Source organism: Nonomuraea sp. NPDC004580, assembly GCF_040609855.1.
Lineage (GTDB): Bacteria > Actinomycetota > Actinomycetes > Streptosporangiales > Streptosporangiaceae > Nonomuraea > Nonomuraea salmonea.
In genome coordinates, this window is record NZ_JBEXLH010000004.1 from 1 (window position 1) to 111,230 (window position 111,230).

The 111,230-nt window shown below is 72.1% G+C and carries 111 protein-coding genes and 3 pseudogenes (1 of these 114 running past the window's edge); 58 read left to right on the forward strand and 56 right to left on the reverse strand.

The genetic code is table 11. The features are described 5' to 3' along the window. Positions 1-32: 32 nt before the first annotated feature. Positions 33-539, reverse strand: coding sequence for a helix-turn-helix domain-containing protein (locus tag ABZW11_RS07060; RefSeq protein WP_355413544.1), 507 nt, complete (start codon positions 537-539; stop codon positions 33-35). Positions 540-671: 132 nt separating this feature from the next. Here ABZW11_RS07060 and ABZW11_RS07065 point away from each other — a divergent pair, with 132 nt between their 5' ends. Next, positions 672-1,676: an aldo/keto reductase gene (locus ABZW11_RS07065; RefSeq protein WP_355413546.1), complete on the forward strand. Its 1,005-nt coding sequence runs from the start codon at positions 672-674 to the stop codon at positions 1,674-1,676. Between the two features lie 139 nt (positions 1,677-1,815). Here the strand turns inward: ABZW11_RS07065 and ABZW11_RS07070 are convergent, their stop codons facing one another. Beyond that, on the reverse strand, positions 1,816-2,238 hold the full coding sequence (locus ABZW11_RS07070; RefSeq protein ID WP_355413548.1) for a hypothetical protein: 423 nt from the start codon (positions 2,236-2,238) through the stop codon (positions 1,816-1,818). A gap of 24 nt (positions 2,239-2,262) precedes the next feature. On the opposite strand from ABZW11_RS07070, the gene ABZW11_RS07075 reads away from it, so the two are divergent. After that, positions 2,263-2,832, forward strand: coding sequence for a hypothetical protein (locus tag ABZW11_RS07075; protein WP_355413550.1), 570 nt, complete (start codon positions 2,263-2,265; stop codon positions 2,830-2,832). Positions 2,833-2,889: 57 nt separating this feature from the next. On the opposite strand, the gene ABZW11_RS07080 is transcribed toward ABZW11_RS07075, so the two are convergent. The 8 genes from ABZW11_RS07080 to ABZW11_RS07115 all read right to left on the reverse strand — a co-directional run bounded on the left by ABZW11_RS07080 (position 2,890) and on the right by ABZW11_RS07115 (position 9,591). Beyond that, the gene (locus ABZW11_RS07080; protein ID WP_355413552.1) at positions 2,890-3,549 is read right to left on the reverse strand and encodes a restriction endonuclease; all 660 of its coding nucleotides are present in this window, start codon (positions 3,547-3,549) and stop codon (positions 2,890-2,892) included. 78 nt (positions 3,550-3,627) lie between these two features. Beyond that, on the reverse strand, positions 3,628-4,650 hold the full coding sequence (locus ABZW11_RS07085; protein ID WP_355413554.1) for an LLM class flavin-dependent oxidoreductase: 1,023 nt from the start codon (positions 4,648-4,650) through the stop codon (positions 3,628-3,630). 205 nt (positions 4,651-4,855) lie between these two features. Next, a complete protein-coding gene (locus ABZW11_RS07090; RefSeq protein WP_355413556.1) occupies positions 4,856-5,644 on the reverse strand; it encodes an SDR family oxidoreductase in 789 nt (262 codons plus the stop codon). After that, on the reverse strand, positions 5,641-6,231 hold the full coding sequence (locus tag ABZW11_RS07095; RefSeq protein ID WP_355413558.1) for a TetR/AcrR family transcriptional regulator: 591 nt from the start codon (positions 6,229-6,231) through the stop codon (positions 5,641-5,643). Before ABZW11_RS07095 ends, ABZW11_RS07090 begins: the two co-directional genes overlap by 4 nt. Positions 6,232-6,262: 31 nt before the next feature. Then, the gene (locus tag ABZW11_RS07100; protein ID WP_355413560.1) at positions 6,263-6,523 is read right to left on the reverse strand and encodes a hypothetical protein; all 261 of its coding nucleotides are present in this window, start codon (positions 6,521-6,523) and stop codon (positions 6,263-6,265) included. Positions 6,524-6,961: 438 nt separating this feature from the next. Continuing rightward, positions 6,962-7,435, reverse strand: a complete 474-nt coding sequence (locus ABZW11_RS07105) for a hypothetical protein (RefSeq protein ID WP_355413562.1) — start codon at positions 7,433-7,435, stop codon at positions 6,962-6,964. Then, complete coding sequence (locus tag ABZW11_RS07110; protein WP_355414048.1) at positions 7,432-8,919, reverse strand: HAMP domain-containing sensor histidine kinase; 1,488 nt, start codon at positions 8,917-8,919, stop codon at positions 7,432-7,434. Before ABZW11_RS07110 ends, ABZW11_RS07105 begins: the two co-directional genes overlap by 4 nt. Before the next feature lie 6 nt (positions 8,920-8,925). Next, positions 8,926-9,591 (reverse strand): response regulator transcription factor, encoded by a 666-nt coding sequence (locus ABZW11_RS07115; RefSeq protein WP_355413564.1) that lies wholly within the window; start codon positions 9,589-9,591, stop codon positions 8,926-8,928. Between the two features lie 212 nt (positions 9,592-9,803). On the opposite strand from ABZW11_RS07115, the gene vanY-N reads away from it, so the two are divergent. Together vanY-N and ABZW11_RS07125 are read left to right on the forward strand one after the other, a co-directional pair. After that, positions 9,804-10,364 carry a D,D-peptidase/D,D-carboxypeptidase VanY-N gene (gene vanY-N, locus ABZW11_RS07120; protein WP_355413566.1) on the forward strand — a complete coding sequence of 187 codons (561 nt, stop codon included), beginning with the start codon at positions 9,804-9,806 and terminating at the stop codon, positions 10,362-10,364. Between the two features lie 10 nt (positions 10,365-10,374). Beyond that, entirely contained in the window at positions 10,375-11,106 is a 732-nt protein-coding gene (locus tag ABZW11_RS07125) for a VOC family protein (protein ID WP_355413568.1), read from the forward strand. Here ABZW11_RS07125 and ABZW11_RS07130 read toward each other — a convergent pair. The 5 genes from ABZW11_RS07130 to ABZW11_RS07150 form a co-directional block, all read right to left on the reverse strand. Beyond that, a complete protein-coding gene (locus tag ABZW11_RS07130; protein WP_355414050.1) occupies positions 11,103-12,239 on the reverse strand; it encodes a DUF6596 domain-containing protein in 1,137 nt (378 codons plus the stop codon). The genes ABZW11_RS07125 and ABZW11_RS07130 overlap by 4 nt on opposite strands. A 7-nt stretch (positions 12,240-12,246) precedes the next feature. Then, positions 12,247-12,654 (reverse strand): YciI family protein, encoded by a 408-nt coding sequence (locus ABZW11_RS07135; RefSeq protein WP_355413570.1) that lies wholly within the window; start codon positions 12,652-12,654, stop codon positions 12,247-12,249. Positions 12,655-12,759: 105 nt separating this feature from the next. Then, complete coding sequence (locus ABZW11_RS07140) at positions 12,760-13,221, reverse strand: hypothetical protein (protein WP_355413572.1); 462 nt, start codon at positions 13,219-13,221, stop codon at positions 12,760-12,762. Then, positions 13,221-13,556: a hypothetical protein gene (locus ABZW11_RS07145; protein ID WP_355413574.1), complete on the reverse strand. Its 336-nt coding sequence runs from the start codon at positions 13,554-13,556 to the stop codon at positions 13,221-13,223. The genes ABZW11_RS07140 and ABZW11_RS07145 overlap by 1 nt, the downstream gene beginning before the upstream one ends. Positions 13,557-13,592: 36 nt before the next feature. Beyond that, entirely contained in the window at positions 13,593-14,171 is a 579-nt protein-coding gene (locus tag ABZW11_RS07150) for a LysR substrate-binding domain-containing protein (protein WP_355413576.1), read from the reverse strand. 83 nt (positions 14,172-14,254) lie between these two features. On the opposite strand from ABZW11_RS07150, the gene ABZW11_RS07155 reads away from it, so the two are divergent. The 4 genes and pseudogenes from ABZW11_RS07155 to ABZW11_RS07170 all read left to right on the forward strand — a co-directional run bounded on the left by ABZW11_RS07155 (position 14,255) and on the right by ABZW11_RS07170 (position 16,395). After that, entirely contained in the window at positions 14,255-14,854 is a 600-nt protein-coding gene (locus ABZW11_RS07155) for a helix-turn-helix domain-containing protein (RefSeq protein WP_355413578.1), read from the forward strand. Further along, the gene (locus ABZW11_RS07160) at positions 14,854-15,405 is read left to right on the forward strand and encodes a carboxymuconolactone decarboxylase family protein (RefSeq protein ID WP_355413580.1); all 552 of its coding nucleotides are present in this window, start codon (positions 14,854-14,856) and stop codon (positions 15,403-15,405) included. Before ABZW11_RS07155 ends, ABZW11_RS07160 begins: the two co-directional genes overlap by 1 nt. 86 nt (positions 15,406-15,491) lie before the next feature. Beyond that, positions 15,492-15,722: pseudogene (locus ABZW11_RS07165) on the forward strand (nuclear transport factor 2 family protein); the annotation flags it as partial. Positions 15,723-15,888: 166 nt separating this feature from the next. Further along, the gene (locus ABZW11_RS07170; RefSeq protein ID WP_355413583.1) at positions 15,889-16,395 is read left to right on the forward strand and encodes a F0F1 ATP synthase subunit B; all 507 of its coding nucleotides are present in this window, start codon (positions 15,889-15,891) and stop codon (positions 16,393-16,395) included. Between the two features lie 162 nt (positions 16,396-16,557). Here ABZW11_RS07170 and ABZW11_RS07175 read toward each other — a convergent pair whose 3' ends face one another. The 3 genes from ABZW11_RS07175 to ABZW11_RS07185 are packed head-to-tail and all read right to left on the reverse strand — an operon-like array spanning position 16,558 to position 23,335. Further along, positions 16,558-19,116, reverse strand: a complete 2,559-nt coding sequence (locus tag ABZW11_RS07175) for an NACHT domain-containing protein (protein WP_355413585.1) — start codon at positions 19,114-19,116, stop codon at positions 16,558-16,560. Then, entirely contained in the window at positions 19,113-19,808 is a 696-nt protein-coding gene (locus ABZW11_RS07180; protein ID WP_355413587.1) for a hypothetical protein, read from the reverse strand. Before ABZW11_RS07180 ends, ABZW11_RS07175 begins: the two co-directional genes overlap by 4 nt. Further along, entirely contained in the window at positions 19,799-23,335 is a 3,537-nt protein-coding gene (locus tag ABZW11_RS07185; protein WP_355413589.1) for an AAA family ATPase, read from the reverse strand. Before ABZW11_RS07185 ends, ABZW11_RS07180 begins: the two co-directional genes overlap by 10 nt. Before the next feature lie 177 nt (positions 23,336-23,512). On the opposite strand from ABZW11_RS07185, the gene ABZW11_RS07190 reads away from it, so the two are divergent. Beyond that, positions 23,513-24,790 (forward strand): NB-ARC domain-containing protein, encoded by a 1,278-nt coding sequence (locus ABZW11_RS07190; protein WP_355413591.1) that lies wholly within the window; start codon positions 23,513-23,515, stop codon positions 24,788-24,790. 3 nt (positions 24,791-24,793) lie between these two features. On the opposite strand, the gene ABZW11_RS07195 is transcribed toward ABZW11_RS07190, so the two are convergent. Then, positions 24,794-27,136 (reverse strand): glycosyl hydrolase family 65 protein, encoded by a 2,343-nt coding sequence (locus ABZW11_RS07195; RefSeq protein ID WP_355413593.1) that lies wholly within the window; start codon positions 27,134-27,136, stop codon positions 24,794-24,796. Continuing rightward, a complete protein-coding gene (locus ABZW11_RS07200) occupies positions 27,133-27,879 on the reverse strand; it encodes a beta-phosphoglucomutase family hydrolase (RefSeq protein WP_355413595.1) in 747 nt (248 codons plus the stop codon). Before ABZW11_RS07200 ends, ABZW11_RS07195 begins: the two co-directional genes overlap by 4 nt. Positions 27,880-27,959: 80 nt before the next feature. Between ABZW11_RS07200 and ABZW11_RS07205 the strand changes: the two genes are divergently transcribed. Genes ABZW11_RS07205 through ABZW11_RS07220 form a run of 4 tightly spaced genes read left to right on the forward strand, consistent with a single transcriptional unit; the run spans position 27,960 to position 29,702 of the window. Continuing rightward, positions 27,960-28,265, forward strand: coding sequence for a hypothetical protein (locus ABZW11_RS07205; RefSeq protein WP_355413597.1), 306 nt, complete (start codon positions 27,960-27,962; stop codon positions 28,263-28,265). Next, complete coding sequence (locus ABZW11_RS07210) at positions 28,265-28,882, forward strand: DUF2975 domain-containing protein (protein WP_355413599.1); 618 nt, start codon at positions 28,265-28,267, stop codon at positions 28,880-28,882. The genes ABZW11_RS07205 and ABZW11_RS07210 overlap by 1 nt, the downstream gene beginning before the upstream one ends. After that, complete coding sequence (locus ABZW11_RS07215; protein WP_355413601.1) at positions 28,882-29,112, forward strand: helix-turn-helix transcriptional regulator; 231 nt, start codon at positions 28,882-28,884, stop codon at positions 29,110-29,112. Before ABZW11_RS07210 ends, ABZW11_RS07215 begins: the two co-directional genes overlap by 1 nt. 59 nt (positions 29,113-29,171) lie before the next feature. Beyond that, the gene (locus ABZW11_RS07220) at positions 29,172-29,702 is read left to right on the forward strand and encodes an ATP-binding protein (protein WP_355413603.1); all 531 of its coding nucleotides are present in this window, start codon (positions 29,172-29,174) and stop codon (positions 29,700-29,702) included. On the opposite strand, the gene ABZW11_RS07225 is transcribed toward ABZW11_RS07220, so the two are convergent. Next, positions 29,652-30,017, reverse strand: coding sequence for a MerR family transcriptional regulator (locus ABZW11_RS07225; RefSeq protein WP_355413605.1), 366 nt, complete (start codon positions 30,015-30,017; stop codon positions 29,652-29,654). The genes ABZW11_RS07220 and ABZW11_RS07225 overlap by 51 nt on opposite strands. Positions 30,018-30,106: 89 nt before the next feature. Between ABZW11_RS07225 and ABZW11_RS07230 the strand changes: the two genes are divergently transcribed. Then, a complete protein-coding gene (locus ABZW11_RS07230) occupies positions 30,107-30,991 on the forward strand; it encodes an NAD(P)-binding domain-containing protein (RefSeq protein ID WP_355413607.1) in 885 nt (294 codons plus the stop codon). Between the two features lie 253 nt (positions 30,992-31,244). On the opposite strand, the gene ABZW11_RS07235 is transcribed toward ABZW11_RS07230, so the two are convergent. After that, complete coding sequence (locus tag ABZW11_RS07235) at positions 31,245-33,671, reverse strand: toll/interleukin-1 receptor domain-containing protein (protein ID WP_355413609.1); 2,427 nt, start codon at positions 33,669-33,671, stop codon at positions 31,245-31,247. Positions 33,672-33,752: 81 nt separating this feature from the next. After that, positions 33,753-34,949 carry an MFS transporter gene (locus ABZW11_RS07240; RefSeq protein ID WP_355413612.1) on the reverse strand — a complete coding sequence of 399 codons (1,197 nt, stop codon included), beginning with the start codon at positions 34,947-34,949 and terminating at the stop codon, positions 33,753-33,755. 100 nt (positions 34,950-35,049) lie between these two features. Between ABZW11_RS07240 and ABZW11_RS07245 the strand changes: the two genes are divergently transcribed. Together ABZW11_RS07245 and ABZW11_RS07250 are read left to right on the forward strand one after the other, a co-directional pair. Further along, on the forward strand, positions 35,050-35,985 hold the full coding sequence (locus tag ABZW11_RS07245; protein ID WP_355413614.1) for a LysR family transcriptional regulator: 936 nt from the start codon (positions 35,050-35,052) through the stop codon (positions 35,983-35,985). 30 nt (positions 35,986-36,015) lie between these two features. Continuing rightward, complete coding sequence (locus tag ABZW11_RS07250) at positions 36,016-36,168, forward strand: hypothetical protein (RefSeq protein ID WP_355413616.1); 153 nt, start codon at positions 36,016-36,018, stop codon at positions 36,166-36,168. Between the two features lie 10 nt (positions 36,169-36,178). Here the strand turns inward: ABZW11_RS07250 and ABZW11_RS07255 are convergent, their stop codons facing one another. The 6 genes from ABZW11_RS07255 to ABZW11_RS07280 all read right to left on the reverse strand — a co-directional run bounded on the left by ABZW11_RS07255 (position 36,179) and on the right by ABZW11_RS07280 (position 42,223). After that, complete coding sequence (locus ABZW11_RS07255) at positions 36,179-37,129, reverse strand: sugar-binding transcriptional regulator (protein WP_355413618.1); 951 nt, start codon at positions 37,127-37,129, stop codon at positions 36,179-36,181. 164 nt (positions 37,130-37,293) lie between these two features. Next, complete coding sequence (locus tag ABZW11_RS07260) at positions 37,294-38,784, reverse strand: FGGY family carbohydrate kinase (RefSeq protein WP_355413620.1); 1,491 nt, start codon at positions 38,782-38,784, stop codon at positions 37,294-37,296. After that, a complete protein-coding gene (locus tag ABZW11_RS07265) occupies positions 38,777-39,733 on the reverse strand; it encodes a transketolase family protein (RefSeq protein WP_355413622.1) in 957 nt (318 codons plus the stop codon). The genes ABZW11_RS07260 and ABZW11_RS07265 overlap by 8 nt, the downstream gene beginning before the upstream one ends. Next, positions 39,733-40,632 (reverse strand): transketolase, encoded by a 900-nt coding sequence (locus ABZW11_RS07270; protein WP_355413624.1) that lies wholly within the window; start codon positions 40,630-40,632, stop codon positions 39,733-39,735. The genes ABZW11_RS07265 and ABZW11_RS07270 overlap by 1 nt, the downstream gene beginning before the upstream one ends. Then, positions 40,629-41,627, reverse strand: coding sequence for a sugar phosphate isomerase/epimerase family protein (locus ABZW11_RS07275; protein WP_355413626.1), 999 nt, complete (start codon positions 41,625-41,627; stop codon positions 40,629-40,631). The genes ABZW11_RS07270 and ABZW11_RS07275 overlap by 4 nt, the downstream gene beginning before the upstream one ends. 113 nt (positions 41,628-41,740) lie before the next feature. Continuing rightward, the gene (locus ABZW11_RS07280; protein ID WP_355413628.1) at positions 41,741-42,223 is read right to left on the reverse strand and encodes a hypothetical protein; all 483 of its coding nucleotides are present in this window, start codon (positions 42,221-42,223) and stop codon (positions 41,741-41,743) included. A gap of 489 nt (positions 42,224-42,712) precedes the next feature. Between ABZW11_RS07280 and ABZW11_RS07285 the strand changes: the two genes are divergently transcribed. Then, positions 42,713-43,282: a TetR/AcrR family transcriptional regulator gene (locus ABZW11_RS07285; protein ID WP_355413630.1), complete on the forward strand. Its 570-nt coding sequence runs from the start codon at positions 42,713-42,715 to the stop codon at positions 43,280-43,282. Further along, positions 43,269-44,390: a prolyl oligopeptidase family serine peptidase gene (locus ABZW11_RS07290; protein WP_355413632.1), complete on the forward strand. Its 1,122-nt coding sequence runs from the start codon at positions 43,269-43,271 to the stop codon at positions 44,388-44,390. Before ABZW11_RS07285 ends, ABZW11_RS07290 begins: the two co-directional genes overlap by 14 nt. On the opposite strand, the gene ABZW11_RS07295 is transcribed toward ABZW11_RS07290, so the two are convergent. Beyond that, complete coding sequence (locus ABZW11_RS07295; RefSeq protein ID WP_355413634.1) at positions 44,356-44,808, reverse strand: MarR family winged helix-turn-helix transcriptional regulator; 453 nt, start codon at positions 44,806-44,808, stop codon at positions 44,356-44,358. The two genes, ABZW11_RS07290 and ABZW11_RS07295, sit on opposite strands and share 35 nt — an antisense overlap. 95 nt (positions 44,809-44,903) lie before the next feature. Between ABZW11_RS07295 and ABZW11_RS07300 the strand changes: the two genes are divergently transcribed. The 9 genes from ABZW11_RS07300 to ABZW11_RS07340 all read left to right on the forward strand — a co-directional run bounded on the left by ABZW11_RS07300 (position 44,904) and on the right by ABZW11_RS07340 (position 54,340). Continuing rightward, a complete protein-coding gene (locus tag ABZW11_RS07300; RefSeq protein WP_355413636.1) occupies positions 44,904-45,332 on the forward strand; it encodes a MarR family winged helix-turn-helix transcriptional regulator in 429 nt (142 codons plus the stop codon). Between the two features lie 4 nt (positions 45,333-45,336). Next, positions 45,337-45,510 (forward strand): hypothetical protein, encoded by a 174-nt coding sequence (locus ABZW11_RS07305; RefSeq protein WP_355413638.1) that lies wholly within the window; start codon positions 45,337-45,339, stop codon positions 45,508-45,510. A gap of 157 nt (positions 45,511-45,667) precedes the next feature. Then, complete coding sequence (locus ABZW11_RS07310) at positions 45,668-46,690, forward strand: sugar ABC transporter substrate-binding protein (RefSeq protein WP_355413640.1); 1,023 nt, start codon at positions 45,668-45,670, stop codon at positions 46,688-46,690. Then, a complete protein-coding gene (locus ABZW11_RS07315; protein ID WP_355413642.1) occupies positions 46,690-48,219 on the forward strand; it encodes a sugar ABC transporter ATP-binding protein in 1,530 nt (509 codons plus the stop codon). The genes ABZW11_RS07310 and ABZW11_RS07315 overlap by 1 nt, the downstream gene beginning before the upstream one ends. Then, positions 48,216-49,181, forward strand: coding sequence for an ABC transporter permease (locus ABZW11_RS07320; RefSeq protein WP_355413644.1), 966 nt, complete (start codon positions 48,216-48,218; stop codon positions 49,179-49,181). The genes ABZW11_RS07315 and ABZW11_RS07320 overlap by 4 nt, the downstream gene beginning before the upstream one ends. Next, positions 49,178-50,083, forward strand: coding sequence for an LLM class flavin-dependent oxidoreductase (locus ABZW11_RS07325; protein ID WP_355413646.1), 906 nt, complete (start codon positions 49,178-49,180; stop codon positions 50,081-50,083). Before ABZW11_RS07320 ends, ABZW11_RS07325 begins: the two co-directional genes overlap by 4 nt. Continuing rightward, the gene (locus tag ABZW11_RS07330) at positions 50,080-52,125 is read left to right on the forward strand and encodes a hydantoinase/oxoprolinase family protein (RefSeq protein WP_355413648.1); all 2,046 of its coding nucleotides are present in this window, start codon (positions 50,080-50,082) and stop codon (positions 52,123-52,125) included. The genes ABZW11_RS07325 and ABZW11_RS07330 overlap by 4 nt, the downstream gene beginning before the upstream one ends. Further along, the gene (locus ABZW11_RS07335; protein WP_355413650.1) at positions 52,122-53,870 is read left to right on the forward strand and encodes a hydantoinase B/oxoprolinase family protein; all 1,749 of its coding nucleotides are present in this window, start codon (positions 52,122-52,124) and stop codon (positions 53,868-53,870) included. Before ABZW11_RS07330 ends, ABZW11_RS07335 begins: the two co-directional genes overlap by 4 nt. A 335-nt stretch (positions 53,871-54,205) precedes the next feature. Further along, positions 54,206-54,340 carry a hypothetical protein gene (locus tag ABZW11_RS07340; protein WP_355413652.1) on the forward strand — a complete coding sequence of 45 codons (135 nt, stop codon included), beginning with the start codon at positions 54,206-54,208 and terminating at the stop codon, positions 54,338-54,340. Here ABZW11_RS07340 and ABZW11_RS07345 read toward each other — a convergent pair. Then, positions 54,333-55,298, reverse strand: a complete 966-nt coding sequence (locus tag ABZW11_RS07345; protein WP_355413654.1) for a hypothetical protein — start codon at positions 55,296-55,298, stop codon at positions 54,333-54,335. The genes ABZW11_RS07340 and ABZW11_RS07345 overlap by 8 nt on opposite strands. Positions 55,299-55,636: 338 nt before the next feature. Further along, on the reverse strand, positions 55,637-56,281 hold the full coding sequence (locus ABZW11_RS07350; RefSeq protein WP_355413656.1) for a TetR/AcrR family transcriptional regulator: 645 nt from the start codon (positions 56,279-56,281) through the stop codon (positions 55,637-55,639). A gap of 89 nt (positions 56,282-56,370) precedes the next feature. On the opposite strand from ABZW11_RS07350, the gene ABZW11_RS07355 reads away from it, so the two are divergent. Both ABZW11_RS07355 and ABZW11_RS07360 read left to right on the forward strand, forming a co-directional pair. After that, positions 56,371-56,736 (forward strand): SgcJ/EcaC family oxidoreductase, encoded by a 366-nt coding sequence (locus ABZW11_RS07355; RefSeq protein ID WP_355413658.1) that lies wholly within the window; start codon positions 56,371-56,373, stop codon positions 56,734-56,736. 68 nt (positions 56,737-56,804) lie between these two features. After that, a complete protein-coding gene (locus tag ABZW11_RS07360) occupies positions 56,805-57,206 on the forward strand; it encodes a hypothetical protein (RefSeq protein WP_355413660.1) in 402 nt (133 codons plus the stop codon). Here the strand turns inward: ABZW11_RS07360 and ABZW11_RS07365 are convergent. Next, the gene (locus tag ABZW11_RS07365) at positions 57,163-58,113 is read right to left on the reverse strand and encodes an AraC family transcriptional regulator (protein WP_355413662.1); all 951 of its coding nucleotides are present in this window, start codon (positions 58,111-58,113) and stop codon (positions 57,163-57,165) included. The two genes, ABZW11_RS07360 and ABZW11_RS07365, sit on opposite strands and share 44 nt — an antisense overlap. A gap of 93 nt (positions 58,114-58,206) precedes the next feature. Here ABZW11_RS07365 and ABZW11_RS07370 point away from each other — a divergent pair, with 93 nt between their 5' ends. Together ABZW11_RS07370 and ABZW11_RS07375 are read left to right on the forward strand one after the other, a co-directional pair. Then, a complete protein-coding gene (locus ABZW11_RS07370) occupies positions 58,207-59,112 on the forward strand; it encodes an MBL fold metallo-hydrolase (RefSeq protein WP_355413664.1) in 906 nt (301 codons plus the stop codon). A gap of 148 nt (positions 59,113-59,260) precedes the next feature. After that, positions 59,261-59,722: a hypothetical protein gene (locus ABZW11_RS07375; RefSeq protein ID WP_355413666.1), complete on the forward strand. Its 462-nt coding sequence runs from the start codon at positions 59,261-59,263 to the stop codon at positions 59,720-59,722. On the opposite strand, the gene ABZW11_RS07380 is transcribed toward ABZW11_RS07375, so the two are convergent. The 6 genes from ABZW11_RS07380 to ABZW11_RS07405 form a co-directional block, all read right to left on the reverse strand. Continuing rightward, the gene (locus ABZW11_RS07380; protein WP_355413668.1) at positions 59,707-60,066 is read right to left on the reverse strand and encodes a hypothetical protein; all 360 of its coding nucleotides are present in this window, start codon (positions 60,064-60,066) and stop codon (positions 59,707-59,709) included. The genes ABZW11_RS07375 and ABZW11_RS07380 overlap by 16 nt on opposite strands. Before the next feature lie 115 nt (positions 60,067-60,181). Further along, complete coding sequence (locus ABZW11_RS07385) at positions 60,182-60,766, reverse strand: hypothetical protein (RefSeq protein WP_355413670.1); 585 nt, start codon at positions 60,764-60,766, stop codon at positions 60,182-60,184. Further along, entirely contained in the window at positions 60,748-61,134 is a 387-nt protein-coding gene (locus tag ABZW11_RS07390) for a sigma factor (protein ID WP_355413672.1), read from the reverse strand. The genes ABZW11_RS07385 and ABZW11_RS07390 overlap by 19 nt, the downstream gene beginning before the upstream one ends. A 185-nt stretch (positions 61,135-61,319) precedes the next feature. Beyond that, positions 61,320-62,159, reverse strand: a complete 840-nt coding sequence (locus ABZW11_RS07395; protein WP_355413674.1) for an alpha/beta fold hydrolase — start codon at positions 62,157-62,159, stop codon at positions 61,320-61,322. Then, positions 62,156-63,163, reverse strand: a complete 1,008-nt coding sequence (locus ABZW11_RS07400; protein WP_355413676.1) for a HEAT repeat domain-containing protein — start codon at positions 63,161-63,163, stop codon at positions 62,156-62,158. Before ABZW11_RS07400 ends, ABZW11_RS07395 begins: the two co-directional genes overlap by 4 nt. Positions 63,164-63,169: 6 nt before the next feature. Continuing rightward, entirely contained in the window at positions 63,170-63,832 is a 663-nt protein-coding gene (locus ABZW11_RS07405) for a HEAT repeat domain-containing protein (RefSeq protein ID WP_355414052.1), read from the reverse strand. 316 nt (positions 63,833-64,148) lie between these two features. On the opposite strand from ABZW11_RS07405, the gene ABZW11_RS07410 reads away from it, so the two are divergent. After that, a complete protein-coding gene (locus ABZW11_RS07410) occupies positions 64,149-65,294 on the forward strand; it encodes a hypothetical protein (protein WP_355413678.1) in 1,146 nt (381 codons plus the stop codon). 60 nt (positions 65,295-65,354) lie between these two features. Here ABZW11_RS07410 and ABZW11_RS07415 read toward each other — a convergent pair. From ABZW11_RS07415 to ABZW11_RS07425, 3 genes and pseudogenes are all read right to left on the reverse strand, one after another. Further along, positions 65,355-65,597: pseudogene (locus tag ABZW11_RS07415) on the reverse strand (transposase family protein); the annotation flags it as partial. A 107-nt stretch (positions 65,598-65,704) separates the two neighbouring features. Beyond that, positions 65,705-67,255 carry a hypothetical protein gene (locus tag ABZW11_RS07420; protein WP_355414054.1) on the reverse strand — a complete coding sequence of 517 codons (1,551 nt, stop codon included), beginning with the start codon at positions 67,253-67,255 and terminating at the stop codon, positions 65,705-65,707. After that, positions 67,204-68,541, reverse strand: coding sequence for an erythromycin esterase family protein (locus ABZW11_RS07425; protein WP_355413680.1), 1,338 nt, complete (start codon positions 68,539-68,541; stop codon positions 67,204-67,206). The genes ABZW11_RS07420 and ABZW11_RS07425 overlap by 52 nt, the downstream gene beginning before the upstream one ends. A 60-nt stretch (positions 68,542-68,601) precedes the next feature. Here ABZW11_RS07425 and ABZW11_RS07430 point away from each other — a divergent pair, with 60 nt between their 5' ends. The 10 genes and pseudogenes from ABZW11_RS07430 to ABZW11_RS07475 all read left to right on the forward strand — a co-directional run. Then, positions 68,602-69,153 (forward strand): helix-turn-helix domain-containing protein, encoded by a 552-nt coding sequence (locus ABZW11_RS07430; protein ID WP_355413682.1) that lies wholly within the window; start codon positions 68,602-68,604, stop codon positions 69,151-69,153. Between the two features lie 657 nt (positions 69,154-69,810). Beyond that, positions 69,811-71,562 (forward strand): hypothetical protein, encoded by a 1,752-nt coding sequence (locus ABZW11_RS07435; RefSeq protein WP_355413684.1) that lies wholly within the window; start codon positions 69,811-69,813, stop codon positions 71,560-71,562. Further along, positions 71,555-73,501, forward strand: coding sequence for a TOMM precursor leader peptide-binding protein (locus ABZW11_RS07440; RefSeq protein WP_355413686.1), 1,947 nt, complete (start codon positions 71,555-71,557; stop codon positions 73,499-73,501). The genes ABZW11_RS07435 and ABZW11_RS07440 overlap by 8 nt, the downstream gene beginning before the upstream one ends. Before the next feature lie 23 nt (positions 73,502-73,524). Beyond that, a complete protein-coding gene (locus tag ABZW11_RS07445; protein WP_355413688.1) occupies positions 73,525-75,066 on the forward strand; it encodes a SagB family peptide dehydrogenase in 1,542 nt (513 codons plus the stop codon). 40 nt (positions 75,067-75,106) lie between these two features. After that, positions 75,107-75,286 (forward strand): hypothetical protein, encoded by a 180-nt coding sequence (locus ABZW11_RS07450; protein ID WP_355413690.1) that lies wholly within the window; start codon positions 75,107-75,109, stop codon positions 75,284-75,286. Between the two features lie 118 nt (positions 75,287-75,404). Beyond that, positions 75,405-77,987 carry a lantibiotic dehydratase gene (locus ABZW11_RS07455; RefSeq protein ID WP_355413692.1) on the forward strand — a complete coding sequence of 861 codons (2,583 nt, stop codon included), beginning with the start codon at positions 75,405-75,407 and terminating at the stop codon, positions 77,985-77,987. Further along, positions 77,984-78,814, forward strand: a complete 831-nt coding sequence (locus ABZW11_RS07460; RefSeq protein ID WP_355413694.1) for a lantibiotic dehydratase C-terminal domain-containing protein — start codon at positions 77,984-77,986, stop codon at positions 78,812-78,814. The genes ABZW11_RS07455 and ABZW11_RS07460 overlap by 4 nt, the downstream gene beginning before the upstream one ends. A gap of 45 nt (positions 78,815-78,859) precedes the next feature. Next, entirely contained in the window at positions 78,860-78,997 is a 138-nt protein-coding gene (locus tag ABZW11_RS07465) for a hypothetical protein (RefSeq protein WP_355413696.1), read from the forward strand. After that, the gene (locus ABZW11_RS07470) at positions 78,985-80,118 is read left to right on the forward strand and encodes a thiopeptide maturation pyridine synthase (protein WP_355413698.1); all 1,134 of its coding nucleotides are present in this window, start codon (positions 78,985-78,987) and stop codon (positions 80,116-80,118) included. Before ABZW11_RS07465 ends, ABZW11_RS07470 begins: the two co-directional genes overlap by 13 nt. A 134-nt stretch (positions 80,119-80,252) precedes the next feature. Beyond that, positions 80,253-80,405 (forward strand): annotated as a pseudogene (locus ABZW11_RS07475) (hypothetical protein); the annotation flags it as partial. Here ABZW11_RS07475 and ABZW11_RS07480 read toward each other — a convergent pair. From ABZW11_RS07480 to ABZW11_RS07495, 4 genes are all read right to left on the reverse strand, one after another. Beyond that, entirely contained in the window at positions 80,362-82,473 is a 2,112-nt protein-coding gene (locus tag ABZW11_RS07480; protein ID WP_355413699.1) for a prolyl oligopeptidase family serine peptidase, read from the reverse strand. The pseudogene ABZW11_RS07475 and the gene ABZW11_RS07480 sit on opposite strands and share 44 nt — an antisense overlap. Positions 82,474-82,797: 324 nt before the next feature. Further along, the gene (locus ABZW11_RS07485; RefSeq protein ID WP_355413701.1) at positions 82,798-84,651 is read right to left on the reverse strand and encodes a Xaa-Pro dipeptidyl-peptidase; all 1,854 of its coding nucleotides are present in this window, start codon (positions 84,649-84,651) and stop codon (positions 82,798-82,800) included. A gap of 168 nt (positions 84,652-84,819) precedes the next feature. Next, entirely contained in the window at positions 84,820-86,043 is a 1,224-nt protein-coding gene (locus tag ABZW11_RS07490) for a serine hydrolase domain-containing protein (protein WP_355413703.1), read from the reverse strand. 212 nt (positions 86,044-86,255) lie between these two features. Continuing rightward, positions 86,256-87,386 (reverse strand): FAD-dependent monooxygenase, encoded by a 1,131-nt coding sequence (locus ABZW11_RS07495; protein WP_355413705.1) that lies wholly within the window; start codon positions 87,384-87,386, stop codon positions 86,256-86,258. 118 nt (positions 87,387-87,504) lie between these two features. Here ABZW11_RS07495 and ABZW11_RS07500 point away from each other — a divergent pair, with 118 nt between their 5' ends. Next, positions 87,505-88,398 carry a LysR family transcriptional regulator gene (locus ABZW11_RS07500; RefSeq protein ID WP_355413707.1) on the forward strand — a complete coding sequence of 298 codons (894 nt, stop codon included), beginning with the start codon at positions 87,505-87,507 and terminating at the stop codon, positions 88,396-88,398. A 242-nt stretch (positions 88,399-88,640) separates the two neighbouring features. Here ABZW11_RS07500 and ABZW11_RS07505 read toward each other — a convergent pair whose 3' ends face one another. Both ABZW11_RS07505 and ABZW11_RS07510 read right to left on the reverse strand, forming a co-directional pair. Then, complete coding sequence (locus tag ABZW11_RS07505) at positions 88,641-89,177, reverse strand: class I SAM-dependent methyltransferase (protein ID WP_355413708.1); 537 nt, start codon at positions 89,175-89,177, stop codon at positions 88,641-88,643. Between the two features lie 57 nt (positions 89,178-89,234). Next, positions 89,235-89,471 (reverse strand): hypothetical protein, encoded by a 237-nt coding sequence (locus ABZW11_RS07510; protein ID WP_355413710.1) that lies wholly within the window; start codon positions 89,469-89,471, stop codon positions 89,235-89,237. 167 nt (positions 89,472-89,638) lie between these two features. Between ABZW11_RS07510 and ABZW11_RS07515 the strand changes: the two genes are divergently transcribed. Further along, positions 89,639-92,419, forward strand: a complete 2,781-nt coding sequence (locus ABZW11_RS07515) for a BTAD domain-containing putative transcriptional regulator (RefSeq protein ID WP_355413712.1) — start codon at positions 89,639-89,641, stop codon at positions 92,417-92,419. 77 nt (positions 92,420-92,496) lie between these two features. Then, the gene (locus ABZW11_RS07520) at positions 92,497-92,682 is read left to right on the forward strand and encodes a hypothetical protein (protein ID WP_355413714.1); all 186 of its coding nucleotides are present in this window, start codon (positions 92,497-92,499) and stop codon (positions 92,680-92,682) included. Positions 92,683-92,728: 46 nt separating this feature from the next. Here the strand turns inward: ABZW11_RS07520 and ABZW11_RS07525 are convergent, their stop codons facing one another. Then, a complete protein-coding gene (locus ABZW11_RS07525; protein ID WP_355413716.1) occupies positions 92,729-93,643 on the reverse strand; it encodes an NmrA family NAD(P)-binding protein in 915 nt (304 codons plus the stop codon). Between the two features lie 151 nt (positions 93,644-93,794). Here ABZW11_RS07525 and ABZW11_RS07530 point away from each other — a divergent pair, with 151 nt between their 5' ends. Continuing rightward, positions 93,795-94,370 (forward strand): helix-turn-helix domain-containing protein, encoded by a 576-nt coding sequence (locus ABZW11_RS07530; RefSeq protein WP_355413718.1) that lies wholly within the window; start codon positions 93,795-93,797, stop codon positions 94,368-94,370. Here ABZW11_RS07530 and ABZW11_RS07535 read toward each other — a convergent pair. Then, a complete protein-coding gene (locus tag ABZW11_RS07535; RefSeq protein WP_355413720.1) occupies positions 94,353-94,796 on the reverse strand; it encodes a VOC family protein in 444 nt (147 codons plus the stop codon). The two genes, ABZW11_RS07530 and ABZW11_RS07535, sit on opposite strands and share 18 nt — an antisense overlap. Before the next feature lie 5 nt (positions 94,797-94,801). Next, positions 94,802-95,251, reverse strand: coding sequence for a helix-turn-helix transcriptional regulator (locus tag ABZW11_RS07540; RefSeq protein ID WP_355413722.1), 450 nt, complete (start codon positions 95,249-95,251; stop codon positions 94,802-94,804). Between the two features lie 96 nt (positions 95,252-95,347). Here ABZW11_RS07540 and ABZW11_RS07545 point away from each other — a divergent pair, with 96 nt between their 5' ends. Beyond that, complete coding sequence (locus ABZW11_RS07545; RefSeq protein WP_355413724.1) at positions 95,348-95,782, forward strand: DUF1801 domain-containing protein; 435 nt, start codon at positions 95,348-95,350, stop codon at positions 95,780-95,782. A 10-nt stretch (positions 95,783-95,792) separates the two neighbouring features. Here the strand turns inward: ABZW11_RS07545 and ABZW11_RS07550 are convergent, their stop codons facing one another. The 3 genes from ABZW11_RS07550 to ABZW11_RS07560 form a co-directional block, all read right to left on the reverse strand. Further along, positions 95,793-96,005 carry a hypothetical protein gene (locus ABZW11_RS07550; RefSeq protein WP_355413726.1) on the reverse strand — a complete coding sequence of 71 codons (213 nt, stop codon included), beginning with the start codon at positions 96,003-96,005 and terminating at the stop codon, positions 95,793-95,795. 166 nt (positions 96,006-96,171) lie between these two features. Then, positions 96,172-96,750 carry a TetR-like C-terminal domain-containing protein gene (locus ABZW11_RS07555; RefSeq protein WP_355413728.1) on the reverse strand — a complete coding sequence of 193 codons (579 nt, stop codon included), beginning with the start codon at positions 96,748-96,750 and terminating at the stop codon, positions 96,172-96,174. Positions 96,751-96,888: 138 nt separating this feature from the next. Next, a complete protein-coding gene (locus ABZW11_RS07560; RefSeq protein ID WP_355413730.1) occupies positions 96,889-98,367 on the reverse strand; it encodes a hypothetical protein in 1,479 nt (492 codons plus the stop codon). A 305-nt stretch (positions 98,368-98,672) separates the two neighbouring features. Between ABZW11_RS07560 and ABZW11_RS07565 the strand changes: the two genes are divergently transcribed. After that, positions 98,673-99,761: a DUF418 domain-containing protein gene (locus ABZW11_RS07565; protein WP_355413732.1), complete on the forward strand. Its 1,089-nt coding sequence runs from the start codon at positions 98,673-98,675 to the stop codon at positions 99,759-99,761. A gap of 200 nt (positions 99,762-99,961) precedes the next feature. On the opposite strand, the gene ABZW11_RS07570 is transcribed toward ABZW11_RS07565, so the two are convergent. Beyond that, positions 99,962-100,273, reverse strand: a complete 312-nt coding sequence (locus ABZW11_RS07570) for a hypothetical protein (protein ID WP_355413734.1) — start codon at positions 100,271-100,273, stop codon at positions 99,962-99,964. A gap of 257 nt (positions 100,274-100,530) precedes the next feature. On the opposite strand from ABZW11_RS07570, the gene ABZW11_RS07575 reads away from it, so the two are divergent. From ABZW11_RS07575 to ABZW11_RS07620, 10 genes are all read left to right on the forward strand, one after another. After that, a complete protein-coding gene (locus ABZW11_RS07575; RefSeq protein ID WP_355413736.1) occupies positions 100,531-100,968 on the forward strand; it encodes a hypothetical protein in 438 nt (145 codons plus the stop codon). Next, entirely contained in the window at positions 100,968-101,657 is a 690-nt protein-coding gene (locus tag ABZW11_RS07580) for a hypothetical protein (protein WP_355413738.1), read from the forward strand. Before ABZW11_RS07575 ends, ABZW11_RS07580 begins: the two co-directional genes overlap by 1 nt. Beyond that, positions 101,650-102,240: a class I SAM-dependent methyltransferase gene (locus ABZW11_RS07585; RefSeq protein WP_355413740.1), complete on the forward strand. Its 591-nt coding sequence runs from the start codon at positions 101,650-101,652 to the stop codon at positions 102,238-102,240. Before ABZW11_RS07580 ends, ABZW11_RS07585 begins: the two co-directional genes overlap by 8 nt. Before the next feature lie 47 nt (positions 102,241-102,287). Then, positions 102,288-104,306, forward strand: coding sequence for an SUKH-4 family immunity protein (locus ABZW11_RS07590; protein WP_355413742.1), 2,019 nt, complete (start codon positions 102,288-102,290; stop codon positions 104,304-104,306). 36 nt (positions 104,307-104,342) lie between these two features. Beyond that, positions 104,343-105,284 carry a hypothetical protein gene (locus ABZW11_RS07595; RefSeq protein WP_355413744.1) on the forward strand — a complete coding sequence of 314 codons (942 nt, stop codon included), beginning with the start codon at positions 104,343-104,345 and terminating at the stop codon, positions 105,282-105,284. 92 nt (positions 105,285-105,376) lie between these two features. Next, on the forward strand, positions 105,377-106,180 hold the full coding sequence (locus tag ABZW11_RS07600; RefSeq protein ID WP_355413746.1) for an ABC transporter ATP-binding protein: 804 nt from the start codon (positions 105,377-105,379) through the stop codon (positions 106,178-106,180). 32 nt (positions 106,181-106,212) lie between these two features. Then, positions 106,213-108,084, forward strand: a complete 1,872-nt coding sequence (locus ABZW11_RS07605) for a hypothetical protein (protein WP_355413748.1) — start codon at positions 106,213-106,215, stop codon at positions 108,082-108,084. A gap of 45 nt (positions 108,085-108,129) precedes the next feature. Beyond that, positions 108,130-108,525 (forward strand): GH25 family lysozyme, encoded by a 396-nt coding sequence (locus ABZW11_RS07610; RefSeq protein ID WP_355413750.1) that lies wholly within the window; start codon positions 108,130-108,132, stop codon positions 108,523-108,525. A gap of 31 nt (positions 108,526-108,556) precedes the next feature. Then, positions 108,557-109,180, forward strand: a complete 624-nt coding sequence (locus ABZW11_RS07615) for an amino acid transporter (protein ID WP_355413752.1) — start codon at positions 108,557-108,559, stop codon at positions 109,178-109,180. 134 nt (positions 109,181-109,314) lie between these two features. Beyond that, positions 109,315-110,658, forward strand: coding sequence for a carotenoid oxygenase family protein (locus ABZW11_RS07620; RefSeq protein WP_355413754.1), 1,344 nt, complete (start codon positions 109,315-109,317; stop codon positions 110,656-110,658). Between the two features lie 18 nt (positions 110,659-110,676). On the opposite strand, the gene ABZW11_RS07625 is transcribed toward ABZW11_RS07620, so the two are convergent. Next, a protein-coding gene (locus ABZW11_RS07625) for a MarR family transcriptional regulator (RefSeq protein ID WP_355413756.1) crosses the window boundary here: on the reverse strand, positions 110,677-111,230 show its 3' portion. Its footprint extends 289 nt past the window's final position; 554 of the gene's 843 nt are visible here — the last part of the coding sequence; its start codon lies beyond the right edge, outside the window; its stop codon occupies positions 110,677-110,679.

Sequence of the window (111,230 nt, forward strand, 5' to 3'; positions counted from 1 at the left end):
CAGGACGCGGTGGAAGGCTGTTCCGCGGCGGGTCAGGAGGTCCTGGACCTGCTCGTCGCCGGCGTAGACCGTGACGAGGCGGACCGGGGCGGTGGCTCAGCCTCCGGCAGGGCGGACACGTCGCCGTGCAGCGCCTTGCCCATCGCGTTCTGCGCCAGCACGTCGCCCAGATCGTTGACCACCTGCGCCGGCGTGTCCACCAGCCGGTCGAGGATGAGCAGCAGGCCTGGACGTACATGCTCGGTGGCCGGACGGTCGCGTGGCGGCTCCTCGCCGGCCAGGAAGAACAGGTGGTCACGCTCGTCTCGCGACAGCCGCAGCGCGCGGGCCACGGCGGCGAGCATCTGGCGCGACGGCCGCGACCCCCTGGCCTGCTCCAGGCGGGTGTAGTGGTCGGTGGACATGCCGGCCAGCTGCGCCACCTCCTCGCGGCGCAGCCCCGGCGTGCGGCGCCGCGCGCCTCGCGACAGGCCCACGTCGGCGGGCATCAGCCGGGTACGGCGATGGCGCAGGAAGTCGGCCAGCTCAGCTCTGTCCACCCCTCCACCATGCCCGATGCCGTGGTGGCGTAGCCAGGGACGGCACGTCCCCGGATAAGGACGTCTCTTCCGCCGCCGCCCGACCCGCCCCAAAGTGGATCCCGGTTCATCCACCGGAAGAAAAGGTCCGTCATGCAGTACCGCACGCTCGGCCGTACCGGCATCAAGGTCAGCTCGTACGGGCTCGGTGCCCTGATGTTCGCCACCTCCGTCGGCAACCCGGATCCGGCCGAGTCCGCCCGCGTCATCCACAAGGCGCTCGACGCCGGCATCAACCTCATCGACACCGCCGACGCCTACGGCGACTCCGAAGAGATCGTCGGCGGAGCGCTCAAGGGGCGGCGCGATGACGTCGTGCTCGCGACCAAGTACGGCCGCCCCATGGGCGAGGACCCCAACCGGCAAGGGGCCTCCCGCCGCTGGATCCGCACCGCCGTCGAGAACTCCCTGCGCCGCCTCGGCACCGACCACATCGACCTCTATCAGCTGCACGTCCCCGACCCCTGCACCCCCATCGAGGAGACGCTGTCGGCGCTCACCGACCTCATCCGCGAGGGCAAGATCCGCGCGATCGGCACCTCGAACATGCCCGCCTCCGACCTGGTCGAGGCCCAGTGGGTGGCCGAGCGGCGCGGCCTGGCCCGCTTCCACACCGAGCAGCCGCCGTACTCGCTGCTCAACCGCGCCGCCGAACGCGAGGTGCTGCCCGTCGCGCAGCGCCACCACCTGGGCGTCCTGGTGTGGGGGCCGCTCGGGCAGGGGCTGCTGACCGGCCGCGTCCGCCGCGGCCGGCCCAACGAGCTGCGCCGCGCCGGCATCTTCAAGCACCTCAACGACGAGCGCCGCATCGAGGCGGCCGAGCGGTTCGCCGAGCTGGCCGGCGAGGTCGGCCTGCCGCTCCACCACCTGGCGCTGGCGTTCGTGACCGCACACCCCGGGGTGAGCGCCGCGATGGTCGGCGCGCGCACCATGGCCCACCTCGACGACCTGCTCGCCGGCCTGGACGTGCGGCTCAGCGCCGACGTGCTCGACCGCATCGACGAGATCGTCCCGCCGGGCACCGATGTCGGCAGGCTCGACCAGGCATACCAGCCGCCCGCCCTGCAGCAGCCGTCCTTGCGCCGCCGCGCCGCCTGAGGCGGTCAGGGTCGCTGGCGGGCCAAGAGCGCACCGAGAGCCGCGGCGAGGAGGGGGAGGCCGATCACGATCGCCGCGATCGTGAGCCAGGGCGTCTCGAACGGGATCCGCGGCGTATCCTCCCACGACATGCTCACTGTCAACGGCCACGACAGCGACATCCGGGGGCCGCCGCCGCGGTCGCCGTGGCGCTCACCGTGGCGCTCACCGTGGCGCTCACCGTGGCGCTCACCGTGACGGTCACCGTGGCGCTCACCGTGACGGTCACCGGCACCGATTCGCCGGGCGTGGACAAGGGGCTCTCGGCCAGGACGATCCTGCTCGCCGCCGCGGAGCGTAGCGCGGCGGAGCCGGAGGGGCGGTTCCGGCGCGTCCACGTCGTGGAGTCGCGCCCGGTCCCTGTCGACGGGGCCGAGCCGTACATGGTCCTCGTCTCGTACGAGATGGACTCCTGGCTCCCCCGCGAGCCGGACGGCACCGCCACCAGCTTCCGTCGGACGCTGCCCGCGCGCCCGCTGACGTCGCGTGACAGGCAGGCGTGGGAACGGGCGGTCTCGCCCACGTCATTCGTCCGGCGCGACGGCCGATGGGTGCCCGGCGACGACCCCGCCGGCACCGGCTGGCAGGAGCAGCGGATCACCCCCAGGACGGCGATCGGGCGGTCCAGCGGATCTGCGCCCAGAACCCGGACCCCAAGGGCTGCGAGCAGAGGGCCGCCAAGGCCCGCGCCGAGGCCCCCGCCAGGGCCGCGGAGCGTGCGCGGACGGCCGCCGACCCGAGCCGGTTCGAGGAACTGCTCTTCCCGCCGGGCACCGAGAACCGCGGCGCGGCGGACAAGCTGCGGCGGGGCGTCACCTTCCTGCTGTACGAGGCGCCCTCCGCCGAGGTCAGGGCCGCCACGTTCCGCCTGCTCGCCGATCTGCCGGGCGTGACGGCCTCCCATGGCGACGGCGGGATCGCGATCACCGCCGAGGGCGAGCTCGAAGGCATCACCTGCACGTACACGATGGTGCTCGACCCGACGACCTACCGGCTCAAGGGCGGCAGCGAGGTCGTCAAGGACGGGTCGTTCCGCGGCCTGGGGCCCGGCACTCCCTTGGCGCAGCTCGTCGTCAAGTCGGCGGGCTGGACCGACGAACAGCCCCACCACGACTGACCGCCTCACGACCGACCGCCCTGCGGCCGGCCACGCCGCAGCCCCCGCCTCGATCGTTCAGCCGGCAGGGGTCTCGTCGCCGGTAGGCAGCACGCCCTTGGCCGGGCGGCTCCTGGGCAGCAACGGGGCCTTGCCCAGGAGCCAGTCGGCCAGGTGGTCGCGTTCGACGAGGATCAGGGGCTCGCGCGCGCCTAAGGCCTCCTGCCTGGCCTGTCGGGTGAGGGTGCTGGTGGTGACCAGGACGCCTTTATGGCCGGCGAAGGTGTTGGCCAGCGCGCCCAGGAAGTTGCGCACGTCGGGCGCGCCGACCGTCTTGGCGTACCGCTTGCACTGAACGGCGATCCTGCCGTGTCCGGGGGCGACGGCGGTGATGTCGACCCCGCCGTCGCCGGCGCCGCCGCGCTCGCGGACCTGACGGAACCCGTCGGCGATCATCCGCTCGGCGACGAGGTGCTCGAACGCGCGCCCCGTCAGCCGATCGACGCGCTCCAGCTCGGCGTTGGCGGCCAGGAACCGCCGCCGCTCCGCCTCGATCATCCGGTGCCGCAACACCAGCCCGCCGACGAACAGCATCGCCAGCAGGCACCCGATCGCCGCCGTCCAGCCGGGATGCTCGCGGGCGAACCAGACGACCGCGACGCCGAGCGCGCCCGCCGCCGCGATCAGCCCCTGCCACCGCCCCGCGCGCCGCCTTCCACGCTTGGAACCCCTCGCCATGGCGCCTCCCCGTACCAGAGTGGTGTCCAAGGCGATTGTGCGCGGCGGGACCGACAGAAACCGGGGTCGCTCGCCGCGTCAGCGCCAGCCGAGTGCGGGGGCGACGTGGGTCAGCACCGAGGACAGCAGGTGGGCGTTGTAGTCGACGCCGAGCTGGCTGGGCACGGTCAGCAGGAGCGTGTCGGCGGCGGCGATCGCCTCGTCGCCGGCCAGCTCCTTGACCAGCACGTCCGGCTCGGCCGCGTACGTGCGCCCGAAGATGGCCCTGGTGGTGGCGTCGATGAAGCCGACCTGGTCGGAGCTGGTGCGTTCGTGCCCGAAGTACGCGCGGTCGGTGTCGTTCACGATCGGCATGATCGACCGGCTGACCGACACGCGCGGCTCGCCCTCGTGCCCGGCCTCCTTCCACGCCTCACGGTAGGCCTGGATCTGCTCGGCCTGCTGGACGTGGAACGGCTTGCCGTTCTCGTCGTCCTTGAGCGTGGAGCTCATGAGGTGCATGCCGAGCCCGGCGGCCCAGCGCGCGGTGGCGTTCGAGCTGGAGCCCCACCAGATGCGCCGCCGCAGCCCCTCGGAGTGCGGTTCGAGGCGCAGCAGGCCCGGCGGGTTGGGGAACATCGGCCGCGGGTTCGGCTCGGCGAACCCCTCGCCCTCCAGCACCTTCAGGAAGACCTCCGCGTGCTTGCGGGCCATGTCCGCCTCGGTCTCGCCCTCGGCCGGGGCGTAGCCGAAGTAGCGCCAGCCGTCGATGACCTGCTCGGGTGATCCGCGGCTGATGCCGAGCTGCAGCCGCCCGCCCGCGATGAGGTCGGCGGCGCCCGCGTCTTCTGCCATGTAGAGCGGGTTCTCGTAGCGCATGTCGATGACGCCGGTGCCGATCTCGATCCGGCTGGTCCGCGCGCCGACGGCGGCCAGCAGCGGGAACGGGCTGGCGAGCTGCTGGGCGAAGTGGTGCACCCGGAAGTAGGCGCCGTCGGCACCGAGCTCCTCGGCGGCCACCGCCAGCTCGATCGACTGCAGCAGGGTGTCGGACGCGCTGCGCGCCTTCGAATACGGCGACTCCGACCAATGCCCGAAGCTCAGGAAACCGATCTTCTTCATGCAGGCTTCAACCTTCCCCCAGACAAAGACATTCCTGCATTTTTGAACGTTCGATCCAGAGAGGTTTCGGTGGGTCCCATGGCAGGGACCAGGGGGTTCGACATCGACGAGGTGGCCGCCCGGGCGAGGGACCTGTTCTGGACGCGGGGTTATCAGGAAGGGCAGCACCACCTCGGCCATCTCGTCGGGGACCTCGTCGGTGACGTCAGCTCCAGTGACGGTCCCCGAGCAGGGTCGCCTCGGCACCGCCGTCGGCGAAGACGATCTGGCCGGTGACGAACCTGTTGGCCGGCCCGGCGAGCCAGCAGATCAGCTCGGCGACCCATTCGGGCCGCCCGGGGAAGCCGCCGTACGGCTGCGGCGCCACGGCCTCCACGGCGCGGCGCACCTCGTCGTTCTCCGTGATGTACGCGGCGGCGGGCGTGTCCACGACGCCCGGTGCGACGGCGTTGAGCGCGATGCCGGCCCCAGCCCACGCGGGTGACGGCGCGGCCCTGCGCACCCATCCGTTCAGCGCCCGCTTGGCGATGCCGTAGGCGCCGGACGGGCCGCCCATGTCCGGCTCGGCGCGCAGCAGGGCGAGCGCGGCGTCCTCGTCCCCGTCGCGGCACGCCTTCATGATGCGCTCGTCCGCGGGCTCCAGCGAGGACGTGGACGACACCGCCACGGCCCTGGGCGCCGCGCTGCGCGCCAGCAGCGGGCGCAGCCCTTCGAGTGTCGCGACCGCGCCGAAGTAGTTCGTCTCCAGCAGCCCCGTCCTGCCGCCGCCCGCCACGGCGAGCACGGCGTCGATGGGCCCGCGCGCGCTCACCTGCTCGACCAGCGACCTGCGCCCCTCGGGGGCGGACAGGTCGGCGCGGACGTCGGCGCCGTCGAGGTCGCAGCCGACCACGGTGGCGCCGCGTTCGCGCAGCAGGGCCGCGGTCGCGGCGCCGATGCCCGACGCCGAGCCGGTGACCACGTACGTCCGCCCGGCATGCTCTGCAGCGGTCATCGTTCTGCCTTTCCTGCTCGTGTGCCGCGGTCGAAGTGCTCGACCAGTTCGTCGGCGCAGAGGCCGGGGTCCATGCCGGCGGCGATGAGCGGCGCCACGCCGTCGATCGAGGCGCGCAGCGCCGCCGCCATGACCCGCGTGTCGAACGGGCGGAACACGCCGGTGCGCCGGCCCTCCTCCAGCAGCCCGGCCAGCCGGTGCTGCGAATCGACGTCGTGGTGCTCGTAGTCGCCGAGGCCGCCGTTCAGCAGGATCTGCCGCAGCGCCTCCACCTCCTGGGGGTGGTCGGCGATGAATCGCACGTTCGCCCTGATGACGGCGGCGAGCAGCTCGCGGGCCCCGGTCACGCCGTCCAGCGCGGCCAGCATGTAGCGCTCGCTGTCGGCCACGATCTGGTCGGCCACGGCCGCGAGCAGCTCGTCCTTGCCGGAGAAGTGGTAGGTGATCAGGCGCTTGCTGCTCAGCCCGGCCTCGGTGCAGATCGCCTCGAAGGTGGTCGCCCGGTAGCCGCGCTCGGCCAGCAGGGTGATGGCGGTGCGGGTGATCTGCTCCTTGCGCGCCGCCGTCGCCGCCTGGCGTTTATCCATACGGATAACTTATCCTCATGGATAACGTACGTCAACCGGCCGGCAGGCCCATGGCGTTGGCCGCGTCCGCCTCGAAGTACTCCGTGGTGGCGTAGGGGCCGACGTGCCGCTCGACGAAGCTCCTGACGCCGTCCACGGAGTCGTGGACGAAGACGTTCACCGCCTTCGTGCCGTCGGTGCCGGCGACCGCCACCGTCCACGCCGCGCCGCGCGGGAGCTGCCCGTACGCCGACTTCAGCGCGTCCCAGAACCGGTCGCCGTCGCTGACCGTGGAGACCGCCACCACGTGCACGCCCGCACCCTTGTCCGGCGTCCGACACCGGCGCCCACGCCCGCGTCGCCGAGGCCGCACAACGCGGCATGCAGCTGCTCGGCCCCGAAACCCCACCCGGCACCAGGCTCCGCGCCATGGGTCAGTTCTTCGCCAGGATCAGCCACCACATGGACGGCAACGACCGACAGCACCCTGACAGCGGTCACGGCGGTGCTTCGGTGAGCGACGCGATGACGATGATTGCGGCTCTTGTGCATGCTGCTCGGCCGCTCACCGTCGACGCGCTCGCGAAGGCGCTGGGCTGGCCTGTCCAGCGGGCCGCCGATGTCTTGGACGTGGTCGGGCGGCGTCCTGAGCTCTCCTGGCCGCTCGTCCTGGGGCGGCCGGGGCGTGGAATGTACGCCGTCGAGGCGGCGCCTGACCGGCTCAGCGCCGCTCAGCGTGCGGCGCTCGCGGTCACCTCGGGCAGGTCCGTGGGTCCACGGTCGGCTCGGCGTCCGCGACCGTGATCTCGCCGAGGCCGCCCGGCAGCAGGGCGGCGACCGTGCACACGATCTGACCGACGGCCAGCTCCGACAGCTCGCCGGACGAGCCCAACGGGGTCACCACCAGGCGGCCGCCCGGCTCGGAGACGACCGTGAACGGGGCCGCGTCCAGCGGGACGTCCGTGGTGTAGCCCTGCGCCCGCTCCTTCGCCGTCGGGCCGTCCGCCAGCACCGCCAGGACGTCCGCCGGATGCCACCGGCCGCGGGAACGGGTCACCGCCCGCAGCCGGTCGTCCTTCACCAGGTAGAGCTTGGTCGCCCTGGCCGGCGCGACGGCACCGCTCGGCGGCAGGCCGACGGGGATCACTTCGCTGGGCCGCACCCCACACCCCGCCACGGCGACCAGCACCAGCCCGGCCGCCAGCCTCCTCAGCGTCCTGGTCACCCGGCAGCCCCATCCTGTTCGACAAGGTCCTCGTCCGGGGTGCGGGGGAGGCGGAGGGTGAAGAGGGCGCCGCCGTCCGGGGCGTTCATGACGGTCAGGCCGCCCTTGTGGAGGCGGGCGTTCTCGCGGGCGATCGCCAGGCCCAGGCCGCTGCCCTCGGATCTGGCGCGCGCCGCGCTGGCCTTGTAGAAGCGGTCGAAGACGTGGGGGAGTACCTCCTCGTCCAGCCCGGGGCCGTGGTCGCGGACGTCGAAGGTGATGGACGAGTCTCCGGCGGACAGGCGTACCGACACCGGGGGGTCGCCATGGCGCAGGGCGTTGCCGACCAGGTTCGCGAGGATGACGTCCACCCGGCGCGGGTCCAGGCGGGCCGTCACCCCGGACGGCAGGTCGGTCTCCACGGAGTCGGTCCAGCCGCGCGTCCGCAGGGTGGCGCGGACCAGCTCGGCCACGTCCACGTCGTTCAGCGCGAGGGAGGCGACGCCTGAGTCGAAGCGGCTGATCTCGATGAGGTCGTTCACCAGCCCGGTCAGGTTGAGCGTCTCCTGGCTGACCAGCCGCGCGGCCCGCCCGGCGGGCTCGGGCAGCCCGGCCGCCTCCTCGTCCAGCACGTCGGCGACCGCCGTCAGCGCGGCCAGCGGCGTCCGCAGCTCATGGGAGACGTCGGCCACGAACCTGCGGGCGTCGGCCTCCATCGCGCGCAGCTGCTCGACGTGCCGTTCCAGCTCGGCGGCGGTGTCGTTGAACGTACGGGCCACGTCGGCCAGCTCATCGGAGCCGCGTACCGCGATCCTCGTCCGCAGCTCGCCCTGGCCCAGCAGCCGCGCCGCCCGCCCCAGCTCGCGCACCGGGCGCAGCACGCCACGGGTGGCCAGCGTGGCGACCACGACCGCGAACACCAGCGCCGCGGCACCGGTGAGCCACGCCCACAGGGCGAGCCCGTCGATGCTGCGCTGCTCGGGCAGCAGGCTGTGCGCGGTGTAGACCTCGATGCCGGAGTTGCGGGTCGTCCCGTCCGGCTCGGCGATCAGCAGCGGCGCGCCGATGATCAGCAGGGGCCGGCCCCGCCAGGTCACCCGCTGCCACGCCATGGTGCCGCCCGCGACCGTACGCCGCAGCTCGGCAGGAATGTCCGCCTCATCCAGGTCCGGCTTCGGCGGTGGCCCGCCGGACCGCCATCGTCCCGGCGGCGGGGCCGGGCGGCCCGGCGAGCGCTGCCCGCGGAAGAAGGCGACGGCCGAGGAGTTGGTGTCGTGCAGGCCGGCGGCGATCCTCGCGAGGTCGTCCTGGCCAGGGGTGTCGGTGGCCAGCGGGAACAGCGTCGCCAGCCGGTCGCGCATCGCGTCCACCGCGGCGTCCTGGGCCCGCTGCAGGATCTCGACGCGCGCGTTGACGTAGCCGATGCCGGCCACCGCCGCCGCCGTCACCACGCACAGCAGCACGAACGCCGACAGCAGCCGGGCACGCAACCCCAAGGACGCCACCGCCATCTACACGGGTCCGAACCGGTAGCCGAACCCGCGGACGGTCTGCACGTAGACCGGCGCCGCCGAGTCGTCCTCGATCTTGGCGCGCAACCGCTGCACGCACGCGTCCACCAGCCGCGAGTCGCCGAAGTAACCGTGCTCCCACACCGACTCGAGCAACTGCTGGCGGCTGTGCACCCGCCCCGGCGTGCCGGACAGCTCCAGCAGCATGCGCAGCTCGGTCGGAGCGAGGCCGACCGGCTCGCCGCGCTTGGTCACCACCAGCCCCGCACGGTCGATCGTCAGGTCGCGGTAACGCTCGAGCTCCGCCTGCTCCCGGCCGACGCGCCGCAGCACCGCCCGCATGCGCGCCTCCAGCACCCGCGGCTGCACCGGCTTGACCACGTAGTCGTCGGCGCCCGCCTCCAGCCCGGCCACCACGTCGAAGTCGTCGCCCCGCGCGGTCAGCATGATGATCGGCACGTCGCCGGCGGCCCTGATGCGCCGGCACACCTCGAACCCGTCGATGCCGGGCAGCATCAGGTCGAGCACGACGACGTCCGGAGGATCCGCACGCAGCCGCTCCAGCCCCTGCTCGCCGGACTCCACCGCGCGCACCCGGTGGCCGTGCCGGCTCAGAGCCAGCTCAAGGCCCTCCCGCACGGCGGAATCATCCTCGATCAACAACACTCGCGATCCGCCGCCCTGTCTCAAAGGCACACTCCGTCATCCCACCCGCCGGTCCAACCCCTCCACTATCGACCGGCCGTGTGCCCGCACGGTCCGCGCCATGTCATGGTCGTGTCACGATCCGACCAGCGCTGACCAGCCGACACGGCCGTCGTCGAACCATGACATATGGCGGACGGCGCGCGCACATTCGCCGCCCATGGTAAGTCGCCATGGACGAACCACACACCCTCCCACCTCGGCTCCGAGACCGGCTGTACGCGGTGGCCACGCTGGTGCTCGCCGTTGTCCTGCTCCCCGTGGCCTTCGCCCGCCGTCCCGGCCGCGCCCGCGAGCTGGCCTGCGGCTGGGCGCTTGGCCTGCGCTTCCCCGCCGAGAACCTGGCCGGGCTCACCGGCGGCGCCGAAGCGGCGTTCAGCGCGGCCCGCACCGAGGCGCTCTGGCGGCACGGCCAGCTCATCGGCCTCACCTCCGGCTACCGCGACCCCGCCGCCCAGCAGCGGCTGTTCGACGAGGAGGTACGCCGCTCCGGCTCCCCGGCCTCGGCGCGCATGCTGGTGCTGCCGCCGGCGGAGTCGTGCCACGTCCAGGGCATCGCGCTGGACATCAGGCCGCGTGAGGGCGCGCGCTGGCTGGAGGAGCACGGCGCCCGCTACGACCTCTACCGCATGTACGACAACGAGTGGTGGCACTTCGAGCACCACCCCGAGTTCGGCGGCCACCCGCCGCGCCGCCGCCCGCACCCCGGCGATCATGCCGGGACGTCCCGATAGGGTGGGCCGCATGTCGTTGCAACTCGTTCAGGTGAACCTCAAGGCCAAGGACGACGCGGCGCTGGGCCGCTTCTGGGCGGAGGCGCTCGGCTGGGACATGGGCAGCGAGGCGCCCGGCGTGACGAACCTCGAGCCCGCCGGCTTCTCCTGGCCCGACCCGTCGGCCGTGTGCATCGACATCGTCGCCGTCCCCGACCCCGCGACGGTGCGCTACCGCGTCCACCTCGACCTCGCCACCACCTCCGACGCCCACCACGCCGAGCTGGTCACCCGCCTGAAGGAGCTCGGCGCGACCCCCGCCGACGTCGGCCAGGGCGACGTGCCGTGGACGGTGCTGGCCGACCCCGAGGGCAACGTCTTCTGCGTCCTGGAGCCGCGGGAGATCTACCGCGACACCGGGCCGATCGCCGCGGTGGTCGTCGACTGCGAGGACCCGCGGGCCATGGTCGGCTTCTGGGGCGAGGCGATCGACTGGACCGTGCATGAGCTGACCGACGTCTACGCCAGGCTGCGCTCGTCCAAGGGGGTCGGGCCGTACCTCGAGTTCATCCGCACGTACGGCGAGCCCGCGGCGTGGCACCGCTTCCACCTCGACCTGGCGCCGTACCGGCGCGAGGACAAGGCGGCGGAGGTGGCCCGGCTGCAGGCGCTCGGCGCGACGCTCGCCGACGTGGGGCAGGACGACGTGCCGTGGACGGTGATGGCCGACCCGATGGGCAACGAGTTCTGCGTCCTCGGTTAGGAGGAGCGCAGCCGGGCCGCCTGCCTGATCAGGTGGTCGCGCTCCGCGAGGCTCGGCGCCGACCTGGCGGCCTCGGCGTAGAGCCGGGCCGCGGTCGCCGGGTCGCCGTCACGTTCGTGCAGGTACGCCGCCACGGCGGTGTAGCGGGGCAGGGCCGGGTCGACCTCGGCCAGGGCGGCCAGCCCGGCGCGCGGCCCGTCCGCCTCCCCGACAGCGACGGTCCTGTTGAGCCGGGCCACCGGGCTGCCGGTGAGGCGGACGAGCTCGTCGTACCACTCGACGATCTGCACCCAGTCGGTCTCCTCCGCCTTCTGCGCGTCGGCGTGCAGCGCGGCGATGGCGGCCTGCGCCTGGAACTCGCCCAGCCGGTCGCGGGCGAGCGCCGCCTGCAGCACCTCGACGCCCTCGGCGATCATGCGGGTGTCCCACAGCCGCCTGTCCTGCTCGGCGAGCGGGACGAGACCTCCGCCGGAGCCGGTCCTGGCGGCGCGCCGCGCGTGGTGCAGCAGCATCAGCGCGAGCAGGCCCGCCACCTCCTCGTGGTCGATCATCCCGGCCAGCTGCCTGGTGAGCCTGATCGCCTCCTCCGCGAGGTTCACGTCGCCCGAGTAGCCCTCGTTGAAGACCAGGTAGAGCACGCGCAGCACGGTGGCGACGTCCCCCGGCCGGTCGAAGCGGACGTTGGCGACGGTCCGCTTGGCCCTGCTGATGCGCTGCGCCATCGTCGCCTCGGGCACCAGGTACGCCTGCGCGATCTGCCGCGTGCTCAGCCCGCCGACCGCGCGCAGCGTGAGCGCCACGGCCGACGACGGCGTCAGCGACGGATGCGCGCACAGGAAGTACAGCTGCAGCGTGTCGTCCACCGTCGTGCTCGGGCCGGGCGGCGGCTCGACCTCCACGCGCGCCTCGCGGTTCCTGCGCGAGGTGTCGGCGCGGGCGGCGTCGAGGAACTTGCGCCAGGCCACCGTGACCAGCCACCCCTGCGGGTCGCGTGGCGCGCCGTCCGGCCAGGCGTGTACGGCCTCGACCAGGGCTTCCTGTACGGCGTCCTCGGCCGCCGCGAAGTCCGCTCCGCGACGGACGAGGATGCCGATCACGATGGGGGTGAGGGTGCGCAGCAGGGCCTCGTCCACCATGCGATCACTCCGTGATGGTCTCGGGCTCGGTGAGGAACGGCCGCACCTCGAGCCACTCGTGGATCGGCTCGCCACCCGCGCCCGGCGCCGCCGACAGCTCGGCGGCCAGCTCGAGCGCCCGCTCCTGGCTGTCGACGTCGATCACCATCCAGCCGGCGATGAGGTCCTTCGTCTCGGCGAACGGGCCGTCGGTGACCGGCGGCCGCCCCTCGCCGTCGTAGCGGACGAACATGCCCTCGGGGGAGAGCGCCTGGGCGTCGACGAACTCGCCGGTGCTCTCCAGCCGGGCGGCGAAGTCCCGCATGTACTGGATGTGGGCCGTGACCTCCTCCGGCGTCCACTTGTCCATCGGCACGTCGTTGACCGCCGCCGGGGCGCCTCGGTAGTGCTTGAGCAGCAGGTATTTGGCCATCGTGGTCTCCTTCGTCCGTCCGCGTCGTCGCGGTGTTCACAGCGGGGACGGAGCCGCCGCCGCGTTCTCGACATCCCGCCGCGAACTTTTTCGCAAGGCGGCCGATCAAGCCCTGGACCGCAGCCGTCGCCACCACGGAGCCTTGGAGGTCCGGGCGGTCGTCCCGTGCGGCGCCTCGCCCGTCCGCGCGTACGTGAAGAACGCCGCGAGATCGTGCTCGGATCCTTCGTGGATGCGCTTGGCGACCTTGTTGTGCGGGTAGCCGCGCAGCCCCTCGGGGCTCTCCACGGCGGCGGCCCGCTGGTCGGTGCAGTACACCCACGACCAGCCGCAGTTCCTGACGATCATCTCGCCCAGGTACGCCCCGGCCCCCATGATCGCGCTGTGCACGACCTCAGGGGCCGGCCTCGCGGCGACGAACGCGGCGCAGTAGTTGTCGAGGTGGTGGATGAACGCCGGGTCCCAGTCGAAGGCGAACCCCTCGGCCCGCGCCCCCGCCACGAAGACGTCGGCGAGTTCACGCATGTGCCCGGCGGTCTCGGCGTCGCTCGGCGGCTTGCCGCTCATCAGGGAAGATCCTCGCGTACGAGGGCGCGGGCGAGCGGCATGCCCGTCGCCCGCGCGTACGCCTGCCGGGCGCGTACCTCGGCACGGGTGCGCGGGCGGTAGCCGGGCCCGCTGCAGCAGCCCATGTGGAAGCGGACGCCCGCGTGCAGCAGCACCGACAGCGCCCGCCAGCCCTCGGTGTCCCGCCTGGCGGAGGCCGCGAACGCCGACCCCGCATGAATCAGCTCCCCGCCACATCCCGGGCAGATGCGCGGCTCGCTCCCCCGGCGCGGGTAGGTCTGCTTGTACGAGGCGCGGCACGGCAAGCAGACGAACGACGTCTTCGCATGACTCATGCGCCCACCATAGGCCCGCCGACGGCCTTGATCGACTCAAGTATCCCGGCTCTCGGGCAGCCAGTCGCGGGCGGGATCGTAATCCAGCCACCGGTTGCGCTCGGCCTCCCTGACGAAGGCGCTCAGCAAGGAGCCGAGCAGCGGGTGGCCGCCGTCGCCGCGCCAGAGCAGCGACCACGCGTACAGCGGGGTGGGGTCGATCAGCGGGACCGGCCGGATCTTCGGGTGTGGCGGGAGCGGCAGGTCGGCGGGCAGGAGGGTGAAGCGGCGCGGGTCGGCCGCGAGGTCGGCGAGCAGCCGGTCCAGCCCCAGGTTCGGGCCTTCGGCGTGCCGGTGGACGCCAAAGGCGGTGGCGAAGCGGTGCAGGAAGTCCAGCCGGTGCAGCGCGCCCGGGGTCCACAGCAGGCCGTCGCTGAGCTGCGCGGGACGGATCGCGGGCACCTCCGCCAGCGGGTGGTCGGCGTGGAGCACGGCGTCCACGGGTTCGAGGCGTACCAGGCGGTGGGTCAGCCCGGCGGGCAGCGGCGCGTGGACCCGGCCGAAGGCGGCGTCGATGTGGCCGTGCAGCAGCGCGGTGATCACGGACGGCAGGTCGCGGCCGTGGCCCAGCTCCACGCCGCCATGTCCTTCTCAGGGGTTGTGCTGAAGGCCCGCCGTCCTTATCTTGGAATGACTATTCCAAGTTAGGAGGCCACGGGATGCCCGATGTCAAGCACTTCGATCCCGAGGCGACGTTGGACCGGGTGGTGGACCTGTTCTGGGAGCGCGGAGCCGACACCACCGGGATCGCCGACATCGTCAAGGCGACCGGGCTCAGCCGCTCCAGCCTGTACGCCACCTTCGGCGGCAAGGCGCAGCTCCAGGCCGCCGCGCTGGGACGCTACCTGGAGCGGCGGTCGCGGCCGGTGTTCGACGCCCTGGCCGCCGACGGGCGCGGCGTGCCGGCCATCGCCGCGTTCTTCGAACGGCTGGTGGCGGCGCGCTGCTCGGGCGAGCACGCCCGCTGGGGCTGCCTGGTCACCAACACCCACGCCACGGGAATCGGCGGCCTGCCGGAGATCAGGGACGTCCTGGACCGGCACCACGACGCGCTGCGGTCGGCGATGCGGGCCGCGCTGGAGGCCGCGCACGCCGCCGGCCGGCTCAGGCCGGGCGTGGACGTGGAGGCCGCCGCCGAAGCGCTGGCCCTTCAGGCGTATGCCGTCAACCTGCGCTCGCGAGCCGGTGCCGAGCCGGCCGCGCTGCTGGCGGCCGTACGCGCCGTGCTCAACGGTTTCACCACTACCGAGGAGAGATGATGAGCGGTTTCCGGACGTACGACGAGAGCGACGCCCCCGAAGCGTCCCGCCCCATGCTGGCGGCGGCCAAGAAGCGGATGGGCTTCGTGACCACGCTGAACGGGGTGATGGCCGAGTCGCCGGAACTGCTGGCCGGCTACAACGCGCTCGCCGAGCAGTTCGGCAGGTCGTCGCTGTCGGCGGCGGCCAAGCAGGTGGTGCTGATCACGGCCAGCGTGGCCAACGGCTGCGAGTACTGCGTGGCCGCCCACTCCACCCTCGCGTTGCGCGCCCGGGTGCCCGCCGAGGTGGTCGAGGACCTGCGCGCGGGCCGGCCGCCGGCCGACGAGGCGCTGGAGGCCGTCCGCCGCCTCACCCGGGCGGTGGTGGAGCAGCGCGGCTGGGTGGACGAGGCCGAGATCGAGGCGTTCCTGGCGGCGGGCCACACCCGCCGCCAGGTGCTGGACATCGTGCTGGGGGTCGGCATGAAGACCCTGTCCAACTACACCAACCACATCGCCTCCACGCCCCTCGACCCGGCCTGGGCCGAGCAGAAGTGGAGCCGGACCTGATCACAACGGCCAGCCGGGGGTGATCACGTCGGGCGGAGGGCGTCCAGGAGGAGGGTGGTCATGCGGCCGGGTGGAGCCGTGACCGGTTCCGCGACCGGCTCGAAGGGGTGCGCGGGCTGCGGCGGTTCGAGCGGGCCGACGTCGTGAGCGTGCGGCCGGCCGCGGACCCGGAGGTCGTGGTCGCCGAGTTCACCCTGTACGGCACGGTCATCGGCACGGGCGAGCCGTTCGCGACGGCGTACGTCATGGTGATCACCGTCCGCGACGGGCTCATCGTGCACTCGCGGGACTACGGCATCCCGGTGGCCGCGGCCTGACGCGCACGCATCGCCGGCGCCGTCCTCGCGGTTCTGCTCCTGCGCCCGGACCCGGCGAATATCGAGCGGTCCCACGCCACCTTCTGAATGTTAATTTGGGTTCTCAGGTGTGCGTCGGAAATTCGCTGCGTGGGCTCTGACGGCCGCGCCGACGAAAGGTCCATGCGTGAACCCTCTCTGGCCGGACAACTTGCACGAGCCTGTTGTCGCCCTGGTCACGTTCTTCGTCATTCTGTTCGTCGTCGGAAAACTGCTGGTTCCGCGCTTGCAGAAAACGCTGGCCGAGCGGGCGGACGCGATCGACGGTGGAATCAGGAGGGCGGCGGAAATCCAGGCCGAGGTCCGGAATCTGGAGCGGCGATACCACGAGCAGATGGAGGAGGACCGGCGCGAAGCGGCACGGCTGCGCGAGGAGGCCCGCGAGCAGGGCGCGCAGATCAGGGCCGAACTCCGCGCGCAGGCCCAGGCCGAGGCCCGCCACCTCATCGCAGCGGCACACGCCCGGATAGAGGTCGACAGACAAGCGGCATTCACCGAACTCCGCACGGACATCGGCCGCCTGTCGACCGACCTGGCCGGCCGCATCATCGGGGAGTCATTAGAGGAGGCCGTGCGGCGTACCGGCGTGGTGGAGCGATTCCTGGACGAGCTGGAGAATCGTCCGGTCCCGTGAGGTGGCGGGGCGCCGAAACGCCAGGCAATCCGCGGTCTTGGTGGCCGCGCCGGTGCGGAAACGGCGCCGATCCGTGGCCGCGAAGTGTCTCGGAGCGCCGGAGAGGAAGGAACGCCCGGAGGCGGCCGCATCTGCGTCCGGGAAGGACTGGACAATTGTTCCTCAGTCGGCGGGCGTCAGAAAGTCCTGCAGCTCGCGGTGCCTGAACTGGTACGTCGCACCGCTGACCCGCAGCAGCCGGGCCTCGCACGCCCAGTCGAGGAAGCTCCACAATCGCAGCGGCAGCAGCCCCCGCATGGCCGCGACGATCAGGCCGATCATCGTACGGGTCCACGCCACGGCGCCGAAGCTCACGCCGAAGGAGACACCCCCGACGACCGCGCACAGCAGCGACACGACCAGATCCTGGCTCATCACGAACACCAGGAAGGCCGCGATCCCGCCGGTCAGCCCGAAGGCCAGCCCGATGGTCGGGTTGCGGTGCAGGGCCTCGCGCGGGTGGGCCAGCTCGGCGTCCATGCTCCACCCACCGGTGGTGATTTTGAAGACGACCCCGAGCGCGAACGCCAGCACGAACGCCCCGCCCACCCCCGCGACCAGCTCCACCGGCCCGGCGTGCGCCAGCCGCAGCGGCGCCAGCCCGGTGAGCGCCCCGCACAGCCCGAAACCCATCAGCGTGATCGGCTCGGCGCGGATCGCCTCGGCGACCGTCATGCGCCCGGCGCCGACCCGTCCTGCGGCGGTCAGCCCGATGACCGTCCCGAGCGCCAGCCCGCCGGTGCCGCCCGCGACGACGGCGAACAGCGGCCCGAACACCGTCCCGCCGGTGAGCAGCAGCCCGGCCAGCCCGCCCAGCACGCCGACGGGCAGTCCGGCCAGCGCGCCGAGCAGCGCGCCGATCAGCCGCCGCCGTCGCGGTACGTTGGCCCGCCCGCCCGCGGCGGCCGGCCACGCCGACAGCGACAGGCCGGTCACGATCGCCACCCAGGACGTCATGAGCGCCAAGGTGAGCGCCTGCTCGGCGTCCCCGCCAACGTCACCGCCCACGTCACCGGCCGCCGAGCCGGTCCAGAACGCGACCATGGCGACGACCGCGAGCGTCACCGCGCACACGCCGTGCAGCGCCCGCACCAGGAACCGGCCGCCGATCGGCCACAACAGGTGGGGGACGAGGTCGATCGCGGTCAGCCCCGGCGGCGGCCGGTCGGCGCCCGCGCTGTGTCCGGCCTGCCGGCGCAGGTGCGCCGCCAAATGCTCCAGCCACGCCCGCACCTGCTCCGGCTGGTACGCGGTCCCGTACGCGGCCCTGGGCGTCAGCCGGGTCGCGGCCGGCACGTACGCCTCCAGCAGCCGCCGGGCGATCACCTCGGCCCCGGTGCGCGAGTCGGCGTGCGGGTCGACCCGCAGCAGCTCGTACGGGTCCGCGCCGGACTCCACTGCCGTCGCGGTCAGCAGCAGCCGCCACGGCGTCGCGAGCGCGAGGTGCACGGCCCGGCCGTCAGGCCCCGACAGCGCCGCCTGGATGCCGTCGCGGTGATCGGCACACGGGTGACCGTCGGGCCAGCGCGCCTTCAGGTAGACGGCGATCTGCTCCACGCTCAGGTCGTGCAGCCGGATCACGGTCGCGTTGTCCAGCCACACGCCGGCCGCGCGCAGCTCGGCGTGCCGGTCGGCGCGGCAGGTGACGACGACCGCCCCCGCCCGGCGCCCGGACAGGTCGCTGTAGCGGTTGAGCTCGGCCAGCAGGCCCATCGCCCGGCGCGGCGGGCCGGCGGGCGGGCCGGGGTCCAGCTCGTCCAGCCCGTCCACCACGGGCAGGACCCGGCGGTCGCGTACGAGCCGGTGCGCGTCGCCGGCCGCGAGCCCGAAGTCCTGCACGAGCTGCTCGGCCAGCCAGCTCTCGAAGGGCCTGCCCGGGGTCCAGCGGGCGGCGTTCAGGCGGACCGGGACCGTACCCGGGGAGCGGCCGGTGGCCAGCGGCGACTCCAGGAGCTGCAGCACCAGCTCGATCGCCAGGACCGTCTTCCCGGCGCCCGACTCGCCCACGACCAGCAGCCGCTGGGGGTGCAGGGCGGTGAAGAACCGGCCGATGGCGTGCAGGTCGTCCAGGCTCGGGCCGAAGGAGACGGGCGCGATGTCGTAACCGCCCAGCAGCCCTTTGCGTGCCCTGTCCTCCTCGCGCAGCACCCGGCGCACGAGCAGATCGACCGCCGGGTCGCGGTCGGAGCCCGCGTAGGGGGCCTCAGGCGAAGAAGCCTCCGGCGTAGCGGCCTGTGGGGGCGGGGCCTGCGGGGGAGGGGCCTGCGGGGGAGGGGCCGGCGGGGATGGAGCCGCGTCCGGCGGGGGAGCCGCCGACGGGAGGGCGGTCGCTGGGGGAGTGGCGGGTCCGGCGAGGGCGGCTCTGGCCGCCCGCCAGCGTTCCAGCTCCCCGCCGATCAGCTCCTCGGAATGATCGCAGGACCGCAGGCAGGCCGCGACGAACGCCCGTACGAACTCCCAGCGCGGCAACCGATCGGTCTGCCGCAGCACGTGCGAGGTCGTGCTCTTCGGCAGCGCGTCCACCAGGGCGCCGTCCGCCGCCGTGACCTGCCCGCCCAGCGCGCGCAGCCGGCTCAGCGACGGCTCGCCCGCCCACTGCCTGAGCCGTACCAGCGCCGCGACGAACTCCGCCGCGTCACCCGCCTGCGCCGGATCGGGCGGAAGGGGACGATCCTCGCTCACTGCTCTCCCGTCCTGACCAGCGCCCACGTGAACGTCGCCCGCCCCCGCCGGCGGCCGGGAACGCACACCCCCTCCACAGTCTGGACGTGCCGCGCCTCCATGAGGAAGTTGCGCGCCTCGTCGGCCTCCACCAGGTCACGCCCGACCGCGATGGGCACGAACCCGTGCCGGGGGATGTAGACCCAGCGCCCGCGGTCCCAGTCGTAGGGGTCGAACCAGCGGTGCCGTACGGTGCCGGACACCCGCACCTCCCGCCCCTGCCTGGTCAGCACGAACGAGCCCTGCGAGCGCAGCAGGCTCATGCGGCTGACGTAGAACAGCTCGGTGCCGATGAAGGCGTTGACACGGGCGTCCCAGTAGTCGTGCAGCCAGGCCGACCCGTGCTCCTCCAGCGTGCCGGCCCGGCGCAGGAGCTGGCGTTCGAAGCGGCGCTGGTTCTTGCGCTCGGCCTTCTTGATCACCTTGAACGAGCGCAGCCAGCGCAGGGACATCGTCCGCGACTCGCCGACGCCGTCCATGAAGTGCTCAAGGAAGTCGGAGGCGATCGGATGGAAGTCGCGGCCCCCGTCGATGATCGACCGGAACAGGTCCACCAGCTCGGGCACCGGCCTGCCCGTCCGCCGTCTCAGCCCTCGCAGGAACATGCCGGCCCTTCTCCTGATGTGATGGGTGCGATCGAGCGTCACGTACACGTCGGGCGGAACTCCTCCTCGGGCACGAGCGTCGCCCACTCGCCGCGGGTGAGCCAGCGGCCGGCGTTGGCGCAGGCCGCGGCCACGAGGTCGGCGGGCGTGCGGGCGTCCCACAGCCGCGCGGTCCCGTCGCCGGAGACCGAGGCCACCTTCGTGCCGTCGGGGGAGTAGGCGAGCGCGGCCACGCCGCGCGTGTGGCCGGTCATCGGATGGCCGAGCGGCCGGTACACGCGCAGGTCCCACAGCAGCACGTCGCCGCCCTGCAGCCCGGTGGCCAGCACCTGACCGTCGGGGCTGAACGCGACCGTGGTGGGCGCGGCGTCCTTCGGCACCAGGGCGACGCCCTTGGTGCGGCGGCGCGGCACGTCCCACAGCCGCACGGCGTTGTCGTCCGCCGTGTACGCCAGGACCGTGCCGTCGGGGCTGAAGTCCAGGTCGTTGACCAGCCCGCCGGCGACCGCGGGCGGCGTGCCCTCGATCTGGCGGCGGGTGGCGACGTCGAAGAGCCGTACCCGGGCGTCGAAGCCCGCGCTGGCCAGCGTCCTGCCGTCAGGGCTGATGGCCATGCCGGTGATGACGTCGGTGTGGTCGTCCACGCGGATGCGCGGCCCTGACTCGCGGCGGCTCGCGACGTCCCAGAACGCGATCTCCTGCTCGTGCTGCACGGCCACGAACCTGCCGTTGGTGCTGAAGGCGGCCACGCCCTTGAACACGGGGTCATGGGCGAGCACGCGGCGGCTCGCGAGGTCCCAGATCCGCAGGCCGTCCATGGCGGACGTCAGCAGCGTGCGCCCGTCGGGCGTGAACATCATGCTGATGACCGGGCCGCGGGCGCCGGGCGCGCGCAGCGGCGGGCCGATGGGGCGCTGGGTGGCGACGTCCCACAACAGCACGTCGGGGTCGCGGGCGCCGGGGCCCGCGGTCGCCAGAGTCCGTCCGTCGCGGCTCAGCGCGACCGCGTGCTGCGCCCGCATCGGCGTGCCGACCTGCAGGTGGACCCGTGGCTCTGCGAAGCGGACGACGCCGTCGGCGCTCGCGGCGGCCAGCAGCTTGCCGTCGGCGCTGAACGCCACCCGCCCCACGCCCGCGTAGTTGGCCTGCAGCGCGGTGACCTGCTGCCGGCTGGTCGTGTCCCACAGCACGGTACGGCCGGAGGTCCCGCCGGTGGCGATCCTGGTGCCGTCGGGGCTGAAGGCGACCGAGGAGAAGCCGCCGCCGCGGTCCTTGAGCGCGCCCGTGCGCCGGCCCGACGCCGTGTCCCACAGGATCGCGCCGTCGCCGCCGGCGGTCGCGAGCGTCCTGGTGTCGGGGCTGAGCGCGATGTCGTAGAGGGGGCCCTCGTTCTGCTCGGCGAACGGGGCGCCGAGCGGGCGGGCGGTGGCGGGGTCCCAGAGCCGTACGGCCAGGCCCCGGGCGACGGCCATGGCTCTGCCGTCCCGGCTGAACACCACCCGCTGCACGATGCTCGCCAGCTCGGGCCCGTGGTCGGGACGCCCCATGGCGGGGCCGCTCGGGCGGTGCGTGACGGGATCCCACTGCCGGACGACGCCGCGGAAGTCACCCGTCACGAACGTCCCGCCGTCGGGGCTGTAGGCCAGCGCCGACACGACCGCGTCATGCTTCAGATCGGGACCCAGCACGCGGCGGGTGGCCACGTCGTAGAAGCGGACGGTGCTGATGCACCCGGTGGCCAGGGTCTTGCCGTCGGGGCTGAGCGCCACCTGGACGCCGGAGCACTCGAACTCGGCGCGGGTGATCGGGGCGCCGAGCTGTCTGCGGCTGGCGACGTCCCAGATGCGCGCGGTGCCGTCGTCGCCGCCGGTCACCGCGATCCTGCCGTCGGCGCTGAGCGCGAGTGACCTGACGCCGCGCACGTGCCCGGTGAGCTCGCCCCTGCCGGTGCCGGTCGCGGCGGTCAGCAGGCGGTTGCGTGCCTCGTCGGTGGGGGCGATCTTCCAGGCCGCGACGGCCAGCATCGAGGCCAGGGCGACGTCGCCGGTGACCTCGCTCTGCGCGGCGAGCTGGCGGGAGAGTGCCACCCTGCGCTGGCGTCCCGCCTCGTCCGCGGCGCCGGCGGCGAGGGCGGCGGCGATGAGGGCGAGCACCGACAGCGTCGCGAGGCTCGCGACGGCGAGCCTGCGGCGGCGGCTCGTGCGCCGCTCCTCCTTCTCGGATGCCGCGACGAAGCCGTCCACGACGGGCCCGGGCGGCGGGAAGCTGTCGGGGTCGCGCTCCCAGCGGGGCCTGCTGTCCCGCACGGCGAGCAGCCGCGCCCCCCGATAGAGGAACGCGGGGTCGCGATGGTGGTCGGCCCACTGGGCGGCGGCCTCCACCAGCCGGTCGTAGACCCCCTGAGCGGCCAGGTCGGGCTCCAGCCACTGCCGCAGCGTGGGCCAGGCGGTCAGCAGCGCGTCGTGGGAGATCTCGGCGCCGTCCTCGTGCAGGGTGAGCAGCCGCCGGTCGGCGAACGCCGACAGCAGCGCCCCCACCTGCTCGCGCCGCTGCGGGGTGTGCGCGGATGCGGCGGCGTGGATCTCGGCCAGCCGCGCCCCGCGCCGCGCCACCCGGCCGCCCGCCGTGATGAGGGTCAGCCGGCGGAAGATGCGCAGGGCGGCCTTGCGGTCCTGCGGTGACAGCCGCCCGAGCACCTCGTCGGCCGTGCGGCGCACCGAGTCGCGGACCCGGCCCGACTCCTCGTAGCCGCGCAGGGTCAGCGTGCCGTCCGTACGGCGTTCCCAGGTGTTGCGCAGCGCCTGCGAGAGCAGGGGCAGCGCGCCGGCCGGCGGACGGTCGCCCGAGCCCGTCCGCAGCTCGGTGAGCATGGTCTCCACCAGGCCAGGCTCGATTTGCAGCCCGGCCGCGGCGGCCGGGCCGGTGATGGCGAGGCGCAGGTCGGCCTCCGTCATCGGCTCGACGATGACCTGCCCGTCCTGGATGGCCTCGGCGAAGCGGGGGTAGGCGGCGCAGCGGTCCCAGTGGTCAGCGCGGACCCCGACGACCACGCCCGCGCCGTGCGGGCCGCCGGTGAGGGCGTGCAGCGTGGCCACGTACGCCTGGCGTTCGTGCTCGTCGCCCACCAGCGTGAACAGCTCCTCGAACTGGTCGGCCACCAGCAGCGGCCGCCCGTCGGCCTCGTCGAGCAGCCGCCACGGGTCGGCGCGCAGCCGCGTGGCCACCCTCTCCGCGTCGCCGCCGAACTCCTTGACCCAGACCTCGGCCAGCGTGCGGAACGGCGTCGCGGTCGGCGTGGTGAGCAGGCACCGCCACTCCCGCGGCCCGGCGGCCGGGAGCTCGCCCTTGTCCACTGCGGGGAGCAGGCCCGCGCGTAACAGGGACGACTTGCCGACACCCGATGCGCCCGAGACGAGCAGGACGGAGCCGCGTCCGGCCAGCCGCCGGCCGAGCCGGTCAAGAAGATCGCGGGTCGCCCGCGTACGGCCGAAGAACAGCTCGGACATTCCCGCTTCGAACGGAGCGAGACCCTGGTAGGGGCAGATGTCGTTGGGATGACCGCCCCACTCGCCCATGGCGGTCATTCTGACAAAGGGGGCCACGGGCATCAAACGAGTTGCGTCCGATTTCGTCCAATGTCGTCCCATCCGTGGTCTGAACGGCTCGAACGCGGTTCTGATGGACGTGCTGCCACTTGATCGAGAGGCCCGGCCCGGCGCCGGAACCCTCCATGGGGGATCGCGGGAGACGTCTTGTACTCGGCACGATGCACTCTGCCCGGCGCCGCAGGGGAGACCGGCGACGGGCACGCGGCGGGCGCGCTGCTCCGGGGATGGCGCAAGCGTGCGCTGCTGACCCAGGAACAACTCGCCGAGAAGGCGGGACTCAACGTCAGGACCGTGCGGCGGCTGGAGAGCGGGGGGCTCCAGCCGCGCAGCAGGTCCGTGCTGCTGATCGCGCAGGCGCTCGGGCTGTGCGGCGAGGAGCGCGAGCAACTGGCCGCCGCCGCCCGCGGCCCGGCGGCGGGGGAGCCGGCCGTCGACCCGATCGTGCCGCGCCAGCTGCCCGCCGGCCTCGCGGCGCTGGCCGGACGGGAGGGGGAGCTGACGACGGTCGAGAACGCGCACCGCGCGGGCCCGGCACTGCTCGTCGCCATCGACGGCATGGCGGGAGCGGGCAAGACGGCCCTCGCGGTGCACGCCGCCCACCGGCTCGCCCCCGCCTTCCCCGACGGGCAGCTCTACGTGGACCTGCACGGCCACGGCACGGCCCCCGTGGAACCCGGCGAGGCCCTCGCCCGGATGACGCGCGCGCTCGGCGTGCCCGGCGAGGACCTGCCGGACCACCTCGACGACCGCGCCGCGCTCTACCGCAGCGTGCTGGCGCGGCGCCGGGTGCTGGTCGTGCTGGACGACGCCGCCGACGAGGACCAGGTCCAGCCGCTGCTGCCCGCAGGCCCCGGCTGCCGGGTCATCGTCACCAGCCGGCGGCGGCTGAGCGGGCTGGGGGACTCCCGAGCCCTCTCGCTGGACGTCCTTCCGCTGGCGGCGGCGGTCGCCCTGTTCGCCGAGGTGGCGGGGCGGGAGCGGGTGTCCGGGGTGCCGCGCGGCGAGCTGTACGAGGTGGTGGCCCGCTGCGGGTCGTTGCCGCTGGCCGTGCGCATCGCCGCCGAGCGGCTGCGCTCGCGTCCCACGTGGGGGGTGCGTGACCTGCTCGAACGGCTCGCCGGGGACCGGCTGGCCGAGCTGGCCGCGGGGCGGCACGACGTCGCCGCCGCCCTGGACCGGTCGTACGAGCGGCTGCCGGCCGAGCTGCGGCGCGCGTACCGGCTGCTGGGGGCGCGCACCGGCGCCGGCGCGAACGTGGATCCGCGCACCGCCGCCGCCCTGCTGGGGACGAGCGCGCCGCACGCCGAGCGGCTGCTGGAGCGGCTGCTGGACGCGCACCTGCTCCGCGAGGCCGCGCCAGGCCGCTACCGGTTCCACGACCTCGTCCGTGACCATGCCTGCCGGGCGAGCCGCGTGGCGTGACCGTCAGCGGGGGCGGGGTTCGCGGCCCGGCGGCTGGCGTACCGGCTGATCCGGCTCCTCGCGGCGCGGGTTGGGCCGGGTGACCTGCTCCTCGCCCAGCTCGACCCGCTCGCCGCAGTGCAGCACCGTGATCGGCGGGCCGTCCAGCAGCCGGTACGTCGTCACCTCCCGCGTGGCGCTGACGCACACCAGGCTGCCCCGGTACCGCAGCCGGAAGCCCAGCCGGGTGATGCCCGCGGGCAGGCACGGCGCGAACCGCAGCCGCCCACCGCCCGCGCGCATCCCGCCGAACCCCGACACCAGCGCGATCCACGCCCCCGCCAGCGAGGCCATGTGCACGCCGTCCACCGTGTTCTTCTCCAGGTCGGCGAGGTCCATCAGCGCCGCCTCGCCGAGGTAGCGGTAGGCCAGGTCCAGGTATCCGACCTCGGCGGCCATGACCGCCTGCGTACAGGCCGACAGGGACGAGTCGCGCACGGTCAGCGCCTCGTAGTAGGCGAAGTTCGCGGCCTTCTGCTCAGGGGTGAAGGCGTCGGGCCGCAGGTGCATGGCGAGCACGACGTCCGCCTGCTTGACCACCTGCCGCCGGTAGAGGTCGAAGTACGGGAAGTGCAGCAGCAGCGGGTAACGGTCGCCGGTGGCGTCGAAGTCCCAGAGCGCGTGCTGGGTGAAGCCCTCGCTCTGCTGATGCACGCCGAGCCGCTCGTCGAAGGGGAAGGTCATCGCCTCCGCCCCCGCGCGCCAGGTGCGGATCTCCTCCTCGGTGACGCCGAGCCGCCCCGCAGGGCCGGGATGGCGTTCGGCCGCGTCGGCCGCCGCGCGCAGGTTCTGCTGGGCCAGCAGGTTCGTGTACACGTTGTTGTCCACGACCGCGGTGTACTCGTCGGGCCCCGTCACGCCGTCGATGCGATAGCGCCCCGACGCGTCGTGGTGGCCCAGCGAGCACCACAGCCGGCCCGTCTCGACCAGCAGCGGCAAGCCGGTCTCGCGGTCGAAGACGGCGTCGTCGAGGGCGTCCACGTACTGGGTGACGGCGTGCGCGATGTCGGCGTTGACGTGGAAGGCCGCCGTGCCCGCCGGCCAGTAGCCCGAGCACTCCTCGCCGTGGATCGTCCGCCAGGGGAAGGCCGCGCCGCCCAGCCCGAGCTGGGTGGCCCGCTCCCTGGCCAGGGGCAGCGTGGAGCGCCGCCACGACAGGGCGTCGGCGACGGCGGGGGGATAGGTGTAGGTGAGCACCGGCAGCACGAAGATCTCGGTGTCCCAGAAGGTGTGCCCGTCGTACCCGGTGCCGGTCAGGCCCTTGGCCGGGATGGGCTGCGACTCCAGCCGCGCGGCCGACTGCAGCAGATGGAACATCCCGAAACGGACGGCCTGCTGCACCTCGTCGTCGCCCTCCACCTCGACGTCGGCCCCGTCCCAGAAGGCGTCGAGAAAGCGCCGCTGGTCGGCGCAGAGGCCGTCCCAGCCGGTCAGGCGGGCCGCCGCCAGCGCCGCCGCCACCTGGTCGTGCAGCGCGGCCCGCGAGCGCCGGCGCGACCAGCCGTAGGAGAAGAGCTTGACCACCCGCAGCGTCTGGCCGGGCGACAGGCGGGTGGCGACGGACAGGCGGCTGACGTCGTCGCCGCCCCGCCCCTCGGTCAGCGTCTCGTCGGGGCCCTCGATCTCGTGCCACATGCCGGCCGCCAGCCGCAGCCCGCTCTCCCTGGTGCGGTGCACCATGATGCCCAGGCCGTCGTCGCCGGTGACGTTCTCCTCCTCGATGAGGGGGGAGCGCAGCGGCGCGGCGGCCCGCGGGTCGCTGGAGGCGGGCGTGCGGGTCTCGTTGGCGATCAGCTCCGACTGGACGACGACGCGGATCGGGCGGTCCACGGCCTGGACCTCGTAGTTGATCGCGGCGATCGCGCGATGGGTGAACGACACCAGCCGGGTCGAGGTGATGCGTACCTGGGCGCCGGTCGGAGAGCTCCAGTGCGCGGTGCGGGTGAGCGTGCCGGCCCGCAGGTCCAGCACCCGCTCGTGCTGGTGCAGGGTGCCGTAGCGCAGGTCGAACGGCTCGTCGCCGACCAGCAGCCTGATCACCTTGCCGTTGGTGACGTTGACCACCGTCTGGCCGGACTCGGGGTAGCCGTAGCCCGCCTCCGCGTACGGCAGCGGGCGCAGCTCGTAGCAGCCGTTGAGGTAGGTGCCCGGCTCGGCGTGCGGCTCGCCCTCGTCCAGGTTGCCGCGCAGCCCGATGTGCCCGTTGGACAGCGCGAACAGCGACTCGGTCTGCGCCAGCACGTCGAGGTCGAGACGGTGCTCGCGCAGGGCCCACGGCTCGATCGTGAACGCCGGGTGCCGGATCATCGCGTGTCCTCCAGCAGCTCTGCCAGGTCGGTGACCACGATGTCCGCGCCGTTCCCGCGCAGCTCGTCCGCCTGCCCCACGCGATCGACACCCACGACGAAGCCGAACCTGCCCGCCCGGCCCGCCGCCACCCCCGCCAGCGCGTCCTCGAACACCGCCGCCTGCCCCGGCTGCAGTTTCAGCGCCTCGGCCGCCGCCAGGTACATGTCGGGGGCCGGTTTGCCCGCCAGCCGCCGCTCCTGCGCCACGACGCCGTCGACCCTGGCCTCGAACCGCCCGGCGATGCCCGCCGCGTCCAGCACCTGCGCGGTGTTCGCGCTGGACGACACCACCGCCGTGCGCAGCCCCGACCGCCGCACCTCGTCCACGTAGCGGACCGAGCCGGGGAACACCTGTACGCCGTCCCGCTCGATGACGGCCTGGACGAGCTGGTTCTTGCGGTTGCTCAGCCCCTGCACGGTCATCGCGTCGGGCGGGTCGTCCGGCGTCCCCTCGGGCAGCTCGATGCCGCGCGATCGCAGGAAGCCGCGCGCGCCGTCCGCGCGCTTCTTGCCGTCCACGTAGCGGTCGTAGTCGGCGGCGGCGTCGAACGGCACGAACGGCGTCCCCGTCCGGCCGGCCCACTTGTGCAGGAACTCGTCGAACATCGACTTCCAGGCGGCGGCATGGACGGTGGCGGTGCGTGTCAGCACACCGTCCATGTCGAACAGGCATCCGCGAATGCCCTCAGGCAACCCCAGCATGCATCCTCCACTCGCGCCCCTACCCTCCCGACCTGCGAATATCCGGGACCACGCCGGCGGCACGCGCCGACCGCCGGCCCGTGCTCCTTGGGCTGGTCCCCTTCGCCGGTCAGGTGCTGCCGGGCGGCGACCTGCTGGTCGGGCACTGGGACGACGGGTGGGTGCTGCTCAACCCGCGCGTCAGGACCGCCGAGGGGGAGTGGGAGGCGTGGTTCCACGCGCCCTGGCTACCCGGCGCGCACCGCTACCGGACGTTCCTCGACCTCATGGAGCGCGAGCACGGCGAGTCAGGGGGGCGGCACGGCCTGACCGACTTGCCATATCGTTTTTCGATGCTATCGTTTCTCAATAGCATCGAAAAACGATATGGAACGGAGTTCAGCTGATGGCTGCACTGCCCAGCACCCTCGGTCGAGCGGTCCGGCGGCCCGCGGTCTTCGCGGGTCTCGTCGCGGTGACCGGGGTCGTCACCGGAATGGTGCTCTACTCCAGGGCCGGTCTCTTCGGCCTGACCTACCCGCACGTGGTGGCCCAGTCGCCCGGCCGCTACGGCATCGGCCTGGACGAGCCGGCGTTCACCGCGGGGGTCCTGCCCGGTGTCAAGGCCCTGGCGGGCGATCTCCAGTTCGTGGACGGCACGCCCGACGCCGGCCAGTACGTCCTCCAGGCCCTGACCACCTTCCCCGGCTTCGTCGTGGCGGCCGTCGCGTTCTTCCTGCTCTGGCGGCTGCTGTGGCGGGCGCGCGAAGGCGCCTACCTGCCGCAGGTCGCCCGCCAGGTGCGGGTCCTCGGCTGGTGGCTGCTAACCGGCGGCCTGCTGGCCCCGCAGATCGAGCACGTCGCGATGATGGCGCTGCTCGACACGATGGCCGCGAACGAGTCCACCTATGTCAGCCAGGAGATCCCCGTGATCGTGCCGCTCGTCGGGGCCGGGCTGCTGGCGCTGGCGAGCGTCCTGCGCACGGGCGTGCGCATGCGGGACGACCTTGAAGGCACCGTCTGATGCCGGCCGAGACGGACGCCCACGCCATCACCGTCCACCTCGACCGGCTCCTGGAAGAGCGCGGCATGACGCTCACCGAGCTCGCCGACCGGGTGGGGGTGACCGTGGCCAACCTGTCCATCCTGAAGAACGGCCGGGCCAAGGCCATCAGGTTCACCACCCTGACCAGGCTCTGCGAGGTCCTCGGCTGCCAGCCGGGCGACCTGCTGAGCCACCGCCGGGCGGAGTGACCGCCGCACCGCGTGGAAGACCCTTTTCCGGACGGTGCCCGTTGCGCGAGGATGCCGGGGTGACGTCCATCAAGGCGTGGCCCAGGATGATCCTGCTGTGCGGGCTGCCCGGGTCGGGGAAGACGACGCTGGCCAGACGGCTGGCGCGGGAGGTGCCCGCCGTGCGCCTGTGCCCGGACGAGTGGCTGGAGGACCTGGGCATCGACCTGTTCGACGAGCCCACCCGCGCCCGCCTTGAGCGGCGCTTCACCGGGCACGCCCAGGAGCTGTTGCGGCTCGGCCAGAGCGTGGTCATGGAGTCCGGCTTCTGGACGCGGGGAGAGCGGGACGCGATGCGCGCGGCCGGGCGCGACGCCGGTGCACTCGTGGAGCTGCGTTACCTCTCCGCGCCGTTCGATGAGCTGTGCCGCCGCGTCGAGGCCCGCAACGGCCGGCCGGGGGTGGCCGTGATCAGCCGGGCACGGATGGAGAGGTACGTGACGCTCTTCGAGGCCCCTGACGACGCCGAGCTCGCGCTCTACGACCTGCCGCTCGCCGGCTCACCTGCTCGCGAGAGCCTTGCCGGCGCTGATGATGCCGCTCAGCGCTGAGCGTACGTCGTTCAGCTCGGCGATCTGGGTCTCGATACGGCGGCGTTCGTGCTCGAAGGCGGCGATGAGATCCTCGCAGCCCGGAGCGAGGAACTCGCCGTCGTCGACCATGCAGGGCAGGATCTCGCGGACCATGTCGCTGTTGAGCCCCGCCGCCAGCAGGATCCTGATGCGCCGCACCGTCTCGACGTGCTCCTCGGTGTAGACGCGATATCCGGCTGACGTACGCCCTGGGACCAGCAGCCCCTTCTCCTCGTAGTAGCGCAACGCGCGGGCGCTCACCCCCGTACGCCGCGCCAGTGCACCGATCCGCACCTGCCGTCGCCCTCCCGGCTTGACCTTCACGCCGACGTGAACCTTTAGCGTAACGGCGTCCTTCGGCGTCACCCTATGACGGAGAGATCATGACGATGCAGCATGCCCCGGTGTCCGTGCTGGGAATGGGCCCCATGGGACGGGCCATCGCCGCGGCCTTCCTCGCCGCCGGCCACCCGACCACGGTGTGGAACAGGACCCCCGGCAAGGCCGGCGACCTCATCGCCCGCGGCGCGGTCGAGGCCGGCAGCCCGTCGGCCGCACTCGAGGCAGCCGAACTGGCCGTCGTGTGCGTCATCGACGCGGACGCGGTGGAGGCCATCGTGGACGGCGCGGTGGCCGAGCCGGGCCGGTTGCCCACGTCCACGCTGGTGAACCTCACCTCGGACGGCCCAGGACGCGCCCGTGAGCTGGCCGCCAAGGCGGGCGAACTGGGCGTGCCCTACCTCGACGGCTCGATCATGACCCCGGCGGCGGCCATCGGCACCGGCGCGACCCGCGTCCTCTACAGCGGCCCCGCCGAACTGTTCGACCGCCACCGTCCTGCGCTGGCGGCGCTCGGCGGCACGGCCGTGCACCTCGGAGACGACCCCGGCAGGGCGGCGAGTTTCGACGTGGCGCTGCTCAACCTGTTCTGGACCTCGATCGCCGGTCTCATGCACTCCTTCGCGCTCGCGGCGCGGCAGAACGTGCCGGCCACGGCGCTCGCGCCGCACGCCCAGCAGATGGCGGGCCTGGTCGCCGACCTGGTGCCCGGCCTCGCCGCCGACGTCGACGCGGGACGCTTCTCAGGCGCGGACTCGGCCGCGCTGACCTCCGTCGCCGCGAGCCTCGGCCACATCGTCCACGTCCTGGAGGAGACTGGCGTCCCCGCGGACGTCACCCGGGCCGCCAAGGACACCGTGGACGCCGCCGTGGCAGCCGGCCACGGCGGCGACTCGGCGGCTCGCCTCGCCGACTTCCTCGGCCGTTAGCGCGTCTGCGTCCAGGCCTCGACGACGTGGCAGCCCTGCGGGCCGCCGGAGACGATGGACGTCGGCCCTTCCTTGTTGGCTTCGTGTCGTCGCGGTGTGCCCATCTTCCGGATTCCGGCGATCTCGTCCCGGGGCACGGGAAGGGCATCTCCAGGGCATTTGTCAGGGCTTGCTGCGGCGGGGGAGGAGCAGAGGGGTCGCCGGCAGGAGGGCGCCGGCGCCGGGACCGGCGAAGGCGAGCCCGTACTGCTGATCACGCGATGTCCGCGAAGAAGACCGCGCTCGACAGGTAGAAGAACACGAACAGGGCCAGGTGAAGCCCCGACTCCCTGGCGAGCCGGTGCCGCAGCGGCACGGCGAGGGTCTCGCCGCTCGCCTGGCTGTGCTGCTCCGGCAGCCATCGTCGGATCCCCTCGGGGTCGGGGGTGAACCAGACCATGGCCATGACAACGTTGGCCAGCGTACCCAGCAGGACGAGGCTGAGCTGGTCGTCGAAGGACAGCAGGAAACGCAGCTGGGTGACGAACAGCACGGCCATGACGATGGTCAGGCGCCGCTGGAAACGCGCGTACGTGGTGCGGGACGAGGCGAGCTCGACGGCCAGCCAGTACAGGTAGAGGCAGCCCGGTACGCAGATCCAGGACATCAGCTCGCCCAGCGCCGGGATGACGCGGCTCAGGACCGGGTCAAGCCCGGAGCCGCTGTACACCCGGCCCTGTCCGAACAACGTGAGGGCCAGCAGCCACGTCGCGCACAGTTTCATGGTGAGGCTCTTGTAGCGCACCGGTCCGGGAAGGACCGTTCTGGTCAACGCCTCGGGCAGCGCCGGGAGGAGCCGGCCCGAGCCTTGCGCGAGCAGGGCGAGCCTGTTGGAGGAACGGCTCCGATAGTCGAACCACTGGTAACGATGAAGACGTTCCAGGGTCCCGGCGGGCTGGATGTCGGTGCAGATCACGTAGATGAGGTGGGCGTTCTCGCGTTCGAGTGCTTCCAGCCAGGCGAGTTCGGTGTGATTGCTCAGCAGGACGATGTCGCCGCCGGTGTGCAGGTGCCCGGGCAGGGCGTCCGCCATTTCCGCCGCGATGTGGCCGTCGGCGGGATGGTGCAGCAGGCGCGGCGTGCGGTCGGCGCGAACGGGACTGGTCTTGTCATGAGCGCCCGGAAACCTGTTGTGCCGCGCACGCGCCTTCTCTGACGCGTTTCCCGTCGGGAGCCGGCGATACCAGGAGCCGGAGTTCCGCGCCGTCAGGAACGCGATCACGCCGAGCGCGAGAAGCGCCAGAGCCGGCCAGCGCCATTGCGCGCTCGTGGCCGCCAGGAACAGCGCCGCGTCGCCGACGGAGAGAAACGGGGAGCCGTAGTCGTAAGTGGACGACGAGTCGTAAGGAATGTGCCGGCCGAGGAGCATGTCGTCCAGATCTCGCCAGGCCGAGGAGTGCAGGTTGGCGGGTGCCGTCATCCAGCCGTCGCTGATGCTGGTGACGATGTGGTCGGTCGAATGCTGAAGGAAGCTGGTGTTCAGGTAGAGCCAGCCTGAGCCGAGCAGCGTCAAGGGGAGCAGGGAAGGGGCGAACCGCCGTCGGCGCAGGACCGCCGTCAGCAGGAACGCCGTCAACGTGGTGAGCAGCAACGTGCCCGCGGCGATGCCGAGAAACGCGAAGACCTTGCTGGGCAAGCCATGAAAGCTGAACCCCAGCAGATGGGTCGTGAAGCCCGCGGAGCTGTTGTCCGGGATGTTCTTCGGGTGCGGAGTGGTGATCGCCACCAATGTCCGCGCATTGAGGACGTCGAAGAATACGCTCGCCGCGAGTATCAGGAGCAGAGCGGTCGTCACCAGCAGGACGCCGGGCGGCAGGATCAGTGGGGTCGCGGTCCTGTCGCGGTGGCGCTGCGGCCGGACGAGCAGGTGCGCCAGCACTCTCGCCTTCGATGCGAACCGGCTGCGCATGTCGATGATCGCCAGGGCATCGCGGCTCAGCTCGGGTGGCAGGCCGACGCTCTCGAAGAGCACGACATAGACCGGTTTTCCCTGGCCGAGTGCCGTACGCCACTCATAGTCCACGCTTGGCGAGGCGAGAGCGTCACGTGACGCCACCAGCACCAGGGAGGTGCATGCCGACAGGCCCTGGTCCACGCTTTCTTTCCAGTCGGCTCCCGCGTGAATCCGCCGCGTGTCGAACCACACGGACAATGCCTGACTTTCCAGCCGGAGCATCAAGGATTCGGCGAAATAATATTGCCGGCGCGAATAGCTGAGAAAGGTGTCGGCCGTTCGGCTTTCCGGTTCGGCCGGTTCGAGATCACGCTCGGGTGATACGCGGCTCGCCTCGACACTCCGGAGAGCCGGCCGCAGCCGGGCGCACATCAGCGTCACCACGCCGATGGCGGCCAAGTACACATACCCGTCGTCCGACGATGTGCTCGTCCACCCGGCGATGAGCACCCGGAAGACCTCGGCGATCAGCGCGATCACGAATCCCGCACCGCGCCGGAAGAGAAGGAGGAGAATGCCTGCCGTCTCAGCGGCCGTCACCATTCCCAGGGTGAGATTCCGGGTCCACTCGCGACCGTGCTCGATGTCCACTTCGAATCCGGTGACCGTGCTGTACAGCACCCAACTGGCCTGCCCGAGTGCGATGATCAGCAAGATGGCAGGCAGCGCGCCGGTACGTCGGTGCATGGGGCCACACTTTAGTGGCCGGATATTCGTCCCGTTCGCGATTCCCTTTCGGCGGCCTCCTGAGAGCAGGAGGGGCGGGAATCACTCACGGAGCGGAGCGGGGCGGCGGGGGAGGAGGAGCGGGGTCGCCAGCAGGAGGACGCCGGCCACGGCGATGGCGGGGCGGGGGCCGAGCAGGGCGCCCAGCGCGCCCCAGGCGGCCGTCAGCAGCGCGGTCGTGACCCTGGTCGTCACCGACCAGGCGGACAGCGTACGGGCGATGCGGTCGGACGTGGTGCGGGCGAGCCGGTGCGTGGCGACGAGGGGATTGAAGACGGCGCAGCAGAAGATCAGCCCGAGCTGGACGCCCATCACCAGCAGCAGCCCGCCGGTGCCGGGCCCGACGAAGGTCAGACCCAGGGGCCAGAGCGCGCGCAGCGTCCCGGCCGCGACCATGACCCGGTGCGACCCGTACCGGGCGGCGAGCGGCCTGGCCAGCCGCGCCCCCAGCAGCCCGCCGATCGCGGCCGCGGCGAAGGCGAGCCCGTACTGCCAGGACGTGAACCCGAGCGGGCCCAGCATCAGGACGGCGAGCAGCGCGTCCATCGCCATCAGCAGGCCGTTGAACAGGGCGGTGTTGAGGAAGAGCGGGCGCAGCGCCGGGTCGGCGAGGATGAACCGCCACCCCTCCAGCAGGTCACGGGCTCGCGGCCGCGCGCCCGGCCGGGGCTCGGGGCGCGGCTCGCCGCCGCCGGTCGCGCGCAGGAACAGGGCCGAGAGGAGATGACTGACCGCGTCGGCCACCACCGTCGCCACCGGCCCGAGCAGGGCGATCGCGGCGCCGCCCAGGGGCGGGCCGGCGATCGTGGTCGTCCAGGTCGTCGACTCCAGGCGGGCGTTGGCGGCCAGCAGGTGCTCGGCCGGGATCAGGGCCTTCAGGTACGCCCCTGAGGCCGCGCGGAAGGTGAGGTCGGCCGCCGCGACGACGACCGAGACCAGCAGGAGCTGGACGAAGGAGAGCACGCCCAGCGCGTACGCGGCCGGGATCGTCAGCAGGGCCGCGAACCGTACCAGGTCGGTCCCGACCAGCACCGGCCGCTTGCGGCGGAACTCCACCCACGGCCCCAGCGGCACCGCCAGCGCCGCGCCCGCCAGCGCGCCCACCGAGGACAGCGCCGCGACCTGCGCCGGTCCCGCGTGCAGCACCTGGATCGCGATCAGCGGGAACGCGCCGAAGGCGAGCCACGTGCCGAGCGCGCTGGTGCCGTACGCGGCCCAGAACCACCTGAACTCCCGCATGACGCTCCTTGCTCGATGGACGATCGCCAGCAGCGAAGCACGTGCGGGGCAGGAAGATCAAACAACTGCGGGTACAACGATCGGTTGTACAGTGCCGGGCATGGACCTCGACGCCGTACGCACCTTCGTCACCGCCGCCGACGCGGGCCGGTTCCAGGAGGCCGCCGCCGAGCTGAGGGTCACCCAGCAGGCCGTATCCAAGCGGATCGCCGCCCTGGAACGCGCCCTCGGCGTACGGCTGTTCACCCGCGCACCGCGCGGCGCCGAGCTCACCATCGACGGTCAGGCGTTCCTGCCGCACGCCCGCGAGTTGTTGCGGGCCGCCGAGCGAGCGGTCGCGTCCGTGCGCACCGGCCGCCGCCCGCTGCGCGTCGACATGCTCGCCTCACGCAGCGCGGCGTCGGGCGTGATGCGGGCGTTCCATCGCGCGTACCCGGAGATCGAGCTGGACGTGGTGATGCTGTTCGGCATCGACGACGCCATCGCCGCCATCAGGTCGGGCGCCATCGACGCGTCGTTCCGCGCCGTCACGATGCCGAGCCGGCCCCTGCCGGACGACGTCGCGGCGGAACGCGTCCTCGACGAGCCGCTGCAACTGCTCACCGGCCCCGCCCACGCGCTGGCCGGCGCGAAGTCGGTCACGGTCGCCCGGCTCGCCGGGCACCGGATCTGGATGCCGGGCATCGTCCCCGGCACCGAGTGGGCCACCTTCTACGACGACCTCGTCGCGGAGTTCGGCCTGACCATCGAGGTGACCGGGCCCAACTTCGGCTCGGACGCGCTCCTCGACACCATCGCCGACACCCCGGCCCTGGCCACGTTCATGGGGGAGCGCACCCGCCTGGTCTGGCCCGAGGGCCACGGCCTGCGCCGCATCCCCGTCACCGGCCCCACCCCCGTCTACCCGCACGCGCTGCTGTGGCGCCGCGACGACCCGCTCCCCGCGCTCGCCACCCTCCGCGCCTACCTCGCCACCACGGCGGCCTGGCAGGACCCGGCCGGAACCTGGACGCCGAGCTGGGCGATCCCGCGCTGACCCCCTCAAGGCGCGCCGAGCACGTCCGGGGTGACCAGGGCGGGCGGCGGCGGCGAAGTAGTCGTCGGCGCCGGCGTCCCGCTGATCGGCTCGGCGCAGGACCTCCTCCTGCTGACCTACGGCCGCAAGCTGCCGCCGGGGCACCTGCGCGGCGAGGTGAGCGACCGCTACGTGGCCGCCTGAGCCTCGGAGGTCAGGAGCAGAGCCGGCGGGCCACGCGCAGGTCGGTGACGAGGATGTTGACCCAGCCGCCTTCGAGCGCCGCCCTGATCGCGGGAAGTTTCCGCAGGCCGCCCGCGACGGCGACGCGCCGCCCGACGGCGCCGAAGGAGGCGGTGTCGATGCCGATGACGCGCCGGTCGAGATCGGAGGCGACGGGCTTGCCGGTGGCGTCGAAGAAGTGCAGGCAGACCTCGCCGACCCCGCCGGCGGCGCGGAGCTCGTCCCGGTCGGCGTCCCTGACGGGCGCGGAGGCCGGCTCGCCGATGCCGACGAGGGCGACGGTCACCTCACGCCACTGCGCCTGCACCTCGGTCAGGTCGGGGTCCTGGAGCAGCGCCTCGCGCGTCGCGGGGGTGGCGACCAGGCCGGGCAGCGGCACGAAGACGGGATGGGCGTTGGTGAGGTCGGCCAGGCGGGCGATGAGCCGGGTGGCGCGCACCTGGTCGGCGGCGCTGCCGAGGCCGCCCACGAGCTGGATCACCCGGTCGGCGACCTGGACGTTCTTCTGCGGCAGCCGCTGCACCACCGCCTGCAGCGTCTGGCTCCACGCGGCGAGGCCGATCACGTCGCCGCCGGTGAAGGTGACGTCGAGGTAGGCGGCCGCCGCCGTCGCGAGCGAGGGGACGACGTCGTCCTGGTAGTCCTCGACGTCGACCACCACGGCGTCGCGCAGCGCGTAGCGGCGCTGCAGCTCCTCCTCCAGCTCGGTGTGCACGCCCTCGGGGAGCGTGACCACCGTACGGACCAGGCCCCGCGTGACCGCCTCCTTCAGCAGGCGGGACACGCGCGGCTGGGAGAGATGGAGCGCGGCGGCGATCTCCGGCTGGCGGATGCCCTGTTCGTGGTACATCCGGGCGACGCGGGCAAGGAGCCGCAGATGATCCTTGGAGACGTCGCCCACTCCATCCGAGTCCCGGACCACCGTACCCGCCCTTCACGCCGCCGATCGTCGCTCCAAGTTTAGGGGCGGGCGGGCGTGTGGGCGTGACGCCTCCTTCCTGGCGGAGACCCCGGCGCTGGTGGCGCCGAGCGCGGCGACGGCCATGACGATGACTCAGCGGGCCGGGACGCGCCGGCGGGTCCTGGTCAGATGGCGCTCCTCTCCTGCGCGGGACGGGCTCTGCGGACGGCCTCGTGCCAGGCGTGCTTCCTGGCGCGGCGCTCCGCCTCGCCGAGCCCCGGCTCGTAGGTGTCGGCGGGCCTGGGCCGGCGTTCGAGCTCGCCGAGGGTCCACAGCCCGGCCGTCAGCCCGGCGGCGTCGGCCGCGCCGAGCGCGGACAGGTCGTGCTCGCCCGAGCGGGCGACGAGGCGTCCGCTCAGGTCGGCCTGGAGCCGCATCAGCCGGTCGCTGTGGGTGAGCCCGCCGTCCGTCATGAGCACGCGGACCTGCCCGACGGCCTGCTCGATCGCGGCCAGGACGTCCTCGATCTGGAAGGCGACCGCCTCCAGGGCGGCGGTGGCGAGCTGGGGGCGGCGGGTGCCCAGGGAGAAGCCGGTGATGACGGGGGTGGCGGCGGGGTCCCACCAGGGGGCGCCGAGCCCGCCGAAGGCGGGGACGAAGTGCACGCCGTCGGTGGGCTCTGCCTCCTTGAGCAGCTCAGGGACGGGGACGCCGAACAGGTCGGCGAGCCAGTTCACCATCCGGCCGGTGGCGCGGATGTTGCCCTCGACGCACAACGCGGGGCCGTCGCCGAGGTCCCAGGCGATGCTGCGGCACAGGCCCCGCGCCTCGCCGACCTCGCCGATCTCGCCGGCCTGGCCGGCCTGGCCGGCCTGGCCGATGGCCATCACCGACGAGCCGGTGCCGTACGTCGCCTTGACCACGCCCGGCCGCCACCCGGCGTGGGCGAACATCGCGGCGTGCGAGTCGCCCATGACCGCCAGCACCGGCACCCCGTCCGGCAGCGGCGCCAGCCCGCGGGCGGCGGGGAAGGCGGCACACGAGGGCACCACCCGCGGCAGCACCTCGCGCGGCACGCCGAACAGCTCGAGCAGCCGGTCGTCCCAGTCGCCGGTGGCGACGTCGAGCAGCTGGGTGCGCGAGGCGTTGCCGGCCTCGATGAGGTGCTCGCCGCCGAAGCGGCTGAGCAGCCACGAGTCGACCGTGCCCAGGCACAGCTCGCCCGCCCGCCGCCGGTCGGGGTCGTAGGTGTCGAGCAGCCAGCGGGCCTTGAGCGCGGAGAACATGGGATCGAGCGGCAGGCCGCTCACCGAGCGGACCAGCTCGGCGGCGCCGGCCAGCTCGTGGCAGCGGCCGGCGGTGCGCTGGTCCTGCCAGCTCAGCAGCGGCCCGACGGGCTCGCCGGTGCGGCGCTCCCACAGCACCAGCGACTCGCGCTGATTGCTGATCCCGATGCCCGTGACACGTCCCGCGCAGGCGGGCGTGACGCACTCGGCGACCGCCCGCCGCACGCTTTCCCACAGCTCGGCCGGGTCCTGCTCCACCCAGCCGGGACGCGGCTGCGACTCGGACAGGGGAGCGACCGCGCGGGAGACGACCCGGCCGCGCGCGTCGACCAGGAGCGCCTTGGTGGAGCTTGTGCCCTGGTCGACGGCCAGGATGAGCGGGTCAGCCATGGCGCAGCAGGCTCCGTGCGGCATCGGCGATGCCCTCAGGGGACATGCCGTAGCGGTCGAGCAGGTACTCCGCAGAGCCGGTCGGCGCGAACTCGGGGATGCCGAGGATCGTGACCCGGGCCGGATGGTGCTGGACGACGGTCTCGGCGACGGCGCCTCCGAGGCCGCCGGCGATGGTCGACTCCTCGATCGTCACGATGCCGGCGGTCTCCCGCGCGGCGGCCACGACCGCGTCCGTGTCGAGGGGCTTGACCGTCGGCATCGACAGCACCCGGGCCGAGACGCCCTCGGCCTCGAGCCGTTCCGCGGCGACCAGCGCCCGCCACAGCACGGTGCCGTTGGCGATCAGCGTGACGTCGCCGCCGTCGCGCAGGGTCACCGCCCGGCCGGGGACGAAGGCGTAGTCGGTGGGGTTGACCTGGGGCACGCTCATCCGGCTGACCCGGACGAACACCGGCCCTTCGACGGCGGCGGCCCAGCGCAGCGTGGCGCTGGTCTCGACCGGGTCGGCCGGGACGATGACGGTCAGGTTGGCGATGGCCCGCAGCCAGGCGATGTCCTCGATGGAGTGGTGCGTCGGTCCCAGCTCGCCGTAGGCGACGCCGGGGCTCATGCCGCACAGCTTGACGTTGTGGTTGGAGTAGGCGACGTCGGCCTTGATCTGCTCCAGCGCGCGGGCGGTGAGGAAGCAGGAGGCGGCCGAGACGAACGGGATGCGCCCGCCGTTGGCCAGCCCGGCGGCCACGCCGACCATGTCCTGCTCGGCGATCCCGACGTTGATCAGCCGGTCCGGGAAGGACCGGCGAAAGCCGGCCAGCTTGCTGGAGCCGACCGAGTCGTTGACCACGCCGACGATCCGCTGGTCGGCGCCGGCCAGCTCGGACAGGGTCGCGACGTAGGCGTCCCTGCAGTCGAAGCGGGGCAGGTCGGCGACCGAGGTACGCGGCATCAATGCTCCTTCTCCAGCTCGCTCAGCGCCTGCCGGTAGTGCGCCTCGTCCGGCACCTTGTGGTGCCAGGCGACGTTGCCGCTCATGAACGAGATCGGATGTCCCTTGTTGGTGTGGGCGATCACGAACGTGGGCCTGCCCGGCCGGTACGGCACCGACGACAGCACGTCCAGCAGCTCGCCGTGGTCGTGCCCGTTGACCTCGACCACGGCCAGGCCGAACGCCGCCGCCTTGTCCGCGAGCGGGTCGAGGTCGTTGGTCTCCTTGACGGTGGCGCCCTGCTGGAGCCGGTTGCGGTCGACGATCACGGTGAGGCGTTCGAGCTGGTGCTGGGAGGCGGCCATCATCGCCTCCCAGTTGCTGCCCTCCTGCAGCTCGCCGTCGCCGACCAGCACGTACGTGCGGCGCAGCGACACGTCCAGCTTGGCCGACAGCGCGTGCCCGACGGCCACCGGCAGGCCGTGCCCGAGCGGCCCCGTGCTGGCCTCGACCGCGGGGACCTTCGTGCGGTTGGGATGCCCGTTCAGCGCCGACAGCGGCTGCAGGAACGTCGCCAGCTCGGCCGCCGGCAGGAAGCCGAACGCCGCCAGGGTGGTGTAGAGCGCGCCCGCCACGTGCCCCTTGCTGAGGATGAAGCGGTCGCGCTCGGGGTCGGTGACCCGTTCCGGGCTGATGTCCAGCACCGCCCCGTACAGGGTGGTCAGGATGTCGATGGCGGAGAAGTCGCCGCCGATGTGCCCCGCTCCCGCGTGGTGGATGAGCTTGAGGTCCTGGATCCTGATCTGCCTGGCCGCCTCGGCGAGATGCGCGATCTGCTCCGCGCGGCCGGCGTGCCGGGCCACCCTGCCGAACACCGGCAGCGTGACGTGGCTGTGCACGACCTCGGCGAGGTCGGTCATGCCTCCTCCAGGCCCGCCATCGAGGTCAGCAGCGCGTTCTGGACGAGCCGCTGGGCGGCCAGCGCGTCGTGCGCGGCCTGTGCCTGGGCGAGCGCCTCGTCGTCCAGGACGCCGAGCGCGCGGTCGATCGCCTTCAGGAAGCGGATGGCCTGTTCGGCGGCCTGGACGCTGTCCTCGCGGAAGGGGAACTGGTCGAGCTGCCAGACGCCGTCCCAGTTGTTCCTGCGCAGCGTGTGGAAGAACTCGAACGTCTCCACCAGGTGCACCGAGCCGACGACCATGTCGTCGTCCCAGCCGCGCATGTTGTCGTTGACGTCGATGGCGAACAGCCGGCCGTGGTCGATGGCGAGCTGGGCGGCGTCGGCCGGGGTCTCCTGCCCGTAGAGCGAGTGGCCGAAGTCGAGCAGGATGCCCAGGTTGGGCAGGCCGATGCGCTCGATGCCGAGCAGCGTGCGGGCCACGCTCGGGAAGATGATCTTCACGCGGGGCTCGCGCGGCTTGTACTCGATCACATAGTTGATCTCGGGGTGCGCGGAGCACAGCTCGGTCAGGCCGTCGAGGGCGAGCTGCCAGACGTCGTGGTAGTTCACCTGGAACGGGTAGTCCCAGCCGTCCTGGCCCGGCCACAGCTTCACGTACGAGCAGCCCAGCTCCAGAGCCACCTCGGTGGCGTCGTGCATCAACGCGATGGCCTTCTTGCGCACGGCCGGGTCGGGGTTGGTGAACGAGCCCTTGACGAAGTCGCGCGTATAGATCTCAGGGGTGATCGCGATCGCGCTCAAATCGTTCCTGGCCAGGGCCGCCTTGACGTCGTCCGAAGTGCCGTCGAACCCGACGAACGGCCAGTTCAGGTCCACCACCGACAGCTCGCCCACGGCTCCCGCCCGGTCGATCTGCTCCAGCAGCCCGACCGGCGGCCCGTAGCCGTCGGTGGCGTAACGGTCCTTGTAGGTGGCGAAGTGCCAGATACCTGCGCCGAAGGTCGGCATGGTCATCACTCCCTTATCCCTTGGTGGCGCCGGCGGCGAGCCCGGCGACGATCCACCGCTGCAGCAGCGTGTACGCGATGAGGATGGGCACGACTTCGAATCTCCTCTGCTAGGCGGTCCTAGGGGTGCACTCCGCCGAAGGCTCGGATCTTGGCGAACATGTCCGCCGGCAGGAAGCGCACGTCGACCTCCTCGCAGACCCTGATCGGGTGGTTCGATCCGGGCAGGTAGGAGCCGTCGGCGCCGAAGCGGGGCGCGGGCCGTACGCGCGGGTTGCCGCTCTGCGGGAAGAGCGTCAGCGCGATCGCCGGCGAGTCGCCCAGGGAACGGGGCTCGATCGGCCCGGGATGGTAGGTGGCGTTCCACTCGCGGAGCTGGTCGATCAGGTAGCGGCCCAGCGGGCCGGCGTCGCCGATCTTCTCCTTCAGCTCGGCGTAGCTCACCGAGACCTTGGTGTAGACGTCGCGGGGCACCTGCCACAGTGTGATGCCGGAGCCGAACACCACGTTGGCGGCGTGGACGTCGCTGGAGAGGTTGAACTCGACCTTGGCGCCCTCGTCGTAGCCGCGGTATCCGGACCCGCCGATCCAGATCACGACCACGGGGCGGCCGACGAGCCCGGGGGTCGAGCAGGAGGTCGATCTCCTCTCGCGACTCCTCCATGCTGCGCCGCGAGCCCCGGGTGCCGAAGTGGGCGGGAATCAGCCCTCGGACGCCGAAGGTGGGGGACAGGAGGCCGTGCACGATGGCGAGCTGGTCGTCGGCCTCGTTCTTGGCGTCCGTGTCGATGATGACTCTGCGCTGGCGCATCCAGTCTCCGGTCTGGCATATTTATTCAGCAATGCATAATCTATCGTGCTCGTAGATTGGCTGATCCGCGCGATGCGTGTCAATAACGTTGAGCAACCTTCGGCGGCGCGAACTGCTTCTCCTGACCCTTGAGCAGGAGCTGGAGACCCCGCTACGGGCTGCGCGAGGCGGTCGTCGTCGACGTCGAGGGCGACGAGTCGGAGCGCCCACGCGGTCGGCGACGTCTGCCAGCGCTTCTTCGAGGTGTACACGGTAAACCTGCATGGTTTACCGTGTACACCATGACGACTGCAGCAGAGCGGATCGCCGACGCCGCGCGCGGCATCCTCGTCGGCGAAGGCGCCGAGGCCGTGACCATGCGGCGGGTGGCCGGGCTGGCCGGGGTGTCTCCCATGGCGGCCTACAAGCACTTCCCGAGCCGGCAGGCGCTGCTCGACAAGGTGGCCGAGCGGGCCTTCCGCGAGCTGGCCGAGGGCTGGGGGAGCCGGGCGCCGGGCGGGTCCTGGGAGGAGCGGGCGTTCGGGCTGCTGGACGACTTCCTCGACTTCGCCCTGGGCCAGCCCCATCTGTACACGTTCCTCATGACCGACCGCCGCGAGCGGGCCAGGCGCTTCCCCGAGGACTTCCGCGGTGACGTCCCGCCGTTCGGGCTGCTCGTCGCGCTGGTCGAGGAGGGCATGCGGGAGAAGGTGCTGCGCGAGGACGACCCGCTGGAGGTGACGCTGACGCTGACGGCCTCCGTCCAGGGGCTCGTGCAGCTCTATCTCGGCGGCCGGATCGGCCTGGCGGAGGACGGCTTCCGCGAGCTGTGCCGGCGTGCGGTGCGCAGGATCTTCGATGGCGTCCGTTAAGTGGTGGGCGGCGGCGGCCGTCCTGGTGCTCGTGGTCGTGGCAGCGGGGGCCGGAGCCTGGTACGGCAGCGACCAGTCGATCAAGGTCGTGCGCCACGGCACCGGCAACGCCCAGGTGCTCGCCGTCCAGGGCGACACCGTGACGCTCGCGCGGACATCGAAGACGGCCGCGCCCGGCACGTACTGGCTGGAGTGGAGCGGCGCGCACTCCATGCTCGGCGACGTCGTGTCCGAGACGCCGGACCGCGTCACCCGCGAGGTGCTGCGCGGCCCCGTCCCCTCGGCCGGCACCCCTGGCCACTTCGGCAACGTGCCGCCGGGCGATCCGAAGGTCGCCTGGGGGATCGACTACACCGAGATCATGGTGCCCACCGAGCTGGGACCGGCGCCCGCCTGGTACGTGCCGGGCGACGGCACCACGTGGGTCGTCGCCGTGCACGGGCAGAACGGGCGGCGCAAGGCCGAGCTGAAGATCCTCCCCGTGGTGCACGAGTTGGGGCTGCCGTTCCTGGACATCACGTACCGCAACGACGAAGGCGCCCCGCCCTCGCCCGACGGCCTGCTGCACCTGGGCGACGCGGAGTGGCGCGACCTGGAGGCGGCGTTGCGGCACGCCACGACCATGGGGGCGCGGCGCTTCATCCTGTACGGCACCTCGATGGGGGGCCAGATCGTCGGCCAGCTCCTCGGCCGGTCACCGCTCGCGACCCTGGTCGACCGCGTCATCATGGACGCGCCCATGATCGACGTACGGATGACCGAGGAACAGGGCGCGCGCAACGCCGGCCTGCCCGCCTTCGTGGCCGGGCCGGCCGGGCTGGTCACCGAGTGGCGCACCGGCGTCGACACCGACCGGCTCAGCCTGATTCGCCACCCGCCCCGCGTCAGGCCGCCCCTCCTGCTGATCCACACCGTTCCGGACACCGAGCACCCCATCCAGGAGGCGTACGACCTCGTCACCACGGGCGCCCGGCTGGGCTGGCCGATCCGGTTCGAGCCGTTCGAGCAGGGCGGGCACACTGAGGCGTGGAACGTGGACCGCGCCCGCTATGACCGGCTCGTCCGCGACTTCCTCAGCGGCCGGAGTGGTGCTCGGTCAGGCGGGTGAGGAGGTCGATGAAGGTCCGCCGGTCGGTGGCGGACAGCGGAGCGAGGTAGTCGTCCTGGACGTCGGCGAGCAGCCGGTCGAGGTCGGCGAGCTGCTTCCGGCCGGCCGGGGTGATGGTGATGATGTTGCGGCGGCGGTCGCCGGGGTCGGGCGTGCGCTCGAGGAAGCCCCGTTCCGCGAGGTCGTTGACGGCCGCGACCACGTCACTGCGGTCGATGCCGGTGCGGCGGCCCAGCTCGGCCTGGCTGGCCGGGCCGAACTCCTCCAGGGTGGCGAGCAGGGCGTAGTGGTAGCGGCGGGCGCCGGCCTCGGCCAGCGCCTGGTCCACGAGCCGGTTGGCGATCAGCGCCGCACCGTTGGTCAGCCTGCTCGGCAGCCTGCGCAGCCGCTCCGCCTGCGGCCCCTCGGGAGTGTTCACGAGCCGACCCTAACAAATGGTTGGCGCGGCCCACGAATGGCGTTATTGTTGGTGTGGCCAACGTTGGCCACACCAACTAGTAAGGGAGTAGATTCATGTCTGCCTTCAGCGCCCAGGTGCTCGGCCAGACCGAGAAGGCCCTCAACGCCATCCTCGACCGCCTGCTGGCCGGGACCGGCATCACCGAACCCCAGTGGGTGACGCTGACCCTGACCGTCGTCAGCGAAGGAACCCTGTCCGCGGACGCCCTCGCCGAACGCGTCGCCCACTCCCTGAAGGTCGACCAGGCCACCGTTCACCGGCTCCTCGCCGAGCTGGCGGCGGCCGGCCTGGTCCACACCACCACGGACGGCATCGTCGAGCCGACCGAGCACGGCAGGACCGAGTGGACGAGGGTCCGCGCCGCCATCACCGACCTCACCGGCCGGCTGTGGGGCGACCTGCCGCCGGAGGACCTGGCCACCGCGGGCCGCGTCCTCGACACCGTCCTGTCCCGCGCGAACACGCTGCTGTCCGCCGCCTGAACGAGTGGCCCACCTCAAGGGTCCGTCACAAAGACGGCTGGAGATCCTCGGCAGCACCCGGCTGGAGGACGGCGCTGATCGGGCGGAGGAGCGGTTCGGCGGTTCTGAGCTGTGGGAGCAGCGTCGGCGGCGCGGGTCGGCGGATGGGGCGGCCGGCCTGCCCGCCGGCGACCCCTGATGAAGGACTCGCTGTCGGTCATCGAAGCTGCACCGTTGACCCAGCCGGTTGCAGTGTGACATTGTACTGGCTCAAGACAGCTCGTCACCTGCGAAAACATACGCACCATGAGATAGAGGTGCAAGTGAAGTCACTCTCCATTCCCCATCGGAGGCTGGTGATCGCAGCCGGTGCGCTCCTGGGTCTCACGCTCGCGGGCTGCAACTCCGACGTGTCCCAGGTCTACTCCTCCAGCACCCCGACCGCCGCCAAGACCGGCCAGGTGCGCATCGCCCTGCTGGCCTCCTCCAGCCAGAACGGCTTCAACAAGGCCGTGTACGACGGCGCCGTCGCCAAGGCGAAAGAGTACGGCGACGTCGAGGTGACCATCTTCGACGGCAAGTTCGACAGCCAGACCCAGTTCAACCAGGTCCAGAACGTCGCGAGCCAGGGCACCTACGACGGCATCCTGCTGGTGCCCAACGACAACGTGGGCATCGCGGCGGCGATCCCGGCCGCGGCCCAGGCCAAGATCCCGGTCGTGACCACCCTCTTCCCCGTCGGCCCGAACCTCACCGAACTGAAACCCCAGGTCGAGGGCATCGTGTCCACGGTGGCGGCGAACACGGAGGAGAACTCCAAGAAGCTCGCGGAAGGCGCCGTGAAGTACTGCGAGGACAAGGACCCGTGCCGGGTCGCGATCCTCATCGGCCAGCTCCAGTTCCCGTTCGACAACCTGCGCAACAAGGCCTACCGGTCCGTCCTGGACGGGCACCCCAACATCAAGGTGGTGGCCACCGGCCAGGGCAACTACGACCGCGACACCTCACTCAAGGCCATGCAGAACATTCTGCAGGCCAACCCCAAGCTCGACGTGCTGCTGTCCAACGCCGACCAGCAGACCATCGGCGCCCAGGTCGCGCTGGAGAGCGCGGGAGTCGACCTGAGCACGATGTACGTCACGGGCGGCGGCGGCAACCAGGAGGCCATCAAGCAGGTACGCGCCGGCAAGTGGGCCGCCGACCAGGTGGACTTCCCCAGCAGCATGGGCAAGGCCGCCGTCGAGCAGCTGGTCAACGCCGTGCGCGGCAAACCGGTCACCCCGGTCATCGACGCCAACACGCTCGGCCCCGTACCCGTGATCGTCACCAAGGAGATCCTCGACGAGCACCCCGACTTCGCGGGCGAGTGGGCCGATTGATGGACGGACCGACCCCGGCGGTGGCCGTCACCGTCCGCGACCTGTCCGTCCGCTTCGGCTCCACCCAGGCGCTCGACGCGGTCTCGCTGTCCCTCCTCAAGGGCGAGGTGCACGGCCTCGTCGGCGAGAACGGCGCCGGCAAGTCCACGCTCGGCAAGGTCGTCGGCGGGCTCTACCAGCCGGACTCGGGCGAGCTCGAGGTGTTCGGCCAGGCGGTGCACCGCTGGGACACCAGGCGGGCGCAGGACGCCGGCGTCGTGATCATCGCCCAGGAGCTGTGCCTGGTCCCGGCGCTGACCGTGGCGGAGAACGTGTTCCTCGGCAGGGAACGCCGCACGTTCGGCGTCCTGCACGGAGACCTGCGCGCCCGCTACCGGGAGCTTGAGGAGATCTGCGGCTTCGGGCTGCCCGCCGACGCGCCCGTCCAGACGCTGCCGATCGCCGACCAGCAGAAGGTGGAGATCATGCGGGCGCTCGCCCGCGACGCGCGCGTCATCGTGATGGACGAGCCGACGTCCTCCCTGACCGCCGACGAGAGCGAGCGGCTGCACGGGATCATGCGCTGGCTGCGCGAGCGCGGCACCACCGTCGTCTACATCACCCACTTCCTGGACGACGTGCTCGCCAACTGCGACCGCGTCACCGTCATGCGGGACGGCCGGGTCATCAGGACGGCTCCCGCCGCGCAGGAGACCAAGGCCGGCCTGGTCGAGGCCATGCTCGGCGAGCCCGTCGACATGCTGCTGCCCGACCGCCCGCCGGCGCCGCCCCCTGACACGCCGCCGGTGGCCGAGATGCGCGGCGTGCGCGGCGGCGCCGTCCGAGGCGTGTCGCTGCGGGTGCGGCCCGGCGAGATCGTCGGGCTGGCGGGGCTGGTCGGCAGCGGCCGTACGGAGATCGCCCGCGCCCTCTTCGGCTGCGATCCCGTCGAATCGGGGGAGGTGCTGTTCCGCGGCGAACCGGTCACCGGCGCCTCGCCGCGCGCGTCGATCGCCCGCGGCATGGCCATGATCCCCGAGGACCGCCGCGCCCAGGGCCTGGTGCTGCTGCGCCCGGTCCTGGAGAACGTCACGCTGCCGCACCTGGGCCGCTTCTCCCGCGCCGGAGTGCTGTCGCGCGGCGGCGAGCGGGCCGCGGTGCGCGAGCTGGTCGAACGCCTCGGCGTGCGCCCGGCCGCGCTCGACGGCGACGTGTCGGTCTACTCCGGCGGCAACCAGCAGAAGGTGCTGTTCGCCAAGTGGCTGCTCGGCCGGCCCGAGCTGCTCATCCTCGACGAGCCCACCAGGGGCGTGGACGTGGGCGCCAAGTCCCGCATCTACCAGCTCATCGTCGAGATCGCCGCGGCCGGCACCGGCATCCTGCTCATCTCGTCGGAGCTGGAGGAGGTCGCCGGCCTCAGCCACCGGATCCACCTCGTCCGCGGCGGCACGGTCTTCGGCGAGGTGCCGGGCCCGGGGACGTCCGTGGACGGGCTCCTGCAGCGCCTCTTCGAGGTCGAGCCGCCCACAGCAACAGAAGGAACCCCATGACCGCCACCGCACAGGCGCGAGCGGGATCCGGCGTGAACGTGCCGGCCCTGGTCCGCCACTACGCCGTCCTGATCATGCTCGTGGCGCTCTTCGTGGCGCTGAGCGTGTCGACGTCGTCGTTCCTCACCCTCACGAACCTGCTGAACATCCTCAACCAGAACGCCCCGCTGGCGATCATCGCGGTGGCCGGGACGCTCGTCGTCATCTGCGGCGGCTTCGACCTGTCCACCGGGGCCATCTTCAGCGTCGCGAACGTGGTGGCCGCCTGGGTCGCGGTGCACCTCGACAGCCCCGTGCTCGGCCTGATCGCCGCGCCCCTCGCCGGCGCCGCGCTCGGGCTGGTGAACGGCGCCGCGATCACCAGGCTGCGCATCCACTCGTTCCTCGCCACGCTGGCCTCCAGCCTCGTGTACGGCGGGCTCGCCGTGCTGATCACCGGCGGCTTCCTCATCAGCGTCCCCGCGGGCGGGTTCACCGCGCTCGGCCGGGGCGGCATCGGCCCGGTCTACTACGCGATCGTCATCCTGGCCCTCTTCGCGCTGCTGTCCGGCTTCCTGCTGAACCGCACGGCCTTCGGAAGGTACGTCCTGTCCGTCGGCGGCAACGCCGAGGCCGCCGAGCTGTCCGGCATCCGGGTGAACCGCATCAAGCTGTACACGTTCCTCTACAGCGGCCTGGCCGCCGGCATCGCCGCCGCCATCGGGGTCTCGCGGATCGGCACCGGGCAGCCGCAGGCCGGCGACGGCATGCAGTTGCTCGCCATCGCCGCGGTCATCCTCGGCGGCACCAGCATCTACGGCGGCGTCGGCGCGATCTGGCGCTCGGTCTGCGGCGTCTACCTGCTGGCGCTGATCGACAACGGGTTCGACATCCTCAACGCGAACCCGTTCTTCAAGGACCTGACGACCGGCGTGGTCATCCTGGCCGCGGTGGCGCTGAGCGTGGCGAGCAGACGACGATGATCGACCTGTCCGTCCTGGTGCTGCCCGACCGGGATCCCGCGGCCTTCGTCGCCGACGTACGGGCCGCGGAGCAGCTCGGCGTCCGCACCGTCTGGACCTACGACCACCTGACCTGGACCCCCTTGAAGGACCGGCCCTGGCACGCCGCCGTGCCGATGCTGGCGGCGGCGGCCGTGTCCACCACCCGGGTACGCCTGGGCACCCAGGTGGCCACGCCCAACTACCGCCACCCGGTCACGTTCGCCAAGGAGATCATGACGCTCGACCACCTGAGCGGCGGCCGGCTGGACATCGGCGTCGGAGCAGGCGCCGAGGGCGCGGACGCCGCCGTGCTCGGCGACCCGCCGCGCTCGCTGCCCGAACGGGCCGATCGGTTCGCCGAATGGCTCGGCCTGCTCGACCACCTGCTCACCCACGACGTCAGCACCGTGCGCGGCGAGCGCTACAGCGCCGTGGAGGCCAGGCAGATCCCCGGCTGCCTGCAGCGTCCGCGCGTGCCGCTGACCGTCGCCGCGACCGGCCCTCGCGCGCTGGCGCTGGCCGCGCGGCACGGCCAGGGCTGGGTGACCTACGGCGCCTACCGCAGGCAGGACGCGCCGGCGGACTGGTTCGCCGCCGTGGAGAAGCAGGGGCGCAGACTGGACGCGGTGCTCGACGCCGTGTCCGATTCTGGCGGCCGCCCGCCGGGCGCGCTGCGCCGGATCGCGCAGGTGGCCCTGGACATGACCTGGCCGTTCGAGAGCCCAGGCCGCTACGCCGACTTCGCCGGCCGGCTGCGCGACGCGGGCTTCGACGAGATCACTCTGCACTGGCCGCGCGCGGACGACGCGAGGGGGATGCCGTCCGAGGCGCTGAAGCACGTCGCGGCCACGCACGCACTACCGAGAAAGGCGGAACGATGAGCAGGCTAGCGATCGACGTCGGCGGCACGTTCACCGATGTGGTGGAGCTGAACCCCGACACGGGCGCGCTCAGCTTCGGCAAGGTCCCGACCACCCCCGATGCGCCGGCGCGCGGCGTCATGGACGCCTTCGGCCTGGCCGAGTCCGGCACGCCGGCCATCACGATGTTCACGCACGGGACGACGCTCGGGCTGAACGCGCTGCTCACCCGCACGGGCGCGCGCACGGCCGTGATCGGCACGAAGGGGTTCCGCGACGTCTACCTGCTCGGTCGTACCGACCGCAGGACGAACTACGACATCACCTACCGAAAGCCGCCCGCGCTGCTGGAGCGCTACGACACGTTCGAGGTGCGCGAGCGGTGCAGGTTCGACGGGAGCGTGCACACGCCGTTCGACGTCGATGACGCCCGCCGGGTGGCCGAAGCCGTCGCCGAGCGCGGGTACGGCTCGGTGGCGGTGGCGTTCCTGCACTCCTACGCCAACCCCGAGCACGAGCTGCGCATGCGCGAGGTGCTGGCCGAGGTCGCCCCCGACGTCGCGGTCACCCTGTCGCACGAGCTGTCCAGGGAGTACCGCGAGTACGAGCGGACCAGCACCGCCGTGCTGGACGCGTACGTCAAGCCGATCGTCCACCGCTACCTGCGCGAACTGGAGGGCGAGCTGGCCGGCGGCGGCTTCTCGGGACGCTTCCTGATGACCCGCTCCGGCGGCGGCGCGATGACCGCGCAGGCGGCCCGCGAGCAGCCGGTGAGCCTCATCCTGTCAGGCCCCGCGGGCGGTGTCATCGGCGCGGCGGCGCTGTCCAGACTGCTGGACGAGCCCAACCTCATCACCATCGACATGGGCGGCACCAGCCTCGACGCCTCGCTGATCCTCGATCACGAGCCCGTCCTCTACCAGGGCGCGGAGTTCGAGGGGCTGCCGATCAACACCCCGTCGCTCTACATCCACACCATCGGCGCCGGTGGCGGCTCCATCGCCTGGCTGGACGAGGCGGACGCGCTGCAGGTCGGCCCGCAGAGCGCGGGCGCGGCTCCGGGCCCCGCCTCGTACGGCAGGGGCGGCACCGCGCCGACCTTCACCGACGCCGCCCTGGTGCTCGGCCACCTCGGCGCCGACAGCCCGCTCGGCGGCAAGCTGGCGCTCGACCACGAGCTGGCCGACAAGGCGCTGCAGCCCATCGCCACCCGGCTCGGCCTGACCACCGAGGCGCTGGCCCGCGGCATCGTGCAGATCTCCACCATGAAGATCGTGGGAGCGGTCCGCGCGATCACCGTGGAGCTGGGCCGCGACCCGAAGGACTTCGCGCTGCTGTCCTTCGGCGGGGGAGGGGGCCTGGTGGCCGTCGAGGTGGCCAGGGAGCTGGGCATCTCGACCGTGATCGTGCCGCCGGGGCAGGGCGCGTTCTCCGCGTTCGGCATGCTGCTCGCGGACGTCCAGCACGACTTCGCCCGTACCCTCGTCACGCCGCTGGCCACGCTCGACGCGGCCGCCGCCGACGCCGTCTACCGGGAGATGGAGGCGGCGGCGGCCGAGCAGCTCGAATCGGAGGGCTTCGGCCCTGACCGGCGCGCGCTCACGCGCACGCTCGATGTCCGCTACCAGGGGCAGGAGCACTCGGTCACGGTCGCCTTCCCCGATGATCCCGCCGCGTTCGCCACCGACGTCGCCGCCGCCTTCGCCGAGCTGCACGAGCGGCAGTACGGCCACACGATGGACGACCCGGTCGAGGTCACCACCCTGCGCCTGCGCGCCACCGGCACCGTCGACAAACCGGCGCTGCCCACCGTGGCGGAGCGTACGTCGGGCGAGCCCCACCCGGCCGGCGCCCGCCAGGTCCATCTGTCGGCGGACGAGCCGGCCGTCGAATACCGCGTCTACACGCGCGAGGACCTGCTGGCCGGCGACGTCGTCGCAGGGCCGGCGGTGATCACCGAGCACACGGCCACGTCCGTCATCCACGCCGGCGACTCCCTGCGCGTCGGCCGTTACGGCGAACTGGTCATTTCCGTGAACGACAGGACCGGGAGGCAGCAGTGAGCCCCACCACCACGACGGACTCCATCACGACGGAGATCATCCGGCACGGCCTGCTCGCCGCCGCCGACGAGATGGCCCGCAACCTGTGCCGCACCGCGTACAACACGGTCGTGTACGAGATCCACGACTACGGCATCGGCATCCACGACGCCCAGGGCGATGTGGTGGCCGACGCGCCGGGCATCGCGGTGTTCACCCGGGGCAACGACCACGGCATCAAGCGGGCGGTCGAGTTCCTCGGCCGGGACGCGCTGGAACCGGGTGACGTGTTCATCCTCAACTATCCGTACTGGGCTTCGGCCCACACCCTCGACCCGCTGGTGTTCGCCCCCATCCACCACGAGGACGAGCTGATCGGCTTCGCCTCCTGCCGGATCCACGTGCTCGACCTGAAGCAAAAAAACCCCGGCTACGTCCTGGACTCCACCGACATGTACCAGGAGGGGCTGTTCTTCCCCTGCTCCAAGCTCTACCGGCGCGGTGTGCAGAACGACGACGTCTTCGACATCATCCGCTTCAACAGCCGGATGCCCGAGCGGACCATCGGCGACATCCAGGCGCAGGTCTCCGCGTGCGTGACCGGCGTGCGCCGCACCCAGCAGATCGCCGCCAAGTACGGCGCCGGCGTGCTGACCGCCGCGATGGACGCCATCAACGACCACGGCGAGCGCCTCGCCAGGCTGGCCCTGGCCAAGCTGCCGAAGGGCACGTGGACGGCGCACGACTTCGTGGACAGCGACGGCGTGGACGCCGACCGCCTGATCAAGATGAACGTCACCGTGACCATCGGCGACGACGAGATGGTCATCGACTGGACCGGCAGCGAGCGCGACGTCAAAGGCCCGATCAACCTGCCCGTCGGGCAGACGGAGGCGTTCTGCAGCCTCGTCTTCAAAGCCCTGACCACGCCGGACACGCCGGTCGTCGCGGGCAACTTCCGGCCGCTGCGGGTGGTCACCGAGCCCGGGTCGGTGATGCACGCGGTGCCGCCGATGCCGACGTTCACGCTGTGGACCGGGCTGCTCGGCGGCGAGGTCGTGCTGAAGGCCCTGGCCCAGGGCATGCCGGACCGCGTGCCCGCCTGCTCGGGCGGTGACGTGTGCTCGATGATGGGGCTCGGCGTCAACCCGCGTACGGGGGAGGCGTGGCTGGAGGCCACCAACGAGGCCGTCGGGTTCGGCGCGCACGCGGGCGGTGACGGCGAGGACGGCATCATGCACCTGTCGGAGCCGGGCTGCCGCAACAACCCGGTGGAGGTGCTGGAGACCAAGTCGCCGATGTTCATCGAGTCGTACGGCTACCGCCCCGACAGCGGTGGCCCCGGCCGGCACCGCGGCGGCGTCGGCGTGGGCCGTACGTACCGCTTCACCGCTCCTTCGACCGGCATCTGCCTGGTCTACAAGACCAGGACGCAGCCGTGGCCGATCGGCGACGGCCTGCCCGGCGAGAGCAACCACGTCATCCTCAACCCCGGCACCGGCCGCGAGGTCCGGCAGGGCGGCAGCTACAACCGCCTGGACGCCGGCGAGGTGCTGGTCAACAACACCGGCGGCGGAGGCGGCTACGGCGACCCGTTCGAACGCGAGCCCGCCCGGGTGGCCGCGGACGTGCGCAACGGCTTCGTCAGCGTGGAGTCCGCGGCCCGCGACTACGGCGTGGTGGTGGACCCGGTCACGTTCGAGGTGAACCAGGAGGCCACCAGGCGGCTGCGCGTCAGCGCCGCAGGTCTCGCCCGGCGAGGATGAGCCAGAGGTACGGCAGCGGCACCGCGCGTCGGCGGCGCTCTACCTGCCCGCTACCGATGATCCGGTCCCTGGCCTCGTGCTCGGGCACAGCGGGGTGATGGTCAAGGAGGCGCTGGCGTTCTTCGCGCCGTACTTCGTGCGGGCCGGCTTCGCGGTGCTGACCATCGACTACCGCACGGTCGGCTCCAGCGAGGGCGGGCCGAGCGCCCGCGTGCCGCACCTGACGCTGGAAGGTGACAGCGTCAAGGACACCCCGGACATGTCCACCCGCCTGTTCCCCGCTCATCGCAACGAGAAGACCCTTGAATCGGCCGAGCACCTGCTGACCCGGCGTCGTGTTCACCACCAGCGCGCTGTCCAGGACCGGCATCGGCAACGTGGCCGGGACCGCGCTCGTCGCCACCGCCAACCACCTGACGCTCGGCTGGCACTCCTCGGTCGCCTCGCAGGTGGCGAGCCGGCTCAACTGAGGCGGCGGCCGCCCGCTGCGACGACCGCCCAGCCGGCCGCCGCCGTGGCGGCCACGAGCAGGGCCAGCGCGCCCAGCGTCTGGCCGTCGGGGTGGATCAGCGGCTGACCGCGTACGGCCTGCCAGGTCACCAGGACGATCAGCCCCGCGTACGCCGCAGCGGCCACGAGCGTCAGGCCCACCCGGGTCCGCTCGGCACGCAGCCGGGCGACCCGGCCGGCCAGCAGCCCGAGCACCAGCGCCACGACCAGCATGACCTGCAGCCCGTGCAGGCCGACGAAGTGCGGGATGCGCAGGTCGCCGCCGACCGTGCTCCAGCCGGTGAGCGGCAGCCCGGGACCGCCGTCAGGGACGCCCACGTTGTGCTGGGAGGCCAGGGGGATCGCGTGGCCGGCCGCGTCGATGGCCGTCCACACCTCGGCGGACCTCGCCGGGATCCAGAACCCGAGGCCGATCCCGGCGATCACGAAGGCCATGCCCGCGCGGATCGCCCAGGTCAGCGTCCGGTCGCCGACCCGCTGGAAGATCAGCAGCCCGGCGAGGACGAAGTTCGCCAGCATGAGCAGTTGCACGCCGATGCCGAAGATCAGCATGATGCCGTCGGTGAACGGGTCGTCCGCCTGGTTGAAGTGGCTGAACGTGCCGCGCGCCGCCTGCACCACGACGACGCCGACGTCCACCATGCCGGTGATGGCCAGCAGCGTCGCCATCCACCAGGTCCAGCGGCCCGCCTTGTGCGGCAGGCTCAGCATCCAGGCCAGGGTGAGGCCGTACACGATGAACGACACGGCGAACTTGAGGGGTTTCGCCCAGACGGACGCGCCGAGCAGGACGCGGTCGTCGGTCACCATGCCGACGGCCGAGACGACCAGCAGCAGCGTCATGGAGGCGACCATCAGCAGGAGCGGGCGGTGCAGGCGCCGGACGGCGGGACGGACGGGTTCGAGTACCTCGGGCATCGGCCTGCCCTTTCGAAGCGGGAGCCGCAGGGGGGAAGGAACAGCCCCAACGGTAGGAACCGGGGTGGTCGCGCCCCAGCCCGGCGACCCCCCGACCGCAGGACGGCCAGCCCTTCCCCTAGAGGTAGGGCCAGCCGTACCAGCCGCGTGACCGGCCGGCCGGCGCCGCCGGTCACGCCGCTGATGCGGGGGCCTGGTAGTCGCCGTGCTCCAGGTCGTCGAGCAGGGCCGGGTGGACGGGGCACCAGCCGCACCGCGATCGCCCGCACCCCTCGCGCGGCGAAGTCGAGGCACGCCCGCTCGCCGGCGATGCGGAAGGAGGCGAGCCCGCTGGCCGGCTACTCCGCCACCGACCAGCGGCCGGTGAACAGCTCATCGCCCGGAGGTGACCCGGGCAGCGGGTCGTGCCCTGGCCGCAGGCCGTCGAGCGCGATCGCGATCAGCCGCCGCCTGGCCTCGGCGGCGGCGGGCAGCAGGTCGTCCCTGCCCTGCTTGCGCAGCTGATCGACCACGGGGGAGCGGCCGAGCTGCTCGATGAGCAGGGAGACGTCGATCGCGGTCACGTCGGCGCGCAGGTCGCCGGACGCGTGCGCGCGGCGTACCAGCTCGTCGAGCAGCTCGTCGCCGCGACGGGACTTCGCGCTCATCTCCTCGGTCACCTCGATGGTGCCGGCGATGGGCGCGAGCGAGCCCTGCCCGAACTCGATGCAGCTGCGGACGAACCCCGTCAAACCCGCCCACGGGTCGGGATCGGCCAGGCCCTGCTCGGCCGCCTCGTTCCAGTGCTCGAGGGAAAGCAGGCTGAGCCGCTGGAACAGCTCCTCCTTCGTCTGGTAGCGGCGGTAGAGGCTGCCGACGCCGACGCCCGCCCTGGCCGCGATGGCGGCGACGGACGCGTGGGCGCCGTCCTCCGCCAGCACGTCGCGGGCGGCCTGCAGCAATGCGCGGTCGTTGCGTTCCGCACGGTCTCTTCGCGTGCTCATCGTCACGGATCCTAGCAGTTGCGGAGCGATTCGCTCCGCAGTAACGTGCAGAGCGGAGCGAATCGCTCCGCTAAGTGAGAAGGAGCATCATGAACGCCGACATCGAGGCCATCGAGCGGGTCGTCCGCGACGCCGAGGAGCTGCAGAACGACGTGGCCGGGTTCACGGGGCTGCTGACCGAGGAGGTGGCGCTGGTCAACTTCACCGGCATCCGGCTGCGCGGGCGTGACCAGGTCAAGGCGGTGATGTCCAAGGCGCTGAACACGCCGCTGAAGGACGTGCTGACCGAGAACGAGCTGCTCGGCGTGACGTTCCTGCGGCCCGACGTGGCGCTGGCCCACCTGGTCAAGCACGTCAACGACGGCCGTCAGGGGGCGCTGACGTTCGCGCTGGTCAAGGAGGACGGCGACTGGCGGATCGCGCTGGCTCAGACCACGCCGATGGTCGCGGTCTGAGCGCGTCAGGCCTCCGTGGCGGTGGCCGCCCGGTGGGCCTCGAGCGTCGGGCACGGCACGCACACCTGGTGGTCGCACCGCCGGAGGTGGTGTGCAGGCTGCGCCCGTCGCTGCCGTGGCTGCGCAGGATGGTCTCCAGGATGCCGGACAGTTGCTCGCGCTGGGTCTCGCTGAGCGGGGCGAGCAGCGCGGCGAGCGCCTCCTGCCGGGCGGTGGCCGAGTGGGCGGAGCTCCAGCGCGCCCAGGAAGCGATCTTCGCCCAGCTGCAAGGCCGTTCCGAGGTGGCCACGATGACGGTCCACGCCGATGAGGAGACCGGCCAGGTCAAGGTCACCCTTCAGCCGAAGAAGCGGCCGGACGACGCCCAGGCGTTCAAGCGTGACCTGCGGCTCCCGCAGCCGGACAACCCGCGCGTCACGGTCGAGGTCACGCTCTCCGATCGACCGGTCGGCGGCCGGACGCCGCAGTAGGCGCCGGGGAGGCGCCCGACCGCACGATCTCCCGATACCGCCCCGGCGTGGTGCCGAACTCCCGCTCGAAGGCGTGCGAGAGCGCGTACGGGCTGCCGTAGCCGACGCGCTCGGCGATGGCCGCCAGCGTGTCCTTGGTGTCGCGCAGCAGCGAGGCCGCCCTGATCACCCGCCACCAGGTGAGGTAGCCCATCGGCGGCCGCCCGACCAGGGCGGTGAACCGGCGCGCCAGCGTGGGACGGGAGACGCCCGCCTCGGCGGCCAGGCGGTCGATGGTCCAGGGCGCGGCCGGCTGCGCGTGCATCGCCCGCAGCGCGGCGGCCGTCACCGGGTCGCCCAATGCGCTGGGCCAGGCGCCGCTGGTGGTCTGGGTCATCCAGGCCCGGATCATGTAGACGAGGAGCAGGTCGAGCAGGTTCGGCAGCGCGATGGAGGAGCCGGGCCGCACCTCGTCCAGCTCGCCGGCGAGCAGGTCGATCGCGGCGCGCAGCTCCAGGTGGGTGCCCACGCGGCTGGGCAGGTGGACGACGTCGGGCAGCTCGGTCATCAGCGGGTGCATGCGGCTGCAGTCGAGCCGGTATCTGCCGCAGAGCAGCTCCGTCGCGCCGTGCCGGCGCGGCTCCGGCGTGGCGAGCCACCGCTCGAACGACCGCGCCTTCTCCGGGTCGCCGGGGGAGTCGGCGATCACGTGGCCGGTGCCGTGGGGCAGCAGCACCGCGTCGCCCACGTTGAGGAACGCGATGGTGCCGCCGTCGGTGCGGAGCCAGCAGCTGCCCTTGAGGACGACGTGGAAGCCCGCGCCGTCGTACGGGTCCAGCCGCGCGCACCAGCTCCCGTCCATTCCCACCCGATCGAAGCGCGGGTGCCCGAGATGAACGGCGGAGATCGCGTCACTGACCACGTCCATTCATCCACAATATCTCGCGTGATACGCATTCGTATCTTCTTGAGCCGAACGAGCATTGAGCAGATCACCCGCCGCTTCCTAGGGTCGTTGACCATGACGAACGCGAACACACGGCGCATCATCCTGGGCGACGTCGAGGTCATCCGGGTCCTCGAGTGGCACGCGCCCTTCCTGCCCGCCTCCGAGTTCTTCGCGGGCGCCGACGACGAGGTGTGGAAGGACAACGCGGACTGGCTGGCGCCCGACCACTGGGAGCCCGGCACCGGCCGCATGGTGAGCGCCCTGCAGAGCTGGGTGCTGCGCAGCGGCGGGCGTACCGTGCTGGTCGACACCGGCGTGGGTCACGACCGCGAGCGGCCCGGCATGGGACCGTTCCACCGGGCCAGGAGCGCGTTCCTCGCCCTCCTTGAGCGGGCCGGGGTCCGGCCGCAGGACGTGGACGTCGTGGTCAACACCCACCTGCACGTCGACCACGTCGGCTGGAACACCGTGGACGCGGACGGGCAGTGGGCACCGGCCTTTCCCAACGCCCAGTACCTCCTCCCGGCCGCCGACGACTTCCACTACGGGCCGGACAACGCGTACGGCGGGGGCGTGCAGGAGGTGGACCGCCTGATCTACGAGGACAGCGTCGCGCCCATCCACCGGGCAGGACAGGCCGTGCTGTGGGACGGGCACCACCGCATCGACGACCACCTCACCCTGGAGTCCGCGCCCGGCCACACCCCCGGCTCGTCGGTGCTGCGGCTGGCCTCGGGCGGCGACCGGGCGGTCTTCGCCGGCGACCTGCTGCACAGCCCGGTCCAGCTCATCGACCCCTGCCTCAACAGCAACGCCTGCCTGAACCACGCACAAGCCGAGGCCAGCCGCCACCGCATCCTCGCCCGGGCCGCCGACGAACGCGAACTCCTCATCCCCGCCCACTTCGGCGGCCCGGGCGCCCTGGAGGTCCGGCGCGACGGCGCCGCCTTCACCCTCGGCCCCTGGGCGACCACCTGAGGCACCGGCATGGGGCGGACTCCTCACCGCCGGCACCCGTCAAAGGTAGGGCGTTCCCTACCGCAAGTCGGGGGACGGCGGGCATGATCCAGGCCGGTCACCTCGTGAAGACTTCAGGAGCTACCACACGCACCTTGAGGAGGCCGCCATGACCGTCACCGAGATCCGCACCACCCCCGCCACACCTCCGCCCGTCCTCCGCACCGCCGCCACGCTGTGGCTGGCGGCGGTGGCGTTCGGCGCTTTCGAGGCCGCGCTCATGGCCGTCACGATGCTGTACGACGGCGTCCAGGTGACCGAATTGCTGCCGGGCATGGGGTTCCGGGTCGCCGTGTTCGCGGGGGCGACGTTCCTGGCGCTGCGGTTGCGGCGCGGCGCGAACTGGGCGCGCTGGGCCCTCGCCGTCACCCTCGGCGTGTTCGGCACGATCTCGCTGGTCAAGGAGCCGATCGAGTACCTGCTTGCGGGCGGCTCGATCGTCGAAGCCGTGGCCGGTCTTGACGCGGTGGGCTGGGTCTTCGCCGCGAGCCGTGTCCTGCACGTGCTGTCCGTGTTCGGGGCGCTGACCCTGATGTTCCAGCCCCGGGCCAACGCCTACTTCAAGGCTTGAGCCGGTCTCGACCAGGTGAGGGCGGCGGCCAGGCAGGCGACGGGGATGACGGGCAGCACGTACCGGTGGTCGAAGTCCAGAACCGCGACCGGGCCGATCAGCAGGCCGAGGGACACGGCCCACGGCAGCAGCGCCGCGCCCGGCCGCCGGATCGCGGCAAGCGCTCCCAGCAGCAGGATCGCGGCCAGGAACGGGCCGCGCAGGTAGGCGACGTACTGGTAGGCGATGAGGACGTCCGCGTACGGCGAGACCGACGTCAGGCCCCGGATGTCCGGGTCGTACTCCCGCTTGACCTTGTCGATCAGCGGCTGGGCGGGCAGCGTCACGCGAGTGTCGGCGAGCACGGTGAATCCGATCGTGTGGGGGCATGCCGAGGAGAACGCACGGCGGCCGGAGAGCCGTGCGATGGGGAGGGGAGTCAGCGGCCGGCCGTACGGGAATCGTGCGGCCGGGGAGGGGTCAGCAGCCGGCCGGCAGCGGGCGCTCGTCGCCGGGCTCGTCGCCGACGAGCAGGAGGGCCTGGCCGTCGGCGCTCATGACGCCGTCCAGCACGTACCAGTCGTCCGGAGGCGTGAAGCTGCGCTGCCGGGCGTGGGCGGTGTACGACGGGGTGACGCCCCGCTCGCGCAGCAGGGCCGTGACCTCGGCGACGGTCCGGTTGGCGTAGTCCACGCAGTGCAGGGGCTCGCCGGGCATGGCGATCCCGGTCGGCATCGCGTACCGCTCCCCGGGGTCGGCCGGGCGGCCGAGGATGACGCGCGCGCTCTTGTCGAAGCCGACCGGCACCTTGATGCCGACGGGGCAACCGCTGGGCCGCTCGCACGGCCCGGGACCGTCGATGGGCTTGATCGGCCCCTCAGCGGGCACCGGCTCGCCCGACCGCAGCCGGTCCATGTCGTTGATCACGAACAGCTGTCCGGCCTGGGTCGGAGACGTGGCCGCCAGCCTGAGCGTGATGTTGATCCCCCTGGCCCGCAGCTCCCGCTCGTACACCTCGGGCTCGGCCGCCAGGTCCTTGACCGTGATCACGTAGTGGTCGTCCACCAGCTTGATGTCCAGCGCGGCCGACGCGGGCGCCTGCGCGACGCCTCCCGCACGCCGCGCAGCTCGTCACCGGGCCGCGCGGACTCCGCCGCCCATAAGGCGAGCTGCTGCCCGAGCCGCTCGACCAGGTCGCTCCGGCGCGACTCGGCCCGGCGGCCGTTGGCCAGCACCCGGCGAGCCACCCCGAACAACCACAGGCGCGCGTCCCGCCCTTCGGGAACGTCGTTGAAGCGCCGCCAGGCGGTGGCGAACGTCTCGGCGAGCGCGTCGGCGGCGTCCTCGGAGGACTCGGTACGCCGCCGTACGTAGGCGAGGATGTCGGCGTAATGAGCAACGTAGATCACCTCGAAGCGCTGCTTACGGTCCACGTCGCCTGCCTTCTTCCGTACGAGTCCGACACCCGGTACTTGTCCGGACCCGCCCGATGGTTTCACCCCGATCGTGCGAGTATCGCCCGATGCTGAGCTGCTGGTCGACGCACGCCTGTCCGTCGGGCCGGCGATCCGCACCGGTCATCTGCGGAGCCCGAGGGGGAGATCCCCTCGGGCGACTCTCAGGCCCGGAGGAATGCGGCGATCGGCTCGGCCTGGCCGAAGACAGCGTGACCCATCTCGGGCAGCAGATGCACGGTCGCATGCGAGATGCACGCACGCACGCGCCGTGCGGTCTGGTGGGAGTCGAACATCACGTCACGGCCGCCGACGATGACGAGGACGTGCATGGTGAGAGCGCGCAACGCCTCGTCGGGGAAGACCGGAAGCCTCTCCCTGCGCGGGTTGAAGTGCGTGAACGTCAGGACGACGGTGTCGAGCGCCTGCCGGTCCCTGTCCCTGTCCAGTCCTGCGACCGCCATCGCCGACTCGCGCAGCCCGCCGCGCCGGAACAGGCGGGTCAGCAGGGCCTTGAACATCCAGCCGACCTTTTGTCGTCCGACGCCGCCTGGGCACATCAACGCCAGGCGGGTCACCCGTTCTGGACGGCGGATGGCGTAGTCCAGGGCCATCCATCCGCCGAGGGACGTGCCGACGAACGCGGCGTCGGTGATCCCGAGCCCTTCCAGCACGTCGTCCAGCCAGTGTGCCACGGCGTCGGAGTCCAGGGCGGGGCGCGAGGGCGCGCTCAGACCCGGCTCGCCGACGAGGTCGACGGCGTAGGTACGGAAGGTCTGGGACCAGGTGGCGACGTCTCCTCGCCACATCGACACGTTCGCGCCCGAACCGTGCAGTAACACCAGGGGCGGCGCGTCGTGCGGGCCGGAGACGAGGACGAAGGTCTCGCCCTGACGGGTCGGCACCCGTAGCTGCTCGGCGGGAACCGGCCAGGCCTCCAGCGCCTGCCGGTAGTGCTCGAGGATCTCGCGTCCACCGGCTTCGGACTTGTAGATTATGGTCATGGCGCCTGCTTTCGTATACCGAGGATGTATGCCGCAGTCAGCGCCACGGCACGGTCTTCGTCATGTGACAGAACCGCGAGGGCCCGTGACGCTGTGGTTCCAGGGATGTCCGCGAGCGCCTGTGTCAGCCGTCGGCGTGCCGGCGATTCGACGGTGTCGTGGGCGAGGCGATCGACGAGCATGGAAGCGATCCGATCCGCCGACGCGGGACGATTCGCCAGCGCGCTCAGGGCATCGGCCGCATCGACGTCATTCGTCCCCTCGACAACCATGTCGATGAGCGTCGGAACGGCTTCGGCTGCGCCACGGGCCCCCAGTGCGAGAGCCGCGTACCTGCGGACCAGGATGTCGGGGCTCGTGAGGGCCTCCTGCAGCAGCGCGGTCGCCATACCGTCCGAAATCTCGGCGATGGACTGGACGGCACGTTCGCGCACCTCGGCCACCGGTGAGCCGAGACCCTCCGCAAGTAGCGCCAACCCGTCGTCGCCCGATTGCGCCAGCGCCCATCGAAGGGCTCCGGCGACGTTCGGGTCCGTCTCGCTCAGCACTGCCTCGACCAGCGCTTCCACCGGCACCTGACCCTCTTCGACGCAGGACAGGGCCGCGCGCTGGCGCCGGCCGGCGCTCTTCGACCCCAGCGCCTGCAGGAGCGCGACGACCTGGAGGACGTCCTCCCAGTCCGCGGGTTCGGCAGCGCCGATCCGGCGCAGTCGCGTGAGCAGTTGCGTCTCAGCCGCGATGCGTTCTCGCGTCTGACGGATGAGGTCGTCGACGAGCTCTGCGGGCCTGAAGTCAGGATCAACCAGTGCGCGCCCGACTTCACGCAGCGACAGCCCCAACGACCGCAGGCTCTCGATATGAAAGATCCGCCGGATGTCCTCGCTGGAGTACTCGCGATAGCCGCCATCGCTGCGACCCGTCGGCCGCACCAGGCCGAGTGAGTCGTAATGCCGGAGCATGCGGGCGCTGACCCCGGACCGCCGTGCCACATCACCGATCAACACGGCCCGTCACTCCCCCTCGCCGGTCCCGCCGAGGGCCACCACATGATCGGCCTCCTCGATCGCGAACGCCACCCCGGCATCCGGGTCGCGCAACAGCTTCTCCGTGGCGAACGCGTGCGTGCGTACCCGTGGGTCGGGATCCGTCATCGCGGCGCGCAGCGTTGGCACGATCACCTCACCGAGCGCGACCAGCGCCCTGCTGAGGCTCAGCCGCATCTCACGCCCGCCGCGCGCGAGCTGCGTCGACAACACCGCGGCCAACTCGGGCACTTCACCGTCGGGCACGAGCACGACCGCCGCCCGCCAAGCGCTCCGCGCCACTTCATCGTCGGCGTCGCGCAGCAGCGCCCGTGTGATCGCCGGCCACGCACGCCGATCCCCGATCTTGGACAGCGTGTGCAACGCCTGGCTTCGTGCCTGCGCATGCTCGGAGCGAACTTCTTCGACAAGCGCCGGGACCGTCATTGACGCCGGGTGGCGCGTGAGCGCCCACGTCAGCATGTCACGCACAGAGAAATCGGGCTCGATCGCGCAGCGTTCGATGAGTTTGTCGATGAACCGCGGGTCAGGGCTCGTGCCGAGCGCCAGCGCCGCCCGCAGCCGCACTGACGAGTCGCCGGCCTTCAGTCCCTGCAAAGCTGGGAACGCATCCGTGTCCTGTTTCGGCATGGCCATCGGGACCACCTCCTTGGCACCAGTGAAGACCTTGTCACGGTGTCAAGGTCAAACGAGGCCACGCCGCGAGGTCGCCAGGCACCCGCTGGCGGCTGGACATCGTCGCGAGCAACGCGCTGTGCAGAGCCGTGTACGCGCCCATGTTCGCCGGCGCCACGACCGCCGACCGGGCCGTGCGCGTCGCGCTGACGGCCGCGCGCGGCGGCGCCCTGGACTAAATCGAGAACGAGGCTCATCTCCGCGTGAACCGGGGACCCATCGTACGATTTCGAGCACGCGCATCACCCCGTGACGCCGGCCGGAGGCGACGATGGTGTACGAGAGCTCCCGCGACGCCCGCTCCGATGTGGGGCGACCGGTGCCGCTCACCCCCGCCCGGCCCCTGCCCGCGCGCACCTACTTCCAGCGCCGGTTACGGCAGCCCTGGGTCGCCGCCCGGCTCCGCACCGAGGTCGCGGGGCTGATGCGACACACCGAGGCGCTGCGCCAGGCCGCCACCGGCCCGCCGGACACCCTGGTCGTCTCGCTGCGCAACGCCAGGAGCGCGGTCGAAGGGCTGCGCACCGAGCTGGCCGTCTGGGGTCTGACCGAGCGCGACGAACGCTCGGCCGGCACCGACATGCTGCTGCGCTACGACGTCGTGGAAGAGCTCGCCCGCCACGGCATTACCTTCGACCCCGGCCTCACGGACCGCCTCGCCCGGCTGCGGCGCCGGCTCATCGAGCCGCGGGCGGGCGGCCGCCCCGATCCCGCCGAGCAGGCCGGCGGTCCCGGCGGCGAGCTGGAGAGGCTGCTGGACGACGCCGTCACGGCGATCGACGACCTGCTGGAGACCCAGGACGTCGACGACGACAGGTGGATCGACCGGGCACGCACGATCCTGACCACGATCTGGGAACTGATCGTGACGCTGATCGTCGGCATCATCGCCGTCGCGTTCACCGTCCTCGCCGTGGACGAGCCCCTGGCGAAGGAGATGACCAAGAAGGTCATCGAGATCCTGACGGCCGCCGCGAGCCTCCACTTCGTCCACTCCGCCCGCGACAAACTCCGCGGTCCCGACATCGCCGCCGTCCTGGACGCGGCCGACCGGGGCGTACGCGACACGGCCGGCCGCCTGACCGCCATCATGCGCCGCCTCGGCCCGCGCCGCCCGCTCTCCACCCGCGAAACCCAGCAGGTCCGTAACCTGGCGGCCTGCCTGACCGGCCACGTCTGGACCGCAGAACGCCTGATCGAACTCGCCGACTGCGCCGACTGGCCGGCCGCCGCGGAGTACGTCCAGGCGTGCACCCGCCTGCGCGACCTGTGCGACACCGCCGCAGAATCGGACCCCGGGTCCTGGTTCGCCCGCCGCCGCGTGAGCCGCACCCTGGTCCCTTCCCTGGCCGAGGCAGTACGCGAACACACCGCTTTCTCCCTCCCCGACCACCTTCCTCTGAAGACACCCTCTTGATCCTTTCTGCCGGGACGAACAGCGCGTCGTCGTACGCGGGCAGGAGGCCTGGTCACAGCACCAGCGCCGCTTACGCCACCGCATCGCGCACCGCCGGCCCGCCACGGGCAGGTCCCGCGGCCGGGTGGTCACCCATCCCTTCACCCGCACCGCAGCCACCCCGCACTCCGGGCAGCACCTGGCCCGCTCATCGGTGGTGGCCAGGTGCACCACCGGCCCGTCTTCTATCCCGTTACCTGCGGCGACGACTTTCGTGACGGCCAGACCGTCCAGACCGAGCAACCGCGTCGTATCGTTGACCATGCTCGTGGCTTCTCTGACGTGATCTGCTTGCTTCGACAACAAGAAGAATCACCGAGAGCCACGAGCCCTTTCAAGCTCCCCGCGCCACGTGAGACCTCAAACCCCGCTCAACTTCGAAGAGCCGCCATCAGCCGCCCGCCAGGGCTGAACGCGACGCCGTTGACGTCACCGGCGTGCCCGCCGAGCACCGCCGCCGCGCGTGGCCTGCGCGGGTCGGCGACGTCCCACAGCCGGACGGTGTCGTCCCAGCCGGCGCTGGCGAGGGTGCGGCCGTCCGGGCTCGCCGCGACCGCGTTGACGACGTCGGTGTGCCCGGTCAGCGTCGCCGGCCGGCGCGGCTGGTGCGGGTCGGCGACGTCCCAGAGCCGGACCGTGCGGTCCCGGCCCGAGGTGGCCAGCAGCCTGCCGCCTGGGACGTAGGCCACGGAGGTGACATTGGCCTCGTGCCCGGTCAGCCGGGTGGCGTGCGGGCCTGGCAGGGCGCTGAGCAGGCCGCCGCGCGTGCCGGTGGTCGGGGCCAGGCGGAAGGCCGCCAGGCTGAGCTGGGCGGCCAGGGCGGGGTCGCGGCCTCGCAGCCCGGCGGCCTGCTCGGCGACCTGCTCGGCGATGGCGACGTTGCGCTGGCGGGTGGCCGCGCGCTGCTCCCGTACGGCCAGCGCGGTCGTGCAGAGCGCCAGCACCAGGAGGACCGCCATCGCCGCGACCGACTGGCGGGCCCGCCTGCTGCGCCGCCTGCTCGCGGCCACGCTGGCCTCCAGGAAACCGCGCTCCACCGCGTTGAGCCGCGCGGCGCGATGCTCGACCATGCGGCGGGCCAGCGCGAGCCGGGTGCCCCCGTACAGGGCGTCCTTGTCGCGGCCGAGCCGTTCCCACGCGGTGGCGGCCTCGGTCAGCTGCCGATGGACGCGCAGGGCCTCGCGGTCCTCGTCCAGCCAGCGGCGCAGCCGTGGCCAGGCGGAGATGACGGCCTCGTGGGCGACTTCGACGGCGTCGTCCTGCATGACGATCAGCCGGGCCCTGGCGAGCTCGTCGAGCAGGCGCTCCACGTCGGCGCCGTGCCCCCATCCGTGCAGCTCGGCCAGGGACATGCGGCGGCGGGTGTCCTCGGTGTCGTCGCCCAGCGCGGTCATGCGGACGAACAGGTCGCGCAGGAGCAGCTGGCCGGCCGGGTCGCTGCGGACGTAGACCTCCTCCGCGGTCTGGGCGATCGCGCCGCGCAGGCCGCCGACGGCGCGGTAGTCGGCCAGGCGCAGGGTCGTCCCCGTCCTGCGGTGCCAGGTCTGCCGCAGGCAGTGCGCCAGCATGGGCAGGGCTCCCGGCTGGTCGGCGGCCTCGGCGAGCAGGGTGGCGACCAGGTCGCCGTCCGGCTTGACCCCCGTGAGCCCGGCGGGCCGGGTGATCATGTCGTGGAGGTCCGCCGGGCTCGGCGGCCCCAGCGGGATCTGTGTCCCCTCCCGCAGCGCGGTGACCAGTTGCGGGTGGCGCGAGCAGTGCGGGTAGAAGTCGGCCCGTACGGTGATCAGGACGCGGACGTCGCCCGCGAGGCCGGCGACGGTGTTCAGGGCGGCGATGGCGTGGAGGATGCGGTCGAGTCCGTTGCTGACCCCTATTGGGGCTTGTAGTGGGAGAACGTCTCCCGTACCTCCTGGGGGGAGCAGGCCAGTGCGGTCTCATCGGGGTCGGCGCCGGTGACGTGTGGTAGGTGGACGACGATGTCGTACGCGTCTAGCGCGTTCACCGGCGCGTAGAACGCGCCGAGACCAGCGCGTTGCACGGGAGCGCTCCGGACGGCGTCGGCGTCGGCGCGCGACAGCCGCCGTAGGTCGGTGGCGAAGGGGCCGTCGTGGCTGGCGTGCATGAGGGCGTCGAGGCTGCCGGGCTCGGGGGCGGGCATCGGCGCGAAGAGGGTGCCGGCCATGAACGCGGCGGCGTCGGAGTTGAGCATGTGTCCAGTTCCCGAGGTGGTGCCTATGACCAGGTAGTCCTCGCCCAGCCGGTCTGCCAGGTGCATGCCCATCGGGGTCACTGGGTTCATGCCTGGGAGTCCGGCGGGCCCGCGCTGGATGTGGGCGTTGTGGGCGGCCAGGACGATCCGGTCATGCCTGCGCAGAATCCCTTCGACCGTGTCGGCGATCTCGGCGTCGCGGTTGTAGAGCACGCTTTGATGGTCACCGCCGGTCATGCCGCGGATGACGGAGTCCAGGGTGAACGCGTGGCGCATGGAGCGCAGCGCGCGCTCGTATGCCTCGGCGGTGGTGCGCCTGACGTACTCCAGACGCCGGCCCCTCATGCGCGCGGTGAGGCCGGCGAGGCCCGCTGTCAGCGCGTTCTTGGTCTCAGGCGGAAGCTGCGCGTAGGCGGCCATGGTCGCGGGCGCGACGAACGGGGACGTCGCGGAGAAGGCCGAGGCTGTCTCCCGGATGGCCGGGTCGGCTTCGAAGCCGGGATCGGCCCGCGCGAGGAAGGCGAGCACGGCGTCCAAGGCGGGGATCAGGGAGGCGTTTTGGCCCCCCAGGTCAATGCCGTAGAAGCCGACTGGGCGTTCGGCGGAGGCGTTGTGCCTGCGCATCCACTCCAGGTGGCTCCCCATCTGCCGCCACAGGCCCATCAGCGAGGTCAGACCGCCCGCCATGACCTCACCGAGCCGATCGTCGTTGCCGCTGCGGACCCAGGCGTCAGCCCGCCATCCCTCCGTGTAACCGGTCTCCATCGCGTAGGCGCCGAAACCGTGCCGTTCGGCCAGGTAGCGCAGGAGGCGGTGGCGCAGATCGTAGGACTCGCGGTTGTAGTGCGCGCTCTCGCCGATCGCCACCACCCGCGCGTTCCCGATCGTCTCGTCCAGCCATTCCAGGTCGTCCGGTGCGGTGGCCGGATCGAGCGTGCGCAGGGGGATCACCGCTGCGTCGCTGAGCCGGGCCGGCGGTGTGGTCGTGTGCGTGGTCATCGACACCCTCTCCATCTGTACCAATTTTGGGAATAGTACCATTTATGGGAGAATTGGCTTGTGGATACGCTTGAGCTGATCTTGCATCCGGTCCGGCTGCGCATCATGTGGGCGCTGTCGGGTGGGCGCACCCGGACCACGTCCGACCTGTGCGAGAGCCTGCCCGATGTGCCTAAGACCACCCTGTACCGGCACGTCGGCATGCTCGCCGACGCCGGGCTGCTGGAAGTCGCCAGTGAGCAGCGGGTGCGCGGGATGATCGAGCGCAACTACCGCCTCCGGCGCGACGCCCTTCACATCGATCCCGACACGGCCCAGGCCATGTCGAACGAGGACCACCGTCACGGGTTCGCGGTGGCCATGGCGGCGCTGCTCGCCGAGTTCAACGCCTATCTCGATCGGCCGGGAGCCGATCCGGCCGCGGATCGGGTGGGGTATCGGCAGGGGATGTTGTGGCTCAGCCCGGAGGAGATGGAGGAGGTGGCGGGTGAGTTGCTGGAGGTGTTCAGAGCCCGGGCGGGGAACGGGCCCGCACCGAGGCGTCGACCGCATGTGATCAGCGCGATCTTCTTTCCGACTGAACAGCGGAACCAGGACGACGGGGGCTTGTGAAGCCAGACGATCGGGCCTCGCTGGCCGATTCGTCCCTGGAGGCTGACCTCCGGTGAGCGCCGCTGTTGCGTTTCCCCTCATCGCCGGCCGGCGCAAGCTGCACGTCCATCCCCGGGCTCAGCGCCGGCCACCCGCAATCGAACGTTTGGCGATACGAGCCAGACCGGAAGTTGATTCGGCAGCTCAGGGTTCCTTTGGCGGCTGGTGTCACGGTGGTTGACGGCACCCCGGCAACCAGGAGACGCCCGCAGGCGCCCTTGGTTGTCGGGTCCCTGGCGGGTGAGCGCTGCGTGGTCGCGCTCCGAAGGCCGCCTTTCCGGTAAGTGACATTCCGTGACGGTGAATGGGAATTGGGGATTATAACCGGCATCGGGCTTCCTTTAAAAGGGTGATATGGGGTTTACATAAAGGCTTTCCGTTCGTAATATCCACCTCATGGGAGCGCTCCCAAAAGCCGATTCGGTGATGAGACCGCAGCTTAGAGACGACGTACGCTTCGTCGAATGCCCCGACGGTGCCTACGTTCACAGCGACTACGGTGCGTGCACGTTGCGCGGGCGGCAGGCGTACGCGTGGCTCACCCGGCTGGCCCCCGCGCTGACCGGTCACCACACCCTGGGCGAGCTCACCGCGAACCTGTCCGGTGACCGGAAGGCCATGGTCGAGCGGTTGGTGGGGCAGCTCGCCGAGCGGCGCTTCGTGGTGGACGCCCGGCAGCCGCGCGCCCACGGGCTGAGCGAGATGGAGCTGCGGGCGTACGCGGAGGAGATCGCCTTCATCGGCTACGCGCTCGACTCGCCGGAGGAGCGCTTCGAGCGGATCCGGCGCGCGCGGCTGGCGCTGGTGGGTGCGGGGCCGCTGCTGGAGGTGCTGGCGGAGGCGTGCGTGGGGTCGGGATGGCGGCACGTCACGGTGATCGCCCCTGACCCTGACGGTGATCGGGGCGGGCTTGAGCGGGTGCGGCGGGTTGCGGATGCCGCTCGCCGTGATCCTCTTCAGGAGATCCGTACGCTGCCCTTCTCCGGCGACTTGCGGATGATCGCTGGGAACGCCGACATCGTGCTCCAGGTGAGCGCGGACCTCGATGAGCTGGTGGCGGCGGCCCGAGCCTGTGAAGCGGCCGGGATCGTGCTGGGGCAGGCCCTGGTCCGCCCGGCGGAGGTCTGGGTCGGCCCGGTGGGGCGGCCGTCGGAGACGGCGGCCGAGTCGGGCTGGTACCGGCTCGCCGGCCTGCCCGCCGCGTCCCCGGCCTTGCCCGACGAGGACCTGCTGACCGGGCCGGTGCCCACGGTGGTCGCCGCTGTCGTGGCGCTGGCCTGCTTCAGCCGCGTGACCGGGCTCGACACGGGCTCTGAACGTGAGCTGATCCGGGTGGATTTGCGCACCCTCGACACGCTTCCGCATCGCTTCCTGGCTCATCCCCGCGCCACCCGTACTCAAGAGGGCGGCCCTGATGGGGTCGAAGAGCTGGCGGAGGCGCTCGCCGCGGCTCCTGCTGCGGAGAAGACGGTGGGCGCTGTCGAGGTGGACGGGTTGCTCGCCCTTACCGCCGAGCTGGTCGACTCCCGGCTGGGTGTGCTCGGCCTGCTGGATGAGCAGGCGCTGGTGCAGTCGCCGGTGGCGGTGTGCCGGGCGGTGGTCTCCGATCCGTTCGGTGTGCTGCCCGGCTGGGCGCCGGCGCGGGAGGCGTTCGGCTGGGGCGCCGATCAGCGGACCGCTCGGCTGCGTTGCCTGCTCGCCGCGCTGGCCACGTACGGCGTGCTGGCTCTGCGCCCTGACGGGGAGGGGTCGGTCCGGGGGGTGGCCTTGCCCGATGGTCTGCCCTGGAGTGTGCGCTGGAGTGTGCGCTTCACCGGCCTCCGGGTCCCTGAGGACGCGTCGTGGCCGCCGGTGGGGACCGGTGCCGGGTTGAGCTGGATGGAGGCGGTGGCCGCTGGTCTGCGGGCCCACTGTGAGGATCTCCTCTCGAACGGGTCGCCGGCCGTCCGAACAGGAATCTCGATCGAGCCGCCGCGGGATGCTGAGGATGCTGAGGTTGAGGCGTTGCTGCGGCAGCTTGCCCTCGCGGGTGAGAGCCCGGACGTTCATGATCACACCGCTGTGCTCGGTGTGCCCGCCGTCGCGCTCGCGGTTCCCGGTCAGGAGGTGCTGGTGTCCGTTGGTCCGACTCTCACCGATGCGGTCCGGGACGGGCTGGAACGGCTGCTGTTGCGGTGGCAGTCCCCAGCGCTTGGGGGGCGGCTTCATCCTCTGTGGCCGCCGGGTGGTGATCCGGTGGCGGCCGTCCGGGTGATGGCCGGGGCGTTGCGGCGAGCCGGGAAGGTGCCTGTTGCGGTGCCGCTTCGCGGTGATCCTGAGGTGTCGCGGCGGTTGCCGTTCGTGGCTCGAGTCGTTCTGCTCGATGGCTGAGGCCGTCATGGGGTCGGTCGCGGGTCCCGGCATGGTGACCGTCCTGGGGGAGGGGCGGCTGCATGCGGCGATCAGGCGGGCGCTCGCGGTCGAGCCGGCCGGGGCCGCGATCGTCGTGGCGAGTGATGCCGATGACGTGCGGCCGTATCCGGCGGTGGCGAGGCTGGCGGTGGAGCGTGGGGTGCCGTGGTTGCCGGTGCGGGTCGAGGCCGGGTGGGTGCTGGTGGGTCCGGCGGTGCGTCCGGGCCGGTCCGGTTGTCCGACGTGTGTGGCGCGTAGGCGGGCTGGTAATCGTCGTGATGCGCCGGCTCGTGATGTCCTGCGTGCGAAGTGGGGCGCCGATCTTGAGTCCCGGGCGACGACGCTGCTCACGCCGCTGGTGTCGGGGATGGTCGCCGCGCTGGTCGCCGGGGAGGTGCGCCGGTTGCGGCGGGATCCTGGCTCCGCGCGTACGGTCGGCGCGCTGCTGAAGGTGCGGCTGACGAGCGGTGCGGTGCGGCGGCATGCGTTCTTGCCGGACCCGTTGTGCCCTGAGTGCGGGGCGCGGGCGGACGACGGGCCGGAGGCCGGACGGTACGTGCCGCGCCCGGCGCCCAAGCCGGACCCAGGGACGTTCAGGGTCCGCGAGATCGACGGCGCGGAGCTGGAGCGGTTGTTCGTGGATGCGGAGACGGGCATCGTGCAGGCGGTGGTGGCGCAGGAGCGCGGTGGTGGTCCGATGGCGGTGGCGCGGCTGAGCCCGTCGCGTACCGAGCACGAGAGCCATCACGGTTACGGCCGCAGCGATGATTTCGCCTCGGCGCGGGCGACCGCGATCGCGGAGGCGTTGGAGCGGATCGCGGGCATTCATCCGCGCTGTCGCCGGACCACCGTCCGTGCCGCGTACAGTGAGATCGCCGATCGGGCTCTGGATCCGCGTGCGCTGGGTTTGTATCCGGACGACTGGTATGACCAGCCGGGCTTCTTGTTCACTCGTTTCGACCCGGAGCGTCCGACGGGCTGGGTGTGGGGGTACTCGTTCGGCCGGGACGCGCCGGTGCTGGTGCCGGAGAGCTACGCGTTCTTCGGGCCTCGCCCGAAGAACGACCTCGGTTTCGCCTACGAGTGCTCGAACGGCTGCGCCTTGGGCGGTCATCCGGCGGAGGCGGTGCTGTACGGGCTGCTGGAGGTGGCCGAGCGTGACGCGGCGCTGGCCACCTGGTACGCGCGGATGCCCCTCCCGCGGGTGGACCTCGGTTCGGCGGCGGACCGGCGCATCCCGATGCTCGCCCAGCGGGTGCGTGACCGGCTCGGCTACGAGGTGCACGCGTTCGCGGCGCTGATGGAGCAGCGGGTGCCGGTGTTCTGGGTGATGGCGGTGGACGCGCTGGGCGGGTGGGGCCGTCCGTACGCGCTGTGCGGCTCCGCCTCGCACCTCGATCCGGAACGGGCGCTGCGCCGGGCGCTTGAGGATGTGAGCCCCATGCTGGCGGGCCATCTCGAACGCTACGATCCGGAGGCGTCGGCGCGGCTGATGGCCGACTCCGACGAGGTGCGGTTGCTGGAGCACCACCCCCTCGCCTGCGCTCACCCGGGGGCGGCCGGGAGGCTGGGTTTCCTGCCGCTGGGCGGGCCCGCGTTGTCCCTGTCCGACATCGGGGCTCGCGCCGCCTGGCCTCGGCACGACGACCTCTGCGCGGACGTGGCGGAGCTGGCGGGCCGTTATCTGGCGACCGGGCTGGACGTGATCGCGGTCGACATCACCTCGCCCGAGGCGCGGGCGGCCGGCATGTACGCGGCGAAGGTCATCGTGCCGGGGACGCTGTCCATGACGTTCGGTCACCGTTATCGGCGTGTTCATGGCCTGCCGCGCGTGCTCTCCCTGCCCAGGCTCCTCGGTCATCGGGACCGGGACCTGCGCCCTGAGGAGCTGAATCCCTACCCGCACCCGTTCCCGTGACCGGTCATCGAGAGGAGGCCCGCGTGCATACGACGACGGCGCCTGGCGCGGCCACGAGCCGTTACCTGGCGGCCATGCGGAACCGGCGCCCGCTGGACATCGACTGGGCCGCCGCTCCGACCCGCCACAAGCGTTACCCGAGGGCTGAGCGCGTGCCGCTTCCTTGGAACGCCGCGCATCCGCTGGGTGAGCTGCTGCGGCACCTGCTCGGTCTGACCCGGATCGTCTGGTCCCACCATCTCGGTGACGGCGGCCGGCCGTTGGGGCGGCCCCCGATGCTGCTCGCGGGCCGGCCTGCTCCGTCGGGCGGGGGTCTGTACCCGGTAGAGGCGTATGTGGCGGCGGGCGAGCCGCATGTGCCCGCCGCGCTGTACCACTACGACCCGGTGCACCACGTTGTGGAGCGTGTCCGGGGCGGCGACCATGTTCCGGCGTTGGCCGGGCTGCTCGGCGGTGGTGATCGGGCGGATGTGGTGGTCGTGCTGTCGGCGGTGTTCTGGCGGTCGATGTTCAAGTACGGAGATTTCGGTTACCGGCTGGTCTGCCAGGAGACCGGGGTGCTGATCGCGCAGGCGCTGGCCGTGGCCGAGCGGCTGGGGCTTGAGGGCGGGGCGCATCTGCGGTTCGCGGACGGCGAGGTGGATCGGCTGCTCGGCCTCGACGGCGCCCGCGAAGCGGCCCTGGCCGCCCTCACCCTGTCCCACCCGCCCGCGAAGCACCCGCAGTCTGAGCCGCCGTCGCTCGATGAGCTGGTGGCGCGGCCGACGGCGGAGGAGAGCAGGCCCCTTCCCCGGCCCATGCCCGCCGGCGGGCTCGCCGCGGCCCTGCACCGGGCGTGCACGCTCGCAGCCCCTCGCTCGTCGGACCGGCCCGCATCGCCCCGCCCGCCCGCGCGTGCGGCCCGCCCGGCCCCTGAGCCCGCGCCCATGCCGCCGGAGGCCGGTATGGAACGCCGTGCCTCACCGCTGGCCGGCTGCCGCCCGGTCCCGCTCGCGGGCGATGCGCTCGGCGCGGTGCTGCGGGCGGCCTGCGCCGGTTACCCGTCCGACCTGCCCGGCACCGCGAAGGGCCCGGCCACCACCGCCCTGTGCCTGCTGTCGCTGCGGGTGGACGGCCTGCCGCGCGCCGCCTACTGGTACGACCCGGCCGGCCACACCCTGCACGAGCCGCCCGCGACCATCCCGGTCGACGCGGTGACCACCGGCCCTTTGCTGCCGAACACGCAGGTGGCGCTGCGCGGGGCGGCCGCCGTCCTGATCCCGGTGGGCGACCCGGTGGCGGGCGCGCCGGCGTTCGGTGACCGCTGGTACCGGATGCAGCAGATGGAGGCGGGCCTGATCGTCCAGCGGGCGGCGCTGGCCGCCACCGCGCTGGGCCTGGCCGCCCGCATCCACTCCGACGGCGCGAACGAGACCACCGACGAGGTGCTCGGTCTCGCGGCGAGCCCGTTGAGGAGCCTGTCCTTCCTGGTGATGGGCACCCCACCGACCGGCGGGCCCTTGGTGACCCGCCCGATCCACGGCCTCGTCAGCCAGGAGGTGATGCCGCCCGACCGACAAGCGTGACCCCTTTTTCGACGGATACACAGCAGAAGGAGAAGTGCACATGTCCGCTGAGAACCTGAAGCTCGACCTGCGTGGCCTGGAGGTCGACTCGATCGACGTCGTGTCGGCCGACTCCATCGTGGCCGAGGGCCACGGCAGCATCGAGACCGGGGCGTCGTCGTCCCCGGGCTACTGCTCGTCGTACCTGACGGCGATGAGCTGCTGGGCTCCGGAGCTGTAGCGCCGGTGCCGGTCCTCCGGTGCCCGCCGCGGCCACCGGGATGACGAGCAGGGCCGAGGGCGCCCGTGCCGTGAGCGCCCTCGGCCCCTGACGAACCCCTTCGAGGAGCGCGTTTCCTTTGACCCAGATAGCGCACGCCGCCGTCCCCGTCGCGGGGGACGGTGACTCTTCAAGGCTCGCTGACCCCGATTATGCCCTGTCGCCCGTTGTCGCGGTCCGTGTCGCGGGGCTGCCGGTGGCGGGGCTGGAGCGGATGCGGTGCACCCGTACGTGGCGGCTGGTGGACGAGCTGGCGGACGTGTCGTCCCGGTTGCGGCGGGAGGGCGCGGAGCTGTCGGAGCCGTTGCACGAGGTGATCGGTGGTGTGGCGGCGGGGCCGCTGCGGGCCGGGCTGGTGGCGTTGCGGCGCGCGGTGTTCGCGGGCCGGCGCCTGGGCGGGCGGGCCGTGTCCGCCGAGGTGCTGGGCGCGCTGCCGGCGGGCCTGGCGGCCAGGATCGGGGCGTGGACGGCGTTGCGGCGGCGCGCCGACGAGCTGCGGGCGGCGCTTCCCGGTGTGCTCGCCGAGGAGGCGCGGGAGAAGACGGGGGTGCTGCGGGAGGCGGCGTCCGATGCCGGGTTCCGGCACGGGCTGGCGCAGGGCAGCACGGTGCTGGCCGATCGGCTTGAGGCGTGGCTGGCCGGTCGGCCGCCGGAGCGGCAGGAGGTGTTGCGGCTGGCGCGTTATCTGGCCAGGGCGAGTGTCAAGACGAGTCCGTACGCGACGTTCACGGCCGGCGGGCTGGGCCGGTGGGAGACGGACGGGCCGGCGGTGGCCACGGGCGGTGAGCCGTCCTGGCTGGTCATGGCCGAGCTCGACCGGGCGGTCCTGCGCCCGCTGTGGGCGGTGCTGACGCGGCACCGGCGGGTACGTGAGCGGGCTCGGCTGCGGGTGAACCCGTCCGCCGCCGACGACGGGGAGCGCGTCTGGTTCCTCAGCCCCGGGCCTGGGGAGCCGCTGTCGTCGGTGCCCGCGACGGCGCAGGTGAGGCAGGCTCTGGACTGGGTGCGGCGGCGGGACGACGCCACGCTGGCCGCCGCCCCCGGGATCGAGCCGCTGGCCGAGGCGGGGCTTGTGGAGTATGTGCCGCCGTATGACGAGCAGGGGCCTGATCCGATGGGGGAGCTGGCGTCGTGGCTGGCGGCCGATGGTCCGGCCCCGTACGCGCTGGCCGTCTCCCGCGTCGCGGATGCGCTGCGGGCCGAGCCGGCGGGGAGCGCCGGCGTCGTACGGGAGGCGTTGCGGGAGGTGCTGCCGCCTGGGCCGTCCCTGCCGGAGAAGAACCTGCTGTGGCACAGCGCGGTCATCCCCGGTGTCGCGGGGCGGCTGAACGCCTCCGCCTGGCGCGGCGTGTGCGACGACCTCGACGCGCTGCGCGGGCTGCTGGGTCTGTTCGACCCTGACCTGCCCGTCAAGGTCGCCGCCGCCGCGTACTTCGTGGATCGGTACGGTCCCAGCAGCCGCCTGCACGCGATGGCTCTGTACCGCGACGTCCACAGCGGCGCGCCGGGCGCGGGCGGGGAGTTGCTGCGGGCGATGCTGCGCGACCCGGTCGCGGGCACCCGCGCCCTGCCTGATGTCGACCCGCCTGCCGGCCTGCAGCGCCTGACCGAGTTGCGGCGCGGCTTGTGGGACCGCCTCGGCGCGGGCCCTGCCACGGACGGCGGGGCATCGGTGGTGGATCTCACGGCGGCCCGCCTGGCCGCGCTGGCGGAGAGCTGGCCGGGCTTCGTGCGGCCGCCCGGCTCCATCTGCTGCTACGTGCAGGCGGTGCCGGACGCGGGCGGTGTGCGGGCCGTCGTCAACTCCGTCTCCGCCGGGTACGGGCGTGGCCTGTCGCGGCTGCACCGGCTGGTCACGCTGGCCGGCGGCGAGGCGCCGCCCGTCGAGGAGCTGCGGGCGGCGCAGGGCGACGTGCTGGTGGCCGAGTGCCGGGGCCTGGCCGGCGGCGGTCTCAACGTGCGGCCCGCCACGGCGGACGTCGCGCTCGATCACCCGTTCACCGCGCCCGACGGGCATCTGCCGGTGGTGACGCCGGCGGAGCTCACCGTCGGCTACGACCGGGAGCATGACCGCCTGACCTTGCTGGACGGGTTCGGCCGGCCGGTCAGGCCGGTGCATCTGGGCATGACGGCTCAGTACTGGTTGCCGCCGTGGCTGCAGTTCCTGGTGCGGGTGTTCGGGGAGCCGTCCACGGCGATGGTGCCCGGATGGGTGTTCCGCACCCGGAGCGAGCCGCCGCAGGAGGGCGTGGTGGAGCGCTGGCCCCGTATGGACGTGGGGCGGGTGACGGTGGCGCGGGCGGCGTGGCGGATGCGGGCCGGAGCGTTCCCGGTGCCGGCCAAGGGGGAGAGCGAGGCGGCGTATCTGCCGAGGCTGGCCGAGTGGCTGGCCGGGCACGCGGTGCCGCGCCGTTTCTTCGCCCGGATCGTCGATGTGGGTCAGGGGTTGCTGGCGGGGCTGCTCAGCAAGGACCGCAAGCCCATGTACGTGGACGTCACCGACCTGCTGCTGCTGACCGGCTTCGTGCGCACGCTGCGCGACCCGGGCGCGCTGCTGGTTGTGGAGGAGGCCCTGCCCGACCCCTCCCAGGCTCCCCGTTACGGCGACGAGGCGCGGGTCACCGAGTACGTCGTCCAGCTGTCTTCGAGGCCGGCGTCATGACGGCGCATCCGAGCGCGGGCGAGGACCGGTGGGTCAGCGCGCACCTGTTCCACTTCGGCGACCTGGACCCGCTGATCATGGGCGTGGTGGGGCCGGTGACGCGGGAGCTGGTGGCCTGCGGGACGATCCGCCGCGCCTTCTTCCTGCGTTACTGGGAGGGCGGCCAGCATGTGCGGCTGCGGCTGCAGGTGCCGGACCCCGCCCGTCAGCAGGACGTCCGTGACCTGGTGCGCGAGCGTGCTGCGGCGCATTTCGCCGGCCATCCGTCCCCGGAGGTGGACGCGGCCTCCTACCGGGCGTTCGCCGCCGCGATGGCCAGGGGCGAGCGCCGTACCGGCTATGACGATCGGCTGCACGAGCCGGGCACGGTGGCGTTCATCGGGTACCTGCCCGAGTACGAGGCGTACGGTGACGCCGCGTGCGTGGCCGCCGCCGAGCGTCACTTCGCCGTCTCCAGCCGCCTCGCCCTGGAGGTGCTGGCCGCCGGCACGGACATGGGCCGCCGCACGGCGATCGGGCTGGCCGCGCTGACCATGGCGGTCGCCGCGTGCGAGCCGGACCTGCCCTCGGCCGCCCACCGCCTGGCCGCCGCCATGCGCGGCCCCGCCACGGTGGAGGCCGGGGTGGAGGCCGGGGTGGAGGCCGGGGTGGAGGAGGACTGGCGGCGGCGGAAGGAGGCGCTGCTCGCCCAGACCCGCAGGTTGTGGGAGGGCCCTGAGTCGGCCGGCGGGTTGTTGGCCGCGTGGGCGGCGTCGCTGCGGGCCCTGCGCGACGAGCTGGACGTGCTTCACGCCGAAGGCCGGTGCGTGCCGCGCGATTCGGGTTAGCCGCACGCGGCCCTCGCGCTGGCGGCGCCGCCCGAGCGGCGCACGGTGGCGCTGATCCTGATGCGGTGCGTTCATCTGTTCCACAACCGGCTGGGGCTGCGTGCCGGAGCCGAGCAGCACACGACGTTCCTGGCGGGCCGCGCCGTGGCCGGTCTCGCCGACCCCCGGAGGTGGTCCCCCTGACTCCCGTCTGGCACTGCGTGCACGTCTACTACCACGCGCCCGACAAGGACGCCCTGCTGCTGGACGCGGTGCGCCCGCTGCTGGAGGGGCTGCGCGGCGAGATCGAGCAGGCGTACGTGCTGCGTCACTGGCGGCAGGGCCCGCATGTGCGGATCAACGTCAAGGCGGCGCCCGAGGTGTGGGAGCGGGTGGTGCGGCCGCGCGTGGACGAGGTCGTCGGCGCGTACCTGCGCGAGCACCCCTCCACGGTCGTGCTCGATCCGGCCGGCAGCCTGCCCAGGCACCGGCTGATGGCGATGCGGGAGCAGGAGCGCGGCCCGCTGACGCCCTGGCCGCCGGACAACTCCATCCGCGACGCCGCCTACGACTCGCGCCGGCACGTCCTGGGCACGGACGAGGAGGCCGAGCTGCTGGCCGCGTTCTACACCGACGCGACCCCGCTGCTGTTCGGCATGCTGGAGCACGTACGGGACGGCCAGGACGGCAAGACGGGGCTGGCGCTGAGCCTCATGCTGACCATCGCGCACACCTCGCAGCGCATCGACCGCAGCTACCTGTCGTTCCGGATGCACGCCGAGGGGTACCTGACGTGGGCGGCCGACCCGGCAGCGGCCCGCGCGTCGTTCGAGCGGGTGTTCGCCGAGCGGCGGGCGGCGCTGACGGGGCGTGTCCGCGACGTCGTGGCCTGCCTGGACGACCCGGGCGCGGCGGCGGTGCCGTTCGTGCGGGAGTGGGCGGCGCTGCTGGAGCGCTACCGGCCGCGGATCGCGGCGATGATGGACGACGGCCGGCTGGTGCAGCCGGCGATCGAGCCGGGCGAGGCGTTCGCGGCCCGGCCGGGCGAGCCGCGCGCGCCGCATCGGGAGCCGAGCGAGCTGCAGCGGCTCGTGTTCGACAACCCGGCCTACCACGAGGCGATCTTCCGCAGCCCGGCCTTCCGCCGGTATCGGGTGCTGCTGAACTACACGTATCTGCATCTGACGCGGCTCGGGCTCACCCCGCTGGACCGGTTCAGGACCTGTCACCTGCTGGCGGACGCGGTGGAGGACGTCTACGGCGTGTCGGGGGTGGCGGCGCTGCGCCGCTTCACCGGCGTCACGGGGCCGGCGGCGCGTTCCTGAGGTAGGCGGTGAGTGCGGGTCTCAGCTCGGCGACCAGGCCGGCGGCGCGTGCCGGTCCGGCGGCGCGTGCCGGTCCGGCGGCGGAAGCCGGCGGCATCCTCGCGCTGTCGTTCACCGCTTACGCCGGCGCGTCGGTGCCGTTCGTGCAGACGCTCGGCGTCGGCATGGCGGTCGTGATGCTGGTGGACGCCACGCTGGTCAGGGCGGTGCTGGTGCCGAGCCTGATGCGGCCGGCCGGCCCGCTCAACCGGTGGCGCCGCCGCCTGTGGCGGGGGTGGCGGCGTGCAGCAGGAAGGCCAGCACGTCGGCGAGCAGCGCATGGTCCTGCTCGCGGGTGGCGCCGGCGCCGTGAAAGCCGTGCTCCTCCACCCGCAGCAGCACCGGCAGCCCCGAGGACGAGGCGGCCTGGAGGCGGGCGGCCAGTTTCGCCGGCTGCCACGGCGGCACCCGCGCATCGCGCCGCCCGGCGGTCAGCAGCACCGCCGGATAGGGCACGCCGTCCTCCACCCGCAGGCAGGCGTCGGCGGCGAGCAGGCCGCGCAGACCCTCCTCGGTGGCGACGCTGCCGAACTCCGGCACGTTGATCGGCCCGTTCTCGGTGAACTCGGTCCGTGTGGTGTTCACCGTCGGCACCTGCAGCACCATGGCGGCCCACAGCTCCGGGCGGCGTACCAGCGCGCCGCCCGCCGGGATGCCGCCGGCGCTGACCCCCTCCCCGGCCAGCAGGCCGGGTCGGGTGTAGCCGAGCGCGAGGAGCTGCTCGGCGCAGTCGACGAAGTCGGTGATCGTGGTCTCCTTGCGCGGGCCGCGCCCGGCCTCGTGCCACTGCCGGCCGTAGGCGCCGCCGCCGCGCAGGTGCGCCATGGCGAAGACGCCGCCGCGCTCGTACCAGGCGAGCATCTCGGGACGGAACCACGGCAGGTCGGCCACGCCGTGCGAGCCGTACCCGGTGAGCAGGGCCGGATTGTTCCCGTCCAGCCGCAGGTCCTTGCGGTGGACGACGGTGAGCGGGATCTGCGTGCCGTCCCTGGCGGGCACGCGCAGGACGCGGGCGCACACCTCGCCGAACCCGGCCGGAGTGCGGGGCGCCGGCCCCGTGGCCTCGAGGGTGTCGCCGTCGTAGCGGTACAGGCGCGGCGCGTCCGTCCATCCGGAGATCAGCAGCAGCGCCTCGGGCCGCTCCGGGTGGGCGGCCCACTCCCAGACGGCGCCCTCCACCGGCAGCGGCACGTCGGCGGGCTCCCCACCGGACAGGGGCACCTCGCGGATGCGGTGCACGCCGCCGTCGAGGTCGCGCACCAGCAGCCGGTCGCCGGCCACCAGCACCGCCTGCACCACGCGCTCACTCTCCGGCACCACCACCCGCGCCTGCGACAGGTCGGGGGCGGCGAGCGGGACGGCCAGCACCCGGCAGCGGGGCGCGTCCCGCTGCGAGACCAGGTAGAGGGTGTCGTGGCCGATGGCGAAGGCGGTCACGCCGTCGTCCACGCCCGCGACCTTCCGCCACGGGCAGGTCGCCGGGTCGGCCAGCCCGGCGCGTGGCGCCACGTACAGGGAACAGTCGCTGAGCTGCTCGCTGGTCTGGGGGCCGAGCGCGCTGTGGGAGACGAGCGCCAGCATCCACGCGCCGTGCGGCGGCACCACCAGGAAGGGCCGGTCGCGCGGGGCCAGCTCGATGCGGGGGTTGAGTCCGCGCGCCAGCACCACCTGGTCGCGGGCGGGGTCGTCGCCCAGCCGATGCAGGAAGGAGCGGCTGTCCAGGCGGCGCCGCTCCGGCGGGGCGTCCGATGCGGCGTCGAAGCGGTGGTGCACGAACGACCCGGTGTCCGGCCAGCTGACGAACGCGAAGCGGGCCGTGGGCGGGATCGCCTCCAGGACGGCGCCGGAGCCGGCGTCGACGACCTGGATCGTGCCCTCCTCCGAGCCGGACGCGGAGACGGCGCAGGCGACGTGGCGGCCGTCGGGCGAGGGCACGAACCAGTCGATGGCGTGGTGGGCCTCGCCGGGCAGGATGCCGGGGTCGAACACCGTCCTGGTGGCCCCATCGGGCTCGCGGACCATCAGGACCGGTACGCGGGCGGCCGGTTCGCGCGCCAGGTAGAACAGGCGCTCCGCGGCCGGGGTGAAGCTCGCGTACTGCGCGTGAGCGGCGCCGAGCTCGCGGATGCGGGCCAGCAGCTCCTCCCTGCCCGGCAGGCCGTCCAGGTGCTCGCGGGCGTGGCGGGCCTGGCCGTCGAGCCAGTGGTCGAACTCCTCGCCGCCGGCCTCCATCCACCGGTAGGGGTCGTCGAGCGTGACGCCGTGCAGGACGTCGCGGACCACGTCCACGCGGGCGATCGGGGGGATGTCGCTCATCGCATGATCCTAAAGGCATGATCCTCAAGCCCGGTCACGTCCGCGCCGAGCAGCGCCTTGAGGTCGCCGTACAGACGTAGAGGCCCGTCGGTCACAGCGGCGCCGCCGATGGTCCTGCCGCGGGCGCGCTCGTGGCCTTCCACGGTGCGGTGGCGAATGTAGCTCGTGACCGTTCGCTACCTGGGACGCTTCCCGGCCGACCCGCTGGAGGTGCCGAACGAAGTCCTGGACGTCGTCGCCGGCCGGTGGGGGATCGGCGAACGATGCGGGCGAGCCTGGGTTCGCGACAACGCCGGCCGCGAACCCGGGCGAGGATCGATCGGCCTATCGCCCGCTGGACGCGCCGGCGACCAGTGGCAGCGAAATTGACGTGCCGGCCAGGTCGACGGTGACCTTGGTCCCGGTGCCGGGTTCGGCGTCGGTCAGGTCGTCGTTGGTTCCGGTCAGGATCAGGCCCAGCCGGTGTCCGGCCTTGAACTCGTAGTCCTGCGGCAGCATCCTCCAAGTGATCTCGTAGGGTTTGCCCGGTGTCAGCGGTGCCGGACGGCTCAGCGACCTGTGGTTCTGCGCATCCAGGATCGCTCGGGTGACTACCTGGAAGCCGGAGGTCACCGTGTTGTCGGCGGCCCTGCGGTAGCAGCCGTCATCCTCGGCTGTGCCCTTGCCGATGCAGTCCTTGCCGTCCACGAGCTTGAGGCCTTGCCCACCGGCGGGGTCGACGCCGTGGATGCGGGTGTCGGTGCCGTAGTCGACGAGCAGGACGCCCAGGTTGGCGGTCGGCTTGTTCAGCTTGAGGCGCAGGCTCACCGACGGTGTTCCGGACAGGCGCGTCGGCTGTTTCAGCGGCGGGGTCAGGAAGGCCAGGCGGTCAGGGTTGGCGGTGCCGGGGTTGCCGGCCATCGCGGCTTCGGTCCGCAGGGTGTCGAGGTAGCTGCCGGTGCCGGTCGAGGGCCTGCGGCCCAGTGAGCCGTCCTGCTGCGGTCTGAGGGTTGTCGTCCGCGTCGGTGCCGGCCAGTCGGCCTGGGTGACCCAGCGGTCCGGGCCGAGCTGTACGTCGGCACGCGGCTGCCGCATGATGTTGTTGGAGACGCCCATCAGTTCGTGGTCGAACCACTGGTGCAAGGTGTCGACCCACACGTCGCGGCGGGCCCAGAACGGGTCGAGGTGCCCGTACTGGGTAACCCAGACTTTGCGCTCGACCCGGCGGGGCAGCTTGGACCACCACTGGGAGAACTGGTCGGCCATCACGTTCCGGTCGTGCATCCCCACAACCGGGAAGACGCTGGCGCGCACGTTGCGGACGTTCGAGATCGGTCCCGTGCGGTAGTCGCGTTCGTGCCAGTAGGCGTTGTAGTTGCCGGTGGCGTCGTCCGAGCCTTCGTTCATGCGCTGATGCACCGCCGCGCATTTCTCGTCCGGGTCCTCGTCGACCATTTTGGCCAGCCATTCCTGGCCGCCCTTGAAGTCGGTGAGGGTGCCGTTGGCGCGCCACATGTCGTACCAGCTGCTGGGCGCGGCGAGCGGCACGATGGTCTCCAGCCCGCGCACTCCGGTGCCGGCGAGGCCGATGGCGAGGGATCCTTCGTAGGAGTGGCCGATCATCCCGGTGCGCCCGGTGGTCCAGGTGGCTTTGACCGGGTTACCGTTGTCGTCGTAGGCGATCGCCCGGCCGTTCAGCCAGTCGATGACCGCCTTGCCGCCCAGCACGTCCGACGCGCCGCCGGTGGTCGGGCAGCCGTCGGACAACCTGGTGCCGGCCATGTCGACGGACACGAACGCGTACCCGCGCGGCACGAAGTAGTTGTCGTAGAACAGCGGGAACTTCGTCACGTTCCCGTCCGCGTCGTACGTCTTGTGATCCAGCTCGAAGCCGGCCCCCGGCTGGTCGTAGTACGGGCTTTCGTGCATGATGACCGGGACCTTGAGCCCGGAACCGGACTCCTTCGGGCGGATGATGTCCACCCGGACCAGGTCCTTCTTGCCATCGCCGTCACTGTCGGCAGGCGACTGCACGCGGACGTGCTCACGGATGGCGTCTTCGTAGGAGAAGACGGGCTGCGTGACCCCGCCGGAGATCTCGATCGCGGGCTTCGCCGCCGCCGTTGCGGCGGGAGCACTCGCGATCACGGTCGCGAGCGCGGTGGTGGCGAGGAGCGCTCGCCGTTGAACGTTTGACATGTGCATTCCTGTTGAGCTGTGCGGAACGAGTTGCCGCTTCGTGGGCCGAGGTGTTCTCAAGCCGAGTCGAGGGCTTCGGTGATCTTGCGGTTCATGTCGGCGACGGTGGGGCTGGGCCGGTCCTGGTGGGCGCGGGCGGCGATGGCCTTGCCGTTGGCGGGGCTGGTGCTAGTCGTCGATGGCCTGGTAGAGGGTGGTCCAGAAGTCGCTCATGAGGTGTGCCGGGTTCGGGACCGAGTAGCCGACCTGGGTGAGCAGGATGCCGGTGAGGTCGTTGGCGGGGTCGGCGTAGGCGGAGGTGCCGGCGCCGCCGTCCCAGCCGAACTGGCCGATCGGCGCGTAGTCGCCGCGGTAGGTGCGCACCGCCATGCCCATGCCCCAGCCGCCCTGCTGGCCCTGGCCGAAGGAGATGTGCACGCTGTCGCGGGCCAGCGCGGTACGGGCGGCGTTCTGCTCCGGGGTGAGCTGGTTGGTGGTCATCAGCTCCACCGCGGGCCGCGACAGGATTCGCCTGCCCTCGTGGACGCCGCCGTTGAGCAGCATCAGGAAGTAGGCGTGGTAGTCGTCGGCGGTCGACACCAGGCCGCCACCACCGCCCTGGAACGCCGGAGCTTCGCTCCACCGTCCCCCCTTGGCCTCGTCCCAGACGAGGAACTCGCCGCTGGCCGGGTCGGGGGCGTACAGGGTGGGCAACCGGTCCAGCTGGCCGGCCGGCACGTGGAAGCCGGTGTCGCGCATGCCGAGCGGTTCGAAGACCCGCTCGCGCAGGAAGTCGCCGAACGCCTGCCCGCTCACCCGGGACACCAGCACACCGACCAGGTCACTGCTGATCTGGTACTGCCACTGCGCACCGGGCTGATGCATCAGCGGCAGCTCGCCCAGGCGGCGCATCCACTCATCCTGCTCCGGCACCTCGACCGGCAGGTTCGGCGTCAGCCCCCGCTCGAAGATCGCGTTCAGGATCGGGGTGCCCAGCGCCGTCATGTCCATGCCCAGGCCGAACGTCGAGGTCAGCACGTCCCGCACGGTGATCGGCCGCCGCGCCGGCACGGTGTCGTCCAGCTCGGCGCCGACGCTCCTCAGCACCCTGCGCTCCGCCAGCTCCGGCAACCACTCCTCCACCGTGTCGTCCAGCCGCAGCCGGCACTCGTCCAGCAGCACCATCGCCGCCGCGATCGAGACCGGCTTGGAGGTGGAGGCCATCCGGAAGATCGTCTCCCGCCGCATCGGCGCCCCACCGTCATGGCGCATCGTGCCGATCGCTTCCACATGCGTCCGGCCGCCACGGCTGACCAGAGCGACAAGTCCGGGAATCTTCCCGGAATCGACATGCCGCGCCAGCACGTCCCTCAGCCTGCGCAGCCCCGTCGCGGTGAAGTCGCTGTGTCCCATGATGAGTCTCCTCTAGAGAATTGTTCTGATCTTGCTGAGCCCGTTCGCGGCCTGAGGATTCTCAGGCGCTGGGCCGTTCATGACATCCACGATCGCCGGTCACCCTGATACCGGCCCGTCGCCGTCCTGACGCCGCCGCTGACTACGGCAGCGGCCGGCCGACGGTGAGCGCGTGCACGCCGGTGGGGACCGGGGCCTTCGGTTGCCACCGGTCACGGCGGCCACCGTGCGGCGAAGCTGGGCGCGTAGTCCTTCAGCCTGACAAGGTGCGTGCGGGCCGTCTCCCGTGTGCCGGCTGCGATCATGCCCGGCGCCTCCTGGGCGGGCATGCCCATGAAGAACCGGTCGGCGCCTTCGCGTCCTATCTGCTGGTGTTCGGCGACGAAGCCGCGCATCTCCTGCTCGTAGGCGGCGAACGCCGCCGGGTGCTCGCCGCCGGCGACGGCCAGTTCGCCGGCCAGGATGTAGGCGCCGATCAGCGCCTGGGAGGCGCCCAGTCCCGAGGTCCGCGCCGCGCAGTAGCCGGCGTCCCCGAGCAGCACCACCCGGCCCGAGAACCAGTGGTGCATCTCCACCTGGGCGTTGGCGTCGAAGAAGAAGTCCTGCGCCCTGCTCATCTCCTCCAGCAGGAGCGGAATGGGCCCGCCTTCGCCGGCGAACTGCCCGGCCACGATGCGCTTGTGCTGCGCGACGTCGTCACGGTCGTAGGCCAGCGGTCCGGAGGCGAAGTGCAGCGCCGCGTAGGCCTTGGCGTTGTCGCGGATGCTGAGGATGTCGGCCGCCTTGCCCGGCATGCCGTGAAGCCGGTCGGAGCCGGGCAGGCGGAGACGGCCGGGCAGGCTGAAGGTCGCCGTGTACATGCCCAGGTGCCGGATGAACCGCTCGCATGGCCCGAAGGCCAGCGAGCGGGTGCGCGAGTGCAGCCCGTCGGCGCCGGCCACCAGGTGGAAGCGGCGCGGCCGGCCGCGTTCGAAGGTGACCCGCACGCCGGCAGGGTCCTGCTCCACCGAGGCGATCGAGTCGCCGGAGACGTACTCCACCTCCTGGCGGGTGGCCTCGTACAGCGGGCCGATCAGGTCGGCCCTGAGGATCTCCAGGTGGTACGGGCTCCCGCGACGGTCCGCACACGCCGCGCCGCCCGGCCGCGTGTTCAGCTCCTGGACCCGCTCCAGCAGGGCCATGCGGTCCAGCACGTCCAGAGCCTCGCCGCGCAAGCTCACCACACCCCCGCCCGCACGCAGCCGAGGGGCCCGCTCGACCACGGTGGGGGTGAAACCGTGATGGCGCAGCCAGTACGCCAGAGCGGTCCCGGCGACGCCGGCGCCGGAAATGAGGACGTCCATCACCATGCTCCATCGAACCAACGAATCGTGCGATTCGAGGATCAAGTACGGTGAACGCCCGGAACAACGACGAATTTCGAAAGATCCCTTCAGTGAGAGTGAACGGAGCAGGTCAGGCGTGGAACTGCGCGACATCGAGATCTTCCTGACCCTGGCCGAGGAACTGCACTTCGGCCGTACCGCCGCCCGGCTGTGCCTGTCGCCCGCTCGCGTCACCCAGGCGATCCAGAAGCAGGAGCGGCAGATCGGCGCGCCGTTGTTCGAGCGCAAGAGTCGCACGGTACGGCTGACGCCGGTCGGGCAGCAGCTCCGCGACGACCTGCGGCCTCTCTACGCCGGGCTGAAGCACAGCGTGGAGCGGGCCCAGCTCGCCGGTCAGGGCATCACCGGCATCCTGCGTGTCGGCATGCTGCCCGCCAACGCCTACGACCTGCGCGCCTACTGGGACGTCTTCCGCCTCCGGCACCCGCAGTGGAGGCTGCGCGTCCAAAGCACCCAGTTCAGCGACTCCTTCGCCACGCTGCGCCGCGGTGACATCGACGTCCTGATCACCTGGCTGCCCATCGACGAGCCCGACCTCACCGTCGGACCGGTCCTGCTCGCCGAACCCCGGGTGCTGGCCGTCTCCACCGGCCACGAGCTCACCCGCCGCACCTCGGTCTCCCTGGAGATGGCCGCCGACTTCCAGCACCCGCACTCCGACACCCCGCCCGACTACTGGTACGACGCCTTCATCCCGCGCGAGACCCGTCGCGGCCGCACAATCGAGCGCGGCCCCGTGGTGCGGAACACCGAAGAAGCCATCACCCTCGCCGGCATGGCCGAGATCGTCGTGCTCTTCCCCGCCCACATGACCCGCTACTGGGTACGGCCGGACATCACCTACCTGCCCGTCACCGACATCGGACCGCTGCCGTACGCGCTGGTGTGGCGCAGCGACGCGGAGAACGACCTCATCCGGGCCCTGGCCGAGGTCGCCCGCGATCTCGGCCCCCTCGCGCCAGAGGGCTGACCGCCACCACCACGTTGAGTGCGGAAGCATCCGGCGGATCGGACGCCATCAGGTACAGCGCCGTCCCCAAGGGGTGAGGTCGGCTGCTGGAGGGGAGCAGGCTTGTGCAGGGTGGTGGGGACGGCACGAAGCTGGTCCGCCCGTTGGTCGAGCGCGCGGTACGGCACGGGGTGCGCAGGATCGTGCTCGCCTCCGGGCGGACGGGGGTCGGTACGCACCTCGGCCGGGTCGTCGGGGCGCCGCTAGGCGGTGCGGCGCAGGGTGAACCAGAAGGTCGGGAACGGGTTGGTGCCCGGCGTGACGTCGAGGAGCTCCCAACCGTCGAATCGGGTGCGGATCTCGTCGGCGGTGACGCCGGCCGCCCACGGCGCGATCTTGGCGGCCGGGCCGCCGGCCGGTTCGGGGCCGTACCCGAACATCAGCAGCCGCGCCCCCGGAGCGGCGCGCCGGGTGAGGCCGGCGGCGTAGGCGTCGCGGCGGTGCAGCGCGACGCCGCAGTAGCAGCTCAGGTCGAAGAACAGGTCGAACGGGCCCGCCGCGTCGAGGTCGTCGAGGCGGATGACGCATCCGTGCAGCAGCTTCACCGCCACCTGGGCCTCGGCGGCCTTCTCCTTGGCCTGCTCGACGGCGCCGGCGACCAGGTCGACGGCCGTCACCTCCCAGCCGTGCCGCGCGAGACAGACGGCGTTGGTGCCGGTGCCGCAGCCCAGCTCCAGGACGCGGCCGGGCGGCAGGCTCCGCGGCCCCTCGATCAGGTCGGCCAGCTCGGGCGGTGACATGCCGATGTCCGCCCGGTCACGCGGACCGGACGGACACATCGGGATGGGAAGATGCCCTTACGGACGGGCGAGGGCGTACATCTTCGTGGAGCCGACCTTCACCGTGGTGCAGTAGTACTCGGGGCCGGCGGCGTTGGCGGCGCTGTTGCACGACTTCGCGCCCGCGGTGGTGTACGGGAACCAGCGGACGATCACTTCCGCGGAAGCCGGCGCCGGTGCGAGGACAGCGGTCATGGCGGCGGCAGCGACAGCGGTCGACATCGCCAGAGAGACGCGCCTCATGGCAAGCTTCATGCGCCAATCCTTTCGAGGTGCGGAGCCGCAGGGGTCGCGAGCGGCTCCATCTGCGGAACTTCGATGCGAGCCTAAAGATCAGGTGTCTGTTTTCCGCCTGATTTCCGCACGGTTCCTGATCTTCACGCCCGTACACTCGTGCAGGGTGTGAAACGGGAGGATCGCTGATGGAGAAGCCGGACGGTAACGCACCGGCGATACTGTTCCGCCTGCTCGGCCCCGTCCAGCTGGAAGTGGGCGCCGAGAAAGTCACCTTCTCCGGCAAACAGGGCGCCCTCCTGGCCGCGCTGCTGCTGCAGGCCGACCGGGTGGTCTCCACCCAGCGGCTGGCGGAGGCGATCTGGGCTGAGCCGCTGCCCAGCGGCGCGGCCTCCCGGGTCAGGATGCTGGTGTCCGAAGTGCGGCGCGCCTGCGCGGCGCTCGGCGCCCACGCCATCCACACCCAGCGGCCCGGCTACCTGGTACGGCTCGGCCCGGCCAGGCTCGACCTGGCCTGCTTCCAGGACCAGATCGCGCTGGCCAGGCAGGCGCCGGCCGAACAGGCGCTCGGCCACTACGACGAGGCGCTGCGCTGGTGGCGCGGCGCCCCGCTGGCCGGCATCACCGGCTCCTACGCCGAGACGCAGGCCGGATGGCTCGACGGGCTGCGGCTCGACGCCCTGGAAGAGCGGCTGTCGGTGCTGCTCGCCCTGGGCAGGACCACCGACGTCGTCACCGGGGCACGCGCGCTGTCGGGCGAGGCCCCGTTCAGGGAACGCCTCCACGAACAGCTCATGCAGGCCCTGTACGAGAGCGGCCGCCCCAGCGAGGCCCTGGAGGTCTACCGCCAGTTCCGCTACCGGCTGGTCAACGAGCTCGGCCTGGAGCCCACCGACGAGCTCCAGCAACTGCAGCACCGCATCCTGCGCTCCGAGGCCAACCCCCGCCGGCCGCAACGCCAGGACGGGCCGCCCGCGCTCCCCGTGCCCAGCCAGCTCCCCGCCGCGCCCGCCTCGTTCACCAACAGAAGCGACGAGCTGGCCGAACTCGACCGCCGCCAGAGCTTCGAGACCGGCCACGTCGGCGTCACCGTGATCAGCGGCCCCGGCGGCAGCGGCAAGACGTGGCTCGCCCTCCACTGGGCGCACACCCACCGCGACCGCTACCCCGACGGCCAGCTGTACGTGAACCTGCGCGGCTTCGACGGCGCCGAGGAACCGGTGCCGCCCGGCACCGTGCTGCGCCACTTCCTGACCGCGCTCGGCGTGCCGCCCGCCGTCATCCCCGGCGAGCAGGAGGCGCAGGCCGCGCTCTACCGGTCCGTCCTGGCCGACCGGCGGGTGCTCATCGTCCTGGACAACGCCAGGGACAGCGCCCAGGTGACGCCGCTCATCCCCGGCCGGCCCGGCTGCACCGTCCTGGTGACCAGCCGTAACCGGCTGGTGAGCCTGCACACCACGCACGACGCCCGGCTGCTGGAGGTGGGCGCCTTCTCCGACGAGGAGGCGCACCGGATGCTCGCCCGCCACTTCGGCCCCGAGACGATGGCCGCCGACCCCGGCTCCGTCGCCGTGCTGCTCAAGCACACCGGCGGCCTGCCCCTGGCGCTCGGGGTGCTGGCCGCCCGCGCCACCGCCCACCCCGGCTTCCCCCTGGCCGTCCTCGCCAGGGAACTGAGCGACCCGGCCACCAGGCTCGACGCCCTGCAGACCGGGGACCTCGGCGCGGACCTGCGCGCCGTGTTCGCCTCCTCCTACGCGGCGCTCGATCCGCCGGCCGCGCGGCTCTTCCTCCTGCTCGGCACGGTCCCCGGCCCCGAGATCGGCCTGCCCGCGGCCGCCGCACTCGCCGGGCTTCCGCCCGCCGCGACGCGCACGCTGATCTCCATGCTGGAGACGGCCACCCTCATCCGGCAGCACGCCCCCGGCCGCTACTGGATGCACGACCTGATCCAGCTGTACGCCGCGGAACGGGCCGAAGCCGACCTGCCCGCCGAGGCCCGCAGGCAAGCCCTGACCCGGCTGGTCGAGACGTACACCGACACCGCCTGCGCCGCGGACCGGGCGCTCTACCCGCACCGGCCCGCCATCCCCCGGCGCGCGGGCCGGCACGTCTTCGCCGACGCCGCAGCCGCGCTGGCCTGGTTCGAGACCGAGCTGCCGTGCCTGCTGCCGGCGCAGGTCCTGGCCGCCGAGCTGGGCATGGACGCCGAGGCGTGGCAGCTCGCCTGGGGCATGAACACCTTCCTGCTGCGCCGCTCCTACACCCGCGAACGGCTCACCTCCTGGGAGATCGCGCTGGCCGCCGCCGGACGGCTGCGCCTGCCGTACACCACCGCCGTCGTCCACTGGCACACCGGCTACGCCCACGCCGCGGCCGGCCGGATCGACGCGGCGGCCGGCCACCTCGACCGGGCGCTGGAGCTGTTCGGCCAGGCCCAGGACCGGCCCATGCTCGCCCAGGTGCACCACACGTTCGGCTGGATGTGGAGCGTCCACGGGCAGCCGCGGCGCGGGCTCGGCCACGCGCAGACCGCGCTGCGCCTGCAGCGCGAGGCCGGTGATCCGATCTGGGAGGCGAACGCGCTCAGCGCCGTCGGCTGGATCCGCCTGCAACTCGGCGAGTACGACGCCGCGCGCGAGGCCTGCGAGCAGGCCCTCACCCTCTTCCGCCGCCACCACGACGGCGGCGGCGAAGCGGCCACCCTCGACAGCCTCGGCCTGCTCGCCTTCCACCAGGGCGAGTACGAACGCGCGCTGGACTACTACGGGCGCTGCCTCGGCCTGCGCGAAGGCACCGGCAACGCCTCGCAGAGCGCCGACACGCTGGTGGCCTTCGGCGACACCCACCACGCGCTCGGCCATACCGCCGAGGCCAGGGCCGCCTGGCGCAAGGCGCTGACGCTGTACGACGCCCAGCACCGCCGCGCGGAGGGCGAACGGGTGAGGCAGAAGCTGCTTTCGCCCTGAGGATGTGCCCGTGGTCACACCCCGGTCGGCGACGGCTTCCTAAGCTGCAGGAGACAACCGGAGAAACGGGGGAGAAGATGCTCAAGAAGATCGTTACCGCCACCTCCATCGCGGGCCTGCTGGCCACGGCCGTGGTGCTGTCCGGCGGGACGGCGGCAGCGGCAGCGGTGACGTCGGGCGTCGCACGCCAGTTCCCCTGGGAAGCCTCCATCGCCTCCCCGGACGGCGGCCACCAGCCCGACGGCGGCTACCACAACGACTGACGCCTGAGTGGCCGGCTTCTCCTGCCGGCCTGGCGGCCCAGGGCGTTCATGGGTTCTGCCCGGCGGCGTCGCCGGCGGCCAGGAAACCGGCGATCTGGGCGGCTCCCGTCCGCTGCAGCCAGGTGCGCAGGTCCATCAGGCCGGGGTGCAGGGCGCGGGTGAAGGCGACGTCGGCGCGGTAGCCGCGTTCGTTGAGCCAGGTGTAGGCGTAGGCGAAGTCCGCGCCGAGCCGGGCGATCACCTCAAGGGGGATCTGGACGTACGGCAGCGGCCGGCCGACCGCCTCGGAGATGGCGGCGGCGATCCGGCGCGGGGTCAGTTCGTCCCCGGCCAGATCGACCGCGCGGCCGATCCACTCGCCCGGCCGGCCGAAGGCCAGCGCGGCGAAGGCGCCGACGTCGTCGACGGCCATGATCTGCTGCGGCACGTCGGCGGCGAACGCGGTGGCCACGGCGCCGTCGTGCAGGTGGTAGGAGCCGGTGTAGTTCTCCATGAACGACACCGGGCGAAGGAAGGTCGCGGGCAGGCCGAGCCGGGTGATGTGCTGTTCGATCCGCCACTTGCTGATCGTGTTGCCCGGCAGTTTCTCGGTGTCGTGGCGGCCCGCGCCGGCGAGCGAGGCGTAGACCAGGTGCCGCACACCTGCGGCGTGTGCCGCGTCGGCGACGTTGCATCCCCAGCGGACCTCGTCCTCGGCCGAGAAGCCGGCCGGAGTGCCCGGAGAGCCGACGGTGGGCTGCACGCTGAACAGGCCGTAGGCGCCTTCGGCGGCGGCGGCGAGTGAGGCGGGGTCGTCCATGTCGGCGCGGACGAGCTCGGCGCCCGCCCGCGCCAGCGCGCGGGCGGCTGCGGCGTCCGGATCGCGGGTCACCGCCCGTACGTGCCGGCCGCCGGCGAGCAGGTGTGCTGTGACGGCCCGGCCCTGCAGGCCGGTGGCTCCCATCACCACGATGGTCTTCACGATGTGTCTCCAGACGGAAGGCATGCGGAGGCCACCTGCTTAAATGGGGTGGCCCTCCGGTTCTGTGTGAGTACGATATGGAGGGCCACCCCGTTTTTGCAAGCCCGCCGGAGGACACATGCCGCCCCACAGCCGTACGGCCGCGCGTCCGATGCGCGCGGACGCACGCCGCAACTACGACCGCATCCTGGCCGCGGCCGCCGAGGCCGTCGCCGAGCACGGAGCCGAGGCGTCGCTGGAGGAGATCGCCCGGCGCGCCGGCGTCGGCTCGGCCACGCTGCACCGGCACTTCCCCTCCCGGCAGCTGTTGCTGGAGGCCGTCTTCCGCGACAAGGTCGAGGCCCTGTGCGCCACCGCCGCCGGCCTGGCCGCCGAGCCCGACCCCGGGCAGGCGCTGGCGAACTGGCTGGGAGCCGTCGCCAGGCACGTCGTGACCAACCGGGGCCTGGCCGCCTCGCTCATGCGGGGAGCCCACGACGGCGATCCGAGCCTGGGCGCCACCTGCCACACGATGATCACCGACGCGGGAGCGGACCTGCTGGCCCGCGCATGCCGGGCGAACGCCGTACGGCGCGACGTCTCGATCACGGATCTGCTCAAACTCGTCAACGCCATCTGCCTGGCCGTTGAGCACGAACCCGACGGCGCGGCCCAGGCCGACCGGCTGCTCACCCTCGCGCTGACCGGAGTGCACCCGAAGGCGGGATCCTCATGGGCAACGGGCTGAGTCCGCCCGTTGCGGTCGTGGGGCGCCGGTCACGCGGACGAGGTTGCCGGCGGGGTCACGGAAGGCGCAGTCGCGCACCCCGTAGTCCTGGTCGATGGGCTCCTGCACCACGTCGGCGCCCGCGGCCTGCAGGCGGTCGAAGAACCCGTCGAGGTCGTCGGTGGCCAGGGTGACGGCGGCGTAGACGCCCTTGGCGATGAGCTCCAGGATGGTGCGGCGCTCCTCGTCGGTGACGCCGGGGTCGGGCGCCGGCGGATGCAGCACGATGGACGTGCCGGGCTGCCCGGCGGGGCCGACGGTGATCCACCGCATGTCCTCGAAACCGGCGTCGGCCCGGACCTCGAAGCCCAGGACGTCGCGGTAGAAGCGCAGCGCGGCCTCGGGGTCGGTGTGGGGCAGGAAGGTGTGCTGGATGGTGACGTTCACGCCGCTCACACTAGGCACGACCACCGGGCGCGGGCTTCTCGATTCTTGACCGGTCTGGTCACCTGCTTGCTCAGGCACGGCAGGATGCCCGCCGCGGCCTGGGAGTGGTCACGCCGGTAGACGCTCGGCGGCACGCCGACCAGTCCGGCGAACCTCGTGCTGAACGTCCCCAGCGAGGAGAAGCCCACCTCGAAACGCACGTCCGTGACGCTCAGGTCGCCGCGGCACAGCAGCGTCATCGCCCGCTCGATCCGCCGGGTCATCAGGTACGCGTACGGGGACTCGCCGTAGAGGCGGCGGAACTCCCTGCTCAGGTGCCCGACCGACAGGTGCGCTCCCCGGGCCAGCGCCTCGAGGTTGAGCGGCTTGGCGTACTCGCGGTCGATCCGGTCGCGGACCCGCCGGATCACGGCGATGTCGCGCAACCGTTGCGCCTGCGCGCGTCCGATGTCCATGGACATCATCGATCAAGAATCGAGAAGCGCCCGCTGGTACGGCGGGTTAGCGTCGTGAGCACGTAACCACCGATGACGACCAGGCAGGTGACAGTGATGAGCACGGACGGTTTCTCCGAGGAAGAACGCAGGGCGATCAAGGAGCGTGCGGAGGAGCTGCGGAAGGAGGCGACCAGAGGCCGTGGCGGCAAGGCGGCCGCCGCCGAGCTCGACGTGCTGTCGAAGATCGCGGAGATGGAGCAGCCCGACCGCGCCGTGGCCGAACGTCTGCACGCCATCGTCACCGCCCACGCCCCGCAGCTGTCGCCGAAACTCTGGTACGGACAGCCGGCCTACGCCAGGAAAGGAAAGGTCGTCTGCTTCTTCCGCAGCGGGCACGTGGACAAGGAGCCCTACTCCACCTTCGGCTTCACCCCCGAGGCGAACCTCGCCGACGACAGCGGCCTGTGGCCCACGTCCTTCGCCGTGACCGAGCTGAGCGACGAAGCCGCCAAGACGATCACCGACCTCGTCAGGAAGGCCGTGAGCTGACCGCGGGCGGTCAGGTCTCCCGGGGGCTGCGCCGCCTGGCGGCGTACGGCGCCGCGAACAGGTACAGCCCCGTGAACATCTGGAGGGCGAGCGGGAGCAGCGGCAGGTAGAACACCCACTCGGCGATCTCCAGAACCCCGGCGACGATGCCGGCCAGGACGGTCACCGTGAAAACGATGGACAGCCGGCGGTGTGTCTGCCGAACCCATGTGTTCCCGGTCATCGAGACCTCCTCTGCTGGACGGGCGGCTTCAGGCCGGAGCGCACCTCGTGCGCTCTCTGGCAGATCACGCTAGGCGCGGCCCAGGGGGCGGCGCTTCTCGATTCGTGACCGGTTCGGCTACTTGGACTGGAAGCGGATGCGCGATGGTGAAGCCCGAGGCCGAAGGTCAACCGCCCTCCGCGTCGGCCTTCGCGTGGTGAGCGGCGAGGCCGACGGCCGGAAGGATGGCCTGGTCGACGATGTCGGCCAGGTCCGCGTCGCTGGGAGGCGTGCCGTCCAGCAGGCGCTTGGTGACCAGTGCCTCGCCGATGTCGGCGACCACGGGAGTGAGCAACGCGGCGGGGAAGTGGCCGCGATGGGCGTAGTGGTGCAGCACCGTGCTGGTGAACGTGCCCCCCCGGCGGGCGAAGACGTTCTCGAAGAGCGCTTGGGAGACCTGCGCGGCCCCCAGAGGATCGGTGAGGATGGCCGCGACCGCTCGGCCGGCCGGGCTGAGCATCCAGGCGCGCATGAGCTGGAGCGATCGGATGAGGTCGCCGCGCAGATCGTCGGCTCCTGGGGTGGGTTCCTCGACCGGGTGCGCGTGGTAGAGCGCGTCCAGTAGCACCTCGATCGGGTCTGACCAGCGGCGGTACAGCGTGGTACGGGCGGTTGCCGCCCGCCTGCCGATGCCTTCCATGGTCAGCCGGCCGACGCCGACCTCCAGGACCTCTTCCAGGACCGCGGCGTGGATGGCGTTGGCCACTTCTTCAGCACTGCGCCGCGTCCGGCTGCTGTGATCTCTCAATCGTCGCCCCTTGATCGACCCCAGGGCCCATCTTACTTATGGAGGAGGCGGGCGCACCGCGACCGGGCCGGGGCCACCCGGCCGCGGTGGAAGCGGTCAGAACGAGATGACGGCCGTGGCGAAAGCGTCGATGACGACAGGTTCACCGGGTCGCGCCGGCGAGCTCACCGGTTCTCCTGGCCCGCTGCTCACGCCCGTCTGCTCCACCTGGCCGAGCTGCGCCTCATCGGCAGTGATCGCGATGGTGATGGGGTCGGCCGTCTTGTTCACGAGCAGGAGTTTGCGATCACCGCCCGCCGTGACGAAGCCCTGCGCATGGATGCGGCTGTCGGGATAGCCGAACACCTGGGTAGCCGTGGTGACGAGAGAGTCACCGGGGGCGAAGTGGCGCAGCAGCAGCTGAAGTGCCCGGTACCGGGCGTTGGGCGCGCCGCTGTCCCAGTCGATCAGCGTGGTGCCGGGAATCATGCCCGGGTAGTCCATGAACTCCGCGATGCCGACGAGATCCACTCCGAGCTCGACGAGCCGGGCCCACAGGTAGGACTGCATCGACGCGCTAAGCGCCCAGTACTCCTGCGGGATTGTGGGGGCCGGGTTCATCAGGTCCGGCGGGTATGACCCCAGTTCGTTGATGAAGGTCCGGGCCCCGGGGGCGAGCCGGCGGCGGATGGCGTCGATGTGGCGTACCTGGTCGAGGAACGCCTCGGCTTGGGCGAAGAAGAGCCCGCGCCAGTGCTCGAAGGGTGCGTTGCCGTGTTCGGAGATCGGGTTCACGATCTCAGGTGAGGCGTAGAAGTGATAGGAGAAGGCGTCCAGGGCGATGCCGTCGGCGTGATTGGCCGCGTCCAGGAAGTGCCAGAAGTATTCCGGCTCGCGGGCGACCGGGCTCAGGGACAACCCGATGAACTTCATCTCCGGGTCGAGAGGACGCAGCCGCTCCACGATGGCGTCGTAGAGCCGCGTGTACAGCTCGGGCGGGATGCGGTGCCCCATGTCGGGCTCGCACAGCACCTCCCAGTATGCGAAGCGGTAGTGGTGGCCCGATTCGTGCCACCGGCCGAGTTCGTCGGTGAAACCGCCCGCGATGTACCAGCTCGCGATCCGGTAGAAGTAGTCGGCGACCTCCCGCAACGTCGGGTCGCGCAGTTCGGTGCCCTGCTCGTAGTCCCAGTGGGTCTCGTAGGGATCCTCCGCGACCGGTACCGGCTCGGGAGTGACGAACATCCAGGCGGGGATCGTGGCGAAGTTCGCCACGACCGGCCGGCCCTGGGCCGCGTTCATGAAGTCCTCCACGAACGGGTCGAGCAGCTGGAAGTTCCACGACGTCTCATCGGCGGTGGGCGGAGTCAGGGCGGGCACCGCCAACCGGGGGTGGGAGTACCAGGGCAGGAAGCGCGCGAAGTCGGCGTTGAGATCGCGGAGCGCGTCGAACGCCTTGTCGTGGATCTGCGAACCACGGCGCAACGGCGGGGCGGTCCACATGTGCGTGGTCAACGTTGTACGCGACACACCGGTCCTGGTGTTCCAGTCAAGGCGCACCTCGGTGGACGGTGGCTCCGGAAGGTCGATGGTCATGGGTCTCTCCTTGTGTTCGCAGCGCGGCGAGGTGTACCCCTGGCCCGCTCAGGAAAGCTACGCTACTGTAGCTATACGCTTGTAGCTACACATTCGTAGCTAAATTTGGTTCCCAGTGCACTCCTCTTTGTCGGACTCCAACGACCGGAGCACGTGCACACCCCCCTCTGCGGACTACGCGCGAGCAGCCAAGGGGGTTCCTTTGAGGTGAGAGGTCAACCATGTCCATCGCTCCACCGGCCCCCGTTCACGAGGCCACTCCCATCACTCGGCGGGCGCTCGGCCCCGACCTCGCGCGTGGGCTGATGCTGCTGCTCATCGCATTGGCGCATGCGCATATGTACCTGTCCGGCCACGAGGCGGGCTTCCGCGGCTATGCCTTGGACGGCACCGCTGTCGACAAGCTGGTCGCCGGGGCGCAGATTCTCCTCGTGGACGGGCGAGCGCTGCCCATGTTCGCAGCCCTGTTCGGCTACGGCCTGGTCCAGCTCACCAACCGGCAACTCGCCACAGGAAGAAGCTGGCCGCAGGTGCGCACCGTACTGCGTCGCCGGAGCCTGTGGCTGCTGGCATTCGGGTTCTGCCACGCGCTCCTGCTGTTCTTCGGGGACATCCTCGGGGCATATGGGCTGGTCGGGCTCGTGCTCGTCGGCTTCATCCGGCGCGAAGACCGGGCCGTGCTACGGGCCGCGGCGGTTGGATTGGCGCTGCATGTCGTCGTGCTGTTCGGCTTCGGGCTGCTCACCATCTCCGCACCCAAGGGCGACACGCCCGCCGCCATGGCGGACCCGATCGAGGCGATCGTGATGCGGCTCATCGGATGGTCCGGAATGACGCCCACCTACTTCGCCGCCAGCGTGGTGCCGGCCTTCCTGTTCGGCATCTGGGCGGCCCGGCGCCGCGTCCTGGAGGACCCGCTGTCGAACCGGGACCTGCTCTCCCGCGTCGCCGTCGTGGGTACGATGCTGGCTGTCGTCGGCGCGGTTCCGCTGATGCTGATCGACACACGGATCTGGACGCCGTCGGATCTGGTGTCCGTGTCCGCGTACGCGCTGCACAGCGTGACCGGCATCGCCGGCGGGCTCGCGTACGCGGCGATCATCGGACTCATCGCCGGTCGGGGGCGGCGCGGCTATCCCGGCCCGCTCGTCAGGGCCCTCGCGGCCTGCGGCCAGTGGTCGCTGACCTGCTACCTGCTCCAGTCCGTGATCTTCGTCGCGGTGTTCGCCCCCTACGCGGGAGGGCTCGGCACGCGCGTCGGCGACGCCGCGGCGTCCGGCATCGCCGTGGTGACCTGGCTGGCCACCGTGGCCCTCGCCGCGCTGCTGGCTTCTGGCGGGCGAAGGGGACCTGCCGAGGCCGCACTGCGACGGCTGACGTACAGGCGAAACTGACCCACGCGAAGGATCCGCGAGCGGTCCTGGACAGGCAGAGATCGAGAAGCGCCGGCTTGTGCGGCGGGGTCAGCGTCGTGAGCACGTAACCACCGATGACGACCAGGCAGGTGACAGTGATGAGCACGGACGGTTGCTCCGAGGAAGAACGCAGGGGGATCAAGGAGCGTGCCGAGGAGCCGTGAGCTGGCCGCGGGCGGTCAGGCCTCCCGGGGGCTGCGCCGCCTGGCGGCGTACGGCGCCGCGAACAGGTACAGCCCCGTGAACATCTGGAGGGCGAGCGGGAGCGCTTCGGTGGCCAGCGTCCAGGCCGGGTCGCCGGGGTAGAGCTCGCTGCGCAGGTAGGCCCAGATGAGCGCGCGTACGGCGGCGACCCGGTCGGGGTTCTCGTCGGTGGTCTCGGCCGCGTGGAAGGTGGAGATGCCACCCAGCCGGTGCTCGGCCGGGCCGTTCATGTCCTCGCCGCGGCCAGGGGCCGAGATCATGACGCGGGCGGCGAACCGCTCGTCCACCGCTCCGGCCGCCGACCCGCTGGAGGTTCCTCCAGTGTCCGGAAGATCGTTCGTACGGTGAATGCGTGCTCGTCCGCCTTTCTTCGCGATAGTTCAGGACGTGGTGGGTTTTTGGTCAATGGGTGCCGCGCCTCGCCGGAGAGGAGCGAAACGCGCGGTTACCGTCGCTCTGCTGGTTGCGAGTCCTGGTCGATGAAGGGGAGAGGCCGATGCGCAACAAGACAGCCGACGAACCGCGAATCTCGGCGCATCACATCGTGAGCAAGCTGACCGGCGATGGCGCAGCGGACTCGACGACGCTCTGGGGCTACCTGGGCCCCTCCCGTGACGACGGGATGATCACCCTCTATCCCAGCCTGGAGAACCTCGGCGACAGCATCGAGTTCGCCAAGGCCGACATCCTCCACATCGAGGATGTGCCGGAGACGATCCTGCTGTTCGGCGCGAAGGCCGTGTGGATCCGCCGGGACGCCACCGTCGTCCGTCGTAGGACCGACACGGCCAAGACCGTGGGCACGTCCACGACGCCGGCCGGCGAGGTGACGGAGGAGGGTCAGATCGGCGACGGCACGCACGTGCGCAAAGGCCGTCTGCGCATGCGGATGATGCCGCGAGCAGCGGCGGCCTACGACTGCTATTCGCCGTGTTCCACCTGCCACAGCGAGTGTGGCGTCTGCATCTCGATCCCGCAGTGATGGCGGCCGATCTTCACCCCGCCGCATCGCACGACGGCGGTGCGGCGGCCATGGACGCCCTGGCCTACCAGGCGCCCTTCCTGATCGAACGACTCGTCAAAAGACGGGTCGCCGGCACCGCCGAGCAAGCGGAGGCGCTCTTTCTCGAGGCGAAGAAGTACATCGTCCTCACCCAGATCGACCACAGCATGCTCTGGCAGATGTACTCGCTGCGGGTCGACGAGGCCTGGCACGACTTCATCCTGTTCACCGGCCAGTACATGGAGTTCTGCCACCGATACTTCGGCCAGTACGTCCATCACCGCCCGAGCAACGCCCCGGATCCGGATCCGGAGCCGTCGCGACCGGTCGCCTCCTTCGGAGACTTCTGCGCGCGTTATGCGGAGCTCTTCGGGTCGCCGCCGCCCGACGAGTGGTACGACGCCAGGAACGTCACGACGGACCGGCGCGTGCTCAACGAACACGCCGGCCGGCTCGGGGTGCACCGCCGAGACGGCCTGGTTCATCTGAGCGACCCGGCCGGGGACGTCCTGATGACGGTGAACGACCTCGCCCATGACGCGCTGGCGTTCCTCGCCCGTTCGCCCGCCTTCCACGTACGGGAGCTGCCGGGCGGACTCACCGACGAGGAGAAGATCGCCCTGGTGGCGGCGCTGGTCGAGCACGGCGTACTCAAAGCCGGTGGATGAGACGGAGCAGGCGGGCCTGACCTATGCCCGCCTGCATCCGAAGAGCGGGCCGAACTCCCTGGTCGCCGAAGCGCTGGACATCGTACGGGCACCGAGCGGACGGGCACTCGACATCGGCGCCGGCCCCTTGAACGACACCTCCTACCTGCTTCAGGCCGGCCTTGAGGTCGAGGCCGTGGACACCGATCCGTACACGCTCACGCTCGCGGCCGAGATGAACGATCCCCGGCTGACGGTGGTCCACGCCGACGTCCGGGACGTGACGATCGCCCCGGCCGCGTACCGCCTCGTCGTGGCGATCCACCTCTTCCCGTTCCTGCCGCGCGCCGACCTCGGCCAGGTGGCGCACGCCATCACCGACGGCCTGTGCGGCGGCGGCGTGTTGTGCTGCACGTTCCTCGGCCGCGAGGACTCCTGGGCGAGGACCCGGCCGCACATGACGTTCATGTCCGCCGCCCAGGTGCTGCGCGCCTTCCCGCACCTGCGGCTGGTCACGCTGCGCGAGGAGCGCTACGACGGCTTGACCGCGGCGCGCCAGCCGAAGCGCTGGCACGTCTTCCGCTGCCTGTTCCGCAAGGACTGACCGTCGGGGGGAGGGGCGTCGTGGCCGCGCCCTAGACTCGGTGGATCATGGACGTACCGCGCGACCTCCCCTCCCGCCTGTCCGGCGCGTTCCTGGCCGTCGGCCTGCCCTGGCCGGACGTGCGGCTCGCCCACTTCGACGGCGTGCTGGCCGCGCTCGGCGAGCACGCGGAGGCGCCGCGGCTGCGCGAGCACGTCGGCAGGCTGCGCACGATCCAGGAGGCGTTCTTCGGGCACCTGGGCGAGCTGGCCGACGATCACGACGACGACCCCATGAGGTTGGCGCGGCACAGGAACGAGCCCTGCGTGAGCGGCGTACGGGACGACTGGGCCGAGACCGCGGCGCTGATGCCCGGCTTCCACGCGGCCCTCACCACGTTCGTCCGCGAGCTGCTGGGCGGGCCGCGCGAGGTTCCCGACTACCTGGCCGCCGCACCCCCCTGGGTGGAGACGCGTCCTGAGCGCGGCATCCGCGACGAGCCCACCGCCGGCCGCGCCCCCGCCGCCGACGCCCTGCTGCGCTGGCGCCAGGACCCCTACGGGCCGCGCGTCTGCGTCGTCACCGGCTCGCCCGCCGCAGGCAAGACCCGGCTGCTGTCCTGGTTCGGCTACGCAGGCGTCTGGGACTGGTCGGGCTATCCGGGACCGGACGAGGCGGCGATCCTCCTGCGCGGGATGGACGTGGACGACGCCGTACGCGACCTGGCAGGGCAGCTGAAGCTCGACGGCGCCGGCCTGGACGCCCTCGACCGGCCCGTGCTCGTCACCGTGGCCGACACCCACCGCAGCAACGACCCCGAGCGCGCGTTCACCGAGCTCGTCCTTCCCCTCGCCGTCAACCCGCACGTCCGCCTGCTCGTCGAGCTCACCCGTCCCGACGCCGGGGAAGGGCTCGGGTTGGCGGCGTTCGTGCTGGACCTGGACGACCCGCGCGCCACCGACCGCGCCGCCTTCACCGCCTGGTACGACAGCGAGCGGGTGCCGCGCTCGCCGTTCACCGCCGGCCAGGTCTACCCCTCGCCGGGGGTCGCCGCGCTCGCCGCCCGGGCCGAGGGCGCCGACCCCGGCCCTGACCTGCCGATCGACGTACGGGTGGCGCGTGCCTGGCTGGACGGCCTGTCGCCGGACGCCCGCGCCGCCGCCGGCACGCTGGCCCTCGCCTTCGGCCCGATCGGCCCGTATACGTGGCGCCTGCTGCACTGCGGCCGGCACCGCGACGCGCCCGAGGCCGCCGCCCGCGGCGTCGCGGAGGCCGCCGCCCGGCTGCCCCTCGCCGAGCCCGGCCTGCCCGCCTACGCCATCGGCCTGCCCTGCCTGGCCGAGATCGTCGCCCCGCCGGCCGAAGCGCACGGAGAGCTGGCCGCCGTCATGCGCGGCTGGCCGGTGTCGGCCGAGCTGTCCCCGCCCGACTACCTCACGCGCCACCTGGCCCACCACGAGCGCCTGGCAGGCGGGCCGGGCGCCGTCACCCCGCTTCCGCTCCGCCGCCCCGCGACCAGGGTCACCCGCGAGCTGCTCGACGACCTGTACGGCCAGGACGGCGTCTTCAGGCCGGACGACGGCGAGCTCCATCCCGCGATCGCGCACGCACCCACCCGCCGCTTCCTGACCGAGGTCGGCCTGCCCGCCGGCGGTCTCAACGAGCCCGACTGGACGGGCGAACATCGCCGTTTCGCCCAGCCGATGAGCGAATACTGGTCCGACGGCCTGGACGAGCTGCGCGCCTGCGCGGGCCTGCCGGACGACCTCGGAGCCCTGTTCATGCTCGACGCCATGGGCACCTGGTACCTCTTCCTCGACGGCCGCACCGGCCTGGTGTACGAGGTGCACGAAGCGCTGGAGAGCGCCCGCGTCGCCCACCGGCGCGTCGAGTCCTACGCCTACTTCGTCTACGTCGTCCACCGGGAACGCAGGCTGTGGTGCGAGGGCCGCGACGCGCACCGCGAGGCGGCCTACTGGTGCGCCGACGACCTCGCGCTCGAGCTGCACACGTACGAGCCGGAGGCCATGGCCGGCGAGGACGCCCTCTGGCCGCCGACGCTGGAGGACTACACGCTCCTCACTTAGACGGAACACGACGCGCGGCCCGTTCGTCCTCAGAGTGTGACCGTACTCGGGGAACTCGACGAGCGGCTTCGCGACGCGTCGGCCAGAATGCACCGCGCCGAACACGTCCGGCGCCTGCGCGAAAGCATCGGACAGCAGGTCGCGGACGTCCGCGCCACCCTGAAGGACCTGGAGCTCTCGCTGCCCCAGGAGGAGCGGGACGTCGCCCGGCTGGAAGGCGGTCCGTCCTCCGTCCTGGCCCGCCTGCTGGGCAACCGCGAGGAGCGCCTGGAGCGCGAGCGCGCCGAGGCGCTGGTGGCCGGGGAACGCGTGGACGGCCACCGGGCCAGGCTCGCCCGGCTGGAGGCCGACGCGGCGGCGGCCGACGCGGAGCTGGCCGCGCTGGCCTCCGCCTCCTTGGAGCACGCCCGGCTGCTGGCGGAGAAGGAGCAGCAGCTCATCCGCGGCGGCGATCCGCTCGCGCGGGAACTGGCCGATCTCGGCACGGCGCTCGACCAGGTGGAAGCCGACCTGCGCGAGTGCGAGGAAGCCCACCGGGCGGGGCGTGACGCACGCCAGGCCCTCGACGTCGTGCTGGGCTTCCTCGACTCGGCCAGGAACGCCTCCACCTTCGACGTGCTCGGCGGCGGCCTGCTCTTCGACGCCTACGAACACGGCAAGCTCACCCATGCCGACCAGGCCGCCTGGCACGCGCAACGGGCGCTGGACGTCTTCTCCCGCGAGCTGGCCGACGTCGGCGTCACGGCCCGGCCGGTGATGCCGACGGTGGACAGGCGATGGTTCGTGGACGTCTTCTTCGACAACATCGTCTTCGACGCGATCAAGCACCAGCGCATCGAGAAGAGCCGCACCGGGGTGAAGAAGCTGGCGGAGTGGACCCGCGACACCGTCACCTACCTGGAGCAGCGCCGCACCGAGCTGACGGCCGACCGCGCCCACCTGCTGACCCGCCGCAGCGACCTCCTGCGCCCCGCCTGACTCGCTACAGTGGACGCACTGCGATCATGGTGCCAGCCGGCTTTGGTGTCGGATGTTCGTCAATTGACTGCCACAACCCCATAGGTGGCCATATGACTGAAGAGGGTACTGAGAATGCCCCACTGCCAGCGGGCGATGAGCAGTTACCCGCGTTGGAGGTTCGGGGCCTGCGAAAGGCGTTCGGTGACGTGGTCGCCGTGACGCGGGTGGACCTGACGGTGCCGAGTGGTTCGTTCTTCGGGCTGGTCGGGCCGAACGGGGCGGGCAAGACCACCTCTTTGTCCATGGCGGTCGGGCTCCTGCGCCCCGACGCCGGGGCGGCACGGGTGTTCGGCGTCGATGTCTGGGCCGACCCTGTGCGTGCCAAGACGATGCTCGGCGTGCTGCCGGACGGCCTGGCGATGCCCGAACGACTGACCGGCCGGGAGATGCTCACGTATCTGGGGCTGTTGCACGGTCTGGAGGCCACCGTGGTTGCCGCGCGCGCCGACGAGCTGTTGACGGTGATGGAGCTGGACGGCGCCGAGCGGACGCTGGTCGGCAACTACTCCGCCGGCATGCGCAAGAAGATCGGCCTGGCCACCGCACTGCTGCACGGTCCTCGGCTGCTGGTCTTGGACGAGCCGTTCGAGGCGGTGGACCCGGTCTCGTCGATGACGATCAAGGCGATCCTCCAGCAGTTCGTCCGCCGAGGCGGCTCCGTGGTGGTCTCCAGTCACTCCATGGCGTTGGTCGAGCTGCTCTGCGACCAGGTAGCGGTGATCGCCGCGGGCAGAACGGTCGCCGAGGGCACCCTTGATGAGGTGCGCGACGGCGCCAGCCTGGAGGACGCCTTCGTGCGACTGGTTGGCGCGTCGAGCCCGGGTGAGCAAGGACTCTCGTGGTTGGCGTTCTGATCCGGATGAAGCTCGCGATGCTCCGGAACTCGATGACCGCAGGACACGCGGCAGAGATGACCCTGGGTGCCGTGCTCGGCCTGCTGACCGCGTCAGGCACGATCATGGTGGCGGTGAACGACGCGGCCATCTCCGCCGATGTGCTTGCGGCTGTGTTCGCCGGGTGGGCGCTCGGCTGGGTCCTCGGCCCGCTGTTCGCCGGCGGCGAGAAGAACGACCTGCGCCCCGAACACCTCACCCGCGTTCCGATGACGTCCAGGACGATGGCGAGCGGCCTGTTCGGCGTGTCGTTGTTCAGCGTCGGGGCCGCGGTCACGCTGCTCGCGCTACTCGCCCTCGTCGTGTTCGGCGCCCGACTCGGTCCCGGGCCGACGCTGGTCGCGGTGGTTGCGGTGCCGGCCATGCTCGCGACGCTCGTGCTCTGCTCCCGGATCACGGTCGCGCTGGTCGGCGAGATGATGCGCTCCCGGCTCCGCGCGGCGATGATCGCCATGCCGTGGGCGGTGATCGTGGCGTGCGCCTCGAACATCGGCATCCTGCTCGTCGTGCTCGGCGAGTCCCAGCTGCTGCGTGGCGGCTGGCCGGCCTGGCTGCCGATCATCCTGCGGGTGCTGCCCTCCGGCTGGGGCATCGCGGCCGTCGAGGCGGTGAGCCGATCCGACTGGCTGGTGGCGGGCGGTGCCCTGGTCGCGCTCATCGCACTGGTCGGCGGCCTGCTGGCGTTGTGGTCGAGGCTGCTGCACCGCCGCATCACGGGTGCGCTTGGCGCGCCGGCCGTCCGGCCGAAGGTGTCCACTCGATCCCTGCTCGGTCGGTTGCCCTCGACCAGGCTCGGCGCCGTCATCGGCAAGGAGCTGCGGACGTGGCCGAGGGACATGCTGCGGACATACTTCTGGTTCTTCGCCCTGTGGTTCAGCATCGCCTACACCGCGCTGCCGCTGCTCGCGGGCGTCACGGCCTACCTGCCCTGGGCAGGCGTCGCGCTGGTGGTCATCGCCGCAGCGTGCTCGGCGAACCTCTACAGCGCCGACGGCAGCGCGCTGTGGCTGACGCTGATGACCCCGGGCGTCGAGCGGGCGGACGTGCGGGGCCGCCAGACGGCGTGGCTGCTGGTCACCGTGCCGGTGGCCGTGGCGCTCACCGTGATCGGGGTCCTGATCAACGGGCAGAGCTGGCTCTGGCCGTGGACACTCGGCATCCTCGCCAGCTCGATCGGGACCGGAGCCGGCCTGCTGGCGCTGCTGTCGGTCATGGTACCCATCCGGATGCCTGACGCCCACCGCCGCAGCGCGAACCCCGCCACCGACAGCGGCAACCTCACCGGGCTGGTCTGGACGATGATCGGCGCCTCGGTCGCGGCCTCGCTGCCCGTCGCCGCGCTGGTGCTCGTGGGCACGTTACGCGACGACCCGCTGCTGCGGTGGTCCGGTCTCCCCCTCGGCCTGGCCATCGGCGGACTGTGCATGTGGTTGTTCGGGCGACTGGCCTACCGCAGGCTCGAGACGAACGGACCCGAACTGCTGGAGAAGCTGCGTGGCGGGAACCCGAACCTCCGCCCGCGGCCCGGGGAGCCCAAGGTCGTCCTGGTCGAGCCGTCAGGCGGGACCGGCATGCGCCTCACCGTCAGTCTGTGTCTCGGTGGTGGGTGGGTTCCGATGGCCTCCGGCGTGATCTCGTTGATCCTGATCTCCCAAGGCGGTACCTCGCAGACGCTGTGGACCTTCGCGACGCGGCTGCCCGAGCCGCTGCCCGTTCCGGTCGCGATCCTGCTGATCGGGCTGAGCGTGCTCATCTACGCGACCGGCGTGCGCACCCTGCTGACACTGCGCAGACGCCGGCGTGAACCGACGCGGATCTCGGCTTCCGGCGCACCAGCAGGACAGCTGCCGCGCCCGCGGTCATGAAAGTGGGGGATGTGAACCGCAAGACCTTCATCCGCACTGAGCTGGGTGCCGCCGCCTCCATTCCCGGGCGGCACGGCGTTCGACTGGCGCGCGATCGTCGCCGGCCAGAAGTTCATCTCGATCAAGGCCACCACGGGCGAGTGCTCGGTCGACCCGTGGTTTGCCCGCGATCTGGCGGGCGCCCGGTCGGTCGACCTGATCAGGACCGCCTACCACTACTTCACCGCCGGCCAGGACGGCGCCTCGCAGGCCGACCACTTCCTGCGCGTCACCCGGGCCCAGGGGCTCAGCTGGCGCAACGCGTACGAACCGCCGCCGGTGCTCGACCTGGAGGAGTGCATCCGCGACGGCAAGCGGCTACAACTTGCCGAGGTCCAGAAGTTCCTGGCGCGGGTGACCCAGGTCTCCGGAGTGCAGCCGACGATCTACACACAAAAATAGGACGAGGGCTGCGATCAGGCATGATTTCCGGATGGTGAGGATCGAGACGCCGTGGGGGCCCTGGGACGCCGCTCCGCTCGGCGAGGTGGTCGCGCTGATGCGCGGGCTGGCGGCGCCGTGGTGGGTGGGCGGCGGGTATGCGATCGAGCTGGCCGTGGGGCATTCGTATCGCGACCATGGGGACGTGGACATCGCGCTGCCGCGTCGGGACCAGCTCGCCGTGCGGCGGCTGTTGATCGGCTGGGACGTCCACGTCGCGGCCGTGGCCCAGACGCTGCGGCCATGGGCGCTGGACGAGGTGCTGCCCGAGCAGGCGCACGACATCTGGGTCCGCGAGCACCCGGAAGGACCATGGCGGTTCCAGCTCATGCTGGACGAGACCGAAGGAGAGGAATGGATCTACCGGCGTGACCCTCGGATCCGCCGCCCGCTGGCCGGGCTGACCATCGAGGAGGACGGTTTCCGGCGGCTTGCCCCAGAGGTGCAGCTGCTCTACAAGTCCAAGGGCATGCGACCGAAGGACGAGACCGACTTCGAGATAGTCCTTCCGATGCTGAGCGACGAGCAGCGATGCTGGCTGGATGAGGCGCTGGCGATGACGCACAGCACGCACCCCTGGCGCGAGCGCCTGCGCCATGAAGGCCAGGGTTTTTGAGGCCGCTCCCACCTGGGGCTTCGTCGGTCGGCTGAGGCGGGCGGGAAGAACAAGACTGTCATCCACGGACTTTCTCCGGCACGGTTGTCGGCGTCTCCACCCAGTCTCCACCCCACGCCGACAGGAGTTCCAGCATGTCCGAAACGGTGCCGCTACATCTCGCGGGCAACAACGCACCGGTCGCCGATGAGGTGACCCTGGAGCCGTCCAAGGTCGTCGGCGCGATCCCGGCCGAGCTGAGCGGGCAGTTCTTCCGCAATGGGCCCAATCCGCGTACCGGCTGGTCGCCGCACTCCTTCGCCGGTGACGGCATGATTCACACCATCGCGCTGGAGGGCGGCAGGGCGCGCTGGTACCGCAACCGGTACGTACGCACACCGCTCTACGACCACCCCGGCCAGTCCCGCTTGGCCCTCGCCTTCAACCAGGAGACCGGCCGGATCGACTACCGCGTCACCACCGCCAACACCCACCTGATCACGCACGCGGGCCGGCTGTTCGCCCTGGAGGAGGGCGGTTTTCCGTACGAGGTGACGCCGGATCTCGCCACGATCGGGGCGCACACCTTCGACGGCGCCCTGCGGACCCCGATGACCGCGCACCCGAAGACCTGCCCGATCACCGGTGAGCTGCTGTTCTTCGGCTACCGGCTGCGCCCGCCGTACCTGACCTACTACCGCGCATCGGCCGCCGGGGAGGTGGTGCAGACGCGGGTCGTGGACGTGCCGCGGGCGACGATGATGCACGACTTCGCCGTCACCCGGAACCACGTGATCTTCATGGACCTGCCGGTCGTCTTCGACCCGGCGCAGGCTGCGGCGGGCGGGCCGCCGTGGCGCTGGGACGACGGGCACCGCGCCAGGTTCGGCGTGCTGGCGCGTACGGCCGGCGACGAAGCGCCCGTACGCTGGTTCGACGTCGCCCCCTGCTACGTGTGGCACACCATGAACGCCTTCGAGGACCCCCAGGGCGACACGATCACCGTCACCGGCACCCGCGTCCCCACGCTGTGGCGTGACGGCGCCGGCGACCTGGCGGGCGGGCTCCCGGTCGTGTACCGCTGGACGCTGCACCTGACCTCGGGAGCCGTCACCGAGGAGCCGCTCGACGACGCGCCCAGTGAGTACCCCCGCGTGGCCGACTCGGTGCTCGGACTGTCCCACCGTTTCGGCTACACGACGAGCTTCTCCCTGGACGCCGAGCCCGAGCGGTCGGAGATCTACGCCTACGACCTCACCGGCGGCGAACGGGCGGTGCACCGCCTCCCGCCAGGCCACACCTGCGGCGAGGCCGTCTTCGTGCCCCGGGGGACCGCTGAGAACGAGGGCTACCTGATGACGTTCGCGCACGACCGGGGCGCCGGTACGAGCTACCTGGCCATCCTGAACGCCGCCGACCTGGCCGCGCCCCCGCTCGCCGAGGTGCACCTCCCGGTACGCATCCCCACGGGTTTCCACGGCAACTGGATCCCGGCCTGAGCATCGAGAATCGCAGGCTTACGGCAAGAGCTTGGCGAGAAGGGTGCGAAGTTCCTGGGCGCCGTCCGGGCCGAGGAGGCCGTCGAGGTCGCGTTCCATGCCGTCCAGGGCTTCACGCACCGCCGGGATGCGGTCGCGGCCGAGGTCGGTGAGTTGGAGGGCGTAGCGGCGCCGGTCGTGCGGGTCCTGGCCGCGGGACACGATGCCGGCCTGCACCAGCTCGTCGATGAGGGAGGCGGTGGCCGGTTCGGTCAGGTGCAGGTATCGCGCCAGTTGCTCCTGCGGGCAGGGGCCGAGCCGGTCCAGGGCCGGCAGCAGGGCGAAGTGGCGGGTGCGCAGGCCGTACGCCGCGAGCCGATGATCGCCGAGACGCCGCAGCCGGTAGTGGGCCTGCGCGATCAGGTGCTCGATGCTGCGGATGGCGGACGGCCCGTCGTCGGCGACGATCGTGGTCAGCAGCGTGGTGAGGCGCCGCCTCTCCTGCTCGGTGAGCGCGCCGGTGAGCCGGGCGTCGCGGACGGCGACGGCGTGGCGCATGCCGTCCAGGGCGCTGCGGCCCGCTTCGGTCAGCG

Excerpts from the sequence above, each read along its gene's own strand:
- ABZW11_RS07075 (WP_355413550.1), top strand. The coding sequence starts at position 2,263 with ATGGGTGCCCGGCGACGACCCCGCCGGCACCGGCTGGCAGGAGCAGCG.
- ABZW11_RS07545 (WP_355413724.1), top strand. The coding sequence starts at position 95,348 with ATGAGCACGGACGGTTTCTCCGAGGAAGAACGCAGGGCGATCAAGGAG.
- ABZW11_RS07275 (WP_355413626.1), bottom strand. The coding sequence starts at position 41,627 with ATGACCATGCCGACCTTCGGCGCAGGTATCTGGCACTTCGCCACCTAC.
- ABZW11_RS07435 (WP_355413684.1), top strand. The coding sequence starts at position 69,811 with ATGGTCGAGCGGTTGGTGGGGCAGCTCGCCGAGCGGCGCTTCGTGGTG.
- ABZW11_RS07140 (WP_355413572.1), bottom strand. The coding sequence starts at position 13,221 with ATGAGCGGCAAGCCGCCGAGCGACGCCGAGACCGCCGGGCACATGCGT.
- ABZW11_RS07135 (WP_355413570.1), bottom strand. The coding sequence starts at position 12,654 with ATGGCCAAATACCTGCTGCTCAAGCACTACCGAGGCGCCCCGGCGGCG.
- ABZW11_RS07215 (WP_355413601.1), top strand. The coding sequence starts at position 28,882 with ATGCCGGCCGAGACGGACGCCCACGCCATCACCGTCCACCTCGACCGG.
- ABZW11_RS07560 (WP_355413730.1), bottom strand. The coding sequence starts at position 98,367 with ATGACCATCGACCTTCCGGAGCCACCGTCCACCGAGGTGCGCCTTGAC.
- ABZW11_RS07155 (WP_355413578.1), top strand. The coding sequence starts at position 14,255 with ATGCCCGATGTCAAGCACTTCGATCCCGAGGCGACGTTGGACCGGGTG.
- ABZW11_RS07065 (WP_355413546.1), top strand. The coding sequence starts at position 672 with ATGCAGTACCGCACGCTCGGCCGTACCGGCATCAAGGTCAGCTCGTAC.
- ABZW11_RS07265 (WP_355413622.1), bottom strand. The coding sequence starts at position 39,733 with ATGCCGCGTACCTCGGTCGCCGACCTGCCCCGCTTCGACTGCAGGGAC.
- ABZW11_RS07580 (WP_355413738.1), top strand. The coding sequence starts at position 100,968 with ATGGCGGCCGATCTTCACCCCGCCGCATCGCACGACGGCGGTGCGGCG.
- ABZW11_RS07515 (WP_355413712.1), top strand. The coding sequence starts at position 89,639 with ATGGAGAAGCCGGACGGTAACGCACCGGCGATACTGTTCCGCCTGCTC.
- ABZW11_RS07090 (WP_355413556.1), bottom strand. The coding sequence starts at position 5,644 with ATGACCGCTGCAGAGCATGCCGGGCGGACGTACGTGGTCACCGGCTCG.
- ABZW11_RS07620 (WP_355413754.1), top strand. The coding sequence starts at position 109,315 with ATGTCCGAAACGGTGCCGCTACATCTCGCGGGCAACAACGCACCGGTC.
- ABZW11_RS07615 (WP_355413752.1), top strand. The coding sequence starts at position 108,557 with ATGGTGAGGATCGAGACGCCGTGGGGGCCCTGGGACGCCGCTCCGCTC.
- ABZW11_RS07095 (WP_355413558.1), bottom strand. The coding sequence starts at position 6,231 with ATGGATAAACGCCAGGCGGCGACGGCGGCGCGCAAGGAGCAGATCACC.
- ABZW11_RS07565 (WP_355413732.1), top strand. The coding sequence starts at position 98,673 with ATGCTGCTGCTCATCGCATTGGCGCATGCGCATATGTACCTGTCCGGC.
- ABZW11_RS07495 (WP_355413705.1), bottom strand. The coding sequence starts at position 87,386 with ATGGACGTCCTCATTTCCGGCGCCGGCGTCGCCGGGACCGCTCTGGCG.
- ABZW11_RS07350 (WP_355413656.1), bottom strand. The coding sequence starts at position 56,281 with ATGAGCACGCGAAGAGACCGTGCGGAACGCAACGACCGCGCATTGCTG.
- ABZW11_RS07550 (WP_355413726.1), bottom strand. The coding sequence starts at position 96,005 with ATGACCGGGAACACATGGGTTCGGCAGACACACCGCCGGCTGTCCATC.
- ABZW11_RS07195 (WP_355413593.1), bottom strand. The coding sequence starts at position 27,136 with ATGATCCGGCACCCGGCGTTCACGATCGAGCCGTGGGCCCTGCGCGAG.
- ABZW11_RS07290 (WP_355413632.1), top strand. The coding sequence starts at position 43,269 with ATGGCGTCCGTTAAGTGGTGGGCGGCGGCGGCCGTCCTGGTGCTCGTG.
- ABZW11_RS07480 (WP_355413699.1), bottom strand. The coding sequence starts at position 82,473 with ATGAGCGACATCCCCCCGATCGCCCGCGTGGACGTGGTCCGCGACGTC.
- ABZW11_RS07345 (WP_355413654.1), bottom strand. The coding sequence starts at position 55,298 with ATGCCCGAGGTACTCGAACCCGTCCGTCCCGCCGTCCGGCGCCTGCAC.
- ABZW11_RS07590 (WP_355413742.1), top strand. The coding sequence starts at position 102,288 with ATGGACGTACCGCGCGACCTCCCCTCCCGCCTGTCCGGCGCGTTCCTG.
- ABZW11_RS07200 (WP_355413595.1), bottom strand. The coding sequence starts at position 27,879 with ATGCTGGGGTTGCCTGAGGGCATTCGCGGATGCCTGTTCGACATGGAC.
- ABZW11_RS07365 (WP_355413662.1), bottom strand. The coding sequence starts at position 58,113 with ATGGACGTGGTCAGTGACGCGATCTCCGCCGTTCATCTCGGGCACCCG.
- ABZW11_RS07085 (WP_355413554.1), bottom strand. The coding sequence starts at position 4,650 with ATGAAGAAGATCGGTTTCCTGAGCTTCGGGCATTGGTCGGAGTCGCCG.
- ABZW11_RS07485 (WP_355413701.1), bottom strand. The coding sequence starts at position 84,651 with ATGTCAAACGTTCAACGGCGAGCGCTCCTCGCCACCACCGCGCTCGCG.
- ABZW11_RS07600 (WP_355413746.1), top strand. The coding sequence starts at position 105,377 with ATGACTGAAGAGGGTACTGAGAATGCCCCACTGCCAGCGGGCGATGAG.
- ABZW11_RS07405 (WP_355414052.1), bottom strand. The coding sequence starts at position 63,832 with ATGCCGAAACAGGACACGGATGCGTTCCCAGCTTTGCAGGGACTGAAG.
- ABZW11_RS07160 (WP_355413580.1), top strand. The coding sequence starts at position 14,854 with ATGAGCGGTTTCCGGACGTACGACGAGAGCGACGCCCCCGAAGCGTCC.
- ABZW11_RS07230 (WP_355413607.1), top strand. The coding sequence starts at position 30,107 with ATGACGATGCAGCATGCCCCGGTGTCCGTGCTGGGAATGGGCCCCATG.
- ABZW11_RS07530 (WP_355413718.1), top strand. The coding sequence starts at position 93,795 with ATGCGCGCGGACGCACGCCGCAACTACGACCGCATCCTGGCCGCGGCC.
- ABZW11_RS07315 (WP_355413642.1), top strand. The coding sequence starts at position 46,690 with ATGGACGGACCGACCCCGGCGGTGGCCGTCACCGTCCGCGACCTGTCC.
- ABZW11_RS07260 (WP_355413620.1), bottom strand. The coding sequence starts at position 38,784 with ATGGCTGACCCGCTCATCCTGGCCGTCGACCAGGGCACAAGCTCCACC.
- ABZW11_RS07235 (WP_355413609.1), bottom strand. The coding sequence starts at position 33,671 with ATGCACCGACGTACCGGCGCGCTGCCTGCCATCTTGCTGATCATCGCA.
- ABZW11_RS07080 (WP_355413552.1), bottom strand. The coding sequence starts at position 3,549 with ATGGCGAGGGGTTCCAAGCGTGGAAGGCGGCGCGCGGGGCGGTGGCAG.
- ABZW11_RS07330 (WP_355413648.1), top strand. The coding sequence starts at position 50,080 with ATGAGCAGGCTAGCGATCGACGTCGGCGGCACGTTCACCGATGTGGTG.
- ABZW11_RS07540 (WP_355413722.1), bottom strand. The coding sequence starts at position 95,251 with ATGGACATCGGACGCGCGCAGGCGCAACGGTTGCGCGACATCGCCGTG.
- ABZW11_RS07440 (WP_355413686.1), top strand. The coding sequence starts at position 71,555 with ATGGCTGAGGCCGTCATGGGGTCGGTCGCGGGTCCCGGCATGGTGACC.
- ABZW11_RS07270 (WP_355413624.1), bottom strand. The coding sequence starts at position 40,632 with ATGACCGACCTCGCCGAGGTCGTGCACAGCCACGTCACGCTGCCGGTG.
- ABZW11_RS07240 (WP_355413612.1), bottom strand. The coding sequence starts at position 34,949 with ATGCGGGAGTTCAGGTGGTTCTGGGCCGCGTACGGCACCAGCGCGCTC.
- ABZW11_RS07285 (WP_355413630.1), top strand. The coding sequence starts at position 42,713 with ATGACGACTGCAGCAGAGCGGATCGCCGACGCCGCGCGCGGCATCCTC.
- ABZW11_RS07320 (WP_355413644.1), top strand. The coding sequence starts at position 48,216 with ATGACCGCCACCGCACAGGCGCGAGCGGGATCCGGCGTGAACGTGCCG.
- ABZW11_RS07375 (WP_355413666.1), top strand. The coding sequence starts at position 59,261 with ATGACCGTCACCGAGATCCGCACCACCCCCGCCACACCTCCGCCCGTC.
- ABZW11_RS07520 (WP_355413714.1), top strand. The coding sequence starts at position 92,497 with ATGCTCAAGAAGATCGTTACCGCCACCTCCATCGCGGGCCTGCTGGCC.
- ABZW11_RS07145 (WP_355413574.1), bottom strand. The coding sequence starts at position 13,556 with ATGAGTCATGCGAAGACGTCGTTCGTCTGCTTGCCGTGCCGCGCCTCG.
- ABZW11_RS07300 (WP_355413636.1), top strand. The coding sequence starts at position 44,904 with ATGTCTGCCTTCAGCGCCCAGGTGCTCGGCCAGACCGAGAAGGCCCTC.
- ABZW11_RS07325 (WP_355413646.1), top strand. The coding sequence starts at position 49,178 with ATGATCGACCTGTCCGTCCTGGTGCTGCCCGACCGGGATCCCGCGGCC.
- ABZW11_RS07505 (WP_355413708.1), bottom strand. The coding sequence starts at position 89,177 with ATGTCACCGCCCGAGCTGGCCGACCTGATCGAGGGGCCGCGGAGCCTG.
- ABZW11_RS07355 (WP_355413658.1), top strand. The coding sequence starts at position 56,371 with ATGAACGCCGACATCGAGGCCATCGAGCGGGTCGTCCGCGACGCCGAG.
- ABZW11_RS07245 (WP_355413614.1), top strand. The coding sequence starts at position 35,050 with ATGGACCTCGACGCCGTACGCACCTTCGTCACCGCCGCCGACGCGGGC.
- ABZW11_RS07370 (WP_355413664.1), top strand. The coding sequence starts at position 58,207 with ATGACGAACGCGAACACACGGCGCATCATCCTGGGCGACGTCGAGGTC.
- ABZW11_RS07125 (WP_355413568.1), top strand. The coding sequence starts at position 10,375 with ATGTCGTTGCAACTCGTTCAGGTGAACCTCAAGGCCAAGGACGACGCG.
- ABZW11_RS07395 (WP_355413674.1), bottom strand. The coding sequence starts at position 62,159 with ATGACCATAATCTACAAGTCCGAAGCCGGTGGACGCGAGATCCTCGAG.
- ABZW11_RS07450 (WP_355413690.1), top strand. The coding sequence starts at position 75,107 with ATGTCCGCTGAGAACCTGAAGCTCGACCTGCGTGGCCTGGAGGTCGAC.
- ABZW11_RS07605 (WP_355413748.1), top strand. The coding sequence starts at position 106,213 with ATGACCGCAGGACACGCGGCAGAGATGACCCTGGGTGCCGTGCTCGGC.
- ABZW11_RS07460 (WP_355413694.1), top strand. The coding sequence starts at position 77,984 with ATGACGGCGCATCCGAGCGCGGGCGAGGACCGGTGGGTCAGCGCGCAC.
- ABZW11_RS07210 (WP_355413599.1), top strand. The coding sequence starts at position 28,265 with ATGGCTGCACTGCCCAGCACCCTCGGTCGAGCGGTCCGGCGGCCCGCG.
- vanY-N (WP_355413566.1), top strand. The coding sequence starts at position 9,804 with ATGGACGAACCACACACCCTCCCACCTCGGCTCCGAGACCGGCTGTAC.
- ABZW11_RS07510 (WP_355413710.1), bottom strand. The coding sequence starts at position 89,471 with ATGAAGCTTGCCATGAGGCGCGTCTCTCTGGCGATGTCGACCGCTGTC.
- ABZW11_RS07185 (WP_355413589.1), bottom strand. The coding sequence starts at position 23,335 with ATGGGCGAGTGGGGCGGTCATCCCAACGACATCTGCCCCTACCAGGGT.
- ABZW11_RS07425 (WP_355413680.1), bottom strand. The coding sequence starts at position 68,541 with ATGACCACGCACACGACCACACCGCCGGCCCGGCTCAGCGACGCAGCG.
- ABZW11_RS07410 (WP_355413678.1), top strand. The coding sequence starts at position 64,149 with ATGGTGTACGAGAGCTCCCGCGACGCCCGCTCCGATGTGGGGCGACCG.
- ABZW11_RS07490 (WP_355413703.1), bottom strand. The coding sequence starts at position 86,043 with ATGGGACACAGCGACTTCACCGCGACGGGGCTGCGCAGGCTGAGGGAC.